Raw genomic sequence first — 112,918 nt, 5'->3', positions numbered from 1 at the left:
TAATGGAGGACACTGCTTTTGCTGATGATTCCATATCCGGAAATAGAGCAAGCATGGTTTCCTTTTTCTCGGGTTTCGGCACAAGCTTCAGTGTAGCCTCCGTAATTATGCCAAGGGTTCCCTCTGCTCCGATCATTAGTTTTGTAAGATCGTATCCTGCTACATCCTTCGCGAGCTTCCCACCGGTCCTGATTACTTCACCGTTAGCGAGGACGAATTCAAGTCCCATGATGTAATCTTTAGTGACGCCATACTTAAGGCCACGAAGCCCTCCCGAGTTTTCATTAATGTTCCCGCCTATAGTTGATATTTTCATGGAACTTGGGTCCGGAGGATAAAAAAGACCTTCAGACTCTGCCCTGTTTACAATTTCCAGCGTTGTTACGCCAGGCTGTACGGTCATTGTCAAATTATCCATGTCCACTTCCAGAATCCGGTTCATTTCTGTAAACAGCATAACTACCCCGCCATGGGTAGGTGTCGTTCCTGCACACAGGTTCGTCCCTGATCCTCTTGGCACAATAGGCACTTTATGCTCTGCACAAAGACGAACAATCTGTTGTACTTCACTCGTTGATGCAGGGCGGATAACGGCATCCGGTTCAGCCTGAAACCCCGGAGTTCCATCATATGAATAAACGATTCTCTGTTCCTCTGTATCTGAAAATCGACTTTTACCTACGATCGCAATGAGTTTCTTTTTTACCTTTGCTTCAAGCAAGTCGGTCCCTCCCTCACTATCCGTTGTATGTTGGTAATCTGTCAGCTGCTTTTCTGCTATTCCTGTGCTGATTAATGCCAACCTCAATTATTCCGGCAATATTTTCCGAAGTGAATTCTGTATACTCCGCTGCATTTGCCATTGCATTTTCAAGAGGCACAGCACCCGGGACGATACTGAAAAGCCTGTCGATCCCCTGAATTGTCCCACTTTCTGTGGAAACGGATCCAGCAATACCAATGACAGGTATACCGTGCTTTTTTGCTGCTTTCGCTACACCGGCGGGAGTTTTTCCATGGGCTGTCTGTTGGTCGATCCTGCCTTCTCCTGTAATAACGAGAGACGCGTCGCTGATCACAGATTCAAATTTAACAGCATCCAGCACGATATCCACACCACTTTTCAACTCTGCTGAAAGCACCGACAGCAATCCAAATCCAAGCCCTCCTGCTGCTCCGGCACCAGGCGTGTTACGTTCTTCTCTTCCTGCATTCACTTCAAGAACATCCGCAAAAATCTCAAGGTTTTGATCCAGAAGCTCGATCATGCCGGAATCTGCCCCTTTTTGAGGGCCAAACACCGCAGAAGCACCATTACTGCCTGTAAGCGGTATATCCACATCGCAGGCTACCTCCAGGGTGACCTGTGTCAGACGTTCATCAATTTGAGTTAGATCTGCTGAAACAAGATCAGCCAGACCTGTGCCGCCCGGTCTGATCTGCCTTCCTTCCCGATCCAGCAGACGTCCGCCAATGGCCTGGATCATTCCGGCCCCGCCATCATTTGTGGCACTGCCGCCGATGCCTATAATAATCTTTTCTGCTCCATGTTCCACTGCGTCTAAAAGCAGTTCCCCAGTTCCAAATGTTGTTGTCAGCAGAGGATTCCGCTCATGTTGTGGGACGTGGTGCAGACCGGAGGCAGAAGCCATTTCCACTACAGCGGTTTTTCCATCTCCAAGTATGCCGTAATGCGCATCCACAGGTACCCCCAGAGGGCCGGTTACCTTTCTTTCCACTATACTGCCGCCAGTAGCATAAACGAGGGCATGCACCGTACCTTCCCCTCCATCTGCCATGGGAATCTTTATATAATCCGCATCCGGAAAAACCTTCCGGAACCCTTTTTCAATAGCATTTGAAGCCTCGTAAGCCGATAAACTCTCTTTAAAGGAATCAGGCGCGATAACGATTTTCATGCTACACTTCTCTCCCTTTATTTTGACTCTCACCGCAAAAAGGTGACTTACTGCGTCACCTTTTCCAGAGTAGGCTAAGACCGTTTATTTCCCCTGCCACACAGGTCTGCGTTTTTCCATGTAGGCTGTAACACCTTCCTTAAAATCTTCACTTCCATACACACCTGCAATGACCTCGTCAAAATGATCGGACTGCTCTTCCCCTTTGTAAATTCTCGTCATTGCTTTCTTAGTAGTGTCTACTGTCATTGGTGCATTACGACTGATCTTTTCTGCTGTTTCCAGCACCTGATCGAAAAATGTTTCATTTTCAAATACACCAGTAAGAAAACCAAGTGCAGCTGCTTCTTCCGTCCCAATGACTTTCGCAGTGTACAAAAGCTCCTTCGTCCTCATTGCACCAAGTTCTTCAGCAAGTCTCTTATAATTATCCATACTCAGGCAGTTTCCAAGGGTACGTGCCATTGGGGCCCCGAACTTAGCATCACACGTTGCATAACGAAGATCGCACGCTGTAGCAATTATCATACCGCCACCTACTGCATAACCGTGAACAGCCGCAATTGTCGGCTTTGGAAATTCCGCCAGCTGATTCATAACTCTGTTGATTCTCTCTTCATAGGCAACTCCATCCTGCCCGGAAAAGTCCTTAAACTGACTAATATCCGTCCCGGCAGCAAGCGCCTTATCACCTGCACCTCTAATAACGACTACTCTGATAGATTTATCAGCTGCAAGGGCGGTCAAATGGTCTTCAAGCTGTTCATACATCGTCCAGGTCATGGCGTTCAGTGCGTCCGGCCTGGTAAGTGTGAGCATAGCAACGGCACCATGGTGTTCCAGTTCCACACTTCCTTTTTTCTTCACTTCACTTTCTACTGACATTCCAATCTCTCCCCTCCAGGATCTGCAGCTCTTACTTTATTTAACTTTTTCGACTGACAGTTCATTTTCACTTACGATACCTGCTTTTTGGAATCGCTTACCATTGTTCTGATAGAATTTTGCACCATCGAGAATACGTTCCTGAAGTTCTTCTTTTACTTTCTTAAGAGGTTTAGCCGGTACACCTGCTGCCAGCATCCCCTCGTCAACAGTTTTGTTTTCTCCCACGACCGCTCCTGCCGCAATTACAGCACCTTTTTTAATATGGGCACCATTTAAAATAATCGCTCCCATACCAATCAGTGCACCATCTTCAATCGTACAGCCATGTACGACACAATTATGGCCGATTGTGACATTTTGCCCGATTGTAACGGGAAATCCTTCATCTACGTGGATCATGGAATTTTCCTGAATGTTGGAGCCCTTCCCAATCTTAATTTCATCATTTTCGCCCCTGATTGTAGTGTTGAACCAGACCGACACATCCTCTTCTAGAGTTACATTCCCGATAACGTGTGTATTAGGGGCCAGATAGACGGAATCATGGAGCTCCGGTTTTTTTCCTTCAAATTCATAGATCATATTTTCATCTCCCTTAAAATTTTTACAGGCTAGGCAGCCTGGTCTCTATGGTTCTTTTTTTTGTCAATCATATTTTTAATGATTGGGAACAGAAGACTTATGACAGCCAGTATGATCAGCGTCAGACTGATCGGTCTGGTAAAGAAAATCATAAAGTCGTTGTTCCCCATAAGCAGGGCTCGCCGGAAATTCTCCTCGGCCAGGGGTCCCAGGACGACACCTAAAATAACTGGTGCAAGCGGGAACTTCGCTTTCAGGAAAAAGTATCCCAGAAGACCGAAACCAAGCATTACCCATACATCAAATATGCTGTTACGCACTGCATAGGTACCGATGACACAGAATACCAGAATTAAAGGGCCAATCACCATGTATGGTATTTTAACAATCTGTGAAAACAGCTTAATAAACGGGATAGAAAGAAAAATGATAAACACATTCACAAGAAGAAGACCGATAAATATGGTATATACAAGATCCCCCTGTGCAGAGAACATCATTGGTCCCGGCTGAATTCCGTGAAGGATAAAAGCACCAAGAATAACTGCTGTGGTGGCGCTGCCTGGAATACCGAGTGAAAGAAGCGGAACCATGGCCCCCATTGAAGCAGCGTTGTTAGCCGATTCGGGAGCGGCGATCCCCTCAGGAATTCCAGTCCCGAATTTATCTTTTCTTTTTGACCACCTGGCAGCTTCACTGTAACTGAGCATGGAAGCTGTAGTAGCGCCTACTCCCGGCAGAATACCAACAAAGATACCGAGAAGAGATGATCTTCCAATCACACCGGAAATCTTTTTGAACAGTTTAAGATCCGGCAGTTTGGTAATAACTTTACCTACCTTTTTATTCAGTTCCACTTCCTGGAACTTTCTCAAAACTTCAGCTATGGCAAACAGTCCGATTAGAACAGGTATAAAATCAATTCCCATAAGGAGATAATTACTGTCAAATGTATACCGGTTCGTTCCGGTGATCACGTCACGTCCGATGGTGGCAATAAAGAGACCAAACAGGACCCCGATCAGACCTTTAATCAGTGCACCGCCGCTCAGGGACGCTACAACGGTAAGCCCGAGAAAAGCAAGAGCAAAAAATTCAGGAGCGGAAAACTGAAGCGCGAACCCCGCCAGTGTAGGTGTCAGGAAAATCAGAATAATGGTTCCAATAATCCCCCCGGCAGCCGAGCTCAGGATCGCAATTCCAAGTGCTTTTCCAGCCTGTCCGTTTTTCGCCATGGGGTAACCGTCAAAAACAGTTGCCACAGACTCAGGTGCACCAGGTGTTTTAAATAGAATCGCACTTATAGATCCCGAGAATACAGCCGTTGCATAGATAGCTGTTAACAGTAGAAATGCCGGGGTCGGATCCAATCCATACGTGATTGGCAGTAAAATAATAACGAGCATTGTTCCGCTGATCCCTGGTGTGGCTCCACCCAGGAAACCGATAAATAAGCCAAACAGCAGAAAAACGATATGTATAGGCTGGATAATATTGGTGATTCCGGTTAGTATTCCTTCAATCATGGTCTACTCCCTCCTTCTCTCATAAATACACCATCTAGGAAAAAAACATGGATATTTCTCTAAAAATCCCAACTCCCCGCGGAAGAGGCACATTCAGTGTTGATTGAAAAATAAAAACCAGAACCAGCGAACTGGCAATCGGCATCAGAATTAGAAAACGAATTTTTTCCATTCCAAGAAGCCAGGCTGCATAACAGATAATAAAAGCAGTAGCCACAACAAAACCTACAATATTAAGTGTAAAGATATAAAATACAAGCCCTGCAACAAGGAGCCAGAAATTCTTTTTATTAGACTGATCCGCTGTTTCTTCAAGTATTTCATCGACTACATCTTCATCTTTTCTTTCAAGGTGTTCTGTTCTTTTATTTTCGCGAATGGTCTGAATGAAGAGCAGAATCCCCAGAAGTGCCATAAGAACAAGAATTGTCATTGGCCAGAAGGTTGGACCGATCACCTGGTTATCAGGCCTTCCCTGTATTCCAAAAGTGATGACCAGGAAGAATACCGCAAATGCTACTGTTCCCAGAGCTATCATGATATTGTATTTCACTGTAATTCCCCCTTATGGGAAAGGCGGAAGATTACTTCCGCCCTTACCGTTATTGTCCAAGAACCTCAAGAAGCTCTTCGTAATTTGCTACTACATTTTCAAGCTCAGCAGCCCAATCATCCGAAGGTAACCATCCATCTCTCAGATGCAGATAGGAATCTTCCTCATATTCCTTATACCTCGGCTGTTCCTTTGCTTCTTCAAGGGCCTCGACAAGGATGTCCACAATATAATCAGGTGTATCCGAATGAACAACCAGACCACGATTCTGCCCTTCTGTTACTTCCCAGCCATACTGCATGCTGTAAGGCACATCCTCATAACCAGGAACACTTTCATCGTTGAATGCCAGCAGAATATCAATTTCTCCAGCCTCGACCTGTCCAATTGTAGGACTGAATTGCTCAACCTGTGCATCGATATGTCCTCCAAGGAGGGCAGCATGCATTTCTCCTGCACTTTCGTAAGGAACGAAGTTGAAATCCACATCTGCTTCAAGTTCCATCTGAGTAAGGATCAGTTCATCAAAACCTAAAGATCCCGTACCTCCCACAGTAATTGTTTCATTCCTGGCTGTATCGAGGAAATCTTCAATATCCTCAAACTCTCCCCCTTTGGTCTGAATGGTTACAATATCATCCTGCACGCGTCCAATCGGGGTATACGTATCCAGTCCGTGCGGAGTATTTCCCTGGGCTACGTTAATGGGATAATTGGAAGAAATCGCCCAGAATGTATAACCATCCGGATCCTGTTCCTGCACATAATCTCCAGCAATCGCCCCGGATGCGCCTTCATTATTTACCACGTTAATGTTCGTATCCAGAATATCGGAGAGCTCCGCTGCAATCGCACGTGCAAACGTATCACTTCCACCGCCCGCTCCCCAGCCTACTACCATTTCAATGTCACGAACCGGATATTCCTCGTTCTCGGCATCTCCAGCTGACCCGTTGCCAGCTTCTGTGGAGCCGGAAGCCCCACCGTCTGAACATCCCTGCAAAGCCAGTGCAAAAGGTACAGCCAATCCAGCAATCAAATAGTTAATTTTTTTCAAATTCTTCCCCTCCTAAATGAATAGTAATTGTAAATTATCTTGAGGTGGTGACAGCGCTGTCATTTTTGATCACAACCCCGGATTCGTGCAGTTGATTTATTTTCTCGTTATCAAATCCAATTGATTTAAGTACATCTTCCGTGTCTTCTCCGAAAAGAGGGGCTGGTTTCTGTATTGCTCCTGGTGTCGCTGACAGTTTCGACGGGAATCCTATTGTTTTCATTTTTCCAATGGTAGGATGGGTAACTTCCTGGACCATTCCTCGTTCGAGCACATGAGGATCTTCCATTGCTTCAGCAAAGTTATTGATCGGTCCGGCAGGTACTCCTGCTTTCTCGCATTTATTAATCCAAAATTCGGAATTTTCAGCCGAGAAAATCTCCTCAATTAGTGCTTCGAGATCTTCTACATTTTCATGTCTCAGTGAGTTGGTAAGAAAACGCGGATCTTCAAGCCATTCAGGCTTTTCAACCACATCATTGACAAAACGCTCCCACGTACGCTGATTAGCACAGCCGAGCATCATATAGGAGTCTTTTGCCTTCAGCGCCTGGTATGGAGCGGAGACGCGGTGACGCCAACCCGTTGCCTCCGGAATTGTCCCATTGGCAAAGTAAGCCGCTGCTTCCCAAACAAACCACGGCAACCCGGATTCCACAAGGGATACATCCACAAATTGTCCCTCACCTGTCTGCTGTTTATGGATGTACGCTGCAAGAATAGAGTAAATTGCTGTAAGACCGGCTCCAATATCATAAACTGCAATTCCGGACTTCATCGGTTTTCCTCCCGGTTCACCGGTCATACTCATCATGCCCGTCATCCCCTGGGCCACCAGATCGAAACCACCTTTATTGGAATAAGGTCCTGTCTGTCCATATCCGGAAATAGAACAGTAAATGATTCCGCTGTTTATTGACTTAATCGTTTCATAGTCAATCTCCAGCTTTTCAGAAACACCTGGTCTGAAGTTCTCAACTATGACGTCGGCTTCCTTTGCCAGTTCGTAAAAGATCTTCTTTCCTTCTTCTTCTTTAAGGTTCAGGCCGAGACTTTTCTTATTCCTGTTAATCTGAAAGAAGCTTGTAGACTCCCCATTCACATAAGGGCCCATCTGCCGGGAATCGTCCCCCCCGTTTGCTTTTTCAATTTTAACAACTTCTGCTCCCAGGTCCGCCAGCACCATTGTGCAGTACGGGCCCGCCATGATCTGTGATGCATCAAGTACCTTCATTCCTTTTAAAGCTCCCATTATAATCCTCCTAACTTTATAGTAAAGCGCTTACATTTATTTCTTAAAAGCAAGCACTGTCGCCAGCACTTAAAGACTTTTTTCTGAAGTGTCCTGTCTTCCCTGATCGAGCATCTTGTTCCCGCGTATCTTGTCGTTAGTCAGATGCATCTCAATAGCCTCTGCAGCTCGTTCCTTGTCACGTTCTGTGATAGAGTTGAAAATCATTTTGTGTTCTTCGAGGATCTCCTTGTTATGGGATTCATCCCTCAGGATCATTCCTCTGTAAATCAGTAGAACGGAACGCACCTGGTTTACCAGCTGGATAAGTCTTTTGTTGGAACAGCAGTCAATCACCAGCCTGTGAAATTCAGCATTCAGTTCAAGAATTTTCTTGTGGTTGCTGCCTTCACTGTTTATTTCCTTTTCAGAATGCTCGAGAACTTTGTTAATTTCCTGAAGCTGATCATCAGTTGCTTCTTCTGCTACGAGACGAATAACCTCTTTTTCAAGGTAAAGCCTGCAGTCACAAAGCTCCTCAAAATCCTTTGCGTCAATTTTGACTACTCGGAGACCGGCCTTGTCGTTTTCCAGAAGTCCTTCTATCTGGAGCTGGCGAAGCGCTTCCCGCAGCGGCGTGCGGCTGATCTGATATTGTTCCGCAAGCTGACCTGATACGATCCGCGATCCCGGGGCCAGTTTTCCAGTCAGAATGTTATCTTTTATATCTTCATAAACCTGTTCGTACAAAGGCTTTTGAAACGTAATTCCTTTCAAAAGAAACCCTCCTTAGCATTTGTGTGTACGGTGTACTGGATCCAGGACCCTGTGTGTTGAATCCTATGTTACTGAATTATTTGAAAAGTGTCAACAATTTGTCACAAATTAATTCTCAACTCCTCTTTTTCCATGGATTAAATAGTCTTGATTGAAAGTGGAAGAAGGTTTAGAGCGTCAAAAAACTTCGGCTTATATAGCCGAAGTTTTAAGAATTAAATAGGTGATATACAAAATACTGTTTGGGATCAGAGAGTAATTCCGAAGAATTCTGTATTGAGATAAATGATTCCCGGACCCCTTACCGATCCCTGATCCAGAACCGGTTCACCACATTCCCGTCCTCTTCCACGAAGTCATCGGCACGTATGCCGCCGTTTTTTTCAATCGTCCGGCGCGAGGCTTCGTTTACCTCGTCGCAGACAACGAGAACGTCTTCCACTCCGAGTTTACGGAGTTTGTTGAGAGAAAGGGCCAGAATCTCTGTGGCATAGCCTTTCCGCCTTTCCCCGGGACGGATGCCGTAGCCGACATGCCCGCCGCTTGTCTTGAGAAACGGCGTCAGGGCGTGGCGGATATTCACCGCTCCGACAATCCGGTCCTCACCGTTTACGAGCCAGTAGGTGGAGTCCCTGACCCACCCTTCCTTCAGGTCGATGCCGTTATGGTTGTTATGGAGAAAAGTCACCATCGCTTTAAAATCCGATGGATCCTTCTCCACTACCCACGGGATTATGTCCTCCCCGCTTTCTTTCCAGTCCCGGTAAAAAGCGAGATATTCCTCTTCCCACGATTCTTCCGGAATCACGAGCCTTACCCGATCAGTCATCTGTACTGCCTCCAATCTGGTTGATCTGTTTTACTGCATCCACAGCTTCCCCGATCGTTTCAACGGGGACCACTGTGATAGAGATCTGTTCTTCTGTTTTTGCCTGTTCAGCGTCAGCCCGGTTCGCTTCCGGTACGATAATGTGGGAGAAGCTGTGCTCGTTGGAAGTGAGCATTTTTTCCCTGATCCCGCCCACCCCGCTCACCGTGCCGTCTGACTCCATGGCTCCGGTAACGCCTACGGGCACGTGGTTCTCGAGTTCATTCCTGTGCACCATCGCCTGCAGGGCAAGAGCGAGACCGGCACTGTTTCCCTGAAGGTTGTCGCGCTCAAAAAAATCATCGGTAAACGAAAGATCGGAAAATCCATAGTCTCTAAGATTGTTCTCTGTTTCCGCGAGGCCGTCCGCTCTTAAACCCGCCAGCTGTGCGAGCTCGATGTTTTTACTTCTGTAGCGGTCCCGGTTCGTAATCGGCTCAAGCTTGTAAAAGTCTATGCCCTGAGCCTCCATCCCCTCCATCAGCCAGGCTTCATCCCGGATGTAGGCGATCGGCAGAATGCTGACAGGGAGTATGTGAATGCCTGAGTCCCCCGGAAGATCGATCGGTTCCATGTAGCCTGTCGCGTTGAAGGTGTCCCCTTCGTAGGCGAGAACGCGGAAGTCGAATATGACAAGAACCGCAAAGACAACCGTTCCCGTTGCGAGCATGACAGCCGGTGTCTTCTTCCTTACCGCCGTTACGAGAAAAGCAGTACTGAAGACGGCAAAAGTGAGAAGCAGCGCACCGGTAAAGAGGAAGCCGTTGATCGTGTCGGTTAAGTATAATGTGAGAAAAACAGAGTAGGCAAACGCTGAAACGAGCAGGCCAATGGCGATGCCTGCCCATTTCGGCCGATTGGAAACGTTCATGGGAATCGTCCTTTCGTGGTGTGATGGCTCCGGTCTCCGGTGCGCGTCAGATACTTGTGAGCGGAAAAAAGCAGTTTATGAGCGGAGTTTACCTATTTATGAACGTAAATGAGCAGTAATTGATCGAAAACCAATAACGTGAAAAAACAACTGTTAAAGTTAAATGTTACCATATACAATTGTTTTATAGAATTATAATTATGACTTTGTCCGGTAATCTCTTAAAAGGAGGCAGTATCATTGAGACGATTACTCGCAGTTCCTGCAGCTTTGTTTCTCACCGCATGCATGAGTCAGACTGAAACAGATATTGAGCCCTACCCCTACAGTCACCACTCAGACGATAGGATGATTGGATCGATCGTCAGTGTGGATGGTGAAGGCGTTTCAGTAGACATTAGTGAATGGGCACAGCGTCAGGAGGAGTACCCTACAGAGCAGGGATACGCCTATTTGGCGGAAATAACGGAAGACACAGAGATCGTGTTTGAGGACGGGCAGGATGCCGGCCGGGACGACTTGAAGCTGAGGCAGAAAGTTCTGGTAAACCCGCCAATGAAGGTCGAAAACGAAGGAACAGCAGAGGAAATCGTACTTCTGAAGATGACGGATGAGGAGATTTACAGCCCTGTTTATTCCCATATTGACGATAAGGTGAACCTGGTACTTCTATACGAAGAAGGGGAACCTCCCTCCCAGGAAAAGGATATAGAAACGATCATGAGACAGGTTGAGGAGTCGATCGTGGCCGGTTCGTTTCCCTATGAGGAGAACGATGTGGCTGATTATAAGCGGACGTTCGGCATCGACGAGTTTCCTTTTTATATTGTCGCTGACCGGGAGAATGTGCTGCTTACGACGAGTGAAGCTTCAGAAGTCTATGTATTTTTTGAGGAGAGGGAGGAATGAGAAGCCCCTTTCCGCAGCACAAAGAAAACGGCCCCCACATCATCCACAGGGGCCGTTCTTTACACGAGCGGCTCTTCTTTTTCAGAGGTTTCAACAAAGAAGGGCACTGTCATCATGGCCGCAGCTAAAAGCAGGGTCATTACTAAAGCGTAGGAAAGAAACGACATCTCAAATACGACACGAATCAGTATACCGGGCACGAGCACGACAAGCATAGCAGGAATGCCGGTTCTCAGGTTACTTTTCGTAGTTACATATTGTTTTTTCCCACAGGCAGGACAGTTTTTCCTGAACAGAAAACGCAGCCCTTCCCTATACGTAAATTGATGCCGGCATGACCAGCAAACTGGCAGTTTCATAGACTCACTCCTGTTCAAATTATACCCATATTATACCATAAGGAGGCAGACTGATTATGAAAAAAATACAGCTTGCAGACGGGCGGACGGTGGAGACAGAATGCCTCAGCTGTGCCTTGACAACAGGTACGGTGGAGCCTGACGGCGGCGTAATCCTTGAAACAGAGCACTTCCACGCTCACCAGGATGTGGCCTATCCCATCGAGGGGCTCGTGATCCTCGCCTCAAAAAGGCACGTTACCTGCCTCGATCAACTGACCGATGAGGAGCGTGCGGATTACATCAATACATTAACGCAGATCCGGCGTGCTCAGAGGCAGGTACTCGGGATCGAACATGTCTACTATTTCTACAACGAAGACACCACCCACCACTTTCACACGTGGATGGTGCCCCGGTATGAGTGGATGTACGAATTCGGCCGCTCGGTGGAGTCGGTCAGGCCTGTACTCCTTCACGCCCGCCGCGAAATGAACGGAGGCGAAAACCTGGCAAAAGTAAGAGAGGCGATCCTAAAACTTTCAATTGGACTTAACAGGAACAGCTGAGCCTTAAGGCCGTGTTTTTGAGCGAAAAACCAGGTGCTTCAATCTCCCCTTATTTTTGTCCCCTCCGGTCTCTCGATCTGATTTAACCTGTAAACAAACTCTCCCTCACGATCCTGTTTGAAGGCCTGTATAACCATGAAGTATTCTTCTCCCTCTTCTATGAGGTTAAAGATCCTTTCGTCTTCAATGTCAACTCTGTATCTTTCAGTATCTTCCCGCGAATCGTAAGCGTTATAGACTGTGATCCACATTTCCGTGTACCTTCCCGGTTCTATGTGGAACTCCTTTTCTTCGATGATCACACCGCCAAAACCGTGACTCGGGTACGCCGTGTCGTCTTTGATAAAAATGAAGTAAACAAATGAGATCATTACGATGCAGGCAAGCAGGACGATTACAATCCATTTCCTATAAATACCGGACCACCCCCTAAATTACGATTGCTGTTTCACTCCTCTAAAATGCCTATGCAAACTTTAACACAATTACCCATATCACGCTTTTGTTTCCAGAAGAAAAGCAGACGACATCTCGTTGATGATTTACACGTAGGGTACAAAATCGTAAATCGAGAATCATTTGCACTGAAAAAAGACACGAATCCTCGTGCCTTTCATATTGTCTTACCTAATGCTCTCCATTTTTTGAATTAATTAATGTCTGTAGTTCGCATTCATATTATCTATATCGGGAATTCTTTATTAGGTCCCACACCGGCCGTGCTTCACTCTACTGTGTTTCCACTTCGAACATAGCGTATGTATATCCTTTTAATTGTCTGCTGTTATCTAACCATTGTGCAATAACCAAATACTTTGTTTCCTGCTTGTATGGTGTAAATGTATTGTCTTCTATAAACGTATTATAACCAACACCTTTGTCAGTAATAGCAAAGTAACCATACCTATCTGCTTCAGTTCCTTCATGAGTTATTAAAAACAGTGCATCTTCTTTGATGATGTTCGTTGGCATTTTGTCCTTATCAATATTACTGAAACCAAACCCAAGATCTTCATTTGAACAGTTATCCCAACACACAACACCTGTTATTCGTTCTAACTCTTCAGGTGATTCACTAACTTCGATATTAAGGCTGGGGGCGCTCTCTGATATCTCTGTATCACCATCCTGCAGATTACAAGCAGAGAGTAAAGTGATCAAAAGAATAATAAAACACAGCTTCTCCATTCTACCAACCTCCAGCACAACAACTATAGGGACTTTAATTCGAACATAGTCAGCACTTGCGAAAACAAATGAGTAAATCAGTTAATCTCTCATCACCTGCTTTTACCACTACTCCCCGAGGGAAAAATTCAGTTTTTATACTTACGGATCAGGCCGATGACAATGACAGCAATGATGGCCGCCAGAGTGAACTGGGCCGAGATCTGGACAATACCGAAAAAGTAATCCGGGTAACTCCTTGCAGATGTCTGTATTACGTCTCCACTTTGGCTCGTCACATACCGGTCCGTAAACGCCAGCAGAACGAGAAAGGAAACTGCAAAGGAGTAGACTCCTGTTTTTACAATCAGGCGTTCCACGCTCGCTCACCTCCTATACACTCTATGATTTTCTCTCTGCTGCAGGACCACTGTGCTCCGGCTCCTCTTTAGGCAGAAGGCTTGTCACGGCAAAGCTTAATACCGCGAGGACAAAAATCAGGATAAACACCGTATGAAGACCGGCGCCGAGAATCTCGGGAGCCACGGTCGCCCCGTTGAGCGTCTCGCCCCCGATAAACTGATTCAGCACAGTACCAAGGATCGTGATCCCAAGTGTCTGGCCGAGCGTACGGAGAAACGCATTAGAGCTGGCCGCGGAACCGCGGTTTTCCCAGCCGACAGACGACTGGACGATGACCGTGAAGATCGTCATCGACAGGCCAAAGCCCGTTCCTACGAAAAACATAATCACGATGAGCACCCAGTTCGGTGTTCCGGCGGAAATCATCGTAAGCCCGAACGTGCTGAGGGCAATAATCGCCGTTCCGGTCATGCAGATCGTTTTTGCCCTGAACTGCCCGAGAATCCGGCTGGCATAAAAGGCTGCCAGAGGCCAGCCGAGGCTCATTGGAATGAGCGTCAGCCCCGAATAGGTGGCCGGCAGCTCCAGCACGCCCTGTACCCAGAGCGGCAGGTATGCCGTAAGACCGATCAGCATCATCCCGAGAAGAAGCCCGTTGGCGTTGGCGGTAACAAGATGACGGTTTTTAAACAGGTGAACCGGCACGAGAGGTTCACGGACACGGAACTGCACGATGAGGAAAACGGCGAGAAAAACAACGGCCGTTCCAAGCAGCACGAACATGAGCGGCTCGTTCCAGGCAATTTCGTTTCCACCTGATAAAAGGGCATACAGAAGGGCCCCGGTTCCGATGATAAACGTGATCGCTCCTCCGTAATCGATGGAGTGCTTCTTTTTCTCCAGCTTTTCCTCCAGGTTGCGCCCGATCAGATACATGCTCACAAGGCCGAACGGAATGTTCATGAAGAAAATCCAGTGCCACGTGAAAAAGTCGACGGTAAACCCGCCAACAAGAGGCCCGAAAATCCCGGCGATGCCCCAGATCGATCCGATAATCGCCTGTGCCCTGGCCCGCTGTTTGTAGCTGAACACGTCGCCGACGATCGTGAACACCATCGGCATAAGCGCTCCTGCTCCGATTCCCTGGACGGCACGGAACGCGATAAGCTGCTCCATTGTCTGGGAAAAGCCGCAGAGGGCGGACCCTGTGAGAAACAGGATCGTTCCGGTGATAAAAATCTTCTTTCGGCCGAACAGGTCGGCCAGTTTGCCGAAAATCGGCGTCATAACCGCATATGTAAGCAGGTAAATGGCAAACACCCAGCTGATCAGATCCAGTCCCCCGAGATCCTGGGTGATGCTTGGCATAGCTGTACTGATAACCGTCACTTCGATCGCCGCAAGGAAGGTGGCAATGAGAAGCGCGGTCACAATTCTGCGCTGATATGAATCCATTTCGTTCCCCTCTTTTAACGCACCAGCCTCTCTTTCGCCGCAGCTGAGAAGGCTCGTGTTTTCTCTCTTGTAAACTCATTCCAGTATAGCAGATTCACAGGGAAGGCGCTGTTCAAATTGCGAACAGCGCCTTCGGTATTAATATTACACTTCATAGATTTTCGGAGTGAAGTCCCTGTTGTTCATCAAAGATTGTTACTTCAGTCGAAGCTCCTCCTCCAGCACCCTCAGAACATCGTGCGGACCTTCCGATTTATTGGAAGTAATCACAGCTTTAAAATCATCGTTTGGGTACCAGGCCGATGCAAAACTTACCCCCGGGTCAAAGCCCATTACGTGGAAAATGCCGATTTTCCCACGCCGTTCTCCGATCCAGATGCCGTAACCGTAATAATCCCCTTCTCCTGTCTCCACTTGAGGTGTAATAATGGTCCTCGTCATTTCCTCCCCAAGCAGACGGTGTTCTGCAAGACCATCCCACAGTTTCATCATATCTCCTGCAGTGACGTAGGCTCCGCCGTCCGCACCGCCTTTTACCGGAAGGGAATAATGGTTCGTGCGCCATCTGCCATCGTCATCTTCAATATAGCCGATCGCCGTGTTGCCGGGCAGGCTGTCGAAGGAAAAGTAACCAGACATCTCCATTCCGCACGGTTTGAATATTTCCGTTTCCACGTAGTCATCAAAACGTCTTCCCGACAGCGCTTCCACGATCAGACCAAGGAGAATGTAGCCGGCGTTGTTGTAATGAAACCGCTCACCGGGCTGAAACATCATTGCACCGTTCTGAAAAAGCGGCAGAAAATCTTCTCCTGTCCGGATACGATACATAGGCCAGCTCCTCCAGAGATCCTCAAAATCATCCATTTCCTCTTCATCGAAGTAATCGGGCACACCGGAAGTGTGGGTTAACAGATGCTTTACAGTAACGTGCGGGTGGAAGTTGGGAAACGAATAATCCAGACAGTCTGCCAGTCTGGTATCAAAGGAAAGTTTTCCTTTCTCAACCAGCTGGCAGACGGCGATGGCCGTAAACAACTTACAGCCTGAAGCGATTCCGAAGCGAGTATCCGTGCTATTTACCCGCTGATTCGCCCGGTCAGCAAAGCCAAAAGCCTTATCCACCAGCGTTTTTCCTTCTTTTTTGGCCATGATTACACCTGAAAAACCGGCTTCCTTACAAAACCTGTCTATTTTATTATTAAGTGTCACTGTTTTTTCACCTTTTTCGTATGAACTGCGTCCAGTGTTTCAGTTGACATATGTGCGGTTTTGGGACTCATTTCCAGTCTACATGAGTTTCATCGCTTCTACTACCCTGGTCTATGAGTTTTTTCGCAGCTGGAACCATTTTAAGAACGGGAATTTCTTTCGGGCTGGATATGGTAAACTGGGCAGGAAGGAGTGGGCCCTTATGACAATCAATCTTGCAGCTAAATACATCCTTGTTCTTTCAGCTATCACCATCATCCTCCTGTTTACCGGCTGGATCACCGCCACCGTCCGCCTGGACTGGAGCACTCATCCGATGTTTGCCCACACAGGGGAAATGACATATTACCTCGGAGCACTCGTGCCGGCCATCGTATATGGCCTTTTTGGTGCGGCTCTTGGAAAAACAGGCAGAACCGCCGGGGAAAAAGCAGAATTCGATAAGACCGGTTTTCTGATCTTAGGCCTGCCACTCGCGGTGACAGCACTTTTTATCTATATGATGCATTCCCTATCAATCACCTTTCCTGCCGATGCAGGATCAGGATATCTGTGGTCTGTCTTTTATCACACTTCTGTACTTTCCTTAATTGTCACGGGTTTTCTTCTGGCGCAGGGGTTCTTCGCAAAGGAGCACAGCATTGGATCTGCCCCCTTTAGGGAGCGTGTCTTTATTCTGATTACTTTAATCGGAGTGCTGATCGGGAACGGGTGGCTTGTAATGGTGGATCCAACCTTCCATCTGGCGTACGTACTGTTCGGACTTTTCCTCGCGGTTCTGCGGCGCCGACTGCAGAAAAAAAGACCCGGCACGTGGCGGGTAAACTGGCATGTGGCTCTCTTTATCGCCATGCCGCTTCTTGCAGCCCCCTATGTGATCGGTCTTTTCCCGGCAGAGGCCATCCAGATGGAACTTATTTTCCTGATGATATTTTCTGGATTTATTCTTGGGATGAGTGTGTACAAAGCGGAGCACAACAGCTGATAAAAGCGGGCGCGCTGGGTGATGCCGCCCGCCTGAATACATCGATTATTCCATTTTTTCCGTCTGGACCGCTTCACGCAGAGGCGGACTGGACTCCAGCACGTCACCGTCCGGGTGGTATTCCACTCAGTCATAACCACCTGTCGGTTCGGGCAGCGCCTGATATTCCGGTCTCGGCTCGATGATGTCTGAAACGAGGAAATCCATGAACGATTCCCATCGGGTTGTTGCCTCTGTTTCGCATGAGGTGTTCCAGCTGTCACGGAATTCTTCGCCGTCTGCCTGTAAAACGAGCTGGTAGCTGTGGTGGGGATCGCTGCAGGTACTTCCTTCGGTATTGTCAGACACACCAAGGACATCCGCCTCCCGCATGTTCGTGTAGATCCTCTCCATCTCCTCATCAGTAAGCACCATTTCCGTCGTAACCTGACCGTCCTCAATCAGATCTTTTGTAAACGTGTCCTCGAAGGTGTTCAATTCGTTTTGTGCTCCATAACCGAAGTGAAGGGAAAAGTTGAAATCGTCCGGTTTTTCATCAGGCATCCACGCTTCCGATTCCGTTTCGCAGGCTCCCAGAAAAAAGCAGAACCCCAGTAAACACCACACGTGCTTTTTCATTGAGACCCTCCCTCATGGATAAAATTGTTAGTTTCATAATATCACAGAACGCCACTTTTACAGCAGAGGCAAAAGAGGCTCGGACAGAAGTGTTTTAATAGATGAAAATCCGAACAATCAATTCGTGTCGCAGGTAAATCGCTCCTGAAATATACGCCGCTTTCCGCGGGAAGCGGCTGAGCCTCCGCGTGCTTCGCACTGCGGGGTCTCACCTGCGCTTTTCCTCCCGCAGGAGTCGGCGAATATTTCATCCGCTTGTGAACTTTGTATTTGGATTCTAATCTAAACACTTTCTTTAAGTCCCAGCCTCGACTCGCTATTTCTGCGAAACCATCGTTGGCTCCACGATGTCCTTTCTCCGGTATACGTTCAGAATCAGCCCGAGAATCACCGCGTAAAACATGAGCATGCTGCCTCCGTAGCTGACAAATGGGAGAGATACGCCTGCAATCGGCATGAGCCCGAACGCCATCATGATATTCCAGACCGCTGGGACACTGAACATCGTGGCGCCGCCGATCACGAGAAGCCTTCCGAAGTGGTCCGGTGTTTTAGATGCATTGCGGCTGATCCGCCAGATAAAAGCAAGAAGTAGCAGACAGAGAAAGATGCCGAACACCCAGCCGAGGGCATAGACGAGATACGCAAACGCGAGATCGGTGTGGGCCTCAGGGATATTATGTCCGGTACTTAACAGACCGTTCCCGAACCACCCGGCCTGCGACAAAGCATCACGAACCAATACATAAATGTAGCCGTAATCGCTCGCATACGCAGCCGGATCGAGAAAGCCGCTAAGCCGGTCCAACATGTATGGTGGTGCTGTAATAAAGATTATGGCGAGCCCCATGACTGCAAAAACCAGATTGCCTGCCGCCATCTTCCTGAAAGTGCTGCGGTACCCACCCGCGAACAGGAACATGCCTGTTACAGACAATAAATAAATGATCGCGAGCACCACATGGGGCAGCGAGATGAAAATGAATACCGGAACCCAGAGCATCGCCGATAATCCGAGCTGCCATTTCCAGGTTCTGAACGTTTGAATGCTGCTGAAAATCCCAGCCCATGCAAGAAACAGAAACAGGAGCGCAAACATGCCTCCGTCAATGGTTAAGCCGCCAATTGCCAGCCACCTCTGCATCCCGTTCACACTGACACCGAAAAGAGCAGTCAATACAAGGAGAAACAGCCCTGCCGCGTAAAAAAGAAAGTGCCGCTTTGCGAGCCTGCGGTAATCAAAAAACAGCACGGAAACAAGAAAAACAAGGGCAATCGTATACCAGATGACCTGGCGCTCAAGAAAGTAGTAAGCCGGTAGGGATACATGGGAAGCTGCTCCAAAAGCTGTAAGTAGCCCGGCACCTGCGATCATGGCAAAAAGCGCAATGAGAATCCAGTCCATCCGCGGTTTATGGATCCGGTTGAGCCTGTCACCGACCGTGTACGGATTGCCCATCTGCTCAACAGCGAGCTCCTCCGCCTCATTTTCCGGATGGCCCCTCTTCCCGTAGGAATCCCGAAGCTCCTCCAGATGGCTGTGTAGTTCTTTTTTTATCATTGGGTGAGCCCCTCTTGCTTTTACACGGGAGGTCACTTTTAATAGAAATTCATCAAAAGCCTGTCTGCTCACAGCGCCGCCTCCTCGATCAGTTTTCTCAGAACAGGGCTTTGAACCGTGCTTTTCTCCTGGCTGGCGGCCAGATACTTCTTTCCTTTTCCGGTAAGGGCGTAGTATTTCCGGTCATTTTTCCAGGAAGCACTGAGAATTTCTTTGTTTTCCAGCATATGCAGAAGCGTGTAGAGCTCGCCTTCCTTCCTTTCGAAGGTGCGGTCATGCCTCTGAAATAGAATGACCGAAATGGCGTACCCGTCCCGCGCTTCAGTTTTGACGGACTGCAGGAGAGAAATGAGCGTTTCCTCCGACCAGGAAGCAAGCCCTGCGTGACGCTTCTTTTCGCGGATTGCCTCTTTTACGCCCTGTTTTCGTTCTTTTGAAAATGTAAGATTTTTGAACGTGTGATCACTCATGGCAGTTTTTACCTTCGATAACGGATCCTTCATTCCAATCCCTCCCTGCTTATCGCTTCCTTCAGCAGCTGGCGCGCCCGGACGAGCCTCGTTTTCAGCGTGCTTATATTTTCTCCAGTTACACCGCTGATTTCAGTGATGGTGAGCTCTTCGTAATAATGAAGAAACACCACTTCCCGGTATTTTACAGGCAGCGCCATAACAGCGTCGGCCAGCTGCTGTTCATCGTCTTTTGCTACCACCGTTTCCTCCACGTTTCGGTCTGGGGTGGGGATGCAGGAGAGTACTTTTTCATTAAGGGTCAGCTTTCTGTGATGCCAGCTTTTAAGATAATCTTTGAAATGGTTGGCCGCCACCCGGTACAGCCACGTTTTCAGTGATGACCTGCCGTTAAACTGGCCCAGTTTCTCGTAGCACTTTATAAAAACATCCTGGGTCAGATCCTCCGCCGTGGCTTCGTTTTTCACGTATGTATAAGCCAGATGCAAGATTCTGTCCCCGTAGGTGCTGATCAATTGATCCACGATCTCTTCCCTGTGTTCCAGACTATCGCCTGCTATTCTGTCAAACTCAATCTCCGCTTCATTCACCGGTGTTTCACCTCTCTTTCTGTCTCTGTCTATTAGACGACGGAGGACGGTTAATGGTTGGTGGGTCCTCTGATTTTTTCTGTCTTAGTTCGATTTACTTGTACTTTTTTAATTTTATCTGTAAATCAGATTTTCTTGTACTTATTTGATTTTTTCTGTACTTATTCAGATTTACTTGTACTTAGCTGTATTCCGGGCTGCTTCGGGCCGGGAAACCATGTAAAAGCCTTCCGCACAGACTGCGGAAGGCTTTCTCGACTGCTTATTTCAGAAGACCCTGGACATCTTCCTCCATTTTTTTCGGCGATGTCTGCGGTGAGTAGCGCTTAACGACGGTTCCGTCTCTGTCCACGAGAAACTTTGTGAAATTCCACTTAATCTCGGAGCTGAGAACCCCTTTCTGAGAGGCTTTCAGATGTTTGTAAAGGGGATGTGCATCGTCGCCGTTTACCTTAATTTTTGCAAACAGGGGAAACGTGACGCCGAAATCCCGCTCGCAGGCAGCCGTCATTTCATCGTCCGACAGCGGCTCCTGGTTCATAAACTGGTTGCACGGAAAACCGAGAACGGCGAGGCCGTCATCTTTATACGTCTGATGCAGCCGCTCGAGCTCCTTAAACTGTCCCGAAAGACCGCACTTGGTAGCCGTGTTCACAATCACCATCGGCTGGCCTTTGTAGTTTTCCAGAGATACTTCCTCCCCGTCCGGTTTTTGAACTGAGAAATCGTGTACAGTTTCCGGCATTGAAATCTCCTCCCTGGCGTTATGATTTCTTTTATCATAAGCCCGGCCGGGCCCACTTAAAAGCGATTTGCTCAATCCCTTAAAGGGGGAAGCATTCCAAAGAAATCGGTCGCAAATAGAACAGATACGATAATGAGGAGCATTGACAGCTGGCTTGCAGTCAAAATCCACGCTTTTTTCTCTTCCGCATACTTCCATTCCATGACTGTCTGGAGCGCAGTAACGGCAATCGCATACCCAAAAAACAAGTGATGGAGATTAATGGTCGGCTGGTCCATTACACGCAGGCCCAAAAATAATAACCAGTAACCGAAAACGGCAGCTACAAACACTCCCCTCAACGACCAGTCAATACGTTTATGAAGATTATTCATATGGTTATAGCTGAAGTACGGCTTTTTCTCCAACTTCAGCATCATGCGCATGCCTTCGTATGATAAATATCCAATTGCAAAGATGCCTGCGATACTCCCAAAAAGAATCAGCCAGAAGTATTCGGGCAGGCCGTATGTATACATTGGTGACATGATCATTCCTCCCCTGAACAGAATAACGGATTTTCCGGCTTTTCAGGAAAACACTCTGGAAATAATCACTGAAAAAGCCAGAAAAAATCAGTTATGTAGAGAGCAATAAGTATCACAGCCAATAAAGCAAGCTCACTTAATGTGAGAATCCAGCGGTTTCTTTCTTCTGCAAACTTCCACTCCATAAATACCTGAAAGGCCGTAATCAGTAAGCCAAACCCAATAGCCACATGATGGAGTTGGAAGGCGGGCATTTCCATCGGATTCAACATCAATAAGTAAGCACCGTAACCCAGTGTCACTGTCAAAAACGTGCCTCTCAGTATCCAGTCGATTCGCTTATGTAACGTGTTTTCATATTCATAGTTGAAAATAAAAGTCGATTTTTTTCAAGCTTTAAAAGCCTCCGCATGCCTTCGTGAAAATAATAGAAGACCGCTAAAATAACAGTCATGATCAGAATAAACGGCATTCAGAAATTTTCAACCTTCCAGTAACCGCGTCCGTACATCATTATCTCCCCCCTCTTCATCTTTACGAACAGGGAAAAATATGGTTTTCAGCGGTCAGCGCATTTCCTGTCTGATTCTCTTTGGTATCATTACCACTTCAGTGTTCAGATCCACCGGTCTGAACGTTGGATCGATGCATTCCTCCCAGTAATCGAGGTGCTTCTTATCCACCCAGTGGGCGGATTCCTGCACGTCCTGGCCACCTTCACCCTGCACAGAATACCAGTATAGGTAGTCCCGCCCGTCCAGGGTTTCATGAAAAATCGTTTCCACGTACATTTTCTCGTCTTCCAGGGTAAGCAGGACATACTCCAAGTGCTCATTTAGAAAAGCGATCCATTCCCTTGCTTTGTCCATTTTTCCCTCTTTTACTCTGAATCTTGTTAACTCTACCAACATACCCTCCACCACTTCCGTTTACTATTTTATAAACAAATATAATATAAGTTTATAAAAAGACACTTCGCGTCGCAAACTTTACTCCCTACATCCTCAGGATTTTTTTCACAATGTAGGACAGATGGAGAAACACAAGTGACGCGGCAATCCCCAGGAAAAGAAACAGAGCGGCCTGATCCCAGACAATCCCGTACGGGTTAAACAAAGAGATGAAGAACCAGACATTCACCACGATCCCGCCAAGGGTGTAAACCGCGAGTTCTGCAGGGTAGCGGTGTCTGCGCTTTACCTTACTGACGACACCGTCCAGAATCATGGAGTAGGGAATGCCTCCAAAAAGAAATACCGCAAGGGAATACGCTCCGTAGAGGAGAAACAGTTCAGCAAACGAGAAATAGGCCACGCCTTCCATCTGCTGTGTCTCTGGGGTGTAAATGATCCAGGCTGCTGCACCGGAAAACACCAATGCGGAAAACAATGCGGTCAAAAGTTTCTGCAGCAATCTGGCTTTAGGGAGATAAAAAAACTCGGCCAGACCTTTTGTCACCTGTTTCTCCTCCCCGAAATCCTCTAGAGCAGCGTTAACGGCTTCCTGTTCCGACTTGCCCTGATCCTTATAATCCTGAACTTTATCCAGCAGATGGTCCCGCATTTCGGCTTTTGAATCTTTAATTTCCTCCGGCTCTCCCTCTGCGTTTTTGTACACCCTGTTTAAATAAGCGTCAATCTGCTTCATTTTTACTTCCCCCTTCTAAAAATGAATCCATCACTTTTTTCATCTGCTCCCACTCCAGGCACCGCTCCCTGAAGCCGTTTTTGCCTTTATCAGTTAACCGGTAATACTTTCTTCGACCGCCACGCCCCTGTTCGTCCCCCCAGTAGGACTTGATCCAGCTGTTCTTTTCCAGCCGCTTCAGTGACATGTAAAGTGTCGCTTCCTTTAAAACGAATGCGTCTCCGCTCTGCTCTTTCACCCGTTTCGACAGCTCATAGCCGTACATATCCTCTTTGATTAAAAGAGAAAGAATGAGCGTATCAATATGCCCTTTAAGGACTTCCTTGTTTATTTCCAACGTATTCACCTCTTGGTTTTATAATACCTTATATTGCGAGGTATTAAAAGAAAAAAATGGATGGAATCCAAATCGCTTCCATCCACCTCCGGTTTAACGCCGTCTGTAGTCTGTGACCTCTTCGATGAATATGATAGCGTCGTATTGTTCTTCAGGGACGAGCCCGTAATCCCAGTGACCATTCTCGTGTGCAGTTAGGGTGTCGGTCATCCATTCACCGTCGTAATTATTAAAATCCACAAAAAGTTTCTCCTGCTCGTAACCGGATAAGATAAATTCCAGCTCATCCGTTGACTGTTTTGGCTCGATTCTGTCCATGCCGCCCCCGAGAAGGAGTTCTCCCTGGTTGAAATACAGCCCAACATAATAAGCAGCTTCCCCGTAGGCTTCGTGCGCAAGTGTGCCAAGTACAAGAGGCGGCGGGTAGTAGAGCATTCTATTCCCTTCGTCTGTCTGTTCAATAAGTTCAGCCTGTTTCTGAATGTGCGCGTTATGTCCCCACACAATAATTTTTTCATCGGGGTTCTCCTCCAGAAGTGCATCAAGTTCATTGAACATCGCCAGATCCCTTCTGGAAAAATAGTCCTGATACACGCCTTCAATGTCGTAATCAGCGAGAAAATCAGGCGTAAAATCCTCCAGCACAGCGATTCTGCCTTCAATAAAACGGAGCACATCATCGTCCGCTTCAGTTTCCTGAAGTTCCGCCAGGAGACTCTCGTAATCTGCCTTCATCTCCTGAGCTTCGCCGAGATCGGCTTTTTGTTCATGTTCAAATGGAAGAGCGTTCATGTAAGGAAGGAACGTGCCTTCGATTTCGATAAATTCATTCGCAAGGTCTTCATTGACATTTTCAATCCGGGACTTCAGCAGCTGCTGAAATCCCATCCTCTCGATCCGTCTTTCATTTACCACCACCGGCAGCGGGTCGAGTCCCCTTATGTTCAGCGAAGTGTTTCCGGCATACCCGATCAGGTCTTTCATTTCGGGAGTGTGCCATCCAAAATGCACCATCTGCTCCAGCATGAACTGGTCGTCATATTCATCCCAGTAGTGGTTCAGATAATCGATTTCATTTTTTCCACTCTCCATGGCAAGGGTTGTATAGTCGTGCTGCTCGTGCAGGTACTTTACCAGCGCTGCCTTTACGGTGGTAAATTCCCTTGAGATATGAGTGGATTCACCGAGAAAGATGATCTGTCGGTCTTCAATGTAGGCATCCACAAAGGAAAAATCGTACTCGTCTTCCTCATATGTAATGGCGTGGAGCCCGCCGTCGGTATCGCTGCAGGCACCTAAAGCAAATACGAAAACAATCAGCAGAAACAATTTCATATAAACTCCCCTATATGGTAAATTATGATAATTGAAGTTTACCATAAACAGCCGCCGGAAACTGAAAGACACAAAAAAATCCGGGTTTCAATAACCCGGATTTTGCACAAATATTGTTTAATGAAACGACCGGCTGAACAGACGGTCAATCTCTTCATTGATGTGTTTCTTCTGGTCTGCGGAGAATCTCCCTTTTCCGATCACACTGAGCTTATAGACTCCGGGGTCGGACACTTTTTTCCGGGCAAAGCCTGCTACTGCCTTCCTGTCAGGGTCGCTCACATGAAAGAACACGCCATCCTCCTCAACCGCGTTGATCCTCACCAGCATTCCAGACCACCCCTTTGTGTGATTTTACTGCTTTTTACCCGGAAAAAGACCAATTAAAACCTCATCTGCCGAGGCAAAATCAGTACCACTTCGGCACCAGGCGGGTGAACTGCTCATGATCGTCCATCACCCGCAGGACATACTGGTAAATCCGCCTGTAATTCTCCTCTCCCATCGTCTTCCCCCACACGAGGGATGAAATGACATGAACGGCGCTGTAGTAGGAATACAGCTCCCAGAAGCCGTCACCCTCGAAGGCATTTTCCCTGTATCCGTCCAGGGCTCCTCTGGAAAAAGGAATACTGGTATTTACAGCAAAAAAGCCGAGTTTCTGGAGATCGTGCGCCGGATCACCCCAGTCCATCCGCTGAAAATCGATGAGCCCGGCAAACTGCCCGTCACGAAAAATCAGGTTGGACGGGAGAAAGTCGTCGTGCTGAAACCGGGTCGGGCGATCCTTCATGAGATATTCATTTTCCTGAACATAAGTGATAAGCGCCGCTTTCATTCCGGGGTCCACATCCAGTTCCAGAAGACCCTTTATGTAACGGTCGTTTTTCTTCTTTTTTGCCTCGTACCAGGACGGTGTTTCCGGAGGTGCCTGGAACCGATGCAGCCGGCTCAGCTCGACAGCTGCCTCGTATCCCGCCCTGTACTGGGCATGCTCTGTCATGTACGGGAGGGCCGCTTCACCGTCCTCCCCGGCCTGAAACCCGAGGACCATGTAATGGCGGTCCTCCCCAGGCATTCTTCCGAAATCATAGACGACGGGGATGCGCTCAGAGTACCTTGAAAGCGCCCGGAGTGTCTGGAACTCCTGCTCCCGCCGGGCACTCTCCTCACTGGAGAAAATACGTACCAGCCGGGTTCCGTCCACGACGTACTTTTCGTCAAACGAGAAGCCTTTCTCGATTTTCCGAATTGAGGCCGCCCGATTCAGTCCCGGGAGTCTTCTGATCCGTTCGATCACTTTTTCCTCAATCATTGGGATTCACCTTTTCTCATAATTCCCCACCCTTTCTGTTTATGCATTTACGAGTGTGAGTGCGGAAAGTTTCATGCCGTTCCTTCATGGTCCAGGGTCGACGAACAATTACTGCACTGAGTTTGTGAGATTTCTCTAATCCGGCTTGAACCCGGCTCATTGGCCAGCTACTGCACGGTTTTTCACAGTTTTAAAGGGGCTCATCTGTTGACGCACTTCAATTATTAATATAGAATCCTTATGAGTTTACTAGGTTTTAAAGTGGGAGGTTATCATGAAAGTCACACTTGAAAATGTACATAAATCTTTTCCGAAGGGAAAATCAGAAAAACTGGAAGTACTCCGGGATATAGATATTCAAATCAAGGAGGGGGAATTCGTTTCCCTGTTAGGGCCTTCAGGGTGCGGTAAGTCGACAATACTGAACCTGATCGCAGGACTTGATAAACCGAATTCCGGTTCGGTCAAAATTAACGGGGAACTTGTTAAAGGTCCCGGGACTGACCGGGTTGTTGTATTTCAGCAGGGTGGTTTATTCCCGTGGATGAATGTATTGGATAATGTCACGTTTGGACTGCGGATTAAAAAAATGACCAGGCAGGAAGCCGAAGAAAAAGCAATGGATGCTCTGCGCTTAGTCCATCTCGGTAATTATGCAAATAACTACCCGCATGAACTTTCCGGAGGTATGAAGCAGCGTGTGGCCATTGCCAGAGCACTTGTCATGGATCCGGATGTTCTCCTGATGGATGAACCTTTTGCAGCGCTTGATGAGCAGACCCGGCTTATCCTTCATCAGGAGCTTCAGGAAATCTGGGCGAAAACAGGCAAGACCATTTTGTTTATCACCCATAATATCCGGGAGGCACTGACCCTTTCAGGAAGAGTGCTCCTTATGAGTACAAGGCCCGGCCAGGTAAAAAGTTCTTTTACTGTTAAAGCGGCAAGACCGAGAGATCCTTCAGACAGCGTTATTGTCCATTTGGAGAAGAAGATCATGGGTGAACTGGAAGAGGAAATGGAAAAAGTTCTGAAGGAGGAATTCGGAGATGACTACCGCTTTAAGACGAGTGCTATTCGTGATCGTGATCATAGCCGCATGGGAGATCATATCTAAAACTGACTTATTTCCGGCATTTATGTGGCCGCCGTTATTCATCCCGAATGTTCCAGGCGGCCCCACTGTTTTCGGGACACTTATTAATGGGTTAATTACCGGGCAAATCCTTAATGCCACCGGGGTGACACTCGGTAGAATGCTGCTCGGTTTTGTCATTGCCATTGTCCTGGGGCTTACATTCGGTTACTTAATCTCCCGTTATAAATGGATTGATGATACCCTTGGATTTTTCGTTACAGCTCTCCAGTCGATTCCAAGTATCGTCTGGTTTCCACTTGCCATCGTCTGGTTTGGACTTGGCTTTGTGTCGATTCTCTTTATTGTGACGATTGGTGCGACTTGGACGATGACGGTTAATTCCAGTACAGGATTCAAGAACGTTCCCAGTCTTTACATAAATGCAGCCAAAACATTGGGCTCCTCGGGCGGACATCTCGTCAGGAATGTCATACTGCCTGCATCCCTTCCGCATATTATCTCCGGACTGCGTGTGGCATGGGCTTTTGCATGGCGGGCTGTTATGGCAGCTGAACTGCTTGGAGGAAGCGGAGGACTCGGGTACCTGCTGAACGTCGGCCGCTCAATTCAATCGATGGATCTTGTGTTGGCAATCATGATCGTGATTGGTGTTATTGGAACTATTATGGATAATCAGGTATTTCTCAGAATGGAACGCTCAGTAGCAAGGAAATGGGGGACGAGAACATGAGGATAAAAAGAAATCTGAAACATTTTGCTTCAGCAGGTGCAGCGTTGTTTTTACTCGCAGGATGCGGCTCGGACGAAGAGGCAGATGAATTAACAATCGGGTATTTCCCGAATTTCACACATATTACAACTATAGTGGCGTTGGAGAACGGTTACTTTGAAGAGGAGCTGGGTGAACAGGTATCTATTGATACCAGCACTTTTCCAGACGGAAGTACCTTTATGGAAGCCATGTCAACAAACGAGATAGATGTGGGGACGGTTGGCCCTTCCCCTGCAACGCAGATTTATTTCAGAAACCCTGAACACAACATTATTGCCGGAGCAGTAAACGGAGGTGCTGTCCTGGCTGCCAGAAGCGATGCAGACATTAACAGTGTAGAGGATCTCGATGGAGCGAATGTTGCTATTCCCACAATTGGATCCACACAGGATATCATGCTGCGCGCTGAATTGGCAGAAGCCGGTCTGGCTCCCACTTCAGACGGGGGAACTGTCAATCTGATGCCTCAGGCACCGGCTGATACTTCCACACTCTTTTTGCAGGGAGATGTTGATGCCGCAGCAACCCAGGAACCGTGGGGCGTATATTTGGAAAACCAGGTTGATGCAGATATTATCCTCGATGAAGATGAATTTGCATGGGGCAGAGAATCCACTACTACAGTCGTTGTTTCACGAACATCCTACTCTGAAGCCAACCCTGAACTCATTGAAGGCTATTTGCGGGCTCACCTCAGAGCAATTGATTATATAGAGGAAAATCAGGAGGATGCTGTACAGACGTTTATTACTCACATTGAAGACATCACCGGAAGCGAACTCGATTTTGAGGAAACATTGGAAGCTAGTAACCGCCTTAACCCTACTTATGAAATTAACGAAGACGTTCTGCAGGAGATGGCGACGATCAGTTATGAAGCAGAATATGCAAGTTCTGATGAGATTGACGGTCTTGTAAATTATACGTATCTGGACGCTGTACTGAATGACGATTAATGATGTAAAAGCGCGGGGCATACTGACCCTGCGCTTTTTTCTTTCCATAAAGAATCAGAGCGGAAATGTGTAAACGCTGTAGGATTGCCTGCTCGTGAACCCGAGTTTCTTTGCCAGCGCCACAGATGGTCTGTTTGTAACCGTGCAGTCCCAGTACGGTGTCTGCCCTTTCTCAAAGCATGTCTGGATAAAACGTTCAGCGGTGAGCTGTGCCAGCCCCTTTCCTCTGTGCGCTTTGGCTGTTTCCACGGCGATGGCGTGCACACCGTCTGCTTCGAAGCAGGTAAAACAGAGGCTTGCCCATTCGTCCTCTCTTACGGTACAATATCCGATTCCCCTGTTCAGAAATGCCTCAACGGATGCCCAGGATTCAAGTACTTTTTCACTCACTGCATCCCGGAAACTGCAGCTGTCTGACGTGAGAACGTCTGAGAATTTCATAACTTGATAGCCCTCGGGTAGAGTGGCGCAGGGTGTGAAATCGGAAGGGGGTATCGTGTGAATTCTCTGCTCCCACACGCTCAGTTCCCTGTGGCTGAACACATGTTCAATAGTTCGGTTCCACTGTTCCGACGTGCTGACAGCTTCAAAGAAAGTAATCCCCTCACCTTTCAGCATGCCTCCCAGCGGGCCGTCGATAAAAGGGTTCAGCTGCTCGAGAAACCGTTCATTTTCCGGGTTGCCTATGAGAAAGACGCCGTCATTGTTTCCAAGCCAGATCAGCGCAGAATCCGGCTGAACGCGGTCGTTTACGAAAATCCTGCCGGGGTTGTTCCCCTTCACGATCGCTGCCGCTTCCAGCTGAACAGTGCTTCCCAGCATGGGCTGGCAGATAGGGAAATCGGTTTTATTTAATTCTGTGATCATCATTTTCATCTCCGAACGCTGGTTTTAGTAAGTTTCTTACATCTGTTGAGAAAGTGAATTTCCTTTAGCGGACTTAATTTAGCGTTTAAAGAACTTCATTTCACCTTTAGCCGCTTTAATTTGACCTTTAATGGACTTCATTTCACCTTTAGCTGATTAAGCTATCGCGGAAGGCTGAAATCCGCACTCACCACGGACTTAATCTCCCCAACAGCGCCTTTACAAATCGTACTTAAACACATAGCTCGCCCGCTCGTAGCCCATCTTTTCCTCATAGAACCGGTGGGCGTCCGCCCGGTGGAGCCCGGATGACAGCGCCACCCGCTCATAGCCGTTCGAGCGGGCCCAGTCGTGTACCGCTTTCAGAAGTTCTGCTCCGTATCCTTTTGAACGGACCGCCGGGTCGGTGACGAGATCACAAACCCAGACAAACCGGCCGTAGTAGAGGGTGATCATCGGCTTAAAGCCGGCCACCGCAGCGATGCGCCCCTCATTTTCCAGCACCATCATCCGGTAGCCGTCCGTTTCCCGGGCCTCCCGTACGAGATTCATATAATCGTCTTCCCTCAGATGCGTCCGCAGCCAGCTCATGACCGGGTACGCAGAACGGATTTCTTCTTCCGAAACAAGCTCTCTGATCAAAGGAATCACTCCTTTTTTTTCCATTCTATCAGATTCCGCCTGCCTGCTCCGCTTCTTTCAATTTCCCGTTCCACTCCTTAAAGCGTTCATTGTGAGAAGAGACCATCGCATGGCGGCCGGCCTCCGGCTCGATAAACTGCTTGGCCCTGTTCACGGCGTTTGCAGCGTCGTGAAAGGCACCTGCGATTAAATTGAGTTTTCCTTCGTGCCTAAGAATATCCCCTGCTGCAAAAACACCCGGCATGTGGGTCGAACTGTCCGCTCCGCCGTCGATCACGCCGTCCCCGGCGACCTCGAGCGACAGACCTGCACTTTCGATCAAACCGGCATCTCTCTCGTACCCGTGACTGATGATCACTTCATCCACTTCAAGTTCGGCCCACCTCGTACATGCCCCGTCTTCAAGGGCCACACAGTCGATGCGTCCTGCTTCCGTGCCTGATCTCAGTTCACAGATCGATGCCCCGAAAAAGCAGCGCACACGGCTTCCGAGGAGGCGCTCCACTTCCGCTTCGTGACCCGACAAATTGTCCCGACGGTGGGTGAGATAAACCTGCTCGGCCAGGGGCTCAAGCTCGTTCGCCCAGTCCACTGCCGCGTTTCCACCTCCGGAGATGAGAACCCGCTTGCCGCGAAAACGTTCAAGGGACTGCACCGTATAATGGAGGTTTGTCAGCTCAAACCGCTCCGCTCCCTCCAGAGGAAGTTTCTGCGGTGTAATGATCCCGCTTCCGACTGCCATAATAACCGTTTTGGAGAGCTGAACCTCCCGATCATCAGTAGTAATGGCAAAAAGGCCATCCTCTTTTTTATCAAAACCGGTCACTTTCGTATTTAAAAGAACGGTCGGACTGAACCTCAGACCCTGATCCACGAGCTGGCTTCGGAATTTTTCCCCGCTGATGGGCGGCTGTCCGCCCACATCCCAGATGATCTTCTCAGGATAGAGCCGCACTTTCCCACCGAGCTCCGGCTGCACCTCGATGATTTTCGTTTTCATTCCCCGAAGGCCGCTGTAAAAGGCCGAGTAGAGCCCTGCCGGCCCGCCGCCGATGATCGTTACGTCATACACATCGCTCATTGATCCAGTCTCCTTTTATGTAAAGGTTTAAAATTAGCCGTTGACAAAACAAACTGAAAGTCCTTATGCTTATTATTGTAAATGATATTGAGAATCGTTATCAATAACTTTTTCAAAAGGATGGTGACAAACGATGTCCCGACTCCAGGCAGCAGGCCTCTCTGCAGGCTATACGGATACACCGATTATCAATCACCTGGATCTCAGCATCCCCGATAAAAAGGTAACCGCCATTATCGGGTCCAACGGCTGCGGCAAATCAACGCTTCTGAAAACGCTCACCCGCATCCTCCCTCATTCCAATGGCTCCATCCTGCTGGACGGGGAACACATAGCAAAGAAAAATACGAAAGCACTGGCCAGGGATATGGCCATCCTGCCCCAGTCTCCTGAAACGACAGGAGGGCTTACGGCAGGCGAACTCGTTTCCTACGGGCGATTCCCCCATCAGCGGGGCTTCGGCAGGCTGACGGCAAAAGACAAATTGATCATCGACCGTGCCATGGAGCAGACCGGCACACTCGATTATAAATATCGCCCGGTGGACGCCCTCTCAGGCGGGCAGCGCCAGCGTGTCTGGATTGCCATGGCACTCGCTCAGGAAACGGACATGATTTTCCTCGACGAGCCTACTACGTATCTCGACCTTACCCACCAGCTGGAAGTACTCGAACTGCTCCAGAACCTGAATGAAACCGAGGAGCGCACCATCGTCATGGTTCTTCACGACCTGAACCACGCTGCCCGCTTCGCCGATCATATCGTGGCCATGAAAGACGGCAGGATCGTGAAAACCGGTACGCCCGATGAGGTGATCGAGCACGACGTTCTAAAAGAAGTGTTTCAGATTGATGCGGTGATCGGCCGTGATCCGCGTACACATAAACCGATGTGCATGACCTACCATTTACTTAAAGGAGAAGACATCAATGAAGAAAACATTACTCGTATCCGCCCTGTCGCTGGCCACGCTTAGTGCCTGCGGCGCAGAAGATTCCGGAAGTGAAGCAGCAGAACAGTCATCAGGTAATGATACGATCACATACGAATCCGAAAACGGTCCTGTCGAGGTGCCCGCTGATCCCGAGCGCGTAGTGGTGCTTGCTTCCTTCGCAGGAAATGTCATGTCACTCGATGTGGATCTTGTCGGTGTAGACGCCTGGTCGATGGATAACCCGAACTTTGAGGAAGAACTCGAAGGGGTTGAAGTGGTCAGTGACGAGAGCCTTGAAAAACTGATCGAGCTTGATCCGGATCTGATCATCGGTCTCTCCAACACCAACAACATTGACCGCCTCGAGGAGATCGCCCCTGTGGTGACTTATACTTACGGCGAAGTGGATTACCTCACTCAGCATATTGAGATCGGGAAGCTTTTGAACAAAGAAGACGAAGCACGCGCCTGGGTTGATGACTTCAAGGAACGGGCCTCGGCCATGGGTGAGGAAATAAAGGAAGAAATCGGAGAAGATGCCACCGTCTCCGTCTTTGAAAACTTCGACAAGCAGCTTTATGTTTTCGGAGACAACTGGGGACGCGGTACTGAAATCCTCTATCAGGAAATGGAGCTTGAGATGCCTGAAAAAGTAGAGGAAATGGCACTTGAGGAAGGCTACTATGCCCTTTCAGCAGAGGTGCTGCCTGAGTTTGCCGGTGACTATATGATCTTCAGTAAAGTCGCCGACACCGACAACTCCTTTACGGAAACCGAGACGTATCAGAACATCCCTGCAGTGGAAAACGGGAACGTCTTTGAAGCAGAAGCGATGAAATTCTACTTTAACGACCCGCTGACGCTTGAATACCAGCTTGATTTCTTCGAGGAGCACTTCCTCGGTTCAAAATCCTAATCAACTCTTATACGAAATGAAGCGATAACGATGCACACCGAGCCAAAAAAACCGCCTTTTTCAATCTTACTACCTGCCGCCCTGATCCTCCTGGCCGCTGCGTTCACTCTTGCCCTTTCGGCTGGAGCTGCGCAGATTCCGTTCCGGGAGGTCATGCGCGCCCTGTTTACAAATGAAACCGGAGAATCGCTTTCAATCATCCGGGAAATCCGGCTGCCCCGTGAAATCGGGGCAGCCGTTGTCGGTGCAGCGCTTGCAGCCGCGGGAGCACTCATGCAGGGGATGACGAGAAATCCTCTTGCAGATCCGGGCCTTCTCGGCCTGACTGCAGGTGCCAACGCGGCACTGGCCGTCACCATTGCCTTTATTCCGGGTACGAACTATTTTTCCATCATGATCGCCTGCTTTATCGGTGCAGCCGCAGGCGGGGCCCTCGTGTTTGGAATCAGCCGGCTCCGCAGAGGGCCAGTGTCGCCTTTCAGAATCGTTCTTGCGGGGGCCGCCGTATCGGCGTTTCTCCAGGCAGTGGCAGAAGGACTCGGCCTCATGTTCCGCATCTCACAGGAAGTATCACTGTGGACGGCCGGCGGGCTTCTTGGCACGAATATGAATCAGCTTCAGCTCGTCGTACCGGTCATCGGCATCGGGATTGTTGTCGCGCTCATTCTCTCCAGACAGGTCACGATCCTGAGCCTGAACGAAGAAGTCGCTGCAGGCCTCGGCCAGCATACCGAGCGGGTGAAAGCTGTCCTGTTTGTGGCCGTTATTCTTTTGACAGGCGCATCGGTAGCTCTTGCCGGTAACCTGGCGTTTATCGGTCTTATGGTACCGCACATTGTCCGGGCCGTGGCAGGGACCGATTACCGTTTTGTGATTCCATTGTCCGCCATTGCAGGTGCGGTGTTCATGCTTCTTGCCGACACGCTCGGCCGGACCATTCACGCCCCTTACGAGACACCGGTTGCGGCCATTATTGCCATCATCGGCCTGCCGTTCTTTCTCTGGGTCGTAAGAAAAGGAGGTCGGGGCTATTGATTACACATCCGGGACAGGCAAAAAAACACCGCATCGTCCTCATTGTTCTCGTTGCCCTGACCGTTCTTATGATGGCAATCCGTCTGAGCGCCGGATACTCGGCCCTGTCTTTCTCCCGTGTGGTGCCGGTGCTTTTCGGTCAGGGAACCTTTCAGGAATCGTTCGTGCTGTTTTCCATCCGTCTTCCGCGGATGATTGTCGTGCTGCTTGCAGGGATGGCGCTTGCTCTCTCCGGTGCCATCCTGCAGGGGATCACCCGCAATGATCTGGCGGATCCGGGCATTATCGGGATCAACTCCGGTGCCGGGGCCGTCGTTGCGGTCTTCTTTCTGTTTTTTCCGATCCAGCCCGGCAGTTTCGTCTACGCCCTGCCGGCAGCGGCTTTTGCAGGTGCTTTAGTCACAGCAGCACTTATCTTCCTGTTTGCTTCGGAAAAAGGGACCGGGGCGCTGAACCCGAACCGCTTTATCCTCACCGGCGTCGGATTTTCCCTCGCCCTCTCGGGACTGATGATTGTCCTTATTTCGTCTGCCGACCGTCAGAAAGTGGACTTTATCGCGTCCTGGCTTGCCGGCAGCGTGTGGGGGACCGACTGGCCGTTCGTCTGGGCCCTGCTCCCCTGGCTTCTCGTGCTCATTCCGTTTGTTTTGGCCAAAGCCTCCCGACTGAACCTGCTCGCACTCGGAGAACCGGTCTCCACCGGCGTCGGAGTGGCTGTGCGAAAAGAGCAGATTCTGCTCATCCTTGCAGCCGTGGCTCTTGCCGCATCGGCTGTGTCGGTTACCGGGGGCATCCCCTTTGTCGGACTCATGGCGCCGCACATCGCCCGGGCACTCACGGGATCGGCTCACCAGCGGATGATTCCCGTCGCCCTCCTGATCGGCGGTATGCTCCTCCTTGCAGCCGACACCCTCGGGAGAAACCTCACAGAACCGGACGGGATTCCGGCAGGGATTGTGGTGGCCCTGATCGGCGCACCGTACTTTGTTTATCTGCTCGTAAAAAAGTAAACAGATGTGTTGCTGTCTGAAACGATAGTTAAATAACAAGGACATGGAGAATGGTCTCCATGTCCTTGTTTAATGTGAATAGCAGTGTTATTTAAGTGACTCCGTTACCTACAGTCCCTTCTGAAAGAACACCTCAGGATATTTTGTCACTGGTGCGGGTGAGGTACTTCCGGTAAGCTTCCTGGGCCTCAGCAGCCAGGCTGATGCTGGCCCCTACTCTGATTGCTTCTGCAATAAACGCATCATCTGTATCGCGGCAGGGAAGCCCGAGACTTAGAAGACGCCAGTGTACCAGCTCGTGCAGGAGTGATTGGATCACGCTTTCCCTCGAACGTTCTTCGTTTCTGGGCAGGCTCATCTGTATATAGCGTTCATCCTTATCGTGATCAACGATAAACCTTGCATTTCGTACTTCCCAGGGCTCCTGAATCAGTTCTATACCATCTGTGTATTCAACTCCCCAGTGAATACGGCATAGTTTACCTGCTTCTTTTCTGAGCTCCTGTTCGTTAAATGTTTTTCTTTTCATCTGCCTTTTCCTTTCGGATTCCACTTTTCCTTCCCCTTTGTTATTTAAACGGCTCCGCTATCAGCTTCTCCATAACTTTCTTCAGTTACACGCTCTCCAACTGGAAGCTCAATCTCTACTCTACGAATTTCAGCTTCAAGTTCTGCAGGTATCTCAGGAATACCGTGAATAGACTGCGTCAAAGTGCCCTTCCTTCAGACGCTGCAGAAATGTCCCGGCAGAGCTGGTTACCTGGAGCGTCACGAACCTGATTGATAAATAATAATGTACTTTCTTATTCCTATGCAATACCTGTAAACTTTTGCATGGCTGCAGACATAAATACTGCATGTAAATCCATTGTCTGGCTGATCCGCAGTTGATTCTACTATCTTAGTTGGAACCCTTGCAGATACAGCTTTCAGTTCGGCGCTTTCTATGTTTGGCGGGCCTTATAATCGAATAAATAAACCCATTTCATCCATAATAAGGACGATTAAATATATTATGAAGGAGCAGATTGAATGAAGAAATCATTGTTTATGGGGTTATGTCTGTTATTTCTACTTGTAAATATACAAGCTGTATCAGTCAGTGCCGCCCCTATACAGGATAATGATCAGTGTATCAGCCAATCAGAAGTACAGTTTCAAAATGAATTCAGGAGACTTTGGATTGATCATGTACTGTGGACAAGTAATTATATTACAAGTGCCACAACTGCAGGAGCAGAGGATCAAAAGGATGTGCTGGCGAGGCTTTTGAGAAACCAGGAAGATATCGGGAATGCCATAAAGCCAGTATACGGGGAAGATGCAGGAAACAAACTTACGGAACTGTTAAAGGAACATATTGTTATTGCCGGTGAGATTGTAGATGCAGCTAAAGAGGGAAATGAAGAGAAGGTGAATCAGCAGAACAAAGAATGGTTCAGAAATGCTGATGATATAGCGGCCTTTCTCAGTGATGCCAACCCTTTTCTGGAAAATGAAGACCTGAAAAAACTGCTGTATATCCATCTGGACATGGTTGCAGATGACTTAACAGCAAGCCTGGATAAAGACTGGGAAGCAAGAATCGTTTCGATTGATGAAGGAGTCACACATATCATTCTTATGTCAGACGCCATCACTGAAGGAGTTGTGAAGCAGTTTCCGGAGAAATTTAAAAAGTAATATAACAAAAGGCTGGACAAAACAGTCTCTTAATTATGTTAAAAACGGTACCAATTATCGATTTTTGATCGTTGGTACCTTTTTGTAGTCTTAAAAAGGTTTATGAGGCTGGCGGGCGGCCTGCTTCCTCATGTCCACCACCGCCATCAGGGCACATCCTATTTTGTTTTTCACCTGTTTGACTTTTAAAGCACACTCCTAGTTCATGGTTTTTCCTTTAGAAATCACATGGTTTTTTTAGATATCAGAAGAGATATGGATATTTATGTTAAAGTGAAGGTTGGTCATTCATATCTTCTAAAGAGGATTTAATGTATTACGGGGGAGGGCATATGATGGAAAACCAATTTTTCGTTGGCTGGGGTACGCTTGCGCTGATCAATGCTGCACTTGCACAGGGGAAAAATCGAACCGGGTTAAACTGGTTTATACTTTCTCTTTTCCTCGGCCCACTGGCCACACTCATTCTTCTGTTTGTTGAGAAAAGAAGGTTCGAGGGGTGATTTATAAAAGGTGAAATAGCCTAAGATGAGCGTAACACCTAATTCACCCCATAAAAAAGGCACGGAGAATATTCTTCTTCGTGCCTTCAGCAGGGTTTTGAACCAGCGTTAATCAACTTTCGATGGCAGTTCTTGAATTACTGTTATATAAGCGAACAATGCCGACCAGTAAAACCACAAACGCAAGCAGCATTAGCGATGAGGATATAAAACTTACCAGAGAAGGCAATACATAATAAAATAAATAATGGCTGCTGACATACATGAAAGCTTCATGTATAAGGACGACGATGAAAAAGAGTGCACCTTCCTTAAATGATTTCTTCCAGCATACATAGCTTCCTGCTATTAGTAGTACGATGAGTAAAATAGATAACGCCTGGGTGATGAGTGGCAGAATAGTTGCGAATAAACTTTCCATATCTATCTCCTTTTTTATCGTGAATATGACTCAGCTTCCTGACTGCGGGAATGAAGAACGGCTGCCCGTTTGTAAAATACAGGTTAACGATCCTCTCTTTTTACTTCAAATCTGCTGAGTAATTCGTATGGTCTTACTTTAAATGCTTCGTAGGGCAGGTAGTTTGCTTCCATCGCATCGAGAGTTCTGCTTCTGAACTGCTCTCTGGTAATGTATTCACTGATATTTTTTTCATTGAGCTTAGTAAAACAAACTTCCGATGTTTCATTTTCGGCGGTTTCCGGTTTACCGGACTCGTACTCCCCTCTGAAAACAACGCAGGTTACGCCGCGGGTTACGTTTTGATAAATACCGGTTATACCAAGTAAACGGACCTTTACTCCTGTTTCTTCAAAAATCTCACGGTGAACAGCTTCTTCCAGTGTCTCATCTTCCTCAACCTGACCACCCGGCATTTCCATCGTATCAGAACGGTGGAAGTTCCTGACGAGCAGTACTTCGCCCTCCTGATTTGTTATGTATCCACTTACTGACATTGTATGTTTAGGGGAAAGGTATGCAGAGTGATAAGGAGCCGTTGAAGACAGGAAATCCTGTTTAGCTTCTATGTAAAGTTCACCGGATTCTTCTCTTTTTTCTTCTGCTTTTTTGTGCAGATCACTGTTCCTGATCTGCTTTTCAATGCTTTCATAGTGTTCAGTACTTCTGTACTCCCATATAGCTGAAATCTCGTCTTTCCCCTCATTTACCCAGCGGCCTGTCAATTTTGCACCGTGTTTAATCTGATTTGGATAGAGATAAGTGTGAAAAAAATCATTAAAATCGGTCAGCTTTTCAGGCTTGATCTTATACGTTTTTCTTCTGTATATCATTTTTCCAGCCTCCCCTTTCCAATTATTCAGGATCTATCATCACATGAACTTTATTTTATCTGACGGCAGCTGCTCCTTTACGAGTTCCTTAAACGCTTCCACTTCTTTTTCGTTTTCAAAGTATCTTTTCGGGAGGACGATCGCTTTCCGTTCCGACAGCTGCAGCCGGAACATATCGCTGTGCTCGAATGCGGTTAAAATGTCAGCCCATTCATAGTGGGAATGCGATTTTTTTATCCTTTGTTTAATTCCTTCGTGATCTGCCGAATAGGAAATATGGTTCTGTATTAACTGGTCACTGTTGAACTCTTTTTCTGCTTTATAATTACTGAGCATGCGTGTAATCGGGATCATCAGAAAAGCAAGCGCCAGCGCAATCATTACCGAAGTAATCAGCTGGATATCAGGCACGATCAGCTGGTAGCAGACAAACCCGATCAGAATCGCTGTAAAAAACAATCTGTACCTTTCTTTTTTAGTCACGTATAAGTTGTACTGTTTGAATTCTTTCTTCGTCAGCTCTCCGCCAAATTCCAATTCCTTATTTTCGAACAGCGTACTCAAAATTCCACTCCTAATACTCGTTATTTTACATGCCCGTGAATGGCTTTTCTGGTTAATATTAACCTGGTGGTGTAAGTAAGCCTTGATCATTGCCCTCCCCGATCAGTAAACTCACCACTTAAATATGTATTCATCTGCTCTCTCAGGCTTTATTGACCTGCTGATTTTTAACAAACCGGATGAACCAGTACAGCCCAATCCATGGCAGCACAAACCAGGTCATCCATTCGATCAGACCCGCAAAAAAGTATACAGGGTAAATAAAATAATCAAGATAGCTGGATAAGTAATAGTTAAAAATACTATAAACCACATACACCACGACAAAAAGCACCGCACCCGCAAGTGCATATAACACATACTTCAATTTTCAGTCCTCCCTCCAACTTTCCAGTACTTATTGTACATGACTTCTGCCGCCTCGTCTGTAAAATTCCCCCAGACTATCTCCCTATCTTTGAAAAAAGTTCCATATACATGCTCTAAAACCGGTGATCCCTGCATACATTAGGCGTGTCAAATACCATCGATAAAGGAGGCCGCCAGATGAATACACAGACACACCGCCATCTTCCCATCACAAGACAAACGTACCGTCACGCTGCCCGCCGAACTAATCGCCGACATCGTTCTCCTATCCAGAAAGCACGCACCAGCGCTCCCTACGAAAGCCCTTACGCCCACCGTATGCCGGCCTACCTGTCCATCATCGGGCTGACTGCTGTCCTCGCTGTGATGTGGTTTCTCGTCCAGGGTGCGATTCATCCGTAAACCCGGTTCCAATAATGGTAGAATAAAGTAATAATATTGAAACGAGGGATGGCGATGGATCACTCAGGGATGCACAAAAATCACGACGACGGTAAAAGAGAAAGCCACTACATGGAACACAAACGCGCAAGACGAAATAAATCCAGGAGCCAGCGCCGCTCCGCAATCTATGGCCTGCTCGGACTGATAGGCGGACTCTGGCTCCTATGGTTTTATTTTCTGTAAGCCGGTTTAAGAGTTTTACGTTTCCGTAAAGAACTCGTAAATTGTCCCACTTTCAGAGTCCTTCGAGTTATGATGAAGCCAGATCCGTTTCCCCCTTTTTGGATCCTATAGAAAAAGAGCGGCCCTGTTCGAGAACAGACCGCTCTTTTTTAGTTATGTACCCCCATTCAGCACCATTTTCCCCTTTAGGCAGCACGTGCCCTTCATCCGTTTTAAAAGCGGGCACCGGAGCACCTCGTCCACGGCAAAAAACAGAATCGCTGCAGTTAAAACTGTGGACTCATGTTTGACACCCTTGTACCCCTTCTTATCATCCTATATTTTCGGCACCTCACATTTGACACCCATTTACCTGCTCCTTATCATCCTATATTTTCGGCATCCCACGTTTGACACACATTTACTCCTTCTTATCACCCTATATTTTCGGCATCCCACGTTTGACACCCATTTACTCACTTCTAATTACCCTGTATTTTAGGCACCTCACATTTGGCACCCATTTACCCGCGTCTTATCACCCTGTATTTTAGGCACCTCACATTTGGCACCCATTTACCTGCTTCTTATCACCCTATATTTATGGCACCTCACGTTTGACACCCATTTACCTGCTTCTTATCACCCTATATTTATGGCACCTCACATTTGGCACCCATTTACCCGTCTTATCACCCTGTATTTTAGGCACCTCACATTTGACACCCATTTACCCGCGTCTTATCACCCTATATTTTTGGCACCTTACATTTTGCACCCATTTACCCGCGTCTTATCATCCTATATTTTCGACACCTCACATTTGACACCCATTTACCTGCTTCTTATCACCCTATATCGGCAGCTTTCGGCGTTTAAAACCCCACTCACCCGCAAACTCCAATTAAACATTACCATATTATTCTTGCTTTTTTCCCCTCCCTTCTTCTACTCTATATATAGATAATGGAAAATTCAGATAAAAAGGAGGATGACGATGCACACGAAGGAACTTACCGAACAGATTACCCGCCTCGAGCGTGAAATCCAGCAGAAGAAAAACGAGCTGGCACAGCTTCGACGGACCCAGCCGCAAAAAGAGGTGGAAAACGCTGCATTTCTCACCCATCAGAATGAACGGGTCACTCTTGAGGATCTCTTTGAGGATAAAAACGAACTGATCCTGATTCATCACATGGGCAAGCGGTGCAGCTACTGCAGCCTCTGGTCCGACGGCTTTAACGGAATTTATCCGCATCTAAGTCAAAAGGCAGCCTTTGCCGTTGCCACACCGGATCCGCCTGATACACTGGACAGTCTCCGTGCCGAGCGCGGGTGGACGTTTCCGCTGGTTTCGGACGGGGATACACCGCTCAGAAGCGACCTGGGCTTTCAGGTGGACGACCTGTTCTATCCCGGCGTATCCGTGTTTCAGAAAACCGGTGACGGCCGCATTGTTCACACAAACCAGGCTATGTTCGGCCCCGGAGACGACTTTTGCTCTGTGTGGCATCTTCTTGACCTTCTGCCTGGTGGACGGAGCGATTTTGACCCTGCAAAAACACACGGCGAGCTGCACATGACGGGGAACGTAGCCGTCCAGATCCGCGAGCCGGAAAATGCTGCCCGCTTTTACGAGCACGTCCTCGGCATGACGCTCATACAGGACAAACCCGGGGAGATCGTATTCCAGAGCGGCTCAACCACCTTTTACATGGAAAAAAAAGAAGGCGACGCCGTCTACTTCGAGTTTGCCGCAGCAGACACGGGGAAAATGAAGCAGCGCCTCGTTGAAAACGGCTGTGAAATCGAGAAAACGTACAGCGATACGAGCATGCTGGTGAAAGATCCGTACGGACTCCGGTTTCATCTGTTTGAAAAATAAGCAGGAGCTTCATCCGGGAACCCATCATTTGATATACTAAACCGGACAATTTAAAAAGCTTTAGAAGCACGAACTGTCTGACTCAACATAAAAGGAGCTGACCACTTATGACAGAGCTGTTTAAACGGATTGACACCGTCTTTCTCCAGGTTAAAAACATCGATCAGTCGCTTGCCTGGTACACGGAAACGCTTGGACTCACCGTCCGCTGGCACGAAAAGGAGGGAGGTTACGCCGCTCTTGATACAGGTGGGGAAACACCACTCACCCTCGTTCAGTCGGATCACGTCTACCCTTCCCCCCACCCGGTGTTTAACTTTTTCGGTGAAAACATCGAGGAGGTCCGCACGCGGCTGAACAAAAGCGCCGTTAGGACAAGCCCAATCATGGAATACGGGACCGTACGCTCATTTGAATTTAAAGACCCTGACGGCCACGTGCTCGGCGTGTGCCATTTTGACGAATAAAGCGGCCAGGACAGAATTGTCCGGCCGTTTTTCTTTGAATCGGGGAGCATAAAAATCGACATATGACATAATTGGTTCCCGATTGAAATAGGGTAGCTTTCAGATAGATCACTTTCCACCCGGGAGGATCATGATGAAACTTCGAGTCGAACTTTTTGTAGCCGATCTGAAAGAATCCGTAAAGTTTTACAGTGAAATCCTTCGCTTTCAGTGTCCGGACAACCTGAGTTCACACTATGTTTCCCTTCAGAGCGGCAGTGCTGTTCTGGGACTTGGTCTGATGGACGGACTGGACGATCGCCACCCGCTTAAGGCAGAAAATCCCCAGGAACGCTGGGGAATCGGGGTTGAACTTGTCCTCGAGTCGGACGACATCGACGGGTTTTACAAACATGTTCTCTCAAAAGGAGTGGATCCTTCCGCTCCCCTGGCTAAAAGGCCCTGGGGCAGTACCGATTTCAGGATTACAGACCCTGACGGCTACTACTGGCGGATCACTTCCACATAATTGGGCCAACTGAAAAAAACTATTAAAACGTTAATATTCCAGCTCATCCTCCACCTTCGTCACCGTCCCGTTTTCCCAGTCTGCCCGGATCACCGCATACCCGACAGCATCATAGAGCTTTCCGCCCTGGGGCCACGATTGACGCGTGTACATTTCCTTCACGTAGCCGCCTGTGGCAAACGTCCTGCGCATGGCCACATTGTCCGAGCGGGTGTGCCCTTCAATACGGATCAGTTCGGGAAAATCACGAAACAGCCGGTCGGTGAGCCATTCCACTGCCGCACGACCGGCACCCCTGCCGCGCCAGTTTTCTTTTATACGGATATCAAACAGACAGATCGGGTCGTCCAGATCAAATACCCGGATGAGCCCGACTTTCTCTCCGCTTTCCGCTGTAATCCAGTACGTGAGGTTTCCCTCGCTTGTATACACATCTTCCTCTATCCGCTTCCTTATATCCTCCGCCACCGGCTCCTCTTCACCGTGAAACGGCCACCTGCTGCCGGTCATAAAATCCATCAGCTCATCTTCCATACTGTTTTCAAACAAATCATACGAGTACATTGCCTGCTCACTCTCCTGTTTTCTCTCTATCTGCTGCGCCCCAGTTCCCTTGCTATGGACGAGCGCTTCCAACGCCCGCCCCGGTAGTTTGTAAGCTGAACGTGGTAATAGTTTATGTACTCGATTACGGCAAATCCGTAGACTCCTGTCACTGCAAGCGCGATCGGCACTGTTTTATCCAGCCAGATGAACTCTGCAACGATCAGGACTGCACCGGCGATGAGCAGAATCTGATTCACTTTCCTGGCGGCAGCCAGAATCCGGCGGAACTGCGGTCCCGGTACCTGCTTTTTTCCTTTAGCCACCTGCCATTTTACATACCAGTACAGCCCGCCCTGGATGAGAATGAAAACAAGGATAAATAACGAAAAAAGAAGCCCGGTACTGCCATAGGTTCCAAACGCCTGAACAAAATATATATATACAAGAGTAAACACACAGGCAGAAGCCAGTTCACCTGTAAACAGGTAAAACAGCCGCTTCTTCAGTTTTTCCATAGCTGCACTCTCCTAAAAAAAGAAATCGGGATCCGTCCCTGTCGGGCGAATCCCGAAAATATTCCTTAGCGTCTGGGGCACAGAGACGTTTATCCTTCTTTTTCCATCATATGTCTACTCTCAGTTTCATTCAAGGTTTTTTATGAGTGTAAGAGATTTTGAAGTGGAAGGATGTGCCGGGTTCCTGGAAGTCGCATCATCTCTCATTCACTTTTCTCAGTTTTGATACGACTCGGGCTTTCTCTCATCATAACTCCTCTGACGCCACTTTGTTTTAATTCGATTCAGGCTTTATCGCATCATAACTCCTCTGACGCCGCCCCGTTTTAATACGATTCGGCCTTTATTGCATCATAACTCCTCTGACGCCACTTTGTTTTAATACGATTCGGGCTCTATCGCATCATAACTCCTCTGACGCCGACCCGTTTTAATACGATTCGGCCTTTATTGCATCATAACTCCTCTGACGCCACTTTGTTTTAATACGATTCAGGCTTTATCGCATCATAACTCCTCTGACGCCACTCTGTTTTAATACGATTCGGGCTCTATCGCATCATAACTCCTCTGACGCCGACCCGTTTTAATACGATTCGGCCTTTATTGCATCATAACTCCTCTGCCGCCACTCCGTTTTAATACGATTCGGGCTTTATTGCATCATAACTCCTCTGACGCTGCTCGGTTTTAATACGATTCACCCTTTATCGCATCATAACTCCTCTGCCCCCACTCCGTTTTAATACGATTCACCCTTTATCGCATCATAACTCCTCTGCCCCCGCCCCGTTTTAATACGATTCAACCTCAAAGGCATCCCGACTCCTCCTTCTGCCAGCTACTTCGAAGAACCTTCCTCCCCATTTTCCCCGCTTCTGGCGTGAAGGTTCATAAGCAGGCCGTACTTCGGACGAAGGGTAATGAGTGGCTGGGGCTTCACCGCCGGACCCCGGTCAGACGGACTCACCCGGTACTGCTTCAGGATCACAGCAAGCACAAGCACGGCTTCCATCAGGGAAAAGTGATTGCCGATACAGATTCGCGCACCGCCGCCGAAAGGGAAATACGCCCCGGCAGGAAGGGACTTCATAAATCCGCCACTGAACCGGTCCGGGTCAAACCTGTCAGGCTCCGAAAAATAGGAAGCGTTCCGGTGCATCACGTACTGACTGAGGAGAATCGTGTCCCCCTTTTTAATCCGGTATCCTCCAAGCTCCAGATCGGTTTCCGCCTGTCTGCCAACCACGTAGGCGGGCGGGTACAGCCGCATCGATTCCCAGACGGCGTTTTTCAGAGCGCTGAAACTCATAAAGTGAGCTGCGTTCACCACTCCATCTCCCGTAACCCTGTCGATTTCCCGGTGGAGCTTCTCCTGTTCCTCCGGGTGCTGACCGAGAAGGTAAAAGGTCCAGGCAAGGAGATTGGCGGTTGTTTCATGGCCCGCAAGAAAGATGGTCATAAGCTCGTCTCGCAGCTGGCGATCCGTCAGCCCTTTTCCGTCTTCTTTTGCCTGCATCAGGATCCCGAGGAGATCTTCGTGATTCTCACCGGAACGTTTTCTCGTCTCAATGATCCTGTAAATGACGCGGTCCAGCTCCTCGACGGCTCCTTTCAGCCGGCGGTTGTCACGGACCGGAACCCAGAGCGGCAGGTTGAACGGGCTGCGCATCCGCCTGATTCCGAGCTTCATAATCGTCTCCATCGGTTTACCGATAATGCGCGATCCTTCTTCAAAATCCATGCTGAACATCGTCTTTGCAATGATCGCCAGGGTGATGTCCATCATCTCGTCAGCTATGTTGATTTCTGTTTTCCCTTCCCAGCTCCGGATGATCTGGGCCGTCACCTCTGTCATTTCCTCGCCGTATTTTGCAATGTGCGTATGTCTGAATGCAGGCTGGATCATCCTTCTCTGTTTAAGGTGAAAGGCTTTTTCGCTCGTCAGCAGCCCCTCTCCCACGATTGCCTTCAGTGACTGGATGTCCCGGGACTTTACGAGCCGTTTTTCCTTGTCGGCAAAAACAGCGCTGATAAGTTCCGGTTCGTTTACAAGATGGAACCTCTGAGACGGTCCCAGCCGGAACGAACTGACAGGTCCGAACGTCTCCGCCTGTGTTCTGAGAAAAGCGAGCGGGTCTTTTTTGAACTCATTGAGGGACCCTTTAAACCAGGTGCCATTCGGCCCCGGAGGCCGCCCGGGGTGTAATTCTTTTCTGTTTGTCATGGTGATGTTTCCTCTCCTCTTTTCTAAATAGCAGAATCTCACCCTATACTCTATGAACAAACCCCGGTACAGCCTGTACGCATGTACCATTCTGATAGAAACTGGTCTTTCATTCCGGAGGTAAAAGCCCCTCTTTCCTCAGTGTCCACGCCATTTCAGCACTGCCGAATAGAGTAAATAGAGTGATTATACGAAAGGAGAACAACCCATGGATAAAAAAGAGATTCTGCTCAGGATGATGGAGTTATCAAACCTGACAGAGGAGAAGCTCAAATCACATAAGAAGAAGGTGAAGGCTCCCCTCAGGGAGGCCCTGATGCCGGAGGAACTGCGGAACAGACTCGAAGAATACCGGAAACTCATGGAGCTGAAGGTCCCTACAAAAAAAGATCTCGCAGCCCTCGCGGCACTGATCCGGCAGGTAGAGGAAAAAGTCGATGCCCTGGAAGAGAAACTAGAAAAACTGGACTGCCTGAAGAAAGATAACGGCAAAAAAAGAAAGGACCGGTAACCCGTGAACGCCGTTACACCAAGACAGGCTGTCTGGAAGCTCAACAAGAACGTGCTCTGGTATTACCCGTCACCTTCCCGGAAATACCGTACGCCTCTCTTCCTCGTCTACTCCCTGGTAAACAGACCGTACATTTTAGACCTTGCGCCAGACATGAGCATGATCAGCTGCCTTACCCGGGAAGGCTACGATGTCTATCTCCTCGACTTCGGCATCTGCGGCTACGAGGATAAGGATATCAGCCTCGAGGATTACATCCTGACATATATTGAAAGAGGGCTTCGCCGGACCCGGATTCACTCGGGTTCTGAGAATGTCATCAGTGCCGGATACTGCCTCGGCGGCACTATGGCGCTCATTCACGCAGCTGTTTCGCCCAATCCGCCACAAAGCCTGGTCTTGTTTGCCCCTCCTGTGGACTTTTCCAGGCTTCCCGGAGCAGAATCCTGGACGGAGGCATTTAAAGGAAATCCTTTACGGCTCAAAGCGGCCGTCAAAACGATGGGTATGATCCCGGCGCCTGTTGTCAGCCGCACACTAGCTAGCCTGTTCCCATCCTCTGCCGACAGAAAGGCAAAGCCGGTCAGCGAAAAACAGGCCCTCGTCCAGCGCTGGCTTCACGACTCGGTTCCGTTTTCCGGTGAAGCTCTCTCCCAGGTGATCGGGGATCTGGTTTTTCATAACCGCCTTGTCACTAACACCTTCGCCCTGGCCGGCAGACGCGTCAATCTTAAAAAGGTCCGGTCCCCGCTCCTTCTTGTAACAGGGACCAAGGATACGATCGTGCCGATAGAATCCTCCCTCCCTGTTATGAATTTAACCAGGAGCCGGGATCCGCGCAACGTCACCTTCCAAGGAGGCCACATCACTCTCGCCGTTGCAGGTACGCTTCCGCCTGAGTTAACCGAATGGCTCAGTGAACGTTCCTCTCGCCTCTAATAATGTGTGAGAGACTTTTTAAGGCAAAATCGAACCTCTCAATAAACGAAACATTCATATCCACAGAATAATTCACAATACAAAACAGGCCCGAAGTAATCTTCGAGCCTGTTATTTTGTAATTTTTATTGAACTAACCCGCGCAGTCAGTTTAGGAGCGACAGCTGCTTCCTTCCCAGCGAGTGATACATAGTTAGCGCGGTAAATAAACACCTAAATACCTTTTATTGAAGTACAGTAACAATGCTATGCATCCCGCTCCGGAAAATATATAGATCAATATATAATATAAAGGCTCCGGACTATACCAGTAATCTACTTGTCCCATCGTAATCATTAATATACCAACAATGATATAAACCTTACCCGTTTTTTTAAAGTATACGGTCCTCGCTTCTTCCGAGGCACATCTGGTTAATCCCGGCAGTAAATCAGGTTTCTTTGAAAAAAGCCGATACATTCCCTTTGAAGCAAAATAAACACCTAATAATAATTGTGCCAGCATTCCTGTCACCCCATTTCAATCTACTTTTTCAACACCCGAGCCTATTTACAAACTCCTGGTCAGCACATCACTACTCCATATTTATATTTTCATCTCATACAATTAGACAAAAGAATCCAGAACCTTCTTTTCCCCGGTAAATTCTATTAAATAAAAACTGCCCTCTATATAGGCAGAAGCTTAGACTTTTCTGCTGCCAGCCGCGTTCAGTCACAGAAGCCATCAAAAGAAAAGCAAATTATGTAAATTACAGGTTTACACTTGCCTCTCAAGTGAAATTGCCAAAGTAGTGTGTATATTTATTTACGGGCACCCATTACCACCAGGCGTTTCACAAAAATAGTCGAACACGGCTGGATGTAACGCAGAATACAGGAGGCGAATCAGGATGAAAGAAAATGTAACCCGGAAACTAATCCGCTCTCATTTAATATCCGGTAACATGGAGCCGGATGAGGAAATCGCTATTAAAATTGATCAGACACTTACCCAGGACGCCACAGGAACGCTGGTGATGCTTGAACTGGAAGCGATGGGGCTTGATCGTGCACAGACAGAGGCGTCTGCCCAGTACGTGGACCATAACATTATTCAGTCCGACAGTAAGAACCCGGATGATCACTTATTCCTCCAGAGCGCAACCCGCAGGTTCGGAATGTATTACAGCCAGGCCGGAAACGGAGTAAGCCACCCGGTTCATATGCAGCGGATTGCCGTTCCGGGAAAAACGCTCCTCGGATCGGACAGCCATACGTGTGCTAACGGCTGTATGGGGATGCTTGCTATCGGTGCAGGAGGAATCGATGTGGCTATGGCCATAGCAGGGGAGCCGATCTACCTTAAAATGCCGAAAGTCTGGGGCATTGAGCTTAAAGGCAGCCTGCCCGACTGGGTGAGCGCCAAGGATGTGATCCTGGAGATGCTGAGACGCTATGATGTAAAAGGCGGAACAGGTTATATTCTCGAGTACTTCGGTGAAGGTCTTGAGTCCCTCGATGCGATGGACAGACATGTAATCGCCAACATGGGTGCCGAACTCGGAGCCACGACATCCGTCTTTCCTTCAGACGATGAAGTAAAGCGCTTCCTCGCCACCCAGCACAGGGAAGATGACTGGGTGGAACTGAAAGCAGACAGCGGAGCAGAGTACGACCGCCATGACACGATCGAGCTGGACAAAATCGAACCGCTCATTGCCAAACCATCCAGTCCGGGCAATGTAGTTCCGGTGCGGGAAGTAGCAGACGATCCGATTTATCAGTCCTACATCGGCTCTTCAGCGAATCCGGGCTACCGTGATTTTGCCGTTGCAGCGGAGATTGTCAAAGGAAGCAAAACAGCCAGCGGCGTTTCTTTTGATATTAACCCTGCCTCCAGGCAGATTCTCACGGATCTGATCAACGAAGGACATCTGACCAGTCTCATCGCTTCCGGCGGACGGATTCACCAGGCAGGATGCAACGGCTGTATCGGAATGGGACAGGCCCCGGCCACGGGACGAAACAGTCTGAGAACCACCCCGCGTAACTTCCCGGGCCGTTCCGGAACAAAAGAGGACAGCGTCTTTCTGTGCAGTCCGGAAACGGCAGCGGCCTCCGCTCTTCGGGGAAAGATTACCGATCCAAGAACACTGGACCAGCCATACCCTGAAATAAAGGAGCCTGCCACACCAACCGTGGATGTCCAGCTGCTTGAAGAACCCCTGCCTATTGAAGAAGCCAGGAAGGTCGAGCTGTACAAAAGTAAAAACATAACAGAAATCCCTGATATGGATGAGATGCCGGACCATATGGAACTTCCGATCCTGCTCAGGATGAACGATAATATTTCAACAGATGAAATTCTGGCAGGCGGGTCACGCGTTCTTCCGTTCAGAAGCAACATCGCTGAAATTTCGAAATTCACATTTGAAAATGTCGATGAAGAGTATTATGACCGTGCCAGAGCCACCCTGAACGCAGGCGGACACGCCGTAGCTGCCGGGCACAATTACGGACAGGGCTCAAGCAGGGAGCATGCTGCCCTCGCCCCGCGCTTTCTCGGCCTCCGAGCCGTAATCGCCAAAAGCTTTGCCAGAATTCACTGGCAGAACCTGATCAATTTCGGGATCCTTCCATTAACGCTTAAAGATCCGGATGCCCTTGACTTCATAAATAGGGACGATGCCATCCATCTTGAAAACATCCGGGAAGCGATCCAAAGCGGCGATACACTGACAGCTCAGATTAAATCCTCGGGCGAATCAATCTCCCTTCTTCACGGCCTGTCAGGAAGACAGATCGATATCATGCTGAAGGGCGGACTGATCAACTGGATTAAGTCGAGGAAAGGAACCGAGTAAACTGCAGGAAAGAATCCGGGTAAATGAGAATGATCGATGGAAATGAACCCCGGATGAAACACAGGTAATGAAAAATGGCTCTCATCGAATGAGAGCCATTTTTCACGTTGTTGAGAAAGTCTTCCCAACAAATTAATCTCAGGTTTTAGTCCCTTCTGAAGTTCCCCATCACTTCCACCGTTTCACTTACACTCACAAACGCATTCGGATCCACTTCTTTTATGAGGGGCCTGACAATGGCAAGCTCATAGCGTGAAATTACCGTATACATCACTTTAACGCCTGTTCCGGAGTATGCACCCTCTCCATCCATCACTGTGATGCCTCTGTATAAGTTTGCAATCAGGTTCTTTTTCAGTTCATCTCCCCTGGTCGTTACCACCATCAGGTTCAATTTGATATGGCGGGTATGAATACGGTCAATGACCAGTCCGGTAATATAAATGGAAGCCATTGTGTACATCGCCAGCTCCCAGGCAAAGAAGAAACCGGAAATAAAGACGACCCCGCTGTTTAAAGCGAAGATGAGCGCGCCTAATGGAACATCCCACCGCTTTATCAGGACAAGACTTACCACATCAAAGCCGCCAGTTGAACCGTAGTTACGGATGATCACACCAATGGCAGCCCCTGCAATAACCCCGCCGAAAACCGAGGACAGAAGCGCGTCATTTGTTACAGGCACAACAGGAATGTACAGCATGGATACAGACGTTATGAAAACCGAGAAAATACTGTTGCCTATAAACATTTTTCCAAGCTTCATCCAGCCAAGGATCAGGATTGGAATATTTAAGAGGAAGATCCAGTACCCTGTATTTACCGGAGTCAACAGACCAAATACCATAGCCAGACCTGTGACTCCCCCAGTAAGTACTTCATGAGGCAGAAGGAACACGTTAAAAGCAAACCCCACAACTATTGAAGCGACAAAAATAATTAAAATCCGGTACACATTGTTCATATACACACACTCCTCTCTAACGATATACCATCAAGGGGAATTTCAATAAACGAAGAATTTTGCCGTTATTGGATTTTCCCCGTGACCGATTGTAGTGGAAAGGAATTAAAAATTCGAAGATTCAGCTTGAGAAAAATACCGTGTTTGTTTGACAGGTTTTGAATCTTTGAACATACCGACTATGTGGTAAAGAAAATCCCCCGCCGACACTCCTATTCAACCAGAAAAACCCCGGCCAAATTGACCAGGGTGAATCCTTATCCCGTTACAGGCTGCGGGGTTTTATGCGGTTTTGGACGGGCTGCGTGATACCACTGTCGCAGCAGCAGAAACACGATAACCGCGTCCACCAGGTCCCCGCCGTAGAACATGAGCATCCCGCCGGCCTCCGCCTGGTGGGCCGGCACTCCTGCAGGTGGATTGGCGTAGAGATACTTGGACAGAATCCCGTGACTGGCCAAAGCCAGCACAAGGGCGACACTCCGGTACAGATAGGAGGGTCTGTGAGGCATCGGATCCTTTGAGATCATTGAAGCTGTAAACACATACCCTGCGATAAAGACGTGGGCATGAATCAGTACATGAAGGGCATTGCTTTCATGCATCCCACTGTAAAGCGGCGTTGTATACAGCACCCAGAGCGCTCCCATGTTCAGGATCGATGCTACAAAAGGGTCGGTGAGGAGGTGAACAATCCGCCATTTCAGGATTCCGCTCACCTTCCTCGCTGCCGTCACAGGCAGTGCCCGGAGAAGCAGCGTTACCGGAGCGGCGAGCACCATCAGAAGGGGGCCGAGCATGCCGAGAAGCAGGTGGGTAATCATATGTACATAAAAATCGTGATGAGCTTCCACTGCCAGAGGCCCCGCCACTGCTGCCAGGGCAAAGACACAGCCTGCAAACCAGAACAGCGTCCGCCACACCGGCCACGTCCGGCCTTTACGGGCACTAAAGTACAGACAAAGACCGTAACCGGCAATGAGGAGGACAAACGGCAGAGCAAGGAGGAGCTGTGGCCAAAGCGGGAGTGCGCTCCCGTGAACATGCATGTGGTCCATTACGCCTCACCTGCCCGTGATCCGTTCTGTTTACGGGACTTCCTTAAAAGGTAAATACCTGTCAGCAGAATCAGCACTGCACTCACATTCCATACAATGTCGTAGTAGATGACGTTTTCCACATAGCGTATCTGGTGAATCCTCATCACTTTGTGCTGAATAATGCCGTCGTAAAGCTGAAAAGCACCCGCCCCTGTCAAAACACCGCCCCACCACCTTGTCCAGTGGAGAGCCTTCCTTCTCCTGAGATCGGCAAACATAAATAAACCGCCGATCGTGGCAAACCAGCTGAACGCATGAAACAGCCCGTCGGAAATCAGCCCGATATCCGTCGTGGCAAGATCATAAAAATGATGCCATCTTAAAAGCTGGTGAAAAACAACTTCATCAAAAAACGCGATAGCCCCGAGGCCAAACAGCACTCCGGACCAGAGATTACGGCTGCGGTACCGCTCTTCCATGACCCAATCATCCTCTCACACGAACTCCCTGCCTTCACCGAACAGTGTGGTAAAAAAAGGGTGTTTCTATACGTGTTTCCCCGATTGAGTCCGCCCTAACACCGTAAATAGACTCATTTTCGTGTCCCGGTTATTTTCAAACCAGAAAGGAACCGGCCATTTTAAGCTGACGTATTCACTTTAGGATATGGATATTTATGTTAAAATCAATAAAAAGAGTAAATAGAATTTGTGACCTTATTTTTTGACTGAAAAGCAGAAAAGTTCTAAGAAGTTAAAGACTTATAAAGGGGGGAATACATGATTTCAAAATATGTGAAATGGGGAGAAGCAGAAGTAAAATTAACCTGGAAACATGATAATCAACTCCCACCAGGAGAACTGATCACAAGTGTTCATGGTTTTTGTTTTAAGGATAAAAATCTATTATTAGTCAAACTAAACCATAGAGGCTGGGATTTCCCAGGTGGTCATATTGAGTATGGAGAAAATCCTGATGAATGTTTAAAGCGTGAAGCATATGAAGAAGGGTATGTTACAGGAAGCTGCTCTCTATTAGGTTATATTATTGTTGATCATAGTGAAAACCCGAACTGGGATGAAAATAGTCCTTATCCTAAAGTAGGCTATCAGGTTTTTTATCGTATGAACATTGACCAATTACATGACTTTAAAGCCAAGTATGAGTCAGAAGAAAGAATTCTTATAAATCCAAGTGAAGTAACGGTATACTATCAAAACTGGAACGAACTGTACCAGGAAATACTTGAACATGCTTCAGGACAAGGGTAATAAACCCTCAATTAAACCAGCTGATAGAAGCTGATTTTTGTTGCAATAACGGGTTTACGGGAAGATTTAGTGGAACCGGCTGTCGATTCCGTTGTGTCGCTAACGGGGAGAAGAACGGAACAAGCTAATTAAATATCAATAAACATTTTGGAGGTGGCTTAATATTATTTTGTTGTTAATAGGAGTTATTATATATATTATAATAGGCTCTTTTCTATACAATCGTTCAAAACTTACAGGTGCCATTTTTATCTTATGCCCTCTTGTTCTTTTAGTTGGTTGGTGGATAGCAGCAACCAATCATTACTTCGTCTCTTCCACAAATTTGGAATATGTATCTATCGGGGAGTATCGCTTAAATGAAACACTAACGAATGATGATATGAGTAAATATGGCTCTTATGAGAAAAGGGAAAATAATGGTGGATATTCTTATGACTATGGAGACTTGTTTGTAAGTACAGACGGAGAGAATAAGATTGTTTCATTGTCTACTGCGGCAATGCCCATTGAACCTTCCTCTGTGTTGAAAATAGGGGACACTCTAGAAAAAGCAAAACTAATCTATGGTGATAATTATTATTCGTATCGTGAAATGGGCTTGGGAAAGGCTAGGGTTTACGTCGACAGGAATAATAAATATAAACTTACTATATGGAGTAAGGATAATAATACCGTCGCGAATATATGGTTATCGGTCTATTAATTTATTCACTAACGGAGAGCGTTAGTTCAACAAGCATATTTTAATGTTAAAGGTACGAAGAACATGTTCTTCGTACCTTTTCCACTGTGAGTCATTTGTGTACTTATTATAGTGAAAGCTGTGTGCGTTCAGCTTGTAATTGTGGTTCTGTGTTACCTGGCTTTGCCCCTCACAGAAATCCGTAAATCAGCCACTGCTTTTTATACTTCTACGCCATCCGCTTCCGGTACACCCGCACCACCGTCATCACAATCAGCAGATAAATACTCGCCACGAAGAACCACTGAAGCATCGACGCCCCTTCAATGGCCAGCACCACCGTGTACACCACAACCACCGGTGTTACAATCATCAACCAGAACTCATCAATCGAAAGCCCGAACTTTGCCCGCATCTTTTTCCCCGCTTTTACCGCCAGTACCACGAGCATCACGGCAATCACCAGAAGTAAGATCGCTTCCATATCTGTCACATCCTTTTTTATAACCAAATAAGATCCTCTGCACAGACTGCAGAAGACCGGGGTTATTAACACTCTTTTTCTATTTTACCACAGCAGGCTGTGCGGCTGAATCAGGCACCTGCAAAAACACCTCTTCTGTCCAGAGAGAGGATAAATATAACACTTTTTTATTCATACCTATAAGTAATACCTTCAAACGAGGAGTGGTCCGTGGCCATGTACACCTTCATGAATGGCAGATTTATTCTGGACGAAGACGCGCTCGTGCCGATCAGAAACAAAGCGCTGAACTACGGGCTTGGTGTGATTGAAGGCATCCGCGGTTACTGGAACCCGGATCATCAGCAGCTGTATGTGTTCCGGCTCGGGACCCATTACGAGCGTCTCCTGGAGGGATGCCGCGCCCTGTCCATCGAGATTCCCTATACGGCGAGTCAGCTTTCCGAAATTACAGTGGAGCTGCTGAAGATCAATAACGTAAAACGAAACATCTATATCCGCCCTTTTGCCTTCATCGATCAGGAATCCCTGCGCCCGTCCCTTGTAAACGAGCAGTATGGGTTGTCCATCGCCCTTGTGGAGCCCGGTATTTATGCTTTTAACGAACTGAAAACCCTCACGTCATCATGGATCAGAATAAGGACGAACACCATTCCTCCGCAGCTGAAAACCTCTGCCGGATACATGAACTCCGCTCTCGCCTACTCCGATGCAGTGCGTTCGGGTGCGGATGAAGCGATTCTTCTCACCGGCGACGGAAACCTCTGCGAAGCGAGCACCAGCAACCTGTTTATAGTAAGAGGCAATCAGATTCTGACACCTCAGGCATCCGACGATATATTTCCCGGCATTACCCGCAGCACCGTGCTCACCCTGGCAGAGGATGATCCCGGGCTGACCTGGGAGATTACCACCCTGCCAAAAACCGCCCTCTATACTGCCGATGAGGTTTTCCTAACAGGAACCGCCATTCAGATTGTATCCGTTGTAAACACCGATTTCCGACAGGTCGGATCAGGAAAAACAGGACCAGTTACAGCCTACCTCCAGAACCGTTACATGAACATCGTTCACGGCAAGGAGCCCGACCGCTATAACTGGCTGACGTCAGTGTACTGAGGGGGATGATTTTTCGCAGCATCTTCTGCGTAAGAGCATACTCAGTAGTGCTAATCCCGCACCTTACCTTCACATCTCACAATTACTGTCTCATGGGCTGATCTGATTTAGAAAAAAGCGAAACTTTAAGCACTGCCAACCGTAAAAGGTATTGAAAACAGGTGGGGTGAAAACAAAATGGAAATGTACCTGATATCCTTACTGGGAATGACGATTCTTTTTATTTTTTATACCCTGCTTATGTTATTGGACTGGATTAGAGGTACTGCAGGCAGACAACGAATGAAAACTGATATCCTTTTTCTTTTTTCCGGAATTATCCTGCTTACATTCGCCTTCTTTAATATTGGCGTTCTTTCTATGGTTCCTTTTGGCTTGTTTATGTTCCTTCTAATCTTAAAGTACCATGCTTTTCGAGCACCTGCCTAGTTAAAAACAGGCTCTTCAGAGTACAGGCAGGAAGTTGAACATCCGTTTATCTCAGACTGCCGCAGCTCGGGAATCAGCCCTCACCCGCTTCTCTTCTCTCCTTCATCAGCTGTGTCAGCTTCATGCCAATCACTGCATAAACCGCTGCTGCAATGAGCCAACGGTGCATCGGCGCACTGTCCCACACTAGAAAAACGGTGTACCCGAGCGCCACCGGTACAACCGTCAAAAGCCACGCACCCGGCTCCGTAAACCCGAGCTTCGATTTCAGCAGATTCGAGAGTCCGATCATCGCCGCAAGAAACGCCACCGCAATAACAACCGCCATCACGATCGTCATTCCGCCATCCCCCCGTTCCTTTTTTAAATTCTGATGCCATTATACCAGAGACAGCACAATACAAGTTATTTTTCCCAAACAAGACCTCTCCCGGCTGCAGCATCAAAACAGCCGGGCGGGACACAGCAAAGCCCCTGCACAGCTGTACCGGGGCATGTTAATCCTATTTTTGATTCAACCACTGCCTGCCTTACTCCCCGCGCGCAAGCCGGATATCTGAATCAATCTGCTCGACTGCTTCTTCCAGCACTTCGCGCACATCGTCTCCACGGGAGATAAACTCAAGAGCATCCGCCATCGGATCCCAGACGTGGGACAGTTCCGCTGTATTCGGCATCGGCTCGCCGTGTTCAATCTGCTCGGCAAAACCAACTACAAGGGGATCTTCGGCAATCTCAGGATCTTCGAGAAGAGAAGGATGCGGCGGCATTTCCCCTGTCTGCTCGTAATAGTACATCGCCGATTCCTCGCTCGTCAGAAAAAGGGCGAGTTCAGAAGCCCACTCCGGGTGCTCCGTGTACTCCGAAAGCATCCACCCCTTCACTCCGATAAACGAGCTCGGATGTTCACCCGTCTCAAGTGCCGGAAGCGGAGCTACAGCAAGACTGTCACCAAGAGCCCGGGAGTAATCGGACAGCGCCCAGGGGCCATCCACCACAGCTCCAACGTTCCCGTCCATAAACAGACCGGAGATGATGTCACCGTCCACACCCTGAGGCAGATACCCTTCGTCGTACCAGGACTGAATCCGCTCCGCCCCGGCGATGGCACCGTCAGTATCGAGGCCGATATCGGTTACATCAAAAACACCATCCTCATCCTGACCGAACACATAACCGCCGTACCCGCCAAGAAACGCATAGGCAAAGTAAAAGTCCGTACCACGCATCAGAAAGCCGTACTCATCCTGCCCGGGATCGGTTAAGTCCGCCCCCAGCTGTTCCAGTTCCTCCACAGTCCCCGGCGCATCGTCCACCAGATCGGTATTGTAATACATGGCGTACGTTTCCACTACCATTGGCAGCCCGTAAAGCTCTCCCTCATAGCTGAGAGCTTCAAGCGCGCTGTCGGTATACTGCCCCAGTTCACTTTCATCCACCTCTACTGGGCGGACAAGCCCCTGAAGCGCAAGATCACCAACGCCCGGCTGGAAAAACAGGTCCGGACCCTGCCCGGACGGTCCATCAAGGGAAATCGCCTCCGTCTGGTCAAGCATACCGAAAGGCGTCACTTCCACTTCGATTCCATGCTCCTCCGTAAATCTTTCCGTCAGTGCCTCAATGGCCTCAAGCTGGTTCTCTTCATCATTAGCCCAGACTTTCAGCACTTCAGGCTCCCCGTCCTGATCAGTTCCTGCACCCGCTTCCTCTGCATCTTCACCGCCGCAGCCTGCCAATACCATTACCCCTGCTGCACCCAGTAAATAACGCCAGTTCCGTTTCATATTCCCATCCCCCTGTAGTTTATCTTTCTGCGGTACTTTCCCGCTCAATCAACTTCACATCCAGCACGGTTTTACTGCTCGGTCTGCCTTCGATCTGGTCAAAAAGCAGATCCACGGCAATTTGCCCTTTTTCCTCCACATCCTGCGCCACTGTCGTGAGCGAGGGGTGCGTGTAATCGGAAAAAAACAGATTGTCGTACCCGACAATCGAGATCTCCCCGGGCACGGAAACCCCGCACTCGGCAAAGCCTTTCAGAAGCCCCATGGCTGCCACATCGGAAAAGGAAAAAACAGCCGTCGCACCGCTTTCCTTCAGTTCTTTTGCAAGACTTCTTGCATGTGCCATGTTCACCGGCCGTTCAATTATCAGGTCGTCAGGAAACGGCACCTTCCTTTCCATAAACGCCCGCTTTACTCCCCGGAGACGTTCACGGCTCACCCCGTTCCCTTCAAGCTTGCCTGTCACAACCGCCACCTTCTCGTGACCCAGATCGAGAAGATGCCCGGCTCCAAGCCAGCCGCCTTTTTCGTCGTCAATCGTCACGCGGGAGACATGGGCGCTCTGAATAAAGCTGTCCATAAAAACAGTCGGCACTTTTCTTGCCAGCACCTCTTCCATCGTCCGGGATCCTTCGTGTGTCCCCACGACAATGACCCCGTCCAGCTGCCGCTCCGTTATAAACGAAAACGTCTCGGTTTCCTCGTCAACACCGGTCAGAAGAACGTTCAGTTTTCTCGACCGGGCACCGGCTTCAACCCCCGATACCAGGTTCCAGTAAAACGGATTGTCGTGGAGCTTCCCTTTCTCAAGAAAAGGGACGATCACCGCAATCAGGTGCGTCCGGTCCGTCTTAAGACTCCGGGCAGACTGACTGGGCGAAAATCCCATCTCTTTAATGGAAGCCCGCACTCGCTCCGCCGTTTCAGGGGACACACGCCCCTTGTTGTTCATCACGTTCGACACTGTCGCTGTCGACACTTCACACCTCTCTGCCACGTCCCTGATTCTCACTCTCTTCATTTCCTCACGCCACTTCATTCAGTTATCGGTTAATCGTTTAACCACTTAAAAATTCAATTGGTTAATCGTTTAATCAAATCATAATTGAAGATCCACCAAAAAGCAAGCGCTTTCATAAGTGCCTTTTTGAGTAATAAATTCGTCTTCTATTAGGTCCGTACGTTCAGCTGCATCCGGTTTTTTGAACCGGTAATATATGGATCTACTTTCTTTCAAAAACTTCTTTGCATGGCACTCTGCCTCATAAGACCCTTTACGTCCCGTTTAGGAACTGGAATGAATCTGGATAAAATCGGTCTCATACCAAATGATGTCTGTTATAATGAATAGATTCATTAAAGTTACCCTTTTTTGATTTGTTTTTTTGTATATGAGGGAGTGAACATATTGAAGGATATCATTTCAGAAATTAATTACCTCGAAGTCATGGAATACTCTCTGGACCCGCTCATTATCCACACTGATTTTAAAATCATGTATATAAACGAGGCAGCTGAAAATTTTTTTGGCGCAAGTAAAAACGACGTTATAGGGGCCAGCCCGTTAGATATATTTAAGGAAACATCCAAAGCAGCCATAAAAAAGAGAATACATGGTGCGTACGGACGGCCGGCCGAAGTTATTGAAGAAACGATATTTAAAATGGATGGAACGCCAGTCGATGTTGAACTGTACTGTCATCCTATAGTAGTTGAGGGCAAGAAGGCGATTCAGACTTATGTAAAAGATATAACGGATCGGAGAAAAGCAGAGCAGAAGCAGTTAGAGATGAGGGCACAAGTAAATGAATTGTCTGCCACTCTCGTTCCTCTGGACAGCGAGCTGGCAGTTCTCCCATTAGTCGGTCATTTTGATGAGCAGAGAGCAGAACAGCTTCTGCAGAGCATACCGGAAAAAGTAAAGAATCAGAAGATAAGCTGTCTGATTATTGATTTCTCAGGTATATACAGCATAGATAACCTCGTAGCAGATTATCTTTTTACAATAAATAACGTTTTATCTCTTCTCGGGGTGCGATCCATTATGACCGGCTTGCGGCCTGACTCAGCAATGGTAGCTGCAAAACTCAATCTCGATTTTACCGCTAACCCGCCAATGGCTACAGTAAAAGACGCCCTTTCCTACCTGGGGTTGAAAAAGTGAATTTAAACATTGAAAGGACCCGTAAAGTGGGTCCTTTTTTTATGTAGAGGCAGTCTTCGATGATACTCCGCCTTTTATAACTCTTCCTTCTCCGCGTTTATTCTTATCTAACAAGTCCCCTATCATACACCCACCCTACCAATTGAAAGAATCAGACGAGATCACGTTCCCGGCTTCATCCAAAGCTTCAATTCGCAAATTTTCCGGTTCGTCCGAATTGGTAGGCATGTCGGTATCAGCGAGGCTGTACCAGACCCTCAAGTCTTTATTAACAGTGATAATCTCTGACTCCCATACCTCTTCATCCTCTAAGACCTGTACCGAAGTAATGTCTGGATCGGAAATAAAGCCATGCGGGTTTGAAACCCCAATGCTCCAGTTAAAATCCTCGGCCGTATTTAAACCGTAGAATCCAAAATATTCCCATATCCTGTTCTCCAGAAGGGAAACTATGAGGTGAAAGCCTCTCTCGTCTTTGTAAAGGAGAACATATTTCTCTTCTTCAACATCCTGATACAGTATTTCTGCCGTTTCGGGGTACGGCAGATCCTCTTGAACTACCCCGCCTTTAATTCTCAGTTTCATATTTTCAAAATTAGTGATAAAAAGTTCCTCTTCCATCCATTCGAGTTGTTCCTTTAAGGCTCTGTTTTCCGCCTCTATGTTCAGGTAATCGATATAGTCAAATTCCTCGTCACTCTCTTCCTGGTTCTGATCGTGTTCCTCTGCGGGCTCCTTTTCATCAACACTTTCAGAAACCTGCTCACTTTGTGCCGGCTCCCTGAACAGAAACACAGCAAAGATTATCACGGTTATGACCGCCAGCAGACCTGCATACTGTTTTTTTTCCACCCCGGTTTCCCCCTCCAAAAAAACTCTCTCCCACTACGTTAACATAAGATTCCAACTGTACTGTTAAAATTGTCCATGAAACAGAAAAAACCAGAAGGCGCAATGCCTTCTGGTCTAAAAATTATTAGACTCCTGCACGATCCGAGTTACCTTCGTCAGGATACATGTGGCGGTTTACGGTGTTGTGCTCACGGAACGTGTCATATACGCCCGGCTGCTGTTCCTGATTCGCTTCCACGAGGACGACGATATAGCCGTCATTGACGTAGCTGTTGTACTCCTTGGCTTCATCCTCCGGAATTCCAGCTCCGGTAAGAGCACCTACAAGGCCGCCACCGCCGGCACCGATCACACCGCCTTCAATGGCTCCGGCAATCGGTCCGGCTGCCATAATCGGCCCGGCTCCCGGAATGGCCAGTAAAGCCAGTCCTGCTGCGCCGCCTAATACGGCCCCGGACCCGGCTCCGATCCCTAGACCTTTACCTGCTTTTTTGCCTCGTTTATTATCGTCACCGGTAACATCGACATCCGTCTTGTCATCGATGTTATCGGCATCGTCCCCTTTTGCGAAGATGGAAATGTCGTCGCGGGAAAATCCGCCCTTCTCCAGCTGCTCAATAACATCTACCGCTTCCTGTTCTTCTTTAAATACGCCTCCAATAATCTTCTTTTCCATGGTAAATTACCTCCTTGGAATGTGGGAATTATTGTTCTCAGTATTGGCGGTTCCCACAGGAACGGGGATTAAAACATCATTTCACCTTTAACCGGCCCCAAGCCTTTCCGTTTCCTCCTCTTTCATTCCGCTGACAAATGCGCTTTTAAAACTCCGGATCACACTGTTCAGTTCGTCTGCTGCACGGGTCGGCACCTGGTGAGCCACTCCGTTGATCTTTACTTTCATAAGGTTCGGCACTCTTTCCTCAAAGAGTTTCTGATAGGGATGAACGAGTACATCCAGACTGCCGAAAATCGTAACAACAGGACACTTCAGTGAAGGGAGGCGTTCGGTGGAACGGTAAAAACGCCCGTTTTTATAAAGAGCCTTCAGCAGGTCCGGATTGTTTTCCTTTAGTGAGCGTGCGATTTTTTTACGGTTACGGGGGTTCCATGTATGGGAAAAGGACAGGGCGCGGGCGAGAAGTCCCCGAAGGTCATTGTCTGCCGCCCACTCGCCGGCTTTTATTTTCAGCGATAAAAACCGGGTGCTTACCTCGGGAAAGCTCCCGATCAGGATCAGACCGGCAGTGCGATCCTGATAGGAAATGGCAAATTCCTGGGCAGCCTGTCCGCCCATCGAGTACCCGCATACAATAACCGTGCCGAGCTTCAGGTGATCAGCAAGGGCCAGCACATCAGCAGCAACACCCCGGATCGTGTAGTCATCCTCGCTGCCGTCTTCACTTTTCCCGTTGCCCCGCGGGTCGAAAATAATCACTCTGTAGTCTGCCTGAAGCGCCTGCTGCTGTTTATAGAACGTCCCTCCACCAAGCCCCGGCGGAGGCACAAAGATTAACGGAGGACCGCTTCCCGCATCTTCGTAGTAAAGAAAAGTACCTTTTGATTCAAAATACGGCATCCTGTTCGCTCCTTTCACCTGTTCACATTACAGTCCTTTTACCCTCAGAACCTGCCTTTTAATGCCCTGGATAAATAAAATAAGGGATGCCAATCCGTCCGACGTTATTTAGAGATAGTGTATAATTTTTTTCTGCTATCCCAAGGACTTTAATTAATATAAAACTTCAGCATCACATAACAAAACCAGATCACTTGCAGCAGGAATCTATGGTTTTTGATATTTCTTATACAAATAAAGAAAAGTTACCATTCCTTAACTGCTTGACATAAATTGGTTGGGTGATAATCTTTAATTACTGCATTCAGTCAAAATATTGTTTGGGACGTGGTTCTTTGGATTACAGGTTAGGTGATAAAATAAAAGAATTGAGAAATCATTTAAATATTTCTCAAAAGGAATTATCTCAGGACATATGCACTCAAGCATTGATTAGTAAAATTGAAAGTAATCAAACTTATCCATCTGCTCCAGTTCTTTTTGAGATCTCCCAGAGACTAGGTGTCGACCTCAATTACTTCTTCTCTATTACCGAAACCCCTGGCCTGGACTATGTCGAAGAAGTAAGTCATACCATGGAAAGACTTATGCGGGAAATAGAATACGAAGAAGTCCTCAGAATAGTCAACTTGGAAAAAGAAAACCCTCTCTTTCGACACACACAATTAAAGAGTCTGCTGCTTTGGAGAGAAGGGATTTGTCAGTACCACCTTAACAGGGACAGTAGAAAAGCATTGGATTTACTTGATCAGGCGATCGACCTGTTACCCACTACTTATAAAAACCTTTCTGAGAGAGAAATCGACATTCTAGCAAGTAAGGCAATCATTTTTAGTCTCGACAACCAATTAAATGAAGCCAATCAAATATATAAGGAGTTATTGACAAAGCTCCGAACTCCCTATTTTAAGAATAACCGGCTCCTGGTAAGAATTTTATTTAATGCTTCCAAGAACTCCTATCAAAGAGGCGATTATAAAGAATCCATAAATCGAACAGACCATGGAATCAGAGTCTGCATTAAGAGTGAGCTGCTTTATTTACTTGGTGAATTGTATTACCAGAAAGGAAAGAGTTTGTATTGTCTTGATCCTGACCATAAAGAAAAAGCCGTCAGTTATATGGAAGAAGCAATATGGATTTTCAGTAAAACGAATAATAACAAGTTCCTGCATTATGTAAGACACGAAATTAGTACAATTCAGTAATCACCTTATACATACAAAAAAGGTTGTCCCAAAGCGGGCAACCTTTTTTTATTACCATATTGTCTATCCGTGAATATAAGGAATGTCTTCGTTAGGTGTTTCTTCTTTGGCCTCATAAACTGACACACCTTGAATACCTGCAAATAATACCACAGAACAAATTAAAAACTTCAGACACATGACCTTTATCCCCCTCTTATACTTTATATTTCCATTATTACATTATATTTTAAGCAATGCAGTTTGAAATCCGTCCCCTTAAAATGAATTTTCTCCTATTTATATAAGTATTTCTCTTTATTTCTAGGACAATTATAAATTTATTTATTTCCAGAAAAAGACTTATTAGATCCGGCAATATAATTATTTTTATTACTCGTTAAGACCTGGGAAGAAAAGGAGCCCATCTCCCAGCATTATTATCCGATATAACGAGACAGCTTTGTTTTTTGAGATTGGGCTTGCTCCTATCAAGCCATACACTAGTGGTGTGGTTAATAACTCAGGAAGGGGGACGGTGCAGTCAAGGGAAAATAACAATAAATATTAAGGGAGAGAAAACTTTATGAAAAGAATAGGTACCGCAGCAGTTTTAGGTTTTGGTTTACTTTTTACCTCAAACAGCATTTCCGCTGATTCCTCCGAAGTGATTGATTCTTTTGAGCTTGAGGCGGATTCCAATTCTGTGGAATTCTCCTGGGATTCTTCCAATGATACTGAGTATTATAAGGTTATTGATTCGAATACTGGAGAAAAAATCAGCAGGATTACTGATGCCGCTTTTAGTCAGGATGGACTTCTTGAAGGTGAGACTTATCTTTATACAATAAAAACCTTCGATGATTCCGATGAAACACTCAATCAGTACCATGTGGAATTTAACACTGTGTTTGAAAACGAAGATGAGGTTCTGGTCGTTGATAAGATCTATGAGGAGAATAAAACCAAACTCATTTGGAATGAGCTGGAGGACACAGACTCCTACTCTATTACATTAAACGGGGAATTTATCGAAAAAGTTGAAAACAGCAATTACTTCATTCTCGACAACGTGGAGGAAGAAGCAGAGTTTCAGGTTGAAACCACTGTCCCTTTAACACAGAAAGAAAAGAACGACCTGAGAAAATCAACTCTTGAAGAGATTAAAGAGAAAGATATCTCCGGTAAAGAAAAGGCTGAATTAATTAAAGAGATTAAAGATAACATTAATGAAACTGAAAATCTCTTTTTCCATTCAACACCAATTCTTCCCTTTGAAGAAGTAGGGGCTGCTTCTTTTTCTATAGCTTCTCCAACACAAACGACGATCAGATATCGTACTCATATTGAAAATCGGTATGTAAATGACCCTACAAGTACTAACCGCCAGTTCGGAGGAGACAACAGAGGTTTTACCGCAATCAATGGCACTCACAGAACACAGCATGAAGTTCGCCTTTATTGGGGTTCTCTAAACACATATGATACGTTTCATGCTCACCCAACACGACGTTATGATAATTCAGGTAACTACATTGACCAGCGGACTGCAACCTGCTGCGGCTCACATAATGTAACCTCAAGAAGTTCAACCCGAATTAATTACAATGTCGATGTAAACTCAAGTAACCCATGGTTAGTGGGTATATCTCCTAATATCCGCTGGGAAACAAATAGTTCTGTGTGGCGGAATGGATCATATTCCAGTTCCGGAAGGCATAAACAGTTCCCTGCTTATGGCATCTTTAGATCCGACGGCTCCGGCTGGTCATGGATTTATACCTACAGTGCTAATGCTAATGGTAAAGGACCTGGATCCCTTTACTTTTGGACAAACTTCTCTGCAAGCAGATAATCAGCAAATCAGCCCATCTGTTTAGAGGTGGGCTGTATAATTCATTTTATTAGGAGTGATTGTTTGATTAACAGTATTGGTGCAGCATTCATTACCCCAGTGTTCTTCGCACTTGTACTGGGGTTCATTAACAGAGGTGACGATTTCAGTTTCATTCAGCTTTTCGGCTTATATTTCCTTTATTCCCTCCCCCTTTTCCTTGTTGGCGGTTTAGTAACATCCACCTTAGTGCAAGTTTGGGATACAAGCTATTTTGCAAAACTTCTTGTCTTTAGTTTGAGTGGCCTTTTGTTTAATTTCTTTTTGTACGTCGCTATTTTTAACAACTATGGTATTAATAATATATTTTATTACGCCATGTTAGGTGTGTTAGGCGGATTACTTTACTATCATGTATTACTAACCTTGAACAGCTTTGCCAAAGTGTAATCTCTCCCCTCGATGAAAAATTTTATCGAGGGCTATTATCGTTAAATCAAGAGGACAGTAGTCTGCCCTCCTGCACTTTACTAAACCTTTCCCACCCTTATTTGTAAACCTGTTAAACTTCTTACTAACCCAGCGCCACCCTACCGGCCTGCATTTGAAGGGATATGAATAAGATGTTCTTCCATGCATTTATGTTTTAACTGATCTTTATCAGTTCACACTTTATGCCTCATTCACCTCAACAGCTGCCCGCACGCCGGATTCGACCGCCCCTTCCACCCAGCCGTGAAGATTCGACGTATGTTCGCCTGCAAAGTGCATCCTTCCTTCCGGCTGCTTGATGATTGCCGGATATTCCGCTGCCTGGTTGGGGGCATAAAGGGTAAAGCACCCTGCCGCAAACGGGTTCTGGGCCCAGCTGTAGGAAGCGCCCCCCAGGAAAAGGTCACGAACCTTATCGCCATGAATTGACGCAAGGAAATCGAGAGCATACCGGACGCGCTCTTCATCAGTAAGAGACTCCCACAGCCGCGCGTTATCCCCCCACGTGTAGCTTGCCTGGATGACTCCGGGACCCGGCTCTCCGATTCGGTTGCTCGGGTAGTACGTAAACTGAATGGGCAGGTCCGTCGTCAGACTGCCGCCACGCATGCCATCCCGCTCCCAGAATTTTTCGCTGAACTCCAGCCCCACTTTGACCGAAGACAGGTAGTGAAGCGTCTGAATCGCTGTTCTTTTCTCAAAAGGAAGCGATTCAAAAGGGTGTACTCTAATAAACTGAAAAGCTGAAAAGGGTATGGTGGTAATCACATAATCAGCCGTATGGGTACTTGCCTGCCCTGCCGGGTCGATTGTCTGGACGATGACCTGATCCGGCCCGTTGTAAACATCCGTGACCCTCTGGTTATAAAGAATATTCTCACCCAGCTCATTCAGAAACGCTGCCGGCAGCCGGTCGTTGCCCCCGGTGACCTCATAAAATTTCGACTCCTCTCCAAAGAGTGTACTGATAATATTCCTGAAAATATCAATAAAGCTCAGTTCAGGAAAACCCTGGATCCCGAGCATCACCTGAATTTTCCTCACTGCATTCGCTGAAAGGGACCGGCCGACAGGGTTGTTCCTCAGAAAGCTCTCCATGGAATACTGGTCAAACCCCTGAACCAGTTCTTCCCGCTGTTCCTCATCGGAATAACGATACAGCCTGTAAAAAGGACTGAGCGCACTTTCCAGAAGCTCTCCCGCAGTTTTGCCCAATTCGTCTTCGGGAAGCGGAAAACCGAGAACATCAGGATCCTCTTCGTACTGAAAGCGCCTGACGAGTCGGTTATTGATAAAGTACAGGTCGTTATTCGCGCTGTGGATGAATTCATTTACCGGCAGACCAAACTGTCTGATCAGCTCGAGTGTCAATTCATGATACTCAGGTATTCTCATCGGCCCTGCTTCGAAATAGTTCCCCTCTGTAAAAGGCTCCCGGATCGTATGAATCCGTCCCCCGACACGGTCGTTTCCTTCCAGAATCGTTACTTCATGACCGGCATCCTTCAGCAGCTTCCCGGCAGTAAGCCCGGCAATTCCCGCCCCGAGAATAAGCACCCGCTTTGGTTCCTCAGCTGCTGGAAGCCCCTTTTGCACGTACTCGATATACTCCTCAGGCACTGTCTGAACCCCTTCTGCCCTGTCCATCCCCTTCTCCCCCCATTCACCCTCCCTATAAATGTAATGAGGAACGGGGGAAATATGTCAGACAGACGGGGATCTACTTAGATGCTTACAGCCTTATCTGAAATCACCATCCTGGGTAATGGTCAAATCAACAGTTAAGTTAATCTGACTGTCCTGAAAGATGCTTCGCCACTCCTCCATGCTGATCTCCTTTTTAAAATGGGGGCGGGCATATTCCCCCAAACCGATCGGATCAGCACCATATTCCTGCTGCATACTTAAAACTACATCCTCTGCAATCTGCTGCAGGTGGTTCTGAAATTGACTGCTCAGTTCCTCAAACGCTTCGGGACTATGGATTTCTTCCTCTCCTTCGTATTCAATCAGCTTTGCCTTCATGTCCAGCATGACATCGAAACCCAGCTCTCCCTCTTCGTAATGCACGTCCACGTCAGTATGTGAAGTCACAAAGGCAATGGTGGCAAATTCCTTTTTGTCATTATCGATATTCATAGTGAACTGCGAACTCGTCCCGTCGTTTCTGAGCATGACGAGCAGCTGTGTTTCATCTGTACCGACATGCGTTGTATAGCTGTCATCCACAAATACTGCCGTCCTTGAAGCCTCAATTTCCTTTTCCTTAAGCTTGATAAAAGGCAGAATCGGATCGGTATGCCGGCTCAGATAATCGCTGTGGAAATCATTTAGAGATGTAGCGGGGAGTTCATTGATCTGTTCCTGCTTCTTAATCAGTCTGGCCATATAAAAACCGTCGAGCGGCTTATCTTCAAAAGCTGTAGTAAGCAGTTCATTTGCCTTGCCTTCAATTACACAGATATACAGGTTACTTGAGACTTCCACATTACGCTGAAGGGTATCCAGAACCGGGTAAAGTCCTTTTCGAGCCATCTCCTCCCCTACAAACATCACCTGAACCTCCCCTTCGACAATCACCTTATCTGTTAAACCGTTCAACAGATAAAGAGCTTCCGCTGTGGAGCGTGCTTTATTGGCAATAATAACTTCCTGATCATCCGCCGCCTGTGTGGAAAACTCCGGGTAGGAAGCGGCAAGAATAAGGCTGTCGGTTTCCTCATCATAATCCAGCGTAATCACGGTAATAAGAGCCATTTCCTCCAGGGGGCGTTCATCCCAGCAGCCCCCCAGAAGTACTGCAGCCAGTATAAGCAGACAGATTTTTTTCATGTTACACCTCACTTAAATGGCTTAAAGCATAAAAACAGTAGTGGAACAAAAAAGGCTGCTCCTACCCCCACATAACCAATATAGTCCCCGATCAGGACGGAGTCGGGATGCCTTTGAACCATCAGCGCTGCAGCAAAAATTATGAGAGACAGGATAAGGATCACCCACCGGTTCTTTATCGAAAACAGATAGCGGGCACATTTCCCTGCTCCCCATAAATAAGTACCTGAAGTAATGACAATCAGAGGAAGCCAGGAAAAAACAATGATATATTCAAGCCGCTGCAGGAAACGGAATTCAATCAGTTTGTAGACAGACAGCGTCGGCCAGATCAACTTCCCCAGTTTTTCCGGGGAAAACTGCATAAAGACAATCAGGACAACAAACAGATATATTCCTATGGTGAGCCAATTGCTGATCGTTACGATTTTCAGCGTCTGCCGCCGATCTTTCAAGAGAAAGTGAAACAAAAGTATGAGCTCAAAGCCGATCAATGAGAGAGATGTCTCAACAGTTCCGCTGAAAATGGATGAAGGAGACACTGTATTGGGAAACCGGAGATAACTGTATTCAAAATGAGGGATCTGCCAGAGTAGAAGCAGTAACAGGAACAGTACACCTGCAAATACGATCTGTGCAACCCGGGATATAGAATGTATTTTACAGGTGGCCAAAAACACGACACACACCCACACAAGCAATATGATGATAAAGACCGGCGTTTCGTGATAGGACCAGATCGTCAATACAAATACATAGTTCCTCATAATGATGGCTGATCCCGCAAGAAAGTACAGAAGCAGAACAGCGGTAAGACATTTTGAGAGAAAACTGCCCATCAGGGATTCCATGTACAAAAATAAGTTTTTTTCTGTCGATTTCCCAAGGGAAAAGTGGTACAGAAAAGCTGCCACCTGTACGAAAAGACCTGCAGCAAGAAGCGGAACCCACCCGAGAGACCCGGCCTCGGCAGCCAGAACGCTCGGCAGTGACAGGATTCCGACACCAAATTGGACCATGACAATCAGGGCGACTGTCTGTGAGGTTGTCAGCTTCATTTTGCATCACCCTTCAGCTTTCACTCGATGTCGGTTTATCCCTGTTGTAACGAAAAGGTGCTCTGATGAGGGAATCCTTCAGATCAGCAGGCCTCAATGGACCAAACGGCGAAAGATAGGGAACCCCAAACGACTCCAGACGTGCGAGATAAATCAGCAGCAGTACAGCCCCTACAGCAAGACCAAGCCCCCCTATAAAACCTGCTGCAAGAATGAGGGTAAACCTGAGAACCCTTACCGTATTGGACAGAGGAAAGGATGGGATCAGAAGGGTTGCAAGCATCGATAGCGAAACTATAATGATAAGTATATTACTGGTCAGACCCGCCAATACAGCCGCCTGTCCAATGACAATACCGCCTACTATACCTACAGTCTGCCCGACACGAGTGGGCAGCCTGCTTCCCGCTTCCCTCAGGACTTCAACTGCAAATTCCAGCAGCAGTGCCTCCAAAAGAGGGGAAAAAGGAACTCTCGCCCTTGAGCCGGCAATAATAACCATTAAGTCGGCAGGGATAATCAGATAGTGATAGCTCATCACAGCCACATATGAAGCGGTAATAAACAGGCCGATAATAAAACCGGCATACCTGAGGAGACGGATAAAGGTTCCGCTCAGCCAGTTGATATAGTAATCCTCCGCAGACTGAAAGGCTTCGTGAAAAGTATGGGGACCGATGAGGGCATTGGGATTCCCATCGGACAAAATGGCGATCTTACCACCCACAAGGTAGCTGCAGATTCTGTCCAGCCTTTCAGTCTCCAGAAGCTGCGGAAATACGCTGTACGGATGCCCCGTAATCAGCTCGTTAAGCAGCATCGTATCGTACAGGTATTCCACCTGATCCCCTGTCCCGGCAATCTTCTGTGAAATTTGAGCAAGGTGTTCCTTGTTTACTTTGGATTCCAGGTAAACAATTCTTACTCTTCTTTTGATCGTACCGATTTTATGCTGGATAACCCGCAGATCGGTCGTACGCAGTGCCTGCCGGATCAGCCCGACAGAGTGATCGAGGTTTTCGTTCAGGGCCAGCTGGGGGCCTACAATGGTGCCCTCGCTTTCAGGCGGTGTGGGATCCCTCATCGGATTGCTGCTGACATTGAGCATGCCGAGCCGTCCGTCTTTACCTACGACCGCGCAAAAGCCTTTAAGAAGCTTTTCCTTTACGGTTTCAGAATCATACGGCTCGTAATAAATCTGATGCGGTGTATGCGCAAGAGATTCCTGAAGCCGTTCATTCATAATAAGCGTCCTGAAATAGTAAACGGTGTATTCACCATGTACAGCTGTTTTAAAGTCGGCATGGTCCTCGCATAGTTTTGTAATCAGGGAAGCCTGACTGCGCTCGGCCGGCAGTTTCGGTTGTAAGGATTTTTTCATAGTAAGAGAACCTCGGGTTTGGCGTTAACATGTAGGATGTGCCAATTCAGTGCCTATATACAGACGCAGGAAGAATATAGAAGAATATAGGGGAAAGGACTATACTTGTCCTTCCCCTGCTCTCCAGCCATGCTTTTCTATACCGCACGTAAACCGGTTAAACTTCTTCTCATACCCCAGCCCCACCGTTCCCACCGGGCCGTCGCGCTGCTTGGCGATGATCACTTCCATCGTGCCATCTCCCGCTGTTTTATCGTAGTAATCCTCCCGGTACAGAAACGCCACTACGTCCGCATCCTGCTCGAGGCTGCCGCTCTCTCTCAGATCCGCGAGTGTCGGCCGCTTGTTCTGCCTCATCTCCACGCTCCGGGACAGCTGGGACAACGCGATCACCGGCACGTCGAGATCCCTTGCGATCGTCTTAAGAGCACGTGAAATCTCGGTCACTTCCTCCTGGCGGTTCGACTTGCGCCTTGCCGGCTGGAGCAGCTGCAGGTAATCCACCACGACGAAGTGGTCCCGGTCGGGATGCTCGCGCTTCAGGCGGCGGGTGTTGGCGTAAATCTCACTCGTCTGAACGTTCGAGCGGTCGCACATGTACAGGTTCGCCTCCGACAGTTCCCCCATCGCCCTCGTGTAGCGATCCCAGTCAGACGGGGCGAACCGCTTTCCCGGAAGCCGCATCTTCTGGGAGTTGATCCGCGCTTTGGCAGCGATCATCCGGTTTAACAGCTGCCTGGTTCCCATCTCAAGGGAGTAGACGTGGCCGAAGTGGCCCCGCTCCATGTGCCCCATAGCCATGTTCAGAGCGAGAGCCGTCTTCCCGACAGACGGCCGGGCTGCGAGAATGATCAGCTGCCCCTTCCCGTGACCGTTCGTCATCCGGTCGTAGCGTGACAGCCCTGTTTCAAGACCCTGTGACGCCTCCCCGCTCAGCGCCTCGTCAAACAGATCCTCGAGCGCCTCTTTCAGCTGAAACATTTCCTCCCCCTCACCTGTCTCCTCCGCCTGTTTCACTGTGTCGAGAAAATGATCCAGCTCCTCGTCGGTCACAACTTCCTCCGTTTTTGCGAGAAAGTCCTCCGCCGCCACGCGGATCTGCCTTTTTTTCCACGCATCGACGATCATCTTCTCGTACAGCCGGTACGCTCCGGGTGAGGCGACGGCGTCCATCATGCTGTTAAAGTCAAACTGCCCCATAAACGACTCACCCAGGCGGCTGTGGAGGGTGGCGAGGTTGATCGCTTCATCGTCCCCGGCAAGCGCCATACATACTGTGAGCAGCTGCCGGTGCATCATGCTGAGCTGATCGGGCTTTACCGAGAGTTCCCTCGCGATCCCGTTGTCCACGAGGATCGAGCCGATCAGCACCATCTCCGCTTCAACGTTGTACTGGTGCGCCACCGGCCTTCGCCTCCCACTCGTCGATCTCGTCAAGCACGCTCCGGTCCGCTTCCGGGCGGGGCCGCTCGAACAGGTCGTTGGCGGACGGAGCGAACCGGTTCGCCTTCGCGTAATTCCCGAGGCGCCGGATCACCTCATCGTAATCCTGGGACCCCATCACCATGTGCCAGATGCTTACCGTGGACTTTTCCACCTTCAGTCTGCCGGGGTAAAGCTCGTTAATGGCTTTCAGCAGCAGCGCCGTCTGTTCTTGCGTCATCTTCTCTCAGCTCCTTCAGAAGGTTTTCAAAGTCTTCGTCTTTCGGCTCCTCTTTCGGATCCTGGATCGACGTTTCGTTCAGGTACGACTCAAAACGGTGGCCAAAGAGTGTGAAGGGACGCAGGTAGCGGTTCATTTCCGGATTGTCCTTCCACGTCCGGGTCTTCTTCGTGATCACCTCACTGAAATCCATCGTGTCGTAGCCTTCCTGCCAGCGCTGCCGGATCAGCTCCCTCGTCTCTTCGTTTTCCGCTTTGAACGATTTGCCCGCCTGGCTGTTCAACATGTCCACAATCTTCGCGTACGGGATCTCTTGTGTCGTAATCTCTGTAGTAATCTCTGAAGTAATCTCTGGTATTGTTCCAACTTCCTGAACGCCTGGGCGAGCATCCGGAACCTCCGGGGCAACGTCCTGTAACTCCGGAAGATCGGCATAAAGATCCTCACCATCAGATCCTTCGTCCAGCCCGTCGGCATCCAGAGACTCGAGCCTGATCCGGTAGTCACAGAGCCTGTATCCAAGCCGGAAAAGATCCGCCTGCACCGTGTTCAGATTCACCCGGTACTGAAGCGTGTGATCCCACTTCGTCCGGGGATTGCGCCGCTCATCGATCCAGCCGTCATTCACGAGGCTGATCAGCACCCGGCGCATGGACACGTGGGAAATGGTGAGCATCGTCTCCTCCACCAGCTCGTCCGCCTTCTTGTACATCCACCCGTGTTCGAGCCCCGCCTTCCCGCTCGCCCCTCGCTCCTTCTCCTCCTCAATGTACGCTTTGAAGTTCCGCACCCGCTCACTCCAGTACAGCAGCTGCCCGAGCACCACCGCCCGCTTGTAATCCCCCGTCAGCGCCACCAGCTCTTCCTTCACCACAACCCGCTTCATCTTCCCCATGTAAAACCCCTCCTTCAATTTGTCCTTACACTTCTTAAGTAAAGCCGGAGGGTGGAAAAGGAGGAAAGGAAAATAAAAAAAGTGATCTTCTCGTGTGAGAGATCACTCATTACATATCCATATAACCATAAGATTCAAAGATTCAGCCCATCATTATATTTCCATAAAATTCTACATATTACACAGTTTCACATTTCAATTATGGTAAAATAGTGGAAAATAAAGCAATATAGAGGTGACATTATGTCTATCATCGATCGAGCTCTTTACCGAGCCTTTAACGGGAAACGAACCATCACTAAGCCTATTTTTGTCAAACCGTTCACCAGAGAGAACAGACACATCAAAAATCTCGAGGCCCTTCTGGAACAGACGAACGACGCGGATAAGAAACAGTGGATTGAACAGGACATCCTTTACGCAAAACAGGGTATTCAGGGAGAGGCAAACGTGGCATACGAACTTCAGCATTCCTTTACCCCCATGCTATGCCTTCACGATATCCGGCTCGAATATGACGGGTACACCGCACAATTTGATTTCATTATCATTACCCGCAAAGACATAATCGTTCTTGAGACGAAAAAACTTGCCGGGGACGTCACGATTACAGAAGACGGCGATTTCGTCCGTCTGTATAAAAACCGCTACGGCAAAGTGTACAAAAAAGAAGGCATTTACAGTCCGGTAACTCAAAATGAACGCCACGTGGAAATACTGCGGAACATTCTACAGAAAGAAAATCTTTTTAAGAACCCTAACATCCGGTCCGGTGTCGTTCTGGCAAATCCGAAAACCGTCCTGAATAAGTCCAGAGCCCCCAAACGTGTAAAAGAACAGATCTATAAATACAACCAGGTTAAAACGCTGATCCGCCGGGAGCTCGACAACCCCAAAAACGAAAAAGACACGCTGGAGAAATACCTCTACGATATCGCCAGCTTTTTAAAGACTAACCATACTCCAATCGAGATGGACCTCAAGGCAAAATACCGTATTGATAATACATCATCAGCGACCGCTCCCGAGGTAAAAACGGAAGCAGTTCTGGAACAGAAAATCCCAGACAGGATCCGCAAAAGCACGGATAAACTTGAGCAGGATCTCAAAGCTTTCAGACTAGAAACAGCCCGGGAAAACAACCTGAAAGCATACATGGTCTTCAGTAACGCCCAGATGGCAGAGCTCATTGCGGCATCTCCCACAACAAAAGAGGAGCTGCTGAACGTCAAAGGATTCGGCGAGAAGAAGGTGGAGATGTATGGGGAGCAAATTTTACGTATTTTTGAAAACGCTTCAACAACTCATTAATAAAACAGTCCATTCCCCTCCTTTCCTCAAACTGATATGATACTTGTGTACATAATAAAAGGAGGACTCGTCATTGAAAAAGAAAGTCAAAGTAGTCGCGGCGATCATTGAAAATAGCGAGCAGGAAGTCCTATGTGCCCTTCGCTCAAACAACATGTCCATTCCTAACATGTGGGAGTTTCCTGGTGGAAAAGTAGAAGAAGGTGAAAACCTTAGTACTGCTCTTGAGCGAGAAATTAAAGAGGAATTAGATTGTGAAATCGAAGCAAGCGAAGTTTTTAATGAAAACGTCCATGAATACGAGACATTTATCATCCAACTCATAGCATTAAAAGCTAAGCTTGTGAGTGGTACTCCAAAGGTTAGTGAACACGCAAAACTTGTTTGGCTGAAAAAAGAAAACCTAACTTCACTAGTATGGGCCCCTGCGGACATTCCAGCGGTAAATGAGCTAATTGAGTCTACATAAAAAAGCTAAGGTGTCACTCCATTTTGGAATGACACCCTTTTTTACACTTTTTCTGTTAGCTCAACGAACAACTGCTCCGGAATCGGATGCTCAAGTTTATATCGAAATTCTATTGGTTTATTCCCTCTGTAGCTTAAGGTCTCCTCAACTTCTCCTAGATAAATAAACGGTTCTGTGTTGTTTTCAAGGGATCTGTATTTTCGCACAAACAGGTGCACTCTTGTTCCACGCTTGCGATGATGAATAAGGTTTTTTCCAGTATCCGTATCTTGGCGTGTAGTGTGAGGCGATTCCCATTGGAAAATATCACGATCAATGATTTTATCGTTATAGTTCAACCTTTCTTCTACATCCGCCTCTTTGTGTAAATCGATGTACAAGAAATAATTGTTCCCGCTCGGTATTAAGCCAGATCCTCTAAATGAAGAATGACTTTTACGGAAATTACTTAATAAGGCCGCATCCCTCATCTGATACTGTTCGTACAACTTAAAGAACGGCTGCCCAAAGTTCCGTGAACCAAATTCCCATTCGTACCGATGAAGCCCATATTCAATCGTATCCTCGATATAAGCTAGTTTGTGATTGTCCTCTATTAGACTCGTCAAGAACTCACTTCTTCTCACTAAATTCCCATCATGCTCTACTAATTTTGGTATCGTACTTTTCTCTCGTGAATCAAAAAAAGCTTGACTGAGAAATTCCATACTGTGTAAAGCGGTATCTTCATCTACTCCCTCTACCCATTTACCCATTTCATTCCTTGATTCGTCTAATGAGACACTTTCTTTTGAAAGCAACTTCAACAGAATTGCAAAATCGTGGGGACGCTTTATTGGTAGCATAGAAGAGAGCCATTTTAAGGCCTTTTCAAATTCTCCCGATACAAACGCTTGTAGTTCTTTATCCTTTTCAGCGTTTGCAACAAAAGCAGGATAAGTACCTTTTTTCTTCACAAAACCAACAGGATCTGGTGCTCCGTCATACTTATGATAATCCATTAAAAAGTAAGGAACTTCTCCATTACGAACGCGCTTAAATTCTTCATACTGCTCTTTTAAATACTTCATAGAAGTAAATCGCTCTTGCTCAAGCTGTTCTAAAATCTGTTCTTGCGCAATTCGATCCATCTGAATATGTGTAGCACCAGGTATGTGAGCAAAACCAGTAGCAACCGCCACTTTTAACGTCTCTTTGTCGTAATACCGTTGGCCATTTAAAGCGATCGCAATGAGAAATGATTTTGCGTAATTCCCTATAAAATCGAGTACAGTCAAGAATTGTTTGTTTTTATGTTTACGCAGTCCACGCCCTAACTGCTGGATAAATATGATCGGTGAGTTTGTAGGCCTGAGCATAAGAACGAGATTAACTGAAGGGATATCGACCCCTTCATTGAAAATATCGACGGTAAAGAGAAACTGCAGAGGATGATGATCATCTTCCAAATCATCAATTCGTTGTTGCCGTACATTTGTATCTGTATTACCGGTTAAAAAATCACTATTAATACCTAACTTGTTAAACTCATTAGCCATAAATTCCGCATGCTCTCGACTTGCGCAAAAACCTAGTCCCTTTCGAACCGGTCCATCGTGGCCGTAAAACAGCATCTTATCACGAATAAAGTCCACTCGTTCTTTTACATTTAAGCGTGACGTAATCTCATCGATGTCTTCAGGGGCTACATCGCTCAAATCGATCCCATCTATGTCGGTAATCCCAAAATAATGAAACGGTACTACGATGTCATCTTCCAGCGCATCGTGTAATCGAACTTCTAGAGCGACGTTATGATCAAAGATTTCAAAGATAGAAACTCCGTCGCCTCTTTCTGGTGTTGCTGTCATCCCTAAAGTGAATTTTGGATTAAAGTAGTCCAAAACCTCTTCGTAAGATTGCGCTGCTGTGTGATGCGCTTCATCATAAATGATATAGTCAAATTCACTTGGATGAAAATCGGTGTAGTAGTTAGACAAAGTACGTATATTAGCAAATAAATAATCTGCGCCTAAATCCTTTTGGGTTCCAGTTAAAACACCAAACGTAACAGGGAAATTCTCTAATAATACCTCAAACGTTTCTTTTGCTTTTTGCAAAATTTCTTCCCTGTGGACAATAAATAACAATTTCTTAGGCTTGTATTTTCGAACGTCAAAAGCAGACATAAAGGTTTTACCTGTACCGGTAGCTGCAATAACAAGAGCTTTTGATTCACCTAATGACCTAAGTCGCTCTAAATTTTCCATCGCTCGTCGCTGCATGGAATTAGGAGTAAAATAGGCAGGCTCTTCGTGTATTTTTTTCTCTCTTATAACAACATGTTCCAACTTCTCATGCATTTCTTTATAATCATTGAGAAATTGATCGTCTGCTACATTACTTCGTTCCCATAAACTCTCATACTCTCTTAATACTTGTTTCATGAAGACATCTTCTTGTTTGGAAATAATCCTCACATTCCACTCCACGTTGCTTTTCAAGGCAGATTGAGTGACGTTAGAGGAACCAATAATCACTTTGTAGCTGTCATCGTATTCAAATATGTACGCTTTTGTATGAAAGCCGGTGTTTTGTTGATCGGTTAAGAAAACTCTAACGTCAACTCCAGGAAATGTTGTTAGTTTTTCAACTGCTTTAGGCTCAGTGAAATTTAGATATGTAGATGTAATTACGCGTCCAGAAACTCCTCTATTGGTTGCTTCATTTAACGAATCTAACAAAAGTTGAAGGCCACTATAATTAATAAATGCCACGCTGATATAAAATCGTTTACAAGATTCTAATGAGCTGGTTAATTCTTGCCAAAGGTTCTTTGAACCGCTATTGACGATTAATCCGTAATTATCCATAAAAAACTCCTCCTTACCACTGCTTCCTAATTTTAACACGATCTTATTTTTCGTTCAGTTTTTGAGAATTAAATTCCGGGTACACCTCACATAGATTAATCATTTGAGAGGGGTGATCCCATGAACAGAAAGCTCGACTGGAGCAGAGACAACATTCTGGCGTATGAGTTCAACGAGAAGGTGTCGGAGGAGGAATACAAGGGCATAGTCGCCGAGGTGGAGGAGAAGCTTTCGGAGTACGGGAAGGTGCGGATTTTTGCCCGGATCCCGGAGCTTGTCGGAACGGAACTTTCCACCCTGGATGACAGGCTGCGTTTCCTAAAGGATAATGATCTGGAGCGTCTCGAGAAATACGCGATCGTCGGGGAGGCGAAGATGGTGGAGACTATCGCCAAGGGGGCGGATGCCCTCACCGGCGCCAACATCCGGCACTATACGCTCGATGAAGAGGAAAAGGCGAAGCAGTGGATAATGGAAGATTAATAATCCGCGCCTTTTACGGTTGAGAGGTGAAGAAAGCTCGATTCCACTGGAACCGGGCTTTTCAGCATGACCGACAGTTAACCCTCAATTTCCGCTTTAGCCCTATGCATGACGATTCTTTTATACCTGAATAATGGTTTCTACCACCCTTGGAAACTCCGACCGCTGGTGAAGGGATTTCAAAATACCCTTGCACCGGCCGTGTTTTCGCGGTACAGTAACCTTGTAACACCAATACTTAATTTAGAAGGAGGATGGTTAGAAGATGTTTTCAGTCAGATTGCGTTACCCGGCTTTGAACCAGTAATTTTATACGTTCAAAGGCTCTGCCGGTGAGCGGCGGGGTAAACGGGACCAGTCTGTCCAATTCTAATCATCTTTCATGTATAGACGCACAGGACACGTGTGCAGATGAGGAAAGGCAGCTTCGGCTGTCTTTCTTTTTTGATCAGGGTACGTCTGTTTTTCTGCAGGCTTCTTTCGCTGTATATCTGTGTCCGGCCTCCATGTTCTGGAGCTGTGTGCTCGTTTACTCCCCAATCACAGGCAGATGTCTGTGATTTTTTTTCATGACGGGAGGAAACGTAATAATGGAACAGCTGTTGATCAAGTTAACGAAAGTCAAAATGTCATTTTCAGATACTCAGGTACTGGATGTTCCGGATTTATCGGTATACCAGTCCGACCGGATCGGCATCGTAGGCAGGAACGGTTCTGGGAAAAGTACACTCTTGAAACTGCTCGGAGGTGTGATTGAGCCCGATACAGGGCAGGTTCTGCGCCACGGGGAGTTCGGTTATTTTTCCCAGACAGACGCACCTGTTACCGAGGAGGCAGACGGTGCCCTCCTCAGCCGGTTTCACGTGCCGGCTGGGGCTCCTCACCTTCTCAGCGGCGGGGAACAGACGAGGCTGAAGCTGGCGTCCCTCTTTTCAGAGTACCGGGAAGGACTGCTCATCGATGAACCGACAACCCACCTGGACCGGGACGGCACCGCGTTTCTGGCAGACGAACTCCGGTGGTACTACGGTACACTGGTGCTTGTAAGTCACGACCGCTGGCTGCTCGATGAGCTTGTCACAAAAATCTGGGAAGTGGACGACGGTATGGTAAAGGAGTATGCAGGGTATTACTCCGATTATGAACAGCACAAACAGGCGGAACGAAAGCGGCAGGCCGAGGAGCACGAACAGTACGTGAAAACGAGAAACCGTCTGCTCGCTTCTGCCGAGGATAAAATGAAAAAAGCCGAAAAAATCGCCGGTCCGGGAAAGCAGATAAGCAAAAAGGAAACAAAGGCCACAGCAAACCGGATGTTCATGACCAAATCGAAAGGCACGAGCCAGAAGGCAGCGCATCAGGCGGCAAAAGCAATTGAACACCGGGCCGAAAAGCTGGAAAAAGTCGACGCGCCTGAACAGGAAAAGAAACTCCGCTTCCCCCTTTCCAGCGCGCTTACGATTCACAACAAATTCCCGGTCATGGGAGACCGGCTCACTTTACGGGCGGGCGACCGCGTACTGCTGGAAAACACAGCCTTTCAGTTTCCCCTCGGGCGTACCATTGCCATTACCGGCCCCAACGGATCGGGAAAATCGACCCTTCTAAAGGCGATACTGAATGGTGACGAAGGCATCGTCCTTTCACCGAAAACCGTCTTCGGGGTGTACGAGCAGCTGGCCTACCGCTTCGAGAAGGACGAAACGGTGCTCGAGTATATGAGAACAAGGACGGACGCTGATGAAAGTATGATCCGCAGGGTGCTTCACATGATGCACCTTTCGGGGAATGACCTGAACAAAAGCGTCCTCGAGCTGAGCGGCGGAGAAGCGGCACGCCTTGTACTGTGCCGGCTCTTTATGGGGCAGTATAACGTGCTCGTACTCGATGAGCCGACCAACTTTCTCGATATGCCGTGCATGGAGGCGCTGGAGCAGTTTATTGAAGCATACGAAGGAACGATCCTTCTTGTTTCACACGACCAGGCGCTCCTGAACCGGACCGCAGACTGCATTTATGAAATCGAAAACCAGACATTAAGTAGAAGAAAATAAGGAGATGATTGTGATGACGATCAAACAAATTTTAAAACGGGCTGCTGCGAACGGCCTCAATATTAAAGAAGAATCCGTAAAACTGAACGAATCGGGCCTCGATTTCCAGGTTGCCCACGCAGAAGACGCTTCCGGGGAGAAATGGATTCTCCGTCTTCCCCGGAGAAGCGATGCCATGAAAAAAACAGTGCTGGAAAAGCAGGTGCTGGACGTAGTCAGCCGGCACGTGTTGTTTGAGGCCCCTCAGTGGGAGATTTTCACGGACGACCTCATCGCCTACCGGCAGCTGTCCGGAGTTCCTGCAGGGACGATCGATCCGGAAATCCAGAACTACCGCTGGGAATTCGATATCGACAACGTGCCCGCTGCCTATTTTTCCTCACTCGGGAAAGTGCTCGCCGACCTTCACCGGGTGCCGGCGGAGAGCGTGAAGGACGTGACTGGCCTCAAGGTTCAGACGATTACGGAAGCAAAAGCAGAACTCGCGGAACGGATGACCAGAGTGAAAGCAGACATCGGCGTCGGCCAGGAGCTCTGGGACCGCTGGCAGGCTTGGCTTGAAAACGAAGCCGTCTGGCCGAAGCACACCGCCCTCGTTCACGGGGAGGTTCATGCCGGCCATACGCTCATAGACGGGGACGCCAGGGTGACCGGCCTGATCGACTGGACGGAAGTGGCGGTAACCGATGTGAGCCGGGACTTCATGGCTCCTCTGATGATCTTCGGGGAATCAGGTCTCGACCAGGTGATCAGGGGCTATGAGGAAGCCGGTGGAAAAACGTGGCCTGGCATGCGGGAGCACGTGATCGAGCTCCAGAGCACGTACGGGCTTGAAATTTATGAGTTTGCGAAGGAGTCCGGCTCTGATGAATATATGGAAATGACCCGGGAAAGCCTCGGAGTCTCAGTTGAATAAGAGAAGGCTAGAAGAAAAACCCGTGCGAGGCACGGGCTTTTCTTCTAGAGTTTTGTATCATCATAGGTTTTCATAATAATTTCTAATTTTTTTCGCGATCAATTTTCGTCTTTCATCAAGAAACTCCTCATAGTTATTTACGTCCATATCGAGTACTGATTCTGGTATACAATTCATTCGAAAGTTCTTGTCTAGACCTTCGTTATCTGAAATCTCCCCAATTGTAAGTTCGCCTGTTCTTATTTGGTTTTTAATCTTCTCCATATAATCTTTTGGTGCCTGTGCCCGAATAGCTAGATTAACGGCCTGTTCGGTGTATGCATAGTTGGCAATTTGATTGTACTGCCTACGGTTATTATACCCATTATTTTGCAAGTACTTTTTCGGGAAAACGTGATGGACATCTCCTCTTTCCTCAATTAGCTGCTGAACAGTAATGGATTTTGAAAGAAAAGCATAATCTTTATCGTAAATCTGTGCCATTACATATAAATTAAAATAAGGACTGCTTGTAACTGATGTATCCAGATTCGTAGGCAACACATTCTCCCAGTAGGCGTCAGATAGTTCACCATCCTCAACTCGCTTAACATAATTGACAGGATCATCACTTGCGGCAAACCTTTTTATATCAAAATCAAATGTGGATTCAGGAGAACCTGAGTAACGTTCCGTCAAAACAGAAGCAACCAGCCACTTCCTTACGATTTGATTTATCTTAGCATCATGGATTCTTTTCTCTCTAAGAAGTAGGAAGAGCGCATAGGTAAAATTCAGTGCGTTCTGGGATCTAACCAGCTTAGAGTTAATGACACCGGCTGACTTTAGAATGATAATAAATCGTTTAAAATTTGTTTCATTGACAAACTTTAAAACACCATCGTTGAGTTTTTCAAAAGATTCTTCAGCAATCTCCTCTTTATATTCTCTTGTTTCAAAGTCTCTGCCTGATAATAAACTCACCAGGTTTGAAAGACGACCTCTAAGGAATTTAAAGGTAAATGCCACCCTGAGTAAGTCAGAATAACTTGGCTCGTAAATATTAGTATTATATGATTTGACCCATTCTATTTTTTTGAAATTATCGGTCTGAGCAAATTCCTGGTCGTTTTCTTTAATGTTCTCATAAATAGCAGGACTCTTAATAAGATGGCAAAAATAATCCACCGTTTTCCTAATTAGAGGACCCTCATATTGATCATTTACAGACACTTTGGACATGGCAAAATCAGCCTGACTTAAATTCACACCAGATGAATTTATTCGGATGAATATCTCCGTTACCTTTTCGATATCAAGGGTATGGGCGAGTTCAATCACCCCAATGGAACTGTAACGAATATTGATCAGTTTTTGTAGAATTTCATTTAACCTGTTATTTGTAACCTCGGGATTTTGCTCACAATAACGGCTAATAAATCCAAAGAGATCAAATCCTTGCTGAAAAATATCCGAGATATCTGGAATCCACTTTTTATCTTTTGTTATAGCTGGGTTCTGTACCTCAAAAATCTCTTCAATTGGATTAAAAGCAATTTTAATTCTTCTTTTGCTATACTCTTTTGTAACTACTTCTTTCCCAGATATGGCAGCCATTATAGCGGTAACACGCTGCTGCCCATCAATTAATATTCTCTTCCCTTGTGAAATTGTCCCATCTTTTAATCTGGCATCAGGATTTTGCCAAGTAATTATGTATCCCACAGGATAATCATTATAGAGTGAATCCAATAAGTCTCTGACTTTTGATGATTTCCATACAAACGGCCTTTGAATCTCAGGAATTGCAACAACTCCCTGTTCAATCCAGCTTACCAATGCATTAATATTTGTATTGTTAACCTGATAATTAGACAACTACACCACTCCCACCCTTTTCTACTTACATTCATCATAACAAAAAACAACAGTTTCTTTGAATTTAAAGAGAGCCCGAAACAGCCTTGGGGTCTCAACTGAGTAAGAAAATCCCAAAAGGAAACCTGTGCTAATGTAGCACGAGTTTTTCCTGTGAATATAACAGCAAAACACAGCCCTTGTTTTCTTTATCCCGTTGGCTCTGTTAGGATCTTCTCTTGTGAAAGCGGACTCACAAATGTGCTTTCGTCGATGTCTTCGAACTTTGGGAGGGCACATGTTTGCCTGTCGACCATCCAGAGGATGCAGAAGCACACTCCGGCAATGTCGCTGATCCTCTAGGCGGCTGAGAACACTCTCCTCAGGTACTACTTTGAATCGTTGATAAGGAAGTTTGTGTTGACCCAGGAAGCCATTAGTCACTGTGAAAACATGCCTTCACAATGCACAACTTCAGACCAGTCGTTCCACCAGTAAGTGACAATGACCCGACAGAGCCCGTTTCTGACAAAAACTGACGTTACCGGGCGCTCGCTGACGGTTTTTCCAATATAGTCATGCACCCAGAAGCCTTCTCCGGCGTATGAATGGGAGTATGAGACGAAAAAGGAATCGGGGTTGTCCGCTTCCGGGGAGGGGCGTGTGCAGTTGGAACCTAAGAACAGCTCAAAACAGGGAGCCGTCAGTGAACTGCCTGATGAGGTGAGGAGTTTCGTGCAGGTTCTGCCTGAACTCCTTATAGATCCGTCGGCCGGTTCACCGGGCAGGGCGGAAAACCCTTACGATGTCTCCCTAAGCCTGAAGCTGGCGTTCGTGCTTTCACTCCTAGCAGTATTCGGCGAAGCTCTGGGCCTGTACGCCGTAAAAGTCGCCATCGACGAGGAGATCCAGGCGAATCTGGAGGCCCAGCAGGCAAAGCGTGAGCAGGACTCGAAATTCAATGATCTTCAGGATCAGATTACTGCTCTGCAGGAGCAGCTGAAAAAGTTCAGCCAGAACGGGCAGGGAAATTCTATGACATCACGCCGGCACCATACAGGACCCTCAGCGCAGTCAGGGTATTCCTACTCAGGTAAATAATAGACAAAAAAGCGATCCTCTTGCCGTTTTCCCCGGCAGGGATCGCTTTTTTCAATGAGAAAGTGATCGTGTTTTCCTCCGTTCCACCTGTAAACACGCTAGCCGATGTACCTCGCTCCCGCAGAAACAATCAGGCAGAGCCAGACGATCGTCATGGACAGGTAAAAACCGTACATCCCGTCTTTTTTGTATGCCTCTCCCCTTCGTTTCTTTTTCCGGTACTCTCCGGAGAACAGGGCGAGGGAAAAGAAAAAAGCAATCACATACAACACAAGAAAAAACACAGTGTTCACTCCTCACGAATCCTCGTCAGTTTATGACGTGACGAAGCAGCTGTACATCGCGGTACTCGTTTTCAAATGGTTCTCTATCAGGCAGTACTTTCACCTTTTCGAATCCGCACTTTTCGTAGCTGCGGATCGCTCTTGTGTTGCTCACCTGGGGATCGATATAAACAGCGTCGATGCCGGTGCGGTGCAGGTGCCGTACGACGAGCATGAGAGCCCGTGTGCCGATCCCGCGGTTCCAGAGCTTTTCGTTTCCGATAAACAGGTCGGCGCCGTAAGCGCTCTCGCCCTCATCCACACCATAAGCACGTCGCTCATCCTCTTTGAGAGGGTAATACTGGAGATATCCTTCCGCCCTGCACCTCCATTCCATGATGCAGGGTGTCACGTAGTGCTCCCCCCGGGCTCTAGGGCCGTACTTTGCGACGACCCGGCTGTAGGAAAAAGAAGCAGAAGGTCCCTCTATGTACTCGAGCACCGCCGGGTTATTGAGCCAGCGGTGCAGACGTTCGTAATCAGCCTTATGATCATCCATGCGTCTGACCGTCACCTGTGAATCCTTCAGAATCATGTACCTGGTTCCTCCTCAATTCAGATCCGTTTCTTTCTGTTTCCGGTTACGGATCACCCTCCCCGCTTCCGGGAAGGACACGTTTATTCGTATTTTATTCACATTTTTTCTGCGGCATTTCTATTTCTCAGGAGGTGAATCCCCAGCGTTACCGCCCCCATGACCAGCCCGTTTAATGCGAGGACGATCGTTAGAAACGCCACCCCGTACGCATACCCTTCAGAACTGTTCGCTGAGGCAGCGGCCATGCCGGCAAAATAAAAAACAGCCGGTGCGGCAAACATGCAGCCTGCCACCCGGACGAGGGAACGGAACCGGACCCAGTTTACAAGAAAAAGAACCCATCCGGTCAGAAGAAATCCAATTGCGATCAGAAGCATGCCGTCATCCCCTCTGCATATGGTTATCCATCTACTGGTTTATTTTAGCATAAATATCCAGTTAGCGGATGACAAAAAAGAACCAGTTTTGGGCGGTGCGTGAAGGAAAGCCCGGTTGTTGTACTAGTTTCTGTACTTATTTGAATTTACCTGTCCTTATTTGGATTTACTTGTACTTATCCCAAAATGGTCTCCCCGGCCTCAGGTTGTCTGCCGGGAAAAGTTCTTCTACCTCAAAAAAAGCCCTGCTCAAACGAAGAGCAGGACTTCAGTGTCTTTTTAAAGGTAGCTTTCCCTGGATCGAATCGATTCTGCAAGGGAGGACTTGACTGTTACATTATCAAAATTGAGCCCCAGCTTCACCGCGGACTGGGCGATCTCCGGGCGCATGCCTGAAAGTGTGGTCGTGACACCGATCAGCTCCATAGCGTGAATCATCTGCATCAGCTCGGATGCCACGATCTGGTCAATCTTCACGACGCCGGAAAGATCGAGGAGCAAGTAATTGACCCCGTGCTGGGCGCACTGATTCATCGCCTTTTCCTTGATCACGTGGGAGCGGGCAATATCGATGTCCCCCACTAGCGGCAGAAGTGCCACCTCGGTGCTCAGCCGGATCACAGGGGAGCTCAGGTCGTCGATCAGTTCCTGCTGCTTCTCAAGACGGTTTTTCGCCTCTTTCGTATGCTCTTCCACGAACGTGATGGTCACTTTCCGGAACATCCGGTCGATGTGGCTGTACCAGTGGAAAAACTCCTGAATGGAATACTTGTCCTTATATTTTTCTGCAAACTCCTCGATCAGCTTGAGATGCTGATCCTGCGTGCGGTTGAATTCTTTCAAAATGGCGTAAAGGGGGGTTTTATGATGCTGTTCATCCACCGCTATCTCTATGATCCATTCATCGAGCTTTTTTTCAAAAGCTCCGTTTTCCTGCCTGAAGACTTCAAAAAAGCGCTTGTGAAACTCGGTGTTCTGTCTTTTAAGGTTATTAATCACTTCGGGATCGGTTGATCCGTAAACCACACTTGAATCCGATTTGTCCAGTGAGGCGTACCACTCCTCCGTGAGCCGGTTCACATTTTCATTTAAAAACGCATACAATTCCTCATTCTGCGGCACTTCTTTCGCCTCCCTACTGCTGGTTCTTTATTGAGCATACCGCATCTGGTAAGACCTGTCGATAAAGAGCACTTATAAGTTGATAAATAATTATCCTCCCTCTTCCAGCTCCCCTTCCCTTCTCATATACCGCTCCACAATCCCACTGACAATTTCCCCTGTATTCAGCACCACCGGAAGATCCGCAAGCCATTTATAGCCGTTGCCGCCGTTTGCCAGGTAGCTGTTAGTGGCAATGGTGTACATTTTATCCGGGACGAGAGGTTCCCCGGCAATCCGTACGTCCGCAATCCGGCTTCCAGGTGGCTTTTTGGCATTGAACGAGTAGTCGATCCCGCTCACCTGCAGAAAACCGCCGCTTTCCCCGGGAAATTGACTCACGCTCTGCTCGAGGGTTTTCTCCACGTCGCTGCCGCTCAATTCAAGCACAACAACGGTATTGGCAAACGGCAGTGCGTTAAGGAGATCCCGGCGTGTCACGGGACCTTCAGGAAGACCAGCGCGGATGTTTCCCCCGTTTGTGAACGCTGCTTCTGCCCCGGTTTCCACGCGAAAGGCATCTGTAATCAATGTGCCAAATGATGTCTGCCGCGTCCGGACCGCTGTCCTTCCTCCTTCAAGCTCCTGATCAAATACAGCAATTACCTCGTCGAGCATCTCTGCCCACTCCACTTTTTCCTCCTCCACGAGAGCTTCCATGGCTTTGTCCGGCTCAATGCCCGGGTGGTCCCGCACAAGGGAACCGCTCATTCCCACAAGGTCCCCTTCAAAAAAAACGAGATCTGCGACACTCACCGCTCTCCCGTGTCCGGCAGACTGCGTAAGGTATGTTCCGTGATGGAGCAGGGGTTTCTCGATTGCCGTATGGCTGTGGCCTCCGACGATCAGGTCGATGCCGTCCACCTGTTCAGCGATTTGCTTATCCTTAGCTATACCTGAATGAGAAAGCACGATTATGTGATCCGCGCTTTTCCTCAGCTCGTCTGCGTACCGCTTTGCCGTTTCGATTTCGTCCAGAAATAGGACGTCCTTCACGTTTTCAGGGTCGGTGCTCCCAACTGTCGTCTGTGTGGTCACACCGATTACGGCGAACGTTTTGCCGTGAGCATCGAACGTCATGTACGGTGAGGAAAACGGGCGCTTGTTTTCTTTTTCCACTGTGTTGGCACTGAGCACCGGGAACGAGGCGAGTCCGATGAGCTCCCGGAGGCGCTCGGTGCCGTAGTTGAAATCGTGGTTGCCGGGAGTCATGGCATCGTATGGGACGCGGTTCATGAGGGCGACTGCCGTCTCCCCGCGTCCCAGATTGACAGCGGTTGTGCCGTGAAAGGTGTCGCCGGCGTCAAATACATATGTATCATCGTTTCGGGCTCGGGCGCGGTTGGCGATGGCAGCGATTTTCGCCATGCCAAGCTCCCCGTCTTCCGGGTTGTAGCTGATGCGGCCGTGGACGTCGTTGGTGGATACGATCGTCACGCGCTCGAAGTTGTCGCGGTAGTTTTTAAGGAGCCTTTGCATCGTTTCCGGTGTGAGCGGAGCGTCGGTCTCATCTTCTAAGAGGCCGAACTGCCGAGCATCCACAAGTGGGGTATCGGACGGGCTGCGGAGGTTGAGGGAGCGGATCGCGATGGCTGCAGCCTCGTGAATGGTTATGGGAGCTGCGGGATCGGTATTTTCATCAGTGAGGCCGATGCGGATGGCGGTTTCAGCCGCGGCTTCCTCTCCCGGATCCACATCCATTGCGGTGAGCAGTTTTTCCAGATAGCCGCCTGTTGAAACATCCGTGTCTGCATGGATGGAAGCGGGAAGCGGAATGGAGATGAAAAAGATCATAGCGAAGATGACGTACAAGGATTTTGACATGGGAACTGCTCCTTTCCACCGGTTAGCATCCCGCAGCGGGGAGGGTTTCATGTAGACAGCCGGCAAAAAGGAGACAGGGATGGTACGATAAAAGAAAAAAGGAGTGCGGTTTAGTATGAAGGATCAGGTAATTTTCCGCCGAGCGGGAATGGGCGACCTGCCGGTACTTGTGGGCATGCTTGCAGACGATGAGCTGGGGAGAAAGCGTGAAAATTTCACCGATCCCCTGCCGGACAGTTATACTGCCGCGTTTGAAGAGATCGAGCAGGATGGCAACAACGAGCTCGTAGTAGCTGAGCGTGATGGGCGGATTTGCGGGATGATACAGCTGACATTTACACCCTGCCTCACCTACCAGGGCGGGTGGCGCTGCACGGTGGAAGGCGTCCGGACCGCGTCTTCCGAACGGGGAAAAGGGCTCGGGACACAGATGTTTGAATGGGCTATTGCCCGGGCAAAGGAGCGTGGCTGCCACGTGATTCAGCTGACGACAGATAATCAGCGCCCCGATGCGAGGCGCTTTTACGAAAAGCTCGGTTTTAAAGCAAGCCACGTAGGGATGAAACTGCACTTTTAGTCCGCTCTCACCTTTGGTCTACTCCGTAATGATAAAAAGAACGAGCGTGGTGACAATCACTGTTACGATCTGCATGACAACAAGATCCATATTGCCTGCTGCTGTGGCGGCGAAAATCACATAATACACCAGCACTGTCATCATGCCGAGCCAGTGCCTTCCCCCGATCCGGTTGGCAGCCACCGCCGCCAGCACCGTAAACAGGAGCGGGACAAACGTATGGTCAAAGACAAACTCATATAAAAGCAGGCCGGCAAGCAGAAACGCAAGCCCGATTCCGAATCCGGCAGGAATGTTATCCTTCACAGTTCAGTCACCTCAGTTTCCGGGTATTTTTCGCTGGTGTTAGTTTGGGTCAAATTGTGTTAAATATGCTGAACGTGATTATCAGGAGACACAAGCTTGTCTTAATTTTATTTACTTTTGCTTCATGAACCGTTGATACACGCTTTTTCATTTATCCTGATAATTCCTAACCAATAAAAAAGAGACGCCTAAGCGCCCCTAATCCTGCATTTCGTATTGAACAAGCCCGAAACCGACTCCTGTCGGGTCTGTCAGATAGGCAAGATAAAACCCGTCAAATTCCATTTTTTCGCGAACTACCTGTGCCCCGTGTTCCTTCGCTTTCCCAATCGTTTCGTCGATACTCTCGACTTCGATCTGAATCCTTGTGCCATGGGGGAAATCAGCCGGGCCTTTCACAATGCCGCCTCTGATTTCCCCTTTTGCATCCCCGCTGTCCACAGCCCGGTATCCCCAGTGAGGCTCGGAGATCTCCCATCCGAACACCTCCGCAAAAAACGCCGATGCTTTTTCCGGGTCCTGACTGTTCAGTTCAAATCCGACTACTCTCCCCATCTGCTTCGCCCTCTTCCATTTGGAATTTCCTGCCACACTCTGCAATTCCATGGTCGCACAGAAAACTCCTCCTTTTACCGGAAAAACAGTTCATCAAACGGGACAAGGCCGAATGCATTCAGCCTGACACCTTTCAGCCGCTCTGAAAACGCTGCTTTCTGGTACGTCCAGTAAAGCGGCAGCACAGCCGCATCCGTGATGAGGAGATCCTCGATTCTGCCGAGACGCCCGATCCGTTCCGGCAGTTCCGGCCGGACAGCGGCGTCCTTCAGCCGGACGGAAATTCTGCTGAGTGTGTCCTCATCCAGCAGGTTCGGCAGGATGCCTGCAGAAAACAGTCCCCAGAGCACGGCTTCCTCGGCTTCATCCGAGGGGCTTTCGGCAAGAATCAGATCGGCTTTCTGCGCCTCTTCCGAAAACCGCTCGTACGGCACGGCCCGCACATGCACCTCGATGCCGAATGAACGGCAGATCTGTGTCAGATAGTCTGCGTCCTCCCTGTTTGGCGGGAGGTCATAGGTGACGAGCACCAGATGCTGTGTCATCTCCTGTTCTGGCGGACTGTCCTCCGGATCCAGACGATCTGCCATCCTCCCCGTTTTAAAGAAGCTCGGAGCCGGCCTTTCCCTCGGATAACCGAGATCTGCCACGAGAGAGTCCCGGTCCACGAGGGAGAAGACTTTTTTCCTGAGTTCATCGTTGTTCCTCACCGCGTCTTTTTTCATGTTCCAGATGAGGTACTTCACGCTGAGTCCGCGTTTTACCGTGAGGCCTCCGCGCCCGTCGGTGCTTTCTGCAGGCTGAAACGGCAGATAAGGAAGCGGCTCATTGCCGATCTGCTCTGTATTCATAAAAGCTTCATACGAAGTGAGAAAGTGGACAGTAATCCGGTCCAGGTGAGGGCGCTCCCTGAAATAGCGCTTATGCGCAGCCAGTTCAAGGTGTTCTCCGTCATGGTTTCTTACGGCAAAAGGCCCGGTACCCACTGGCCGTATCGCGAAATCTTCTTCCGACATTCCCGCTAAATGCGCCGGAACGACAGCACTTGTGGCAGACGTAAGCAGAACAGGCAGGGCAAAGAGCGGTTCATGCAGTTTTACAGTCACTTTCAGGTTATCAGAGGCTTCAGCCGATTCAAGGAAAGGATCGAGCCACTCCAGGCGATGGAGGGAAAAAACGACGTCCTCTGCGGTGAGGATCCTGCCGTTGTGAAAACAGACGTCCTTTCGCAGGTAAAAGGTCCATTCCTGGCCGTCAGGGTCCGCTTCCATGTGGTGAGCCAGCCCCGGCACAACGCGGCGGGTCCTCGGTTCCCAGTCAAACAGCGTATTGAAGATATGAACGGTGAAGTGCCGCTCGGACTGACGTAAAGCTTCAGCAGGATCCAGCGAGTAAAACCTGCGGAAATAAGGAATATGCAGATGATCTTCCGTCTCGTTTCCGGAAATGCTGACTCCGGCAGTACCGAACCAGTGCCGGAAAAACTGCTCCATCACACTCGTGTCTTTTTCAAGGATTCCGTACTCTCTTGTGAGGGAAGCAAACCGCTGCAGATCCTTATGGCTATCCGACTCCTCTGCGTATATGTCCACAGCGTCTTCAAGCGACAGCATAAAGGTGGCACGGGTCACGTTCCCTCTCCCTCTTCCTTTCGTCCTTTTCATCCATCCTTCTTCCTCAAGATTATTCAGTACGTGAATGGCATTGCGCTCCGAACAGCCGAGCGTCTCAGCCGCAGCCTCCCTCGTCAGCTTCACCTGCGTTTCTTCCCCTTCGTAAAACGTGCCAAAAAGCCTGAGATAGTGGTCGATCAGCTTCATACGTCCGCCCCCCCTGAAAAGGTGAAATTAAGAATATATTCTTTCACTTTTACTTCTCCTATATTGCTTTACACTTGGATAAAGAAAGGAGAAGATCGGCAAATGAACAGTGAAACAAAAGGACACCTATTAAACACAGCGTCCGTCATCATGGTTGCCATCGGTCCCCTTCTCGCAAAGTTTGGCCTCGGATCGGTGCAGCCGGCACAGGCTGCTGTTATAAATACTGTGACGATCATTCTGGCCAGTCTTTTGTACGGATTCGCCGCAGGGCGCCCCGTTACCTTTTACAGGGAGAAAAAAGTGATGGCGCTTGCTCTGTTCAATACCCTCGGCGTCATCTTTTTATTCCTCAGTCTCGATCTTCTGTCACCGGTTCAGATCGGTTTTCTCGGCCGTTTTTATACTGTTTTTGCGGTACTGCTTTCTGTTGTTCTGCTTCGGGAGGTACTGACAAAGCGCGAGTGGGGGTGGATCGGTGCAGCGCTGGCAGGCGTGTTTCTCTTCGTGGAATCAGGCAGCGGCTACACTGGACAGCTCACCGGCACCATGTTCGCACTTATGTACACGTTCTTCTTTGCACTCACCAACATTTATATCAAGCGGACGCTTTCCGACCGGCGTGAACCGAATTCCCTGCTGTTTACCTCAAACACCGTAACACTGGCGGGCGTCCTTCTTTACGCCGGCATTTCAGGAGGGATTACGTCCTCATCCTGGTCCGTTTCGGGCACAGCCCTCATCGTTCTGTCTTCTTTATGCAGCGGGTTCGTCGGCACGATTCTTCTCTATGAAGCTTTGAAATACCTCCGTTTTTCAATCGCAAACGCGACAAGGGCGTTCAGCCCTGTTCTCCTTGCCGTCATTTCCTATCCGTTTTTCCCGGTTCCCATCACCTGGCAGAACACCGCCGGGGCTGTGATTCTTGTAGGCTCAATTTTGTTTCTGAGCCGACAGGGAAAAACAAAATCATCTGATTGAGTTGTGATAAAATAGAAGCAGATTTAGTTTCCACAAATAACCATTCAGGAGGACTTAACGGTATGGATACAGCCGCAAACAAAAAAACAAACACGAAAGCTGCAGTCGGTCTGACCGCAGGAATCATTTCCCTGCTTATTCCTGGACTGGGGATCGTTTTTGCCGTCACTGCCATCGTTTTTTCCATATTGGGGCGAAAGGAAATGAATCGCCTGGCAGAGAGCGGGCACGGTCTCGCCACGGCTGGTCTCGTCTGCGGTATTGCTGCGATTGTAATCAATGTTTTTCTGGTTTTGATTGGCGTATTTAATTTATACATGGGACCGACTTTGTAAGGAGGACTCGAGCAACTGATACGGCGGTCTTAATGAGTGTATTTCGCTAACTGCTTCTTACAGCACCTTATAAGCCGCTCTTATGGTGGTGTATTTCACCTCCTCTCTTTTTCAGCACCTTATAACACGCTGTTATGCTGGTGTATTTCACCAAACGCCTCTTACGCCACCTTTTAACCCGCTGTTATGCTGGTGTAATTCACCAAACGCCTCTTACACCACCTTTTAACCCGCTGTTATGCTGGTGTAATTCACCAAACACCTCTTACACCACCTTTTAACCCGCTGTTATGCTGGTGTAATTCACCAAACGCCTCTTACACCACCTTTTAACCCGCTCATATGAGGCTATAATTCACCAAACGCCTCTTACGCCACCTTTTAACCCGCTGTTATGCTGGTGTAATTCACCAAACGCCTCTTACACCACCTTTTAACCCGCTCATATGAGGCTATAATTCACCAAACACCTCTTATACCACCTTATAACCCCGTTTTATTACGCTGTAATTCACCCCCTGCCTCTTACGCCCACCTGTGGACCGCTTGAAGCTTTAAAACCTGCATCAAATCACCAAAATAAAAATAAACCCCTTCTCTCTTATAGAAGGGGCTCTAGTACGTTTCCTATTTATTTAGTATTTTTTCAGCAGATACCTGAGCGGTATTAGCGACACGAGCACAATGAGGAGCGCACCGGGCGCAGCCTGATAGTAGATCGCTTCGCTCGCCTCGTAGTAGACCCGTACGGCGAGGGTATCAAATCCGGGCGGCCGGAGCATGAGTGTCGCCGGAAGCTCCTTGATGGAACTTACAAACACGAGGGCTCCTCCGGCAAAAACACCCGGCATAATCGAAGGCAGGATCACTTTGATCATGACCTTCCACGGCGGGTAGCCGAGGCTTCGGGCCGCTTCATCGATCCGCGGTGACACGAGGCTAAGAGACGCCTCCCCTGCCTGCATCGCCTGCGGCAGGAAGCGGACCACAAACGCCAGTATGATCAGGTAGTACGTATTGTAGAACGCCGGAATGTGCGTGTTGAAGATGAACACCATCCCAAGCGCCACGATCACACCCGGAAGCGCGTAACCGGCGTAGCTGAGCTTATCGATCCCCGTTGAAATCATCGACGGATACCGTGACTTCAGGTAGATAACCGGCAGCGCCAGGATCATGGAAGCAACCGCTGCAAGGGCGGATACTTTAAGACTGTTCCAGGCAAAGCCAAAGAAACGCGAATCAATCACGTGCTGCTCAAACCCGATGTACGTCCAGTAAACGAGGACGCCGATCGGAAGCGCCACGGAAAACACAAACACAGTGCTTACATATACAAGCGCCAGCGGCTTCCATTTTCCAAGTTTCAGTGTATCCGGTTCACGGTAGCTGTTGGACGTCTGGTAGAACTTGTTCTTTTTCCTGGTGCGCACTTCGATCCAGAGGATCACCATCGTGAGCAGGATGAGCACAAGGCTCAGCACCGACGCGGATGCTGTATCAAAGCTCGCCCGCTGGAAATAAATCGCCGCTGTAAACGTAACGTAACGGAGCATGGCGATCGCCCCGAAGTCACTGAGAACGTAAAGGGAAATAAGAATCGCACCGGCACCGATCGCCGGACGCAGAAACGGCAGATTGACTTTCCAGAAGACCTTTGCCGTCGAATAACCCTGCGAACGCGCCACTTCCTCGTAGTTCCGGTTCATCCGGCGGAGCGACGCACTCACGATCAGAAATACGTACGGATACGTAAACAGGGTCAGAACGAGAAATACACCCCAGAACGAGTAGATGTTCAGAGCATAGTCCCCGAGAAACGGCACTGCTTCCCACCAGTCCCGCGCCCATCCGCTCGGACCGAACACGATGATGTAGGTTACCGCACCGACGTATGGCGGAATCACGAGGGGCAGCGCCATCAGCCACTGCCACGCCCGCCGTCCCGGGAGGTCGGTTCGCACCACGATCCAGGCAAGCGACACCCCGATGGCAATGGCAAGGACCGTTACGGCAATGGTGAGTGACGCCGTATTCCAGAGAAGAGCAGGAATTCTTCCGTCCAGCAGGCGCAGCCACGAGTCGGCTCCGGCAAAAAGAGAACGCCACGCTACATAAATAATGGGCACCGACATGATCAGTGCCACAAAAAGTCCCGCAAGTAAAAGGATCAGGCCAGGCGGATTTCCGTTCCACACCGCCCTCCAGCGTCTTCCGAAAAAATGGAGAAGGGCTGGAGACCCTGAGCCTCCAACCTTCGCATCGTGTCCGGTATTTTTTTGGCTGTTCTGGCTGTTGTTGTGATCCGTCATCCTGCTCTTCTCCCTTAGACTGGCTGTATCTTTTGAAAGTATATCATTAATACGGGGGGAACGTCCAAATGATTGTTATCTCAGATCGAGATCCAGTCCTGCATCTTCAATGAGACGCGTAGTATCTTCAAAGTAGTTGCCAAGCTCATGGAGCGGCATATCCTGGAAGTTCAGCTCCGTTACACGTACAGCATCCTCAAATGGAGGCTCAAGTTCAGGGTTGATCGGTACTTCGAGAGATTCACCGACAAAGGCAAGCTGGTTCTCTTCCTCAAGCACCCATTCCATAAACGCATCTGCATTTTCACTGTTCGGTCCGCCGCTTACTTTACTTACGCCGGCTGCGTTGGCAATGGCACCCATCTCGCCTTCGCCCTGGTCTGCGTAGACAAAACCGACGTTATTGTCGTTCGGCTCTTCAAGCTGCTGGTGGTAGTAGTAGTTGTTCACAAGACCAAACGCGTGCTCACCGGCACCAACTGCGCGGCGGATATCGCCGTGGCCTTCAAAGATTCCGGCAGCGTTGTCACGGATTGCCTCTACCCATTCCTGCGTGCGCTCGTCGCCCCACTCGTAACGAAGTGCGGAAACGTTTCCGATCATACCGCCGTTACCGCCGCGTGTAATGGCGTACCCGTTCGGTACGTCAGCCCACTCTTCGTCAAAAAGATCTTCCATGCTGGAAGGCACTTCGTCTTCAGAAACCATGTCTTTGTTGTAGATAAAGCCGCGGGCACGAGTGGAAAGCGCAATCCATTCGTTGTTATCAGCCCGGTACTGCTCTTCGATCGAGTCAGCGTTTTCATAGTCGCCGCCTTCAAGCAGTCCTTCCTGGTTCAGGTACTCAAGTCCGCCAATGTCATTTGAAATGAAAACATCAGCCTGGACGTTTGCCTGTTCCTCTACAAGCTGCAGGGGATCGGCACCGTGAAGGGCACGAACCTCAACGCCTGTTTCGTCTTCGAATTTATCAAGAAGAGCCTGCACAAACTGCTCGTTACGAGCAGAGTAGACTACGAGTTCACCGTCAAGCTCGGCTGCCTCTTCGTCTGTATCGTCCTGCTCTTCTGTATCTGTATCCGTATCGGCACCGTTATCGGCAGTCTCCCCGCCCTCGTCATCAGCACCACATCCGGCAGCAAGCAAGCCAAGCGCGAGCACCGGTAAACTGAAAAGTTTAGTGTACTTTTTCATAAGTAATCTGTCCCTTCTGTTTGTGAGTTCTGCCGTTATTGATAATCTGCTGTTATGTATTGAGAATGATTATCAATCTCTGGCACGATTCTTAGTTTATTGTAAATGAGAATCATTGTCAACGGGTTTTTCAAAGTTTCTCAGATTTATTTCTTCCTCCTTGTAACCGGCTACAGCCATGTACGGTGTTCTTTTCTCGAAGTAACGGATCCCCTCCTCCTCTGACACATGCCACTGATCGAGCCCGAGTTCACGAAAAAGGTCGTTCATCTCAGCACAGCTGTATGTTCTTCCGGCAAACCGGTGATAAGACAGAGCCAGCTCGTTCCTGTTTTTCTGCATCATTGCAGCCAGATCTTCGAAACGGTACCGTGTGCGGCGAATGACCTCCCGGCAGACCGTCTTTTTAAACCCGGCACATTCAAGGAGCGCCCGGCTCAGATCAACTCTGAGATTCCCTTTTGAAGAGGTTTCCTCGAGACTGAGAAATGTGCCCCTGTCTTTTAACTGTTCCCGGATTCGGAGGAGAAATTCAGATGCATCCGCCCACTCCCAGAATGGCAGCCTGGTGGTTACAACATTGAACGTCTGCTCACTGAATGGCGGATTCTTTTCATCGCCAACTGCAAATTCACAGCGGCTTTTCTTAAGTGACCGCAGACGATCTGCTTTTTTTATCCGTGTTTCAGAGGAATCGAGACTGATCGTGTCGTACCCGATCCTCTCGAGGGCAAACGCCCACTTTCCATCCCCGGTTCCAAGATCCAGCGCCAGACCGCCTGAAGACGTAATCAGCTGCATCAGCGCTTCATCCCATTCCGCCTGAGACCGGCGAATCATTCCCACGTCGTAGTAGAGCGCACTTTTTTCCCAGACTTTAGCAAGCATCCCTTCATTCATCTCATTTCCCTCCTAAATGAAAATCATTCTCAACACGTTTCAAAAATAAAGCCGGCGTTCACCGGCGTTAATTGATAACGATTATCAATTTCATTTTAGTCTATGCTTCTGCTTCCGTCAATGTTTTTTCAGAAAATTCGCCTCTCTTATTAGTTCTAAACTAATTTCCTGTACATAAAATCAAATAATGCCCGATTACGGGTGTTCACTGCGATAAGTGGTCTGCACATTACTGAGAGGGGTGTCAGCTTGTCCAGTCATCAGCCGCCTGGAATGGATGTTCACGGGGTTCCCGAAGAGACGCTCATCGTACTGCCCGGGTGCCATAAATGCGAACACGCCATGCAGCACCTGCGAAACAGGGGAATTCCGTTTACAGCCGTCACCGTATTTGAAGAACCCCAGCTGCTCAGACAAATTCCTCCGGAGTCAAGAAGTGAGGGGATGCCGCTTTTTTACCGCGATGAAACATACTATACGTACCGAAATATTATTCTAATGTAAGAAGGAAGGTGCCCCCGGCACCTTCCTTCAGCTTTATCCGCAGTCGACTCCTAGTACGCGCAAGCGCAGCCGATGATGACCAGCAGCACGAAAATAACGACGATAAACGCAAAACCGCCATGTCCTACGTGTGACATTTCCTTCACCTCCGGAATGATGAAGATTCACTATATCTATACGCCCGGAGGGTCAATTGCGGAAGAGGGACATTAACCCGTTTTTTAATAATTGCCCTGTTTTTAATACCTGAAAGTTCTGCTTCTGTCTGCTGGGATTAACCTGTAAAAACAGTTCCACTGTCTCTCTACTGCTGGGCAGCTGTCACTTTTCCAAATGGGTTCGGGAGTTCCATCCAGTCGGAATCAAATTCTTCAGGCGTTAAAAGACACTGGTCCAGCTCTTTTTCCACGGCGCTCTGGTCCAGATCCACACCGATCACCACCAGCTCTGTTTTCCTGTCGCCGAATTCCGGATCCCACTCTTTTTGGAGCTGCTCACTTGCCTGCACATACTTCACCTGTTCATCCTCACTCAGTGCACCGATCCAGTAAGCCACGGGGTTCAGGGACACTGACGGACCTGCCTGTGACAGCATAAGAGCGTACTGGTTGTGTGTAGCACACCAGACTACGCCCTTGGCCCGAACGATGGCCTTTGGTAAGGTGCTTAGCCAGGAAGCGAATCTTCCCGAATGAAACGGCAGTCTTCTGCGGTAGACAAAACTTGAGATGCCGTATTCCTCAGTTTCCGGAGTATGTTCAGGTGCTTCCAGCTCTTTAATCCACCCTGCGGACTGACTTGCTTTCTCAAAGTCAAAGCGGCGGCTGTTCAGAATATCCGATGCCGTTACTTCCCCATAATTTGTCCGGATAACTTCCGCTTCCGGCTGCAGCTTTCTGAGAACCCCCTCAAGTTCACGGAGCTGCTCAGGTTCTACCATATCCGTCTTGTTGATTACAAGAACGTTGCAGAATTCAATCTGGTCAATCAGCAGATCCACCACCTCGCGCCTGTCGTCCTCGCCAAGAGCCTCGCCTCGGTCAAGAAGGGTATCTCCTGATTCGTAATCGTGCCAGAAGCGGTAAGCATCCACCACCGTGACCATGTTGTTGATATAGCAGAAACGGGTCAGGTCAATGCCGGTTTCCTCATCGATATAGGAAAAGGTCTGGGCCACAGGAACCGGCTCACTGATGCCGGTCGATTCAATGACAATGTGATCGATGTCCCCCTGCTTCGCCAGTGCCTCCACCTCCACGAGCAGATCTTCACGCAGGGTGCAGCAGATGCAGCCGTTGGACATTTCCACAAGCTTCTCTTCTGTCCGTTTGAAGCCCCCTTTCTCAACAAGTTCGGCATCCACATTCACTTCACTCATGTCATTAACAATTACTGCAATCCGGATGCCTTCTCTATTCTGAAGAAGATGATTAAGCATCGTTGTTTTCCCTGCGCCCAGATAACCGCTCAGTACCGTTACCGGTATTTTTTCCATTTGTCATCCATCCTCTCGTCTTTCCTGCGGAATTTCTTCTTTATTTGAAAATGATCTGATATATACGATGAACCCGGGTTTATCTGCGGACCCCCTACTTAAGGAACGCTCTGTCCAGCGCCTGCCACGGCATCAGTGCACAATTGTGACGTGCCCTGAGCCGGTGTACGCCTGCTAGTGACAGGGCGTCACCAAGGTCTATTTCCCCCGGCTCCTTTCCTTCCCGGATCAGCTTCTCCATAGCTCCCCGCATTGCCTTTACTTCCTCCAGACTCCGCCCTTTCACCATTTCCGTCATCATGGAGCAGGATGCCATGGAAATACTGCACCCTTCCCCAACGAAGCTCACGTCTTCCAGTATTCCATCCGGGCCCCACTTCCAGTAAAGTGTCATTACATCACCACAGGTGGGGTTTTTATAGTGAATATGTGTTCCGTTGTCAATCTCCCGGTGATTCCGCTTTGTTCGGGAGTGTTCCATAATCAGCTGTCTGTAAAGATCATCAAGCATTGTATCCCTCCTGAAAAGAATGATCATAGAACAAAAAGGTGCCCAATTCCTGTATTGGACACCTCGTATATATAGGGGGATTGGTAAATAAAACTTACACTTGCTCTGGAGCCTGCGCACGTAAAACAACACTGGTTTACCAGCTTGATTTTTTCACACCGGGAACCTGCCCTTTGTGGGCGAGTTCGCGGAATTTGATCCGGGAAAGCTCAAACTTGCGCATATATCCGCGCGGCCTTCCTGTCACCATGCACCGGTTATTGAGACGCGTAGGTGACGAATTTCTCGGCAGCTTCGCAAGTGCTGCGTAGTCGCCTTTTTCCTTCAGTTCACGTCGCTTTTCAGCGTACTGGGCAACGAGACGCTCGCGCTTTTTCTGGCGTGCCACCATGGATTTTTTCGCCATTTAGTCAACCCTCCTTTCAGTAATACAGCATGCTTCAAAACGGGACTGGAACCAGTCACGGTCCAGATCCTTTCCTATAATGACAAATTCACTGGACCTGTGTTCATCCGGCTCCCACCTGCTGCCGGCTCTTCCGGCGAACAGCATATGCACACCCTGGAAAACGAGACGCTGATTGAAACCGGCCACCGACAGAATTCCTTTGAACCGGTACATCTGCTCCCCTTTTTCATCGAGGATCTCCTCAAACCACGGTTCAAATCGTTTCATGTCCACCGGATTATCGGACCGGAGAACAATGGCAGTTGTACCATGGTGATGATGGTGTCCACCACCGGCATCCGGATCGAGCAGACGCTTCTCATTCAGGTCAAATGTGAACTGGTTCATCAGCACTGCAGGGTCGGCCTCGTCACAATCCATCACATAAGCAGGGGCACCCGGGTTCATCTCCCGGAGCCTCTTCTTTACATGATCGAGATCTTCAGCCGAAACGAGCTGCGATTTATTTACCACAAACACATCGGCAAAAGCCACCTGTTTCCTCGCTTCCTCGTGCATTTCCAGCTGCCTGAAAAAGTGGTAGCTGTCGATCACAGTAACAAACGTGTCCAGATGGTAAAGCTCCGACAGCTCTTTTTCCACAAAGAATGACTGGGCGACCGGTGCAGGTTCAGCAAGTCCGGTCGTTTCAATAATCACCCTGTCAATTGGCTCATGCCCATGCTCATAAACCGCCGCAGCAAGCCCGTAAAGCGTATCAATTAAGTCGGTGCGTATTTTACAGCAGATACAGCCGTTATTCAGTTCAAGGATGTTTTCATCAGCTCCGATCACGAGCTGCTGATCGATCCCGGCATCACCGAACTCATTGACGATGACTGCGATCCGCTCCTCTTGTTCGTCTTTTAAAATGCGGTTCAGAAGCGTCGTCTTCCCCGCTCCCAGAAAACCGGTCAGAACCGTGACGGGGATCCGTTTTGTGTCCTGCTCATTCATTGCATTCACCTGCCGTTTGTTCACACGCAATTAATCGTAATCATTTCGATTTACAGGTTAAATCGTAACCGATACGATTTACTTTGTCAAACGGTTCATTCTCGGGTTTTCCACGTCCTCATAGATTCGGCTCCCTGTTGCGCCCTTCTGCCCCTGGTATTTACCGGCATAGGGGTTTACCGCGGGCTGATCCATCTCTGCAAACACAAGCTGGCAGATCCTTCGTCCTGAGTGGAGTTCAATCGGCACGTGGTTGGCGTTGAATAGTTCCAGCGTGATTTCCCCTTTAAAACCCGGGTCCACCCATCCTGCATTCTGGATAAACAGCCCCATCCGTCCGATACTGCTCCTCCCTTCCACAAAAGCGCTCACATTTGCGGGCAGTTCGATCACTTCGTTTGTGGTGGCAAGCAGAAACGACTGGGGAGGCATAATTACCCGTTCGCTTGTAAACACTTCTTCTGCCACCGGCTCCTCCAGGGAAATCACGCTCACCTGATGGGGATGCATCCTCCGAAAAGAAGTCCCTAGGGTCAAGTCCACGCTTGCGGGCTGGATCTGGCTTTCCGAGAGTCCGGAAACCTTGAGAGTGCCCTTACTGATCATGCTGCGTATCGTACGGTCGGATAAAATCATCGACATACCCCTTTACATGTTTGAATAATATATGGTTAAATACATTATAAATCGAAACGGTTACGATTTAAACTCTGAATGTGAGTGGAGGAATAAGGATGGAGCAGGCCCGAGTGGAATTTGCCCGTACCCTATATATTGAACGTCTGGATGAACCTGCGAGAAGTATCTTCCGTTTTGTTGAAAAGCGGGAACTCATTCTCGCAGATGAAGCAGTATCCGAAAATCATTACGTCCAGCTGCTGCAGAATCATTCACCCATTATGGAAGCCGCACGTGAGTTCTTTATGGATCCGGCGGATGTATATGATCTTGTGCAGAAGATCGAGGCTGACCTGAGCGACCGCCTTCCTGATCTGATCCGCGGACTTACTTTTACAGACTACACAGATGAATTAAGGCTGCGAGGCTTGTGCTCTGGTGAATATACAAAGGTCATGCTTCTGAATACAGAGGGGAAAAACGCTCGCTGACAAACTTTAAACAGAGCTGTTTATTGTGATTCAGACTAGGCAGGAGAGCAGCATATGGTTTTTGGAGTTGAGCAGATTTACATCATAACCTCTTTCTTTCACCGGCGTTATGATGTGATTGGGGCCCTTTCGTATCATATCTGATTCCTTTCAACGGCGTTATGATGCGATTCAGGCTTTTTCTTATCATAACTCTTCTTTTCAACAGCGTTATGATGCGATTCCGGCCTTTTCGTATCATATCTGCCTCCTTTCAACAGCGTTTTGATGCGATTCAGGCTTTTTCGTATCATATCTCTTCTTTTCAACAGCGTTATGATGCGATTCAGGCTTTTTCGTATCATATCTGCCTCCTTTCACCGGCGTTATGATATGAGACAGGCTTTTTCGTATCATATCTGCCTCCTTTCACCGGCGTTATGAGGTGATTCGGGCTTTACGTTCTCCCATACTTTTTTAACTTCCTCTTCATCAAGGTGGACTCCGATCAGAATCAGATACGACTCCCCCGGCTCCTCGGCACGTTCCCAGTACGTTTTTTTCATCACGTGCTGCATCAGAAACAGCCTGTCTTCTTTTTTCACGGGCACGTATCCTTTTGCCCTTACTAGGCGGGGCCTGAGTGATTTTATAAACTTCTCAACTGCCCTTTTGTTTTTTACCGGTCCCGGGAAGTTCAGCTTAACTGTTGTGACTCTCGCTTTATGGTCGTGGCTGTCGTGCGGCTCTGCTGCATTCACCTTTCTGTCTCTTCCACTGCCGCCAAAAACAGTCTGTGAGAGATCCACATTACAGTAGCTCGTAAAAGTCACCGGGGCTTCGGGATTTTCCTTAGCGATCAGGCGGCTGATTTTCTCACGGTTCTCAGGAGTCACCTGATCTTCCTTGTTCACGATGAGGGTATCTGCATATGTCATCTGTTTCCGGATTGTCCGTACAATCTCCCTCTCCGCGGTAAAAATACTGCTGTAATCGAGGAGGTTTTCCCCATCGAGCACCGATACAATTCTTTGAAGATAGACCTTGTCCAGAAGTATCGGTTCGGAAAGTGCGTCGGCCACCTCCTCAGGGTCAGCTACACCGGTGAGTTCGACGACGATCAGATCCGGCTGGGTTTCTGCCAATTTAAGCACAGCTCCCGAAACTTCGCTTTTCTTGTTGCAGCACATACACCCGTCAAGCAGCTTTTCAACCGGGAGATCCGCTTCCTCTGTCAACATGCGTCCATCCGTGTCAGTCTGGCCGATTTCATTCATCAGGACGCTGATCTTTAGGCCATCTTCTTCTGCTTTTCGGATCACTCGCTTTAAAAGCGTCGTTTTACCACTGCCCAGGAAGCCGCTTAGTACCATGATAGGAATTTTCCCCACAATCATTCACTCCAGTCTTGATTCAAATCAAAATCATTACGATTTAAATCGTAAGAGCAAACGCCCTCAACTTCAAGGGCCTTTGTACCCTGCCTCCGTGATGGATCTCACTATGACTATCCTTTTCCCATAGGGTTAACGCCAAAATCACTTACCCGCACTACGTTATACAGGCTGAACGAAGGCTTATAACGGTGGCAGGCAGCTTCACTCATAGTATACTCCTGGATAGACTGTACTCCGGAGGAATATACAATATCTATCTCGCAGAAAAAAGAAAAAACCCGGCTTCAGCAAGGCAATCCTTGACGAACAGGGCAACGTTTCCCGCGAAAGTATCCGTGAACTTCAGATAAAATTAAATAATGCAGAGAATGATACAAGTCCCAGCCTCAGTGCTGCCGAAAGCAAAATTCTTGCCGGTGTATGGATTCAGTTTGCCGGAACTGCTCTCGAAGCCATCGGCGTTACTGAGGAGCTGCAGGATCTGGAAGAGGAGCCGTTTTAGGGGGGGGAATTCAGGAAATCCCCCCTCCGCACGGAAAATCCGGTTGCACCCAAACGGGAATTAGAAAAATTCTTGGTGAGTGGACAAACATTGCCAGAGAAAAAAGACTCCCGGCTATATTTACCGGGAGCCCCTCCCTTGAAGTCAGGAAGATTCAAACCATAAAAACCAGCATTAAAGAGTTGGTCAGAAACTATCCACAGCCAGAGGGCTGTTTAAACTGATCATCTGCTTTTTCCGTTGTTTGAACGTAGCCACTTCTTTGACCCCAATGGACTTTAGGACCTTTACTGTTTCTTCCCATCCATATCCCAGTTCTTCGGGAGAATGTGCATCCGACCCGAATGTAAACTGAACCCCCCTGCTGTGAAGAAGGGAGAGCATTTCCGTTGATGGGAAGATTTCTCTGCATTTACGCAGTCCTGATGTGTTGAGTTCCACAACCACATCGTTCCCTGCAATGCAGTCAGCTGTCTCTTTCATGAGCATTGTCTGATTCTGATCGGGTTTATAATTTAACCCCTTAATTGCATCAATATGGCCCAGAATATCAAACATTCCGCTCCGGGCAGCTTTCTGAACTAGTGTGAAGTATTTTTTATATTCTTCATTTACGTCAATCCCGCTTCGATCCCACCGTCGTGGATCGTATACGTGGAACCCATCGAAATAATGAACGGAACCGATAATATAATCAAGGGGATAGCGTTCATAGATAGCGCTGTAATGTTCCTCCCAGCCCTCTACATAATCTGACTCCACACCAAGCCTAATATCAATCCTGTCCTTATACTTTTCCCTTATACTCACCATTTCTTCAACATAGGAAGGAAATTCCGATTTGGCCATGGTCATGCCTGGATTAGCATGGTCTTCCGGCTCCATAAACAGCGGGCTGTGATCGGACAGACCAATTTGGTCGAGCCCTTTTTTGATTGCTTTTTCCACTATATCTGTTAATGTTCCTGAGGCATGCCCGCACCTTTCATGGTGTGTATGATAATCAATATACATCCAATCATCCTATCTTTTGGGTTAAAGTTCTGCTGCTACGGGCACTTATTTCACTGCCTGTGCTGTTGCGGAGTTTGCCCGCTTTTTCATAAATTCAGAGATGACTTCCGCACTCATAACCATTAGGAAGATCACCATTGTGACCATCAATGCTTCATCATAACGTGACATCTGGGCTGCTTTTACAAGCTCCCAGCCAATTCCACCGGCTCCCACTACCCCAAGTATGGCCGAATAGCGGATGTTCACGTCCAGCCGGAACAGAGACCAGGCAATAAACGCGCTGAGCATGGAGGGAATTACACCCTGCATAATGACATGAAGCTTCGATGCTCCTGCTGACTCCAGTGCTTCCACTACGCCCATATCGATCTCTTCCAGGGCTTCGGCATATACTTTTACAAGCATTCCAATCGAGTTGATCGCCAAAGCCAGAATCCCGGGAGTTGGGCCAAGACCGACTGCTACGATAAACAGAAGGGCCCAGATGAGTGCAGGTACAGCACGGACAAATCCCGCAAAAGATTTAATGGCAAAACTGAGGGTCTTTGAGGGTGCCAAGTTCCTTGCTGCGAACACTGCGAGCACAAAGGAAACAATCACACCAATGATGGTACCCAGTATGGCAACCTGAATGGACTCCACAGCGGCTCCAAACACGTCGAGCGGTTCGTTTAACACAGGGGGGAACATGCCGCCAAACACATAGGCAAGCCGGTCAGCACTCTGGATCAGCCTTTCGGGAACGATGTTGAGCTGAAGCATGCTGAAAATGAAGAATGCAAATGCAAGGACGGCATAAAGCGTATTCCGGAATTTCTTTTTTTCAATTTTGGCCATCTTTGACTGTTTCATATAATACGCTCCCTTAACTTAGCCGTTATAAATTCCACTAGTAGAATCAGGGCAAAAATCATCAGAATGGCCATAGCTGCTGTCTGGTACTGGAACAGACTGATTGAACTTTGGAGATAATACCCGAGGCCGCCCGCTCCCACAAGCCCGAGAATGGCTGCTTCACGGATATTCATATCCAGTTTATAAAGAGACCACGAGACGAATCCTGCCTTAAACTGCGGCCACACCGCCTGGCCCATGACTTGGAACCAGCCTGCGCCAGTAGCCCTCACACCTTCGATCTGGTTTTTGTCCATCCCCTCGAGAACTTCTGCATAAGCTTTACCGAGTATGCCGATTCCCGATAGACCAATAGCAATCGTTCCTGTTAAAGGTCCAAGTCCGATCCCTGCTACGAGGATTATCGCCCAGACAACTGCGGGCACCGATCTGAGGAAAGCCGTTATGGCCCGGCTCACTTTAGCAATAATTACATGGGGAGTTAGATTTTCTGCAGCCAGAATCCCAAGTACGAGAGAGAATACAACGGAGATAACCATGCCCACATAACTCATATAAAGCGTATCAAGAGCAGGACCGATCAGGCTTCCAATCGCGGTTAAGTCAGGGGGAAACAAGTCTGTGAACATGAATACAAACATGTCATATGTGCCGGTAATAATACTGAGGAGATTAAAGCCTGTTCCCCAGAGGGACCATAAAGCCAGAAGGCCGATGACGCCGAAAACTGTTCCTTGTGTTTTTAAAAGGATTTTCCTTCTTCTTTTGTACTCGGTATAAAGACCGGAGGCTCGTTTCTCCTTATTCCCCGGAGGTGCCTCCATGTTTACAGAGGCTGTTTTCATCCTGCCACCGCCTCCTTCTCCTTGGAGTAGAGGGCTTCAATAACCTCGTCCGTCAGGTCATCACCCGAGCCGTCAAAGTAAATTTCACCATCTTTGATCCCGATAATTCTGTCGGCATACTCTTTGGCAAAATCGACCTGATGAAGGTTTACAAATGTAGTAAACCCTTCTTCCCTGCACGCTTTTTTCAAGTAGTCCATTACTACGCGGGAGGAATTCGGGTCCAGGCTCGCAATTGGCTCATCGGCCAGAATCAGTTGAGGAGACTGGTTTATCGCTCTTGCTATGGCCACTCGCTGCTGCTGACCACCACTGAGCTCATCGGCGCGTTTGAAAGCCTGCTCCTCAAGCCCCACTCTTTTAAGAATGCCCAGGGCTTCCTCCACCTGGTCCTGGTCAAAAAGCCCAAATGCTCCCTTAAGGGAAGACATATACCCGAGTTTACCGTGCAGCACATTTCTTACTGTCGGTAAACGCTTCACCAGATTGAAACCCTGAAAAATCATTCCAATATTACGACGGAGAGTCCGCAGCTCTTTTTTTCCTGCTTTAACAATGTCTTTTCCCATAAATAAAATTTCGCCGCTTGTCGGTTCACTCAGCCGATTAATGGATCTGAGGAACGTGCTTTTTCCGGCGCCACTGGGACCGATGATGACGATGAACTCGCCTTTTTCTGCTTTCATACTGATGTTCTTCAGTGCCACAGTCCCGTCTGGATAGGTTTTATTCAGATTATGAATGTCAACGATGGTTTCTCCCATATTAAATCCCCCCTGGTAATAATCCTAGTTCATCAGCTCTTCTGGAGACATACCGAGCGCTGCAGCGGTTTCTCTCATAATATCGAAATCGCTGTCATCTGCTGGAATCCATCCTGCCTCAAAGTTGGCAGCTGACAGAAACTCCTCAAGCTCGGGCTGATCCACCATATCAAAGAATGCCTGCTCAAGTTCCTCTTTAAAGCTGTCCGGCAGATCAGAGAGGTAGGCATCCGGTCCGCGCGGGATATCCCCTGATGTACTTACAATTTTAATATTGTCATAGTTCGGGTGATCGCCGTGTGTGTCCTCAAGGTTGCCGATAATAAAGTCGGCAACACCGGCCGCATCAACATCTCCATTCAGAACAGAGATAAAGGCTGAGTCATGCCCGCCGGCAAACACAACATTCCCGAACATATCGTCCACTTCATCGTTAGTCATCCCAAGCTCGTTAATGATATGGGCTTTTGGAAAAAGGTGGCCGGAAGCGGATGTAGGATCCACCCAGGCAAAGTCCTTTCCTTCCAGATCCTCAAGCGTATCAATACCTGAGTCTTCCAACGCTATGATAATCGAGTTATATGCTGCGTCTTCCAAACTATTAATCCCCATGGAAAAGGCTTCAATGTCTGCGCGTTCGTTAGCAAGAACATAGGCAAACGGTCCAAAGTGGGCAGTATGTACGTGACCTGCTCTCATAGCTTCAATCATGGCTGTATAATCGGTACCATGGAAGAACTCAACCTCAATGCCCAGGCGGTCCTCCAGATATTCACGCATGGGGTCCCATCGGCTCTCAAGTACGGATGGATCTTCTCCGGGAACAAGGCCGTACACAAATTTTTCTGGCCAGTCCTCCCGATCAGCTGCTTCGCTGCCTTCACCGTCTGCTTCCTCATTTGCACTGGTCGCGTCATCATCTCCGCATCCTGCCAGTACAAGTGATAAACCGATTGTTCCCGCTGCCACCGATAGCAATCCTGCCTTCTTTTTCATTGAAACCCTCTCCTTTTTCCAAAGAAATTATAAAGCGCTTACACAAACAGTATGGTTCGCCTTTTTCTGAATATTTTCTACACCTTTATCGTAGGACATTTTTGTAATAATGTCTAGACAATTTTATTAAAAATATTGTAAATTTTAAGAACCAGGCTTTATAATAGCCTTAGAGAAAAGTGAGGGAAGGTGAAACCATGGTAGATAAAACCTCCTCTATCCCTTTGTATGTCCAGGTAAAGAACATTCTTCTCGATGATATTAACAACGGGGTCTATCACCCCGGAGATAAACTTCCGACCGAGAAAGAACTCACCTCACGATTCAATATCAGCAGAATGACCCTCAGACAGGCCATGAATGCCCTTATAGAAGAAGGAAGGCTTATGAGGCTTAAAGGGATAGGCACGATGGTGCAGGATAAGAAACTGGAGCAGCCCCTTACCACACTGAAGAGTTTTACAGATGATATAAGAGAAAGAGGGCTGAAGCCATCCACCAGAGTCCTCTCATTTACAAAGCAAAAAGGCAGTATTGAAGCCGTACGCAAACTCGGCATTCCCAAATCGAAGGATATATGGGTCACAAAACGGATCCGCTACGCAGACAACGCCCCATTTTCCATTGAAAAGAATATCGTTAGTGTCCATCACCTGCCAAACCTCACAAAAGAGATTATGACAAACTCCCTGCACAGTCACATTAAAAGTGAAGGATACCAAATGGTAAAAGCGAAAACCACCATTGAAGCCGCTCTCCCCACTGAGGACGAAAGGAAACTGCTTGATATAACAGACAATTCCCCTGTGCTGATCGTAGAACGGCTCACTTACCTGGAAAACGGTGAGATTATAGAATGGTCCGTCTCAAAAAACAGGAGTGACAGATACCGTTTTACAGCGGAACTTATCGGTCAGCCCTAAAGAAGAAATTAAAGAGAGGTGCCGCTCTTTTAGGCATCCTCTCTTTATTCATGTCACTTTTTTTAATATCGACAGGGATCCTTTAACGTCCGTTCCATACACTATGACTATGACTCCCATTTTTCCCGCCGGCGTTCCGCATTCTCCACCGTTACGAGCCCTTTCTGCAGCTGCGGCGGGCACGTACGGTTGTACTTGCGGATGAGAAGATTAATCTCCTCCACTTCCGCCTCATCAGGCCCCGCACAGAGCCTCGCGTAAATGTCTTTCTGCAGCTTCAGCCACTCCGGCAGGAACCCCTGCTCCCGCGCCACCTTCTGAAACTGCTGAAACACATCCCGACTGTGGTACTCCTTAGGAAGAGGCTTGCCCTTGCCCTTCAGCTCCTCGTCATCGTTCTGTGAATTCTTCAGCATATCACCGATCGGATCCCGGTAGTCCATTCCCAGCACTCCCTTCAAATATCTTTCTACTGAACTACTTATCCACATTCGGCCGATCCCCTTCTGCTTTTTATGGACAAACTGTGACCGTTTACACACCTGTGCCTGAGGGTAATTACAAGTTAACCCCAGTATAAGGAGGCAATGCCATGGCAGAACTGAAGCTCGGCCGGCACACACCGAACGTTTCACTTCAGGAGGTTTCAGCTGAAAAATACGACCTGGAAAGCGACATGAAACAGCGCCCTGGCTGGCGTTTTCTCGTTTTTATCCGCGGAGCCTGGTGCCCGGTCTGTGTGGAGGAACTTAAAAAAATTCAGGCACAGCACGCTGAATTTAACGATCATGACGTGCACTTCACCTGCATTTCCACCGACGGGGAGGAGGACCTTCTCCGCATGAAAAAAGAACACGATTTTCCTTTCCCGGTGCTCGCTGACCAGAAGCGCCAGGCGCTGAAGGACTACGGTGTCCACTACCATGAGAGCGGGGACGCCCCCTACGAAGATCACGGCGACCACGGCGAGGCTGCCTGCTTTTTACTTGACGAAGAAGGCCGACTTCTCTACCAGCACAAGCAGACATCTCCGTTCGGGCGTCCTGATCCCGAAGCGCTCATGAAGATCGTCCAGTACATCCGTAAAAACAAAAAAGAGTTTGAAACGGCTGATTCACAGGTGAAAAAGCCGAACATGCCCTATTAAAGAGAAGAGGCTGGGACAGAGGTGTTTTTACCGACGAAAATCCGAACAATCAATATGCGATGCAGATAAGTCGCTTCTGAAATATACGCCGCTTTCCGCGGGAAGCGGCTGAGCCTCCGCGTGCTTCGCCCTGCGGGGTCTCACCTGCGCTTTTCCTCCCGCAGGAGTCGGCGTATATTTCATCCGCTTATCATCTTTTTGTTCGGATTCTAATCTAGACACTTTCTTTATGTCCCAGCCTCTTTCTTACCTTTAGTCAAGGGTATGCCGTTAACTTCTTTTACTTTTTATTATTAGGTGGAGGTGGAAGGGGGACCCCTTCCACCTCCACCTGATTTTTCA

General features: G+C 48.2%; 126 protein-coding genes (1 of these 126 cut by a window edge). 40 read left to right on the top strand and 86 right to left on the bottom strand.

The window, feature by feature from the left end:
- The 11 genes from FGB90_RS00610 to FGB90_RS00560 all read right to left on the bottom strand — a co-directional run.
- A protein-coding gene (locus FGB90_RS00610) for an FAD-binding oxidoreductase (RefSeq protein ID WP_138808630.1) crosses the window boundary here: on the bottom strand, positions 1-721 show its 5' end (the start). The gene continues 728 nt to the left of window position 1, outside the view; only the first 721 of its 1,449 coding nucleotides appear in the window; its start codon is at positions 719-721; its stop codon lies off the left edge, out of view.
- Positions 722-737: 16 nt separating this feature from the next.
- Positions 738-1,919 (bottom strand): glycerate kinase, encoded by a 1,182-nt coding sequence (locus tag FGB90_RS00605; RefSeq protein WP_138808628.1) that lies wholly within the window; start codon positions 1,917-1,919, stop codon positions 738-740.
- 84 nt (positions 1,920-2,003) lie between these two features.
- A complete protein-coding gene (locus FGB90_RS00600; RefSeq protein ID WP_138808627.1) occupies positions 2,004-2,804 on the bottom strand; it encodes an enoyl-CoA hydratase in 801 nt (266 codons plus the stop codon).
- 36 nt (positions 2,805-2,840) lie between these two features.
- Positions 2,841-3,389 (bottom strand): gamma carbonic anhydrase family protein, encoded by a 549-nt coding sequence (locus tag FGB90_RS00595; protein WP_138808625.1) that lies wholly within the window; start codon positions 3,387-3,389, stop codon positions 2,841-2,843.
- A gap of 29 nt (positions 3,390-3,418) precedes the next feature.
- Positions 3,419-4,915, bottom strand: a complete 1,497-nt coding sequence (locus FGB90_RS00590) for a tripartite tricarboxylate transporter permease (RefSeq protein WP_138808623.1) — start codon at positions 4,913-4,915, stop codon at positions 3,419-3,421.
- 34 nt (positions 4,916-4,949) lie between these two features.
- Positions 4,950-5,468 carry a tripartite tricarboxylate transporter TctB family protein gene (locus FGB90_RS00585; protein WP_138808621.1) on the bottom strand — a complete coding sequence of 173 codons (519 nt, stop codon included), beginning with the start codon at positions 5,466-5,468 and terminating at the stop codon, positions 4,950-4,952.
- Between the two features lie 49 nt (positions 5,469-5,517).
- A complete protein-coding gene (locus tag FGB90_RS00580) occupies positions 5,518-6,525 on the bottom strand; it encodes a tripartite tricarboxylate transporter substrate binding protein (RefSeq protein WP_138808619.1) in 1,008 nt (335 codons plus the stop codon).
- Positions 6,526-6,559: 34 nt separating this feature from the next.
- Positions 6,560-7,777 (bottom strand): CaiB/BaiF CoA transferase family protein, encoded by a 1,218-nt coding sequence (locus tag FGB90_RS00575; protein WP_138808617.1) that lies wholly within the window; start codon positions 7,775-7,777, stop codon positions 6,560-6,562.
- Between the two features lie 69 nt (positions 7,778-7,846).
- Complete coding sequence (locus FGB90_RS00570) at positions 7,847-8,533, bottom strand: GntR family transcriptional regulator (RefSeq protein ID WP_138808616.1); 687 nt, start codon at positions 8,531-8,533, stop codon at positions 7,847-7,849.
- A gap of 301 nt (positions 8,534-8,834) precedes the next feature.
- Positions 8,835-9,362: a GNAT family N-acetyltransferase gene (locus FGB90_RS00565; RefSeq protein WP_138808614.1), complete on the bottom strand. Its 528-nt coding sequence runs from the start codon at positions 9,360-9,362 to the stop codon at positions 8,835-8,837.
- A complete protein-coding gene (locus FGB90_RS00560; protein WP_138808612.1) occupies positions 9,355-10,272 on the bottom strand; it encodes a S16 family serine protease in 918 nt (305 codons plus the stop codon). The genes FGB90_RS00565 and FGB90_RS00560 overlap by 8 nt, the downstream gene beginning before the upstream one ends.
- Positions 10,273-10,512: 240 nt before the next feature.
- Here FGB90_RS00560 and FGB90_RS00555 point away from each other — a divergent pair, with 240 nt between their 5' ends.
- On the top strand, positions 10,513-11,181 hold the full coding sequence (locus FGB90_RS00555) for a hypothetical protein (RefSeq protein ID WP_138808610.1): 669 nt from the start codon (positions 10,513-10,515) through the stop codon (positions 11,179-11,181).
- 59 nt (positions 11,182-11,240) lie between these two features.
- Here the strand turns inward: FGB90_RS00555 and FGB90_RS00550 are convergent, their stop codons facing one another.
- Entirely contained in the window at positions 11,241-11,540 is a 300-nt protein-coding gene (locus tag FGB90_RS00550) for a TIGR04104 family putative zinc finger protein (RefSeq protein ID WP_138808608.1), read from the bottom strand.
- Positions 11,541-11,596: 56 nt separating this feature from the next.
- Between FGB90_RS00550 and FGB90_RS00545 the strand changes: the two genes are divergently transcribed.
- The gene (locus FGB90_RS00545) at positions 11,597-12,088 is read left to right on the top strand and encodes an HIT family protein (protein ID WP_138808606.1); all 492 of its coding nucleotides are present in this window, start codon (positions 11,597-11,599) and stop codon (positions 12,086-12,088) included.
- 38 nt (positions 12,089-12,126) lie between these two features.
- On the opposite strand, the gene FGB90_RS00540 is transcribed toward FGB90_RS00545, so the two are convergent.
- The 5 genes from FGB90_RS00540 to FGB90_RS00520 form a co-directional block, all read right to left on the bottom strand.
- Entirely contained in the window at positions 12,127-12,390 is a 264-nt protein-coding gene (locus FGB90_RS00540) for a hypothetical protein (RefSeq protein WP_138808604.1), read from the bottom strand.
- A gap of 427 nt (positions 12,391-12,817) precedes the next feature.
- Positions 12,818-13,276 (bottom strand): hypothetical protein, encoded by a 459-nt coding sequence (locus tag FGB90_RS00535; protein ID WP_138808603.1) that lies wholly within the window; start codon positions 13,274-13,276, stop codon positions 12,818-12,820.
- A 128-nt stretch (positions 13,277-13,404) separates the two neighbouring features.
- Complete coding sequence (locus FGB90_RS00530; protein WP_138808601.1) at positions 13,405-13,635, bottom strand: hypothetical protein; 231 nt, start codon at positions 13,633-13,635, stop codon at positions 13,405-13,407.
- A 22-nt stretch (positions 13,636-13,657) separates the two neighbouring features.
- Positions 13,658-15,073 (bottom strand): MDR family MFS transporter, encoded by a 1,416-nt coding sequence (locus FGB90_RS00525; RefSeq protein ID WP_138808599.1) that lies wholly within the window; start codon positions 15,071-15,073, stop codon positions 13,658-13,660.
- A 195-nt stretch (positions 15,074-15,268) separates the two neighbouring features.
- On the bottom strand, positions 15,269-16,285 hold the full coding sequence (locus tag FGB90_RS00520; protein WP_246055988.1) for a serine hydrolase domain-containing protein: 1,017 nt from the start codon (positions 16,283-16,285) through the stop codon (positions 15,269-15,271).
- Positions 16,286-16,487: 202 nt separating this feature from the next.
- On the opposite strand from FGB90_RS00520, the gene FGB90_RS00515 reads away from it, so the two are divergent.
- Complete coding sequence (locus FGB90_RS00515) at positions 16,488-17,270, top strand: hypothetical protein (protein ID WP_138808597.1); 783 nt, start codon at positions 16,488-16,490, stop codon at positions 17,268-17,270.
- 126 nt (positions 17,271-17,396) lie between these two features.
- Here the strand turns inward: FGB90_RS00515 and FGB90_RS00510 are convergent, their stop codons facing one another.
- The 13 genes from FGB90_RS00510 to FGB90_RS00450 form a co-directional block, all read right to left on the bottom strand.
- On the bottom strand, positions 17,397-17,888 hold the full coding sequence (locus FGB90_RS00510; protein WP_138808595.1) for a hypothetical protein: 492 nt from the start codon (positions 17,886-17,888) through the stop codon (positions 17,397-17,399).
- A 316-nt stretch (positions 17,889-18,204) separates the two neighbouring features.
- A complete protein-coding gene (locus tag FGB90_RS00505) occupies positions 18,205-19,521 on the bottom strand; it encodes an FtsW/RodA/SpoVE family cell cycle protein (protein ID WP_138808593.1) in 1,317 nt (438 codons plus the stop codon).
- Positions 19,518-19,952 carry a PadR family transcriptional regulator gene (locus tag FGB90_RS00500; RefSeq protein WP_138808588.1) on the bottom strand — a complete coding sequence of 145 codons (435 nt, stop codon included), beginning with the start codon at positions 19,950-19,952 and terminating at the stop codon, positions 19,518-19,520. Before FGB90_RS00500 ends, FGB90_RS00505 begins: the two co-directional genes overlap by 4 nt.
- The gene (locus FGB90_RS00495) at positions 19,949-20,509 is read right to left on the bottom strand and encodes a sigma-70 family RNA polymerase sigma factor (protein ID WP_246055986.1); all 561 of its coding nucleotides are present in this window, start codon (positions 20,507-20,509) and stop codon (positions 19,949-19,951) included. The genes FGB90_RS00500 and FGB90_RS00495 overlap by 4 nt, the downstream gene beginning before the upstream one ends.
- A gap of 262 nt (positions 20,510-20,771) precedes the next feature.
- On the bottom strand, positions 20,772-21,254 hold the full coding sequence (locus FGB90_RS00490) for a glutathione peroxidase (protein WP_138808586.1): 483 nt from the start codon (positions 21,252-21,254) through the stop codon (positions 20,772-20,774).
- A 71-nt stretch (positions 21,255-21,325) separates the two neighbouring features.
- Entirely contained in the window at positions 21,326-21,781 is a 456-nt protein-coding gene (locus FGB90_RS00485; RefSeq protein WP_171051644.1) for a DUF4181 domain-containing protein, read from the bottom strand.
- Between the two features lie 65 nt (positions 21,782-21,846).
- Positions 21,847-22,155, bottom strand: coding sequence for a DUF4181 domain-containing protein (locus FGB90_RS00480; RefSeq protein WP_138808583.1), 309 nt, complete (start codon positions 22,153-22,155; stop codon positions 21,847-21,849).
- Positions 22,156-22,347: 192 nt separating this feature from the next.
- Entirely contained in the window at positions 22,348-22,692 is a 345-nt protein-coding gene (locus FGB90_RS00475; protein ID WP_138808581.1) for a DUF6176 family protein, read from the bottom strand.
- Between the two features lie 85 nt (positions 22,693-22,777).
- Positions 22,778-23,428 (bottom strand): permease prefix domain 1-containing protein, encoded by a 651-nt coding sequence (locus FGB90_RS00470; RefSeq protein ID WP_138808579.1) that lies wholly within the window; start codon positions 23,426-23,428, stop codon positions 22,778-22,780.
- Positions 23,415-23,765 (bottom strand): PadR family transcriptional regulator, encoded by a 351-nt coding sequence (locus FGB90_RS00465; RefSeq protein ID WP_138808578.1) that lies wholly within the window; start codon positions 23,763-23,765, stop codon positions 23,415-23,417. Before FGB90_RS00465 ends, FGB90_RS00470 begins: the two co-directional genes overlap by 14 nt.
- 93 nt (positions 23,766-23,858) lie before the next feature.
- On the bottom strand, positions 23,859-25,100 hold the full coding sequence (locus FGB90_RS00460; protein ID WP_171051643.1) for an erythromycin esterase family protein: 1,242 nt from the start codon (positions 25,098-25,100) through the stop codon (positions 23,859-23,861).
- A 117-nt stretch (positions 25,101-25,217) separates the two neighbouring features.
- Positions 25,218-25,430 (bottom strand): hypothetical protein, encoded by a 213-nt coding sequence (locus FGB90_RS00455; protein ID WP_138808574.1) that lies wholly within the window; start codon positions 25,428-25,430, stop codon positions 25,218-25,220.
- A 79-nt stretch (positions 25,431-25,509) separates the two neighbouring features.
- Positions 25,510-26,415, bottom strand: a complete 906-nt coding sequence (locus tag FGB90_RS00450) for an aminoglycoside phosphotransferase family protein (protein WP_138808573.1) — start codon at positions 26,413-26,415, stop codon at positions 25,510-25,512.
- Positions 26,416-26,689: 274 nt separating this feature from the next.
- On the opposite strand from FGB90_RS00450, the gene FGB90_RS00445 reads away from it, so the two are divergent.
- The 3 genes from FGB90_RS00445 to FGB90_RS00435 are packed head-to-tail and all read left to right on the top strand — an operon-like array spanning position 26,690 to position 29,242.
- The gene (locus FGB90_RS00445; protein WP_138808571.1) at positions 26,690-27,532 is read left to right on the top strand and encodes an ABC transporter ATP-binding protein; all 843 of its coding nucleotides are present in this window, start codon (positions 26,690-26,692) and stop codon (positions 27,530-27,532) included.
- On the top strand, positions 27,465-28,244 hold the full coding sequence (locus tag FGB90_RS00440; RefSeq protein WP_138808569.1) for an ABC transporter permease: 780 nt from the start codon (positions 27,465-27,467) through the stop codon (positions 28,242-28,244). Before FGB90_RS00445 ends, FGB90_RS00440 begins: the two co-directional genes overlap by 68 nt.
- Positions 28,241-29,242 (top strand): ABC transporter substrate-binding protein, encoded by a 1,002-nt coding sequence (locus FGB90_RS00435; RefSeq protein WP_138808567.1) that lies wholly within the window; start codon positions 28,241-28,243, stop codon positions 29,240-29,242. Before FGB90_RS00440 ends, FGB90_RS00435 begins: the two co-directional genes overlap by 4 nt.
- 54 nt (positions 29,243-29,296) lie before the next feature.
- Here FGB90_RS00435 and FGB90_RS00430 read toward each other — a convergent pair whose 3' ends face one another.
- From FGB90_RS00430 to FGB90_RS00420, 3 genes are all read right to left on the bottom strand, one after another.
- Entirely contained in the window at positions 29,297-30,112 is an 816-nt protein-coding gene (locus tag FGB90_RS00430) for a GNAT family N-acetyltransferase (RefSeq protein ID WP_171051642.1), read from the bottom strand.
- A 216-nt stretch (positions 30,113-30,328) separates the two neighbouring features.
- The gene (locus FGB90_RS00425) at positions 30,329-30,775 is read right to left on the bottom strand and encodes a GNAT family N-acetyltransferase (protein ID WP_138808564.1); all 447 of its coding nucleotides are present in this window, start codon (positions 30,773-30,775) and stop codon (positions 30,329-30,331) included.
- 4 nt (positions 30,776-30,779) lie between these two features.
- Positions 30,780-31,832, bottom strand: coding sequence for an NAD(P)/FAD-dependent oxidoreductase (locus tag FGB90_RS00420; protein ID WP_138808562.1), 1,053 nt, complete (start codon positions 31,830-31,832; stop codon positions 30,780-30,782).
- Between the two features lie 133 nt (positions 31,833-31,965).
- On the opposite strand from FGB90_RS00420, the gene FGB90_RS00415 reads away from it, so the two are divergent.
- Genes FGB90_RS00415 through FGB90_RS00400 form a run of 4 tightly spaced genes read left to right on the top strand, consistent with a single transcriptional unit; the run spans position 31,966 to position 35,727 of the window.
- Positions 31,966-32,808: an ABC transporter ATP-binding protein gene (locus FGB90_RS00415; protein WP_138808560.1), complete on the top strand. Its 843-nt coding sequence runs from the start codon at positions 31,966-31,968 to the stop codon at positions 32,806-32,808.
- Positions 32,762-33,682, top strand: a complete 921-nt coding sequence (locus tag FGB90_RS00410) for an iron-hydroxamate ABC transporter substrate-binding protein (RefSeq protein ID WP_138808559.1) — start codon at positions 32,762-32,764, stop codon at positions 33,680-33,682. The genes FGB90_RS00415 and FGB90_RS00410 overlap by 47 nt, the downstream gene beginning before the upstream one ends.
- Before the next feature lie 30 nt (positions 33,683-33,712).
- Complete coding sequence (locus FGB90_RS00405; protein WP_138808557.1) at positions 33,713-34,717, top strand: FecCD family ABC transporter permease; 1,005 nt, start codon at positions 33,713-33,715, stop codon at positions 34,715-34,717.
- Complete coding sequence (locus tag FGB90_RS00400; RefSeq protein WP_246056074.1) at positions 34,717-35,727, top strand: FecCD family ABC transporter permease; 1,011 nt, start codon at positions 34,717-34,719, stop codon at positions 35,725-35,727. The genes FGB90_RS00405 and FGB90_RS00400 overlap by 1 nt, the downstream gene beginning before the upstream one ends.
- A 133-nt stretch (positions 35,728-35,860) precedes the next feature.
- Here the strand turns inward: FGB90_RS00400 and FGB90_RS00395 are convergent, their stop codons facing one another.
- Together FGB90_RS00395 and FGB90_RS19515 are read right to left on the bottom strand one after the other, a co-directional pair.
- Entirely contained in the window at positions 35,861-36,256 is a 396-nt protein-coding gene (locus FGB90_RS00395) for a hypothetical protein (RefSeq protein ID WP_138808556.1), read from the bottom strand.
- Between the two features lie 44 nt (positions 36,257-36,300).
- A complete protein-coding gene (locus FGB90_RS19515) occupies positions 36,301-36,438 on the bottom strand; it encodes a hypothetical protein (protein WP_171051641.1) in 138 nt (45 codons plus the stop codon).
- A gap of 321 nt (positions 36,439-36,759) precedes the next feature.
- Here FGB90_RS19515 and FGB90_RS00390 point away from each other — a divergent pair, with 321 nt between their 5' ends.
- A complete protein-coding gene (locus FGB90_RS00390; protein ID WP_138808554.1) occupies positions 36,760-37,410 on the top strand; it encodes an acyl-CoA synthetase family protein in 651 nt (216 codons plus the stop codon).
- A gap of 332 nt (positions 37,411-37,742) precedes the next feature.
- Positions 37,743-37,913 (top strand): hypothetical protein, encoded by a 171-nt coding sequence (locus FGB90_RS19510; RefSeq protein ID WP_171051630.1) that lies wholly within the window; start codon positions 37,743-37,745, stop codon positions 37,911-37,913.
- Between the two features lie 112 nt (positions 37,914-38,025).
- On the opposite strand, the gene FGB90_RS00385 is transcribed toward FGB90_RS19510, so the two are convergent.
- From FGB90_RS00385 to FGB90_RS00370, 4 genes are all read right to left on the bottom strand, one after another.
- Complete coding sequence (locus FGB90_RS00385) at positions 38,026-38,334, bottom strand: hypothetical protein (protein WP_138808552.1); 309 nt, start codon at positions 38,332-38,334, stop codon at positions 38,026-38,028.
- A gap of 83 nt (positions 38,335-38,417) precedes the next feature.
- Positions 38,418-39,206: an NUDIX domain-containing protein gene (locus tag FGB90_RS00380; protein ID WP_138808550.1), complete on the bottom strand. Its 789-nt coding sequence runs from the start codon at positions 39,204-39,206 to the stop codon at positions 38,418-38,420.
- Positions 39,207-39,245: 39 nt separating this feature from the next.
- Complete coding sequence (locus FGB90_RS00375; RefSeq protein ID WP_171051640.1) at positions 39,246-39,770, bottom strand: YcxB family protein; 525 nt, start codon at positions 39,768-39,770, stop codon at positions 39,246-39,248.
- A gap of 142 nt (positions 39,771-39,912) precedes the next feature.
- Entirely contained in the window at positions 39,913-40,137 is a 225-nt protein-coding gene (locus tag FGB90_RS00370; RefSeq protein ID WP_138808547.1) for a hypothetical protein, read from the bottom strand.
- A gap of 179 nt (positions 40,138-40,316) precedes the next feature.
- Here FGB90_RS00370 and FGB90_RS00365 point away from each other — a divergent pair, with 179 nt between their 5' ends.
- Together FGB90_RS00365 and FGB90_RS19505 are read left to right on the top strand one after the other, a co-directional pair.
- Positions 40,317-40,541: a hypothetical protein gene (locus tag FGB90_RS00365; protein WP_138808546.1), complete on the top strand. Its 225-nt coding sequence runs from the start codon at positions 40,317-40,319 to the stop codon at positions 40,539-40,541.
- A 54-nt stretch (positions 40,542-40,595) separates the two neighbouring features.
- A complete protein-coding gene (locus FGB90_RS19505) occupies positions 40,596-40,766 on the top strand; it encodes a hypothetical protein (RefSeq protein WP_171051639.1) in 171 nt (56 codons plus the stop codon).
- Positions 40,767-40,833: 67 nt separating this feature from the next.
- On the opposite strand, the gene FGB90_RS19500 is transcribed toward FGB90_RS19505, so the two are convergent.
- Positions 40,834-40,992 (bottom strand): hypothetical protein, encoded by a 159-nt coding sequence (locus FGB90_RS19500; RefSeq protein ID WP_171051638.1) that lies wholly within the window; start codon positions 40,990-40,992, stop codon positions 40,834-40,836.
- Between the two features lie 750 nt (positions 40,993-41,742).
- Here FGB90_RS19500 and FGB90_RS00360 point away from each other — a divergent pair.
- From FGB90_RS00360 to FGB90_RS00350, 3 genes are all read left to right on the top strand, one after another.
- A complete protein-coding gene (locus tag FGB90_RS00360) occupies positions 41,743-42,630 on the top strand; it encodes a DUF899 family protein (protein WP_171051637.1) in 888 nt (295 codons plus the stop codon).
- Between the two features lie 107 nt (positions 42,631-42,737).
- The gene (locus tag FGB90_RS00355) at positions 42,738-43,097 is read left to right on the top strand and encodes a VOC family protein (protein WP_138808543.1); all 360 of its coding nucleotides are present in this window, start codon (positions 42,738-42,740) and stop codon (positions 43,095-43,097) included.
- Between the two features lie 130 nt (positions 43,098-43,227).
- Positions 43,228-43,605, top strand: coding sequence for a VOC family protein (locus FGB90_RS00350; RefSeq protein WP_138808541.1), 378 nt, complete (start codon positions 43,228-43,230; stop codon positions 43,603-43,605).
- A 30-nt stretch (positions 43,606-43,635) separates the two neighbouring features.
- Here FGB90_RS00350 and FGB90_RS00345 read toward each other — a convergent pair whose 3' ends face one another.
- The 3 genes from FGB90_RS00345 to FGB90_RS00335 all read right to left on the bottom strand — a co-directional run bounded on the left by FGB90_RS00345 (position 43,636) and on the right by FGB90_RS00335 (position 46,893).
- Positions 43,636-44,169, bottom strand: a complete 534-nt coding sequence (locus tag FGB90_RS00345; protein WP_138808540.1) for a GNAT family N-acetyltransferase — start codon at positions 44,167-44,169, stop codon at positions 43,636-43,638.
- Positions 44,170-44,195: 26 nt separating this feature from the next.
- Positions 44,196-44,666 carry a hypothetical protein gene (locus FGB90_RS00340; RefSeq protein ID WP_138808538.1) on the bottom strand — a complete coding sequence of 157 codons (471 nt, stop codon included), beginning with the start codon at positions 44,664-44,666 and terminating at the stop codon, positions 44,196-44,198.
- An 841-nt stretch (positions 44,667-45,507) separates the two neighbouring features.
- Positions 45,508-46,893 carry a cytochrome P450 gene (locus tag FGB90_RS00335; protein WP_138808537.1) on the bottom strand — a complete coding sequence of 462 codons (1,386 nt, stop codon included), beginning with the start codon at positions 46,891-46,893 and terminating at the stop codon, positions 45,508-45,510.
- Positions 46,894-47,101: 208 nt separating this feature from the next.
- Here FGB90_RS00335 and FGB90_RS00330 point away from each other — a divergent pair, with 208 nt between their 5' ends.
- The 3 genes from FGB90_RS00330 to FGB90_RS00320 all read left to right on the top strand — a co-directional run bounded on the left by FGB90_RS00330 (position 47,102) and on the right by FGB90_RS00320 (position 51,189).
- A complete protein-coding gene (locus FGB90_RS00330) occupies positions 47,102-47,404 on the top strand; it encodes a hypothetical protein (RefSeq protein ID WP_138808535.1) in 303 nt (100 codons plus the stop codon).
- Positions 47,405-47,407: 3 nt separating this feature from the next.
- Complete coding sequence (locus tag FGB90_RS00325) at positions 47,408-48,343, top strand: alpha/beta fold hydrolase (RefSeq protein WP_138808533.1); 936 nt, start codon at positions 47,408-47,410, stop codon at positions 48,341-48,343.
- Between the two features lie 893 nt (positions 48,344-49,236).
- A complete protein-coding gene (locus tag FGB90_RS00320) occupies positions 49,237-51,189 on the top strand; it encodes an aconitate hydratase (protein ID WP_138808531.1) in 1,953 nt (650 codons plus the stop codon).
- 145 nt (positions 51,190-51,334) lie between these two features.
- Here FGB90_RS00320 and FGB90_RS00315 read toward each other — a convergent pair whose 3' ends face one another.
- The 3 genes from FGB90_RS00315 to FGB90_RS00305 form a co-directional block, all read right to left on the bottom strand.
- The gene (locus tag FGB90_RS00315; RefSeq protein WP_138808529.1) at positions 51,335-52,153 is read right to left on the bottom strand and encodes a YitT family protein; all 819 of its coding nucleotides are present in this window, start codon (positions 52,151-52,153) and stop codon (positions 51,335-51,337) included.
- Positions 52,154-52,410: 257 nt separating this feature from the next.
- On the bottom strand, positions 52,411-53,211 hold the full coding sequence (locus tag FGB90_RS00310; protein ID WP_138808528.1) for a cytochrome c oxidase assembly protein: 801 nt from the start codon (positions 53,209-53,211) through the stop codon (positions 52,411-52,413).
- The gene (locus FGB90_RS00305; RefSeq protein ID WP_138808526.1) at positions 53,211-53,672 is read right to left on the bottom strand and encodes a DUF2243 domain-containing protein; all 462 of its coding nucleotides are present in this window, start codon (positions 53,670-53,672) and stop codon (positions 53,211-53,213) included. Before FGB90_RS00305 ends, FGB90_RS00310 begins: the two co-directional genes overlap by 1 nt.
- 300 nt (positions 53,673-53,972) lie before the next feature.
- On the opposite strand from FGB90_RS00305, the gene FGB90_RS00300 reads away from it, so the two are divergent.
- A complete protein-coding gene (locus tag FGB90_RS00300; RefSeq protein ID WP_138808524.1) occupies positions 53,973-54,464 on the top strand; it encodes an NUDIX hydrolase in 492 nt (163 codons plus the stop codon).
- Between the two features lie 169 nt (positions 54,465-54,633).
- The gene (locus FGB90_RS00295; protein WP_138808522.1) at positions 54,634-55,170 is read left to right on the top strand and encodes a hypothetical protein; all 537 of its coding nucleotides are present in this window, start codon (positions 54,634-54,636) and stop codon (positions 55,168-55,170) included.
- Between the two features lie 208 nt (positions 55,171-55,378).
- Here FGB90_RS00295 and FGB90_RS00290 read toward each other — a convergent pair whose 3' ends face one another.
- On the bottom strand, positions 55,379-55,633 hold the full coding sequence (locus FGB90_RS00290) for a hypothetical protein (protein WP_138808520.1): 255 nt from the start codon (positions 55,631-55,633) through the stop codon (positions 55,379-55,381).
- Between the two features lie 216 nt (positions 55,634-55,849).
- On the opposite strand from FGB90_RS00290, the gene FGB90_RS00285 reads away from it, so the two are divergent.
- A complete protein-coding gene (locus FGB90_RS00285) occupies positions 55,850-56,752 on the top strand; it encodes a branched-chain amino acid transaminase (RefSeq protein WP_246056073.1) in 903 nt (300 codons plus the stop codon).
- A 502-nt stretch (positions 56,753-57,254) separates the two neighbouring features.
- On the opposite strand, the gene FGB90_RS00280 is transcribed toward FGB90_RS00285, so the two are convergent.
- The 3 genes from FGB90_RS00280 to FGB90_RS00270 all read right to left on the bottom strand — a co-directional run bounded on the left by FGB90_RS00280 (position 57,255) and on the right by FGB90_RS00270 (position 59,986).
- Complete coding sequence (locus FGB90_RS00280) at positions 57,255-57,521, bottom strand: hypothetical protein (protein WP_138808517.1); 267 nt, start codon at positions 57,519-57,521, stop codon at positions 57,255-57,257.
- Between the two features lie 190 nt (positions 57,522-57,711).
- A complete protein-coding gene (locus FGB90_RS00275) occupies positions 57,712-58,965 on the bottom strand; it encodes a sugar ABC transporter substrate-binding protein (protein WP_138808515.1) in 1,254 nt (417 codons plus the stop codon).
- Between the two features lie 19 nt (positions 58,966-58,984).
- Positions 58,985-59,986 (bottom strand): LacI family DNA-binding transcriptional regulator, encoded by a 1,002-nt coding sequence (locus FGB90_RS00270; RefSeq protein WP_171051636.1) that lies wholly within the window; start codon positions 59,984-59,986, stop codon positions 58,985-58,987.
- A gap of 378 nt (positions 59,987-60,364) precedes the next feature.
- Here FGB90_RS00270 and FGB90_RS00265 point away from each other — a divergent pair, with 378 nt between their 5' ends.
- A complete protein-coding gene (locus tag FGB90_RS00265) occupies positions 60,365-61,129 on the top strand; it encodes a PAS domain S-box protein (RefSeq protein ID WP_306419208.1) in 765 nt (254 codons plus the stop codon).
- A 135-nt stretch (positions 61,130-61,264) separates the two neighbouring features.
- Here the strand turns inward: FGB90_RS00265 and FGB90_RS00260 are convergent, their stop codons facing one another.
- The 3 genes from FGB90_RS00260 to FGB90_RS00250 form a co-directional block, all read right to left on the bottom strand.
- Positions 61,265-61,981 carry a hypothetical protein gene (locus tag FGB90_RS00260; RefSeq protein ID WP_138808510.1) on the bottom strand — a complete coding sequence of 239 codons (717 nt, stop codon included), beginning with the start codon at positions 61,979-61,981 and terminating at the stop codon, positions 61,265-61,267.
- A 124-nt stretch (positions 61,982-62,105) separates the two neighbouring features.
- The gene (locus FGB90_RS00255) at positions 62,106-62,657 is read right to left on the bottom strand and encodes a general stress protein (RefSeq protein ID WP_138808508.1); all 552 of its coding nucleotides are present in this window, start codon (positions 62,655-62,657) and stop codon (positions 62,106-62,108) included.
- A gap of 87 nt (positions 62,658-62,744) precedes the next feature.
- The gene (locus tag FGB90_RS00250; RefSeq protein ID WP_138808507.1) at positions 62,745-63,560 is read right to left on the bottom strand and encodes an alpha/beta fold hydrolase; all 816 of its coding nucleotides are present in this window, start codon (positions 63,558-63,560) and stop codon (positions 62,745-62,747) included.
- Positions 63,561-63,895: 335 nt separating this feature from the next.
- Here FGB90_RS00250 and FGB90_RS00245 point away from each other — a divergent pair, with 335 nt between their 5' ends.
- The 3 genes from FGB90_RS00245 to FGB90_RS00235 all read left to right on the top strand — a co-directional run bounded on the left by FGB90_RS00245 (position 63,896) and on the right by FGB90_RS00235 (position 67,031).
- Positions 63,896-64,768 (top strand): helix-turn-helix domain-containing protein, encoded by an 873-nt coding sequence (locus FGB90_RS00245; protein WP_171051635.1) that lies wholly within the window; start codon positions 63,896-63,898, stop codon positions 64,766-64,768.
- Between the two features lie 565 nt (positions 64,769-65,333).
- Positions 65,334-66,602: a hypothetical protein gene (locus tag FGB90_RS00240; RefSeq protein WP_138808504.1), complete on the top strand. Its 1,269-nt coding sequence runs from the start codon at positions 65,334-65,336 to the stop codon at positions 66,600-66,602.
- A gap of 63 nt (positions 66,603-66,665) precedes the next feature.
- Entirely contained in the window at positions 66,666-67,031 is a 366-nt protein-coding gene (locus tag FGB90_RS00235; protein ID WP_138808502.1) for a hypothetical protein, read from the top strand.
- A gap of 222 nt (positions 67,032-67,253) precedes the next feature.
- Here the strand turns inward: FGB90_RS00235 and FGB90_RS00230 are convergent, their stop codons facing one another.
- The 7 genes from FGB90_RS00230 to FGB90_RS00200 all read right to left on the bottom strand — a co-directional run bounded on the left by FGB90_RS00230 (position 67,254) and on the right by FGB90_RS00200 (position 74,902).
- Complete coding sequence (locus FGB90_RS00230) at positions 67,254-68,720, bottom strand: flavin monoamine oxidase family protein (protein ID WP_138808500.1); 1,467 nt, start codon at positions 68,718-68,720, stop codon at positions 67,254-67,256.
- A 93-nt stretch (positions 68,721-68,813) separates the two neighbouring features.
- The gene (locus FGB90_RS00225) at positions 68,814-69,905 is read right to left on the bottom strand and encodes a Ger(x)C family spore germination protein (protein WP_138808498.1); all 1,092 of its coding nucleotides are present in this window, start codon (positions 69,903-69,905) and stop codon (positions 68,814-68,816) included.
- Positions 69,906-69,913: 8 nt separating this feature from the next.
- On the bottom strand, positions 69,914-70,963 hold the full coding sequence (locus FGB90_RS00220) for a GerAB/ArcD/ProY family transporter (RefSeq protein ID WP_138808497.1): 1,050 nt from the start codon (positions 70,961-70,963) through the stop codon (positions 69,914-69,916).
- A 13-nt stretch (positions 70,964-70,976) separates the two neighbouring features.
- Entirely contained in the window at positions 70,977-72,344 is a 1,368-nt protein-coding gene (locus FGB90_RS00215) for a spore germination protein (RefSeq protein ID WP_138808495.1), read from the bottom strand.
- A 99-nt stretch (positions 72,345-72,443) separates the two neighbouring features.
- Positions 72,444-73,748, bottom strand: coding sequence for a replicative DNA helicase (locus FGB90_RS00210; RefSeq protein WP_138808494.1), 1,305 nt, complete (start codon positions 73,746-73,748; stop codon positions 72,444-72,446).
- On the bottom strand, positions 73,726-74,007 hold the full coding sequence (locus FGB90_RS00205; RefSeq protein WP_138808492.1) for a replicative helicase loader/inhibitor: 282 nt from the start codon (positions 74,005-74,007) through the stop codon (positions 73,726-73,728). Before FGB90_RS00205 ends, FGB90_RS00210 begins: the two co-directional genes overlap by 23 nt.
- On the bottom strand, positions 73,967-74,902 hold the full coding sequence (locus FGB90_RS00200; RefSeq protein ID WP_138808491.1) for a conserved phage C-terminal domain-containing protein: 936 nt from the start codon (positions 74,900-74,902) through the stop codon (positions 73,967-73,969). The genes FGB90_RS00205 and FGB90_RS00200 overlap by 41 nt, the downstream gene beginning before the upstream one ends.
- A gap of 243 nt (positions 74,903-75,145) precedes the next feature.
- On the opposite strand from FGB90_RS00200, the gene FGB90_RS00195 reads away from it, so the two are divergent.
- Complete coding sequence (locus FGB90_RS00195) at positions 75,146-76,213, top strand: NERD domain-containing protein (RefSeq protein WP_138808490.1); 1,068 nt, start codon at positions 75,146-75,148, stop codon at positions 76,211-76,213.
- 73 nt (positions 76,214-76,286) lie between these two features.
- Complete coding sequence (locus FGB90_RS00190; protein ID WP_138808489.1) at positions 76,287-76,682, top strand: (deoxy)nucleoside triphosphate pyrophosphohydrolase; 396 nt, start codon at positions 76,287-76,289, stop codon at positions 76,680-76,682.
- Positions 76,683-76,723: 41 nt separating this feature from the next.
- Here the strand turns inward: FGB90_RS00190 and FGB90_RS00185 are convergent, their stop codons facing one another.
- Positions 76,724-79,534 carry a DEAD/DEAH box helicase gene (locus FGB90_RS00185; protein WP_138808488.1) on the bottom strand — a complete coding sequence of 937 codons (2,811 nt, stop codon included), beginning with the start codon at positions 79,532-79,534 and terminating at the stop codon, positions 76,724-76,726.
- Positions 79,535-79,654: 120 nt separating this feature from the next.
- Here FGB90_RS00185 and FGB90_RS00180 point away from each other — a divergent pair, with 120 nt between their 5' ends.
- The 3 genes from FGB90_RS00180 (at position 79,655) to FGB90_RS00170 (ending at position 82,987) form a co-directional block, all read left to right on the top strand.
- Positions 79,655-80,017 carry a SpoIIAA family protein gene (locus tag FGB90_RS00180; protein ID WP_138808487.1) on the top strand — a complete coding sequence of 121 codons (363 nt, stop codon included), beginning with the start codon at positions 79,655-79,657 and terminating at the stop codon, positions 80,015-80,017.
- 590 nt (positions 80,018-80,607) lie between these two features.
- On the top strand, positions 80,608-82,071 hold the full coding sequence (locus FGB90_RS00175; RefSeq protein ID WP_138808486.1) for an Msr family ABC-F type ribosomal protection protein: 1,464 nt from the start codon (positions 80,608-80,610) through the stop codon (positions 82,069-82,071).
- Positions 82,072-82,084: 13 nt separating this feature from the next.
- On the top strand, positions 82,085-82,987 hold the full coding sequence (locus FGB90_RS00170) for a macrolide 2'-phosphotransferase (protein ID WP_210237221.1): 903 nt from the start codon (positions 82,085-82,087) through the stop codon (positions 82,985-82,987).
- A gap of 60 nt (positions 82,988-83,047) precedes the next feature.
- On the opposite strand, the gene FGB90_RS00165 is transcribed toward FGB90_RS00170, so the two are convergent.
- A complete protein-coding gene (locus FGB90_RS00165) occupies positions 83,048-84,844 on the bottom strand; it encodes a DUF262 domain-containing protein (RefSeq protein WP_138808485.1) in 1,797 nt (598 codons plus the stop codon).
- 642 nt (positions 84,845-85,486) lie between these two features.
- Here FGB90_RS00165 and FGB90_RS00160 point away from each other — a divergent pair.
- Positions 85,487-85,924 carry a hypothetical protein gene (locus FGB90_RS00160; protein WP_138808484.1) on the top strand — a complete coding sequence of 146 codons (438 nt, stop codon included), beginning with the start codon at positions 85,487-85,489 and terminating at the stop codon, positions 85,922-85,924.
- 98 nt (positions 85,925-86,022) lie between these two features.
- On the opposite strand, the gene FGB90_RS00155 is transcribed toward FGB90_RS00160, so the two are convergent.
- From FGB90_RS00155 to FGB90_RS00135, 5 genes are all read right to left on the bottom strand, one after another.
- The gene (locus tag FGB90_RS00155; protein WP_138808483.1) at positions 86,023-86,208 is read right to left on the bottom strand and encodes a hypothetical protein; all 186 of its coding nucleotides are present in this window, start codon (positions 86,206-86,208) and stop codon (positions 86,023-86,025) included.
- A gap of 25 nt (positions 86,209-86,233) precedes the next feature.
- Complete coding sequence (locus FGB90_RS00150) at positions 86,234-86,782, bottom strand: GNAT family N-acetyltransferase (protein WP_138808482.1); 549 nt, start codon at positions 86,780-86,782, stop codon at positions 86,234-86,236.
- Between the two features lie 98 nt (positions 86,783-86,880).
- Positions 86,881-87,162, bottom strand: coding sequence for a hypothetical protein (locus tag FGB90_RS00145; RefSeq protein ID WP_138808481.1), 282 nt, complete (start codon positions 87,160-87,162; stop codon positions 86,881-86,883).
- Between the two features lie 279 nt (positions 87,163-87,441).
- On the bottom strand, positions 87,442-88,284 hold the full coding sequence (locus tag FGB90_RS00140; RefSeq protein WP_138808480.1) for an STAS domain-containing protein: 843 nt from the start codon (positions 88,282-88,284) through the stop codon (positions 87,442-87,444).
- Between the two features lie 90 nt (positions 88,285-88,374).
- A complete protein-coding gene (locus FGB90_RS00135) occupies positions 88,375-90,147 on the bottom strand; it encodes a bifunctional metallophosphatase/5'-nucleotidase (protein WP_171051634.1) in 1,773 nt (590 codons plus the stop codon).
- Positions 90,148-90,262: 115 nt separating this feature from the next.
- Here FGB90_RS00135 and FGB90_RS00130 point away from each other — a divergent pair, with 115 nt between their 5' ends.
- Positions 90,263-90,724, top strand: coding sequence for a GNAT family N-acetyltransferase (locus FGB90_RS00130; RefSeq protein ID WP_138808478.1), 462 nt, complete (start codon positions 90,263-90,265; stop codon positions 90,722-90,724).
- A gap of 18 nt (positions 90,725-90,742) precedes the next feature.
- On the opposite strand, the gene FGB90_RS00125 is transcribed toward FGB90_RS00130, so the two are convergent.
- The 3 genes from FGB90_RS00125 to FGB90_RS00115 form a co-directional block, all read right to left on the bottom strand.
- Positions 90,743-91,030, bottom strand: coding sequence for a hypothetical protein (locus tag FGB90_RS00125; protein ID WP_138808477.1), 288 nt, complete (start codon positions 91,028-91,030; stop codon positions 90,743-90,745).
- A gap of 198 nt (positions 91,031-91,228) precedes the next feature.
- A complete protein-coding gene (locus FGB90_RS00120) occupies positions 91,229-91,585 on the bottom strand; it encodes a VOC family protein (RefSeq protein WP_138809894.1) in 357 nt (118 codons plus the stop codon).
- Positions 91,586-91,659: 74 nt separating this feature from the next.
- The gene (locus FGB90_RS00115; protein WP_138808476.1) at positions 91,660-93,405 is read right to left on the bottom strand and encodes an ABC transporter substrate-binding protein; all 1,746 of its coding nucleotides are present in this window, start codon (positions 93,403-93,405) and stop codon (positions 91,660-91,662) included.
- Positions 93,406-93,507: 102 nt separating this feature from the next.
- Between FGB90_RS00115 and FGB90_RS00110 the strand changes: the two genes are divergently transcribed.
- A complete protein-coding gene (locus tag FGB90_RS00110; protein ID WP_138808475.1) occupies positions 93,508-94,386 on the top strand; it encodes a DMT family transporter in 879 nt (292 codons plus the stop codon).
- A 62-nt stretch (positions 94,387-94,448) separates the two neighbouring features.
- Positions 94,449-94,721, top strand: coding sequence for a DUF4190 domain-containing protein (locus FGB90_RS00105; protein WP_138808474.1), 273 nt, complete (start codon positions 94,449-94,451; stop codon positions 94,719-94,721).
- 635 nt (positions 94,722-95,356) lie between these two features.
- Here FGB90_RS00105 and FGB90_RS00100 read toward each other — a convergent pair.
- The 3 genes from FGB90_RS00100 to FGB90_RS00090 all read right to left on the bottom strand — a co-directional run bounded on the left by FGB90_RS00100 (position 95,357) and on the right by FGB90_RS00090 (position 99,127).
- On the bottom strand, positions 95,357-97,033 hold the full coding sequence (locus tag FGB90_RS00100; RefSeq protein WP_138808473.1) for an ABC transporter permease: 1,677 nt from the start codon (positions 97,031-97,033) through the stop codon (positions 95,357-95,359).
- A 75-nt stretch (positions 97,034-97,108) separates the two neighbouring features.
- Positions 97,109-98,227, bottom strand: a complete 1,119-nt coding sequence (locus tag FGB90_RS00095) for an extracellular solute-binding protein (RefSeq protein ID WP_138808472.1) — start codon at positions 98,225-98,227, stop codon at positions 97,109-97,111.
- Positions 98,228-98,323: 96 nt separating this feature from the next.
- On the bottom strand, positions 98,324-99,127 hold the full coding sequence (locus tag FGB90_RS00090; protein ID WP_138808471.1) for a class I SAM-dependent methyltransferase: 804 nt from the start codon (positions 99,125-99,127) through the stop codon (positions 98,324-98,326).
- Positions 99,128-99,376: 249 nt separating this feature from the next.
- On the opposite strand from FGB90_RS00090, the gene FGB90_RS00085 reads away from it, so the two are divergent.
- A complete protein-coding gene (locus FGB90_RS00085; RefSeq protein ID WP_138808470.1) occupies positions 99,377-99,631 on the top strand; it encodes a thioredoxin domain-containing protein in 255 nt (84 codons plus the stop codon).
- 50 nt (positions 99,632-99,681) lie between these two features.
- Here FGB90_RS00085 and FGB90_RS00080 read toward each other — a convergent pair whose 3' ends face one another.
- From FGB90_RS00080 to dcd, 6 genes are all read right to left on the bottom strand, one after another.
- The gene (locus FGB90_RS00080; protein WP_138809893.1) at positions 99,682-99,768 is read right to left on the bottom strand and encodes a YjcZ family sporulation protein; all 87 of its coding nucleotides are present in this window, start codon (positions 99,766-99,768) and stop codon (positions 99,682-99,684) included.
- A 167-nt stretch (positions 99,769-99,935) separates the two neighbouring features.
- Positions 99,936-101,126 (bottom strand): GTP-binding protein, encoded by a 1,191-nt coding sequence (locus FGB90_RS00075; RefSeq protein ID WP_138808469.1) that lies wholly within the window; start codon positions 101,124-101,126, stop codon positions 99,936-99,938.
- Between the two features lie 94 nt (positions 101,127-101,220).
- Positions 101,221-101,637, bottom strand: coding sequence for a Fe-S cluster assembly sulfur transfer protein SufU (sufU, locus tag FGB90_RS00070; RefSeq protein WP_138808468.1), 417 nt, complete (start codon positions 101,635-101,637; stop codon positions 101,221-101,223).
- A 136-nt stretch (positions 101,638-101,773) separates the two neighbouring features.
- Positions 101,774-102,043 carry a 30S ribosomal protein S14 gene (gene rpsN / locus FGB90_RS00065; RefSeq protein ID WP_138808467.1) on the bottom strand — a complete coding sequence of 90 codons (270 nt, stop codon included), beginning with the start codon at positions 102,041-102,043 and terminating at the stop codon, positions 101,774-101,776.
- Complete coding sequence (locus FGB90_RS00060; RefSeq protein WP_138808466.1) at positions 102,044-103,042, bottom strand: CobW family GTP-binding protein; 999 nt, start codon at positions 103,040-103,042, stop codon at positions 102,044-102,046.
- Between the two features lie 78 nt (positions 103,043-103,120).
- Positions 103,121-103,678, bottom strand: coding sequence for a dCTP deaminase (gene dcd, locus FGB90_RS00055; protein WP_138808465.1), 558 nt, complete (start codon positions 103,676-103,678; stop codon positions 103,121-103,123).
- Between the two features lie 98 nt (positions 103,679-103,776).
- Here dcd and FGB90_RS00050 point away from each other — a divergent pair, with 98 nt between their 5' ends.
- Positions 103,777-104,151, top strand: a complete 375-nt coding sequence (locus FGB90_RS00050; RefSeq protein ID WP_138808464.1) for a hypothetical protein — start codon at positions 103,777-103,779, stop codon at positions 104,149-104,151.
- Positions 104,152-104,543: 392 nt separating this feature from the next.
- Here FGB90_RS00050 and FGB90_RS00045 read toward each other — a convergent pair whose 3' ends face one another.
- The 6 genes from FGB90_RS00045 to FGB90_RS00020 form a co-directional block, all read right to left on the bottom strand.
- A complete protein-coding gene (locus FGB90_RS00045; RefSeq protein WP_171051633.1) occupies positions 104,544-105,521 on the bottom strand; it encodes a CobW family GTP-binding protein in 978 nt (325 codons plus the stop codon).
- A 694-nt stretch (positions 105,522-106,215) separates the two neighbouring features.
- Positions 106,216-107,043 carry a histidinol-phosphatase HisJ family protein gene (locus tag FGB90_RS00040; protein ID WP_138808462.1) on the bottom strand — a complete coding sequence of 276 codons (828 nt, stop codon included), beginning with the start codon at positions 107,041-107,043 and terminating at the stop codon, positions 106,216-106,218.
- A 45-nt stretch (positions 107,044-107,088) separates the two neighbouring features.
- On the bottom strand, positions 107,089-107,898 hold the full coding sequence (phnE, locus tag FGB90_RS00035) for a phosphonate ABC transporter, permease protein PhnE (RefSeq protein WP_138808461.1): 810 nt from the start codon (positions 107,896-107,898) through the stop codon (positions 107,089-107,091).
- Entirely contained in the window at positions 107,895-108,746 is an 852-nt protein-coding gene (gene phnE, locus FGB90_RS00030) for a phosphonate ABC transporter, permease protein PhnE (RefSeq protein ID WP_138808460.1), read from the bottom strand. Before phnE (FGB90_RS00030) ends, phnE (FGB90_RS00035) begins: the two co-directional genes overlap by 4 nt.
- Positions 108,743-109,510, bottom strand: a complete 768-nt coding sequence (gene phnC, locus FGB90_RS00025) for a phosphonate ABC transporter ATP-binding protein (RefSeq protein WP_138808459.1) — start codon at positions 109,508-109,510, stop codon at positions 108,743-108,745. Before phnC ends, phnE (FGB90_RS00030) begins: the two co-directional genes overlap by 4 nt.
- A gap of 24 nt (positions 109,511-109,534) precedes the next feature.
- Positions 109,535-110,506, bottom strand: a complete 972-nt coding sequence (locus FGB90_RS00020) for a phosphate/phosphite/phosphonate ABC transporter substrate-binding protein (protein ID WP_138808458.1) — start codon at positions 110,504-110,506, stop codon at positions 109,535-109,537.
- A gap of 197 nt (positions 110,507-110,703) precedes the next feature.
- Between FGB90_RS00020 and FGB90_RS00015 the strand changes: the two genes are divergently transcribed.
- Positions 110,704-111,429, top strand: coding sequence for a GntR family transcriptional regulator (locus FGB90_RS00015; protein WP_138808457.1), 726 nt, complete (start codon positions 110,704-110,706; stop codon positions 111,427-111,429).
- A 107-nt stretch (positions 111,430-111,536) separates the two neighbouring features.
- Here the strand turns inward: FGB90_RS00015 and FGB90_RS00010 are convergent, their stop codons facing one another.
- A complete protein-coding gene (locus FGB90_RS00010) occupies positions 111,537-111,872 on the bottom strand; it encodes a DnaJ family domain-containing protein (RefSeq protein WP_246055983.1) in 336 nt (111 codons plus the stop codon).
- A 149-nt stretch (positions 111,873-112,021) separates the two neighbouring features.
- On the opposite strand from FGB90_RS00010, the gene FGB90_RS00005 reads away from it, so the two are divergent.
- Positions 112,022-112,576, top strand: a complete 555-nt coding sequence (locus tag FGB90_RS00005) for a peroxiredoxin family protein (RefSeq protein ID WP_138808456.1) — start codon at positions 112,022-112,024, stop codon at positions 112,574-112,576.
- Positions 112,577-112,918 lie beyond the last annotated feature (342 nt).

It is taken from the genome of Alteribacter natronophilus (genome assembly GCF_006007885.1).
In the GTDB taxonomy this organism is placed as follows: Bacteria; Bacillota; Bacilli; order Bacillales; family Salisediminibacteriaceae; genus Alteribacter; species Alteribacter natronophilus.
Note: the sequence above shows the minus strand (reverse complement) of the source record. Positions and strands in the feature narration are given on the sequence as shown.

Coding starts and splice junctions, on each gene's coding strand:
- FGB90_RS00605 (WP_138808628.1), bottom strand. CDS start 1,919: ATGAAAATCGTTATCGCGCCTGATTCCTTTAAAGAGAGTTTATCGGCT.
- FGB90_RS00600 (WP_138808627.1), bottom strand. CDS start 2,804: ATGTCAGTAGAAAGTGAAGTGAAGAAAAAAGGAAGTGTGGAACTGGAA.
- FGB90_RS00595 (WP_138808625.1), bottom strand. CDS start 3,389: ATGATCTATGAATTTGAAGGAAAAAAACCGGAGCTCCATGATTCCGTC.
- FGB90_RS00590 (WP_138808623.1), bottom strand. CDS start 4,915: ATGATTGAAGGAATACTAACCGGAATCACCAATATTATCCAGCCTATA.
- FGB90_RS00575 (WP_138808617.1), bottom strand. CDS start 7,777: ATGGGAGCTTTAAAAGGAATGAAGGTACTTGATGCATCACAGATCATG.
- FGB90_RS00565 (WP_138808614.1), bottom strand. CDS start 9,362: ATGACTGATCGGGTAAGGCTCGTGATTCCGGAAGAATCGTGGGAAGAG.
- FGB90_RS00560 (WP_138808612.1), bottom strand. CDS start 10,272: ATGAACGTTTCCAATCGGCCGAAATGGGCAGGCATCGCCATTGGCCTG.
- FGB90_RS00550 (WP_138808608.1), bottom strand. CDS start 11,540: ATGAAACTGCCAGTTTGCTGGTCATGCCGGCATCAATTTACGTATAGG.
- FGB90_RS00545 (WP_138808606.1), top strand. CDS start 11,597: ATGAAAAAAATACAGCTTGCAGACGGGCGGACGGTGGAGACAGAATGC.
- FGB90_RS00535 (WP_138808603.1), bottom strand. CDS start 13,276: ATGGAGAAGCTGTGTTTTATTATTCTTTTGATCACTTTACTCTCTGCT.
- FGB90_RS00525 (WP_138808599.1), bottom strand. CDS start 15,073: ATGGATTCATATCAGCGCAGAATTGTGACCGCGCTTCTCATTGCCACC.
- FGB90_RS00515 (WP_138808597.1), top strand. CDS start 16,488: ATGACAATCAATCTTGCAGCTAAATACATCCTTGTTCTTTCAGCTATC.
- FGB90_RS00510 (WP_138808595.1), bottom strand. CDS start 17,888: ATGAAAAAGCACGTGTGGTGTTTACTGGGGTTCTGCTTTTTTCTGGGA.
- FGB90_RS00500 (WP_138808588.1), bottom strand. CDS start 19,952: ATGAAGGATCCGTTATCGAAGGTAAAAACTGCCATGAGTGATCACACG.
- FGB90_RS00490 (WP_138808586.1), bottom strand. CDS start 21,254: ATGCCGGAAACTGTACACGATTTCTCAGTTCAAAAACCGGACGGGGAG.
- FGB90_RS00485 (WP_171051644.1), bottom strand. CDS start 21,781: ATGTCACCAATGTATACATACGGCCTGCCCGAATACTTCTGGCTGATT.
- FGB90_RS00475 (WP_138808581.1), bottom strand. CDS start 22,692: ATGTTGGTAGAGTTAACAAGATTCAGAGTAAAAGAGGGAAAAATGGAC.
- FGB90_RS00470 (WP_138808579.1), bottom strand. CDS start 23,428: ATGAAGCAGATTGACGCTTATTTAAACAGGGTGTACAAAAACGCAGAG.
- FGB90_RS00460 (WP_171051643.1), bottom strand. CDS start 25,100: ATGAAATTGTTTCTGCTGATTGTTTTCGTATTTGCTTTAGGTGCCTGC.
- FGB90_RS00455 (WP_138808574.1), bottom strand. CDS start 25,430: ATGCTGGTGAGGATCAACGCGGTTGAGGAGGATGGCGTGTTCTTTCAT.
- FGB90_RS00450 (WP_138808573.1), bottom strand. CDS start 26,415: ATGATTGAGGAAAAAGTGATCGAACGGATCAGAAGACTCCCGGGACTG.
- FGB90_RS00445 (WP_138808571.1), top strand. CDS start 26,690: ATGAAAGTCACACTTGAAAATGTACATAAATCTTTTCCGAAGGGAAAA.
- FGB90_RS00440 (WP_138808569.1), top strand. CDS start 27,465: ATGACTACCGCTTTAAGACGAGTGCTATTCGTGATCGTGATCATAGCC.
- FGB90_RS00435 (WP_138808567.1), top strand. CDS start 28,241: ATGAGGATAAAAAGAAATCTGAAACATTTTGCTTCAGCAGGTGCAGCG.
- FGB90_RS00430 (WP_171051642.1), bottom strand. CDS start 30,112: ATGATGATCACAGAATTAAATAAAACCGATTTCCCTATCTGCCAGCCC.
- FGB90_RS00425 (WP_138808564.1), bottom strand. CDS start 30,775: ATGGAAAAAAAAGGAGTGATTCCTTTGATCAGAGAGCTTGTTTCGGAA.
- FGB90_RS00420 (WP_138808562.1), bottom strand. CDS start 31,832: ATGAGCGATGTGTATGACGTAACGATCATCGGCGGCGGGCCGGCAGGG.
- FGB90_RS00415 (WP_138808560.1), top strand. CDS start 31,966: ATGTCCCGACTCCAGGCAGCAGGCCTCTCTGCAGGCTATACGGATACA.
- FGB90_RS00410 (WP_138808559.1), top strand. CDS start 32,762: ATGAAGAAAACATTACTCGTATCCGCCCTGTCGCTGGCCACGCTTAGT.
- FGB90_RS00405 (WP_138808557.1), top strand. CDS start 33,713: ATGCACACCGAGCCAAAAAAACCGCCTTTTTCAATCTTACTACCTGCC.
- FGB90_RS00395 (WP_138808556.1), bottom strand. CDS start 36,256: ATGAAAAGAAAAACATTTAACGAACAGGAGCTCAGAAAAGAAGCAGGT.
- FGB90_RS00390 (WP_138808554.1), top strand. CDS start 36,760: ATGAAGAAATCATTGTTTATGGGGTTATGTCTGTTATTTCTACTTGTA.
- FGB90_RS19510 (WP_171051630.1), top strand. CDS start 37,743: ATGATGGAAAACCAATTTTTCGTTGGCTGGGGTACGCTTGCGCTGATC.
- FGB90_RS00385 (WP_138808552.1), bottom strand. CDS start 38,334: ATGGAAAGTTTATTCGCAACTATTCTGCCACTCATCACCCAGGCGTTA.
- FGB90_RS00380 (WP_138808550.1), bottom strand. CDS start 39,206: ATGATATACAGAAGAAAAACGTATAAGATCAAGCCTGAAAAGCTGACC.
- FGB90_RS00365 (WP_138808546.1), top strand. CDS start 40,317: ATGAATACACAGACACACCGCCATCTTCCCATCACAAGACAAACGTAC.
- FGB90_RS19505 (WP_171051639.1), top strand. CDS start 40,596: ATGGATCACTCAGGGATGCACAAAAATCACGACGACGGTAAAAGAGAA.
- FGB90_RS00360 (WP_171051637.1), top strand. CDS start 41,743: ATGCACACGAAGGAACTTACCGAACAGATTACCCGCCTCGAGCGTGAA.
- FGB90_RS00355 (WP_138808543.1), top strand. CDS start 42,738: ATGACAGAGCTGTTTAAACGGATTGACACCGTCTTTCTCCAGGTTAAA.
- FGB90_RS00350 (WP_138808541.1), top strand. CDS start 43,228: ATGATGAAACTTCGAGTCGAACTTTTTGTAGCCGATCTGAAAGAATCC.
- FGB90_RS00345 (WP_138808540.1), bottom strand. CDS start 44,169: ATGTACTCGTATGATTTGTTTGAAAACAGTATGGAAGATGAGCTGATG.
- FGB90_RS00340 (WP_138808538.1), bottom strand. CDS start 44,666: ATGGAAAAACTGAAGAAGCGGCTGTTTTACCTGTTTACAGGTGAACTG.
- FGB90_RS00335 (WP_138808537.1), bottom strand. CDS start 46,893: ATGACAAACAGAAAAGAATTACACCCCGGGCGGCCTCCGGGGCCGAAT.
- FGB90_RS00330 (WP_138808535.1), top strand. CDS start 47,102: ATGGATAAAAAAGAGATTCTGCTCAGGATGATGGAGTTATCAAACCTG.
- FGB90_RS00320 (WP_138808531.1), top strand. CDS start 49,237: ATGAAAGAAAATGTAACCCGGAAACTAATCCGCTCTCATTTAATATCC.
- FGB90_RS00315 (WP_138808529.1), bottom strand. CDS start 52,153: ATGAACAATGTGTACCGGATTTTAATTATTTTTGTCGCTTCAATAGTT.
- FGB90_RS00310 (WP_138808528.1), bottom strand. CDS start 53,211: ATGGACCACATGCATGTTCACGGGAGCGCACTCCCGCTTTGGCCACAG.
- FGB90_RS00305 (WP_138808526.1), bottom strand. CDS start 53,672: ATGGAAGAGCGGTACCGCAGCCGTAATCTCTGGTCCGGAGTGCTGTTT.
- FGB90_RS00300 (WP_138808524.1), top strand. CDS start 53,973: ATGATTTCAAAATATGTGAAATGGGGAGAAGCAGAAGTAAAATTAACC.
- FGB90_RS00290 (WP_138808520.1), bottom strand. CDS start 55,633: ATGGAAGCGATCTTACTTCTGGTGATTGCCGTGATGCTCGTGGTACTG.
- FGB90_RS00285 (WP_246056073.1), top strand. CDS start 55,850: ATGTACACCTTCATGAATGGCAGATTTATTCTGGACGAAGACGCGCTC.
- FGB90_RS00280 (WP_138808517.1), bottom strand. CDS start 57,521: ATGACGATCGTGATGGCGGTTGTTATTGCGGTGGCGTTTCTTGCGGCG.
- FGB90_RS00275 (WP_138808515.1), bottom strand. CDS start 58,965: ATGAAACGGAACTGGCGTTATTTACTGGGTGCAGCAGGGGTAATGGTA.
- FGB90_RS00270 (WP_171051636.1), bottom strand. CDS start 59,986: ATGAAGAGAGTGAGAATCAGGGACGTGGCAGAGAGGTGTGAAGTGTCG.
- FGB90_RS00255 (WP_138808508.1), bottom strand. CDS start 62,657: ATGGAAAAGAAGATTATTGGAGGCGTATTTAAAGAAGAACAGGAAGCG.
- FGB90_RS00250 (WP_138808507.1), bottom strand. CDS start 63,560: ATGCCGTATTTTGAATCAAAAGGTACTTTTCTTTACTACGAAGATGCG.
- FGB90_RS00240 (WP_138808504.1), top strand. CDS start 65,334: ATGAAAAGAATAGGTACCGCAGCAGTTTTAGGTTTTGGTTTACTTTTT.
- FGB90_RS00230 (WP_138808500.1), bottom strand. CDS start 68,720: ATGGACAGGGCAGAAGGGGTTCAGACAGTGCCTGAGGAGTATATCGAG.
- FGB90_RS00225 (WP_138808498.1), bottom strand. CDS start 69,905: ATGAAAAAAATCTGTCTGCTTATACTGGCTGCAGTACTTCTGGGGGGC.
- FGB90_RS00220 (WP_138808497.1), bottom strand. CDS start 70,963: ATGAAGCTGACAACCTCACAGACAGTCGCCCTGATTGTCATGGTCCAA.
- FGB90_RS00215 (WP_138808495.1), bottom strand. CDS start 72,344: ATGAAAAAATCCTTACAACCGAAACTGCCGGCCGAGCGCAGTCAGGCT.
- FGB90_RS00205 (WP_138808492.1), bottom strand. CDS start 74,007: ATGACGCAAGAACAGACGGCGCTGCTGCTGAAAGCCATTAACGAGCTT.
- FGB90_RS00200 (WP_138808491.1), bottom strand. CDS start 74,902: ATGGGGAAGATGAAGCGGGTTGTGGTGAAGGAAGAGCTGGTGGCGCTG.
- FGB90_RS00195 (WP_138808490.1), top strand. CDS start 75,146: ATGTCTATCATCGATCGAGCTCTTTACCGAGCCTTTAACGGGAAACGA.
- FGB90_RS00185 (WP_138808488.1), bottom strand. CDS start 79,534: ATGGATAATTACGGATTAATCGTCAATAGCGGTTCAAAGAACCTTTGG.
- FGB90_RS00180 (WP_138808487.1), top strand. CDS start 79,655: ATGAACAGAAAGCTCGACTGGAGCAGAGACAACATTCTGGCGTATGAG.
- FGB90_RS00175 (WP_138808486.1), top strand. CDS start 80,608: ATGGAACAGCTGTTGATCAAGTTAACGAAAGTCAAAATGTCATTTTCA.
- FGB90_RS00170 (WP_210237221.1), top strand. CDS start 82,085: ATGACGATCAAACAAATTTTAAAACGGGCTGCTGCGAACGGCCTCAAT.
- FGB90_RS00150 (WP_138808482.1), bottom strand. CDS start 86,782: ATGATTCTGAAGGATTCACAGGTGACGGTCAGACGCATGGATGATCAT.
- FGB90_RS00145 (WP_138808481.1), bottom strand. CDS start 87,162: ATGCTTCTGATCGCAATTGGATTTCTTCTGACCGGATGGGTTCTTTTT.
- FGB90_RS00135 (WP_171051634.1), bottom strand. CDS start 90,147: ATGTCAAAATCCTTGTACGTCATCTTCGCTATGATCTTTTTCATCTCC.
- FGB90_RS00130 (WP_138808478.1), top strand. CDS start 90,263: ATGAAGGATCAGGTAATTTTCCGCCGAGCGGGAATGGGCGACCTGCCG.
- FGB90_RS00120 (WP_138809894.1), bottom strand. CDS start 91,585: ATGGGGAGAGTAGTCGGATTTGAACTGAACAGTCAGGACCCGGAAAAA.
- FGB90_RS00115 (WP_138808476.1), bottom strand. CDS start 93,405: ATGAAGCTGATCGACCACTATCTCAGGCTTTTTGGCACGTTTTACGAA.
- FGB90_RS00110 (WP_138808475.1), top strand. CDS start 93,508: ATGAACAGTGAAACAAAAGGACACCTATTAAACACAGCGTCCGTCATC.
- FGB90_RS00105 (WP_138808474.1), top strand. CDS start 94,449: ATGGATACAGCCGCAAACAAAAAAACAAACACGAAAGCTGCAGTCGGT.
- FGB90_RS00100 (WP_138808473.1), bottom strand. CDS start 97,033: ATGACGGATCACAACAACAGCCAGAACAGCCAAAAAAATACCGGACAC.
- FGB90_RS00095 (WP_138808472.1), bottom strand. CDS start 98,227: ATGAAAAAGTACACTAAACTTTTCAGTTTACCGGTGCTCGCGCTTGGC.
- FGB90_RS00090 (WP_138808471.1), bottom strand. CDS start 99,127: ATGAATGAAGGGATGCTTGCTAAAGTCTGGGAAAAAAGTGCGCTCTAC.
- FGB90_RS00080 (WP_138809893.1), bottom strand. CDS start 99,768: ATGTCACACGTAGGACATGGCGGTTTTGCGTTTATCGTCGTTATTTTC.
- FGB90_RS00075 (WP_138808469.1), bottom strand. CDS start 101,126: ATGGAAAAAATACCGGTAACGGTACTGAGCGGTTATCTGGGCGCAGGG.
- sufU (WP_138808468.1), bottom strand. CDS start 101,637: ATGCTTGATGATCTTTACAGACAGCTGATTATGGAACACTCCCGAACA.
- rpsN (WP_138808467.1), bottom strand. CDS start 102,043: ATGGCGAAAAAATCCATGGTGGCACGCCAGAAAAAGCGCGAGCGTCTC.
- FGB90_RS00060 (WP_138808466.1), bottom strand. CDS start 103,042: ATGAATGAGCAGGACACAAAACGGATCCCCGTCACGGTTCTGACCGGT.
- dcd (WP_138808465.1), bottom strand. CDS start 103,678: ATGATTTTATCCGACCGTACGATACGCAGCATGATCAGTAAGGGCACT.
- FGB90_RS00050 (WP_138808464.1), top strand. CDS start 103,777: ATGGAGCAGGCCCGAGTGGAATTTGCCCGTACCCTATATATTGAACGT.
- FGB90_RS00040 (WP_138808462.1), bottom strand. CDS start 107,043: ATGTATATTGATTATCATACACACCATGAAAGGTGCGGGCATGCCTCA.
- phnE (WP_138808461.1), bottom strand. CDS start 107,898: ATGAAACAGTCAAAGATGGCCAAAATTGAAAAAAAGAAATTCCGGAAT.
- phnE (WP_138808460.1), bottom strand. CDS start 108,746: ATGAAAACAGCCTCTGTAAACATGGAGGCACCTCCGGGGAATAAGGAG.
- phnC (WP_138808459.1), bottom strand. CDS start 109,510: ATGGGAGAAACCATCGTTGACATTCATAATCTGAATAAAACCTATCCA.
- FGB90_RS00020 (WP_138808458.1), bottom strand. CDS start 110,506: ATGAAAAAGAAGGCAGGATTGCTATCGGTGGCAGCGGGAACAATCGGT.
- FGB90_RS00015 (WP_138808457.1), top strand. CDS start 110,704: ATGGTAGATAAAACCTCCTCTATCCCTTTGTATGTCCAGGTAAAGAAC.
- FGB90_RS00010 (WP_246055983.1), bottom strand. CDS start 111,872: ATGGACTACCGGGATCCGATCGGTGATATGCTGAAGAATTCACAGAAC.
- FGB90_RS00005 (WP_138808456.1), top strand. CDS start 112,022: ATGGCAGAACTGAAGCTCGGCCGGCACACACCGAACGTTTCACTTCAG.